Genomic DNA, 111,338 nt, shown 5'->3' with positions numbered 1-111,338 from the left:
AGCGGGAACAGGTCCTGGATCTCGTCGATGATCTTGGCGAGCTTCTTGTCGCCGCCGAACACGATGTCCTTTTCCTGGAAATCGGAGGTGAACTGCATGGTGACGAAGGTGTCGATGCCCGTCGTTCCGATGTAGTAGTTGCGCCGCGCGGCCCAGGAATATTGGCCGCAGCCGACCGGGCCGTGGCTGATGTGGATCATGTCCTTGATCGGACCCCACACCACGCCCTTGGAGCCGGCATAGGCGCAGCCGCGAATCGTCATCACGCCGGGGATGGATTTCAGGTTCGACTTGACGCCGCAATCTGACTTGCCGGCCTCGTGCACATTGAGGTGCTTGGCGCGGCGCTTTGCGGTTTTCTCCGGATAGACCTTCAAGACTTCGTCGATCAGTTGCTTGTTGCGGGCCTTGATCTCCGCGACGCTCTGGGTGGTTGCTAGGCTCATGCGAGTATCCCTCGGTTATCCCTGTGTGAACGATCGGACGCCTCAACCGGCGCGCCGCTCTCGCGATCTCTTCCGCGAGGTCGCCTTGCACATGGACTTTTGCAACCAGTGTGCCAGCGCATATCGAAGACAAAAAGTGAAGCGATTGGAGGCAGATAGCCGCGCGGCTGGCCATTGTTGCAAATCCGACATCGCATCATGTCGACATGTGCATGCGCGCAAGGCTGTTCGAAACAAAACAATGCGCGCCGTCGCCAGACGGCATCGACCATGCATTTTCTCGCAGGACAGCGTCGATCCGCCCTGCGGTATGGGGCTTGCTTGATGCGTCTCACCAATGCATCGAGGCGATCATGCAGCTTGAAACGAACTCTCGGCCAACGCCGATCGACGACATCATTGAGAACTTCTCCCTGCTCGAGGAATGGGACGACCGCTATCGCTACGTGATCGAGCTGGGCCGCAAGCTGACGCCCTTTCCGGACGAGCACCGCACCGACGCCAACAAGGTGCAGGGCTGCGTCAGCCAGGTCTGGCTGGCGACAACGATCGAGCACCGGGACGGGCGGCCGGTCCTCACCTTTGCCGGCGACAGCGATGCTCACATCGTCCGCGGCCTGGTCGCGATCCTGATCGCGCTGCTGTCGGGACGGCCGGCCGCGGAGATCTCAGGCGAAAATCCATTGGCGCTGTTCGAGCGGCTCGGGCTCGGCGCGCACCTGACACCGCAGCGTTCGAACGGCTTCCGATCGATGGTGTCGCGGATGCGAGCGGACGCAACCGCCGTGCTGGCTGAAGCGAGGTGATATTCGGCGGAGCTTCAGGCCGCGTCGAACGCGGTCCCCATCCGCGACATCTCGCGGCCCCGCATGATGACGAACACCGACCGGGCCGTGAATTCGACCGTGTAGTAGACCTCGCCGAGAAAGCGCCAGCTCTCGCGCACAAGGCCCTTGTCGCCGGGATGCACCAGGGGCTCGCCGATGTCCTTATGCGGATACATGCCGTCGTTCCTGATCAGCGCCGTGGCGCGGATCGGCTCGCCGACCGAGAACTCGCCGCCAAGACGCCGTTCCATGTTCCGCGCCGTCCGGCGGCGATGGGCATCGCAGACGATGCGGGCAACGGGCCGTGGCTTGACGCGAAGGGACCTGGTGACGATCTTCTCGGTCATGAGAACAGCTCCTGCGCCCGGATCAAGGCTTCGGCCAGCGCGTCGACCTCCTCCATGGTGTTGTAGAGCGCAAACGAGGCACGGCAGGTCGCGGTCACGCCGAAGCGGTCGAGCAGCGGCATCGCGCAATGGGTGCCGGCGCGCACCGCGATACCGGCACGATCAATCACGGTCGCGAAGTCGTGGGCGTGGCCGTTCTTCATCTCGAACGACACGAGCGCGCCCTTGTCGGCGGCCGTCCCGATGATCCGCAGCGAGTTGATTCCACGCAATCGTTCCTGCGCATGGGCCAAAAGCCCGCTCTCATGCCTGCGGATCCGCTCCTTGCCGATCGATTCGACGTAGTCGATGGCGGCCCCGAGGCCGATGGCCTGCACGATCGGCGGCGTGCCTGCTTCGAAGCGGTGTGGCGGCTCGCCATAGGTGACGACGTCACGCGAGACCTCGCGGATCATCTCGCCGCCGCCATTGAAGGGAGGCATTGCCGCCAGATGCTCGTATTTGCCGTAGAGCGCGCCAATGCCGGTCGGTCCGTACAATTTGTGCCCGGTGACGACGTAGAAGTCGCAGCCAATATCGCGGACGTCGACATCCATGTGCACCGCGGCCTGCGAACCGTCGACCAGGACGGGAATTCCGCGCGCATGTGCCAGCCGAACGACCTCCTTGACCGGCACGACGCTGCCGAGCACGTTCGACATCTGCGTGATCGCGACCAGCCTGGTCTTCGCGTTCAAGAGCTTCTCGAACTCGTCGATGAGAAAATTGCCCTCGTCGTCGACCGGCGCCCATCGGATCACGGCTCCCTGCCGTTCGCGCAGGAAATGCCAAGGCACGATATTGGCGTGATGCTCCATGATCGAAAGCACGATCTCGTCGCCCTCGCCGATCCTTTCGCGGCCGAAGGTCTGGGCCACCAGATTGATCGCCTCCGTGGCACCGCGGGTGAAGATTATCTCCTCGCGTCGCTCGGCATTGAGGAACTTCGCGACCTTGTCGCGCGCCCCCTCGTATGCCTCGGTGGCGGCATTGGCGAGATAATGCAGGCCGCGATGCACGTTGGCGTATTCGCTGCTGTAGGCCTCGGTCAGCCGGTCGAGCACGGCCTTCGGCTTCTGCGCCGAAGCCGCGTTGTCCAGATAGACCAGCGGGCGGCCGTGGACCTGCATCGACAGGATCGGGAAATCCCGGCGAACGCGACCAACGTCATAACTTCCATTGCTCACCGCCGGATGCATGGGATCAATCCCGTCCCTTGAGCCAGGCCAGCATCGTCCGCGAGAGCGCTTCGCGCAGATCATCGCGCGCGACGGCGTCGATCACTTCTCCGACGAAAGCCTGGATCAACAGTGCCTCGGCCTCCTTTTTTCGGAATGCCGCGCGCCATCAGATAGAACTTCAGCTGGTCGTCCAATGCGCCGGTGGTGGTGCCGTGGCCGCACTGCACGTCGTCTGCGAAGATCTCCAGTTCCGGCTTGCAATTGGCGACGGCCTCGTCCGACAGAAGCAGCGCTCGTGCCATCATCTTGGCGTCGGTCTGTTGCGCACCCGGTTGCACCGTGATCCTGCCCTGGAACACGGCTCTCGCCTCCTCGTCGACCACCGCCTTGAAGACCTCGCGGCTCTGCGATCCGGCCGCGACATGATCGACGATCAGCGTGGTGTCTGCGTGCTGGCGTCCGGCCAGAAGGCTCGACTGGTGCACGCTGGCCGTGGTCCCCTCGCCCGCGAGCCGCAGGAATTGCTGGTTGCGCACCACGGCGCCGCCGGTCGTGAAACCGCACTCGCGGTACTCCGCACCCGCGCCGATCGAAGCCTCGAGCGTCGCGATGTGCAGCGCAGCCGCGCCTTCGCCGGTGATCTTGACGTGGTCCAGGCGGGCCTTGTCGCCGACGTCCACATGGAAGGCCGCATAGACCTGGTAGTCGGAGCGATCCGGGCCTTCATGCGTCTCGACCAGCGTGAGGGCCGCGCCGCTGCCGAGCTCCAGCCGTGATCGCGTGAACATTGCGGCGGGTGCACCGCCCGTGGTCACGAAGACGAGATGGATCGGCCGCTCCACGACGACATCCGGGGCGACCGCGATCACGACGCCGCCGGCGGCGAATGCGATGTTGAGGGATGCGACCGGATCGGCCCCGGCCATGTCGAGCGGAAACACCATCTCGTCCGCGGCAAGCGCCTCGGCGGTCGCGCGAATGGTGACGCCGGATTCGAGGTTCGAGAGATCGGAGAGCTCGGGCACGAAGGCGCCGTCGACGATCAGGAGCCGGCGCACATCGAGACCGGCGAAGACCGCGCCGGCGTCGCGGGCGGCGGTCCTGGCGACCGAATCGGGAGGAGGCGCCAGCGGCTTGGCATCGCGCACCAGACGCCGCAAGTCGGTATATTTCCAGGCCTCGACACGGGAGTTCGGCAGCCCCTGCCCCACGAAACGGTCGAAGGCATCACGCCGGAGAGCCTCGGTGCTCTCGCCGCCGGGCAGGCTCTGCCGCGCAGCCGCGAACAGATCGGCGAAGCCGATCTCGGCGGCGGTCTTCACTGGGCGGATCTCGGCATTCATGGGATCACGCCGCTTCGTTCTGATATTGCGCGTAGCCTGTCGCTTCGAGTTCGAGCGCCAGCTCCTTGCCGCCGGTCTTCACGATGCGGCCCGCCGACAGCACATGCACGACATCGGGCACGATGTAGTCGAGCAGTCTCTGATAGTGCGTGATCACGATCATGCCGCGATCGGCAGCACGCAAACGATTGACTCCGTCGGCGACGATGCGCAGCGCATCGATATCGAGGCCTGAATCGGTCTCGTCCAGCACGCACAGCTTCGGCTCCAGCAGTGCCATCTGAAGCGTCTCGTTGCGCTTCTTCTCGCCGCCGGAGAAGCCGACATTGAGCGGGCGCTTCAGCATCTCGGGGTCGATGCTCAGCTGCCTGGCGAGCTCGCGCACCCGCTTCAGCACGTCGGGCGACGACAGCTCCTCCTCGCCGCGCTTCCTGCGCTGGGCGTTGAGCGCCGTGCGCAGGAATGTCATCGTGGCGACACCGGGGATTTCGAGCGGATATTGAAAGGCCAGGAACAGCCCCTTGGCGGCGCGCTCGTCGGGGTCCAAGGCGAGCAGATCCTCGCCGTTGAAGAAGACCTCACCGCCGGTGATGTCGTAGCCCGGCTTGCCGGAGAGCACATAGGACAGCGTCGACTTGCCGGCGCCGTTGGGACCCATGATGGCGTGGACCTCGCCCTTGTTCACGGTGAGGTCGAGCCCGTTGAGGATCTGGCGGCCGTCGATCTCGGCCTTCAATCCACGGATGTCGAGGAGTGCCGTCATCACGTTTCTTCCTGCCTGTTGGTCCCAAGGATGGTCATCCGACGCTTCCTTCGAGCGAGATCGAGATCAGCTTCTGCGCTTCCACCGCGAACTCCATCGGCAGCTGCTGCAGCACGTCCTTGACGAAGCCGTTGACGACGAGGCCGACCGCCTCTTCCTGGCTGAGCCCGCGCTGGATGCAGTAGAACAGCACGTCCTCGGAGATCTTCGAGGTGGTTGCTTCGTGCTCGAACGTCGCCGAGGAATTCTTGGCCTCGATGTACGGCACGGTGTGCGCGCCGCATTTGTCGCCGATCAGCAGCGAATCGCAGGCCGTGAAGTTGCGCGCGCCGGTCGCCTTGCGATGCGCGGTGACGAGACCGCGATAGGTGTTCTGCGACCTGCCGGCGGCGATGCCCTTGGAGATGATCCGGCTCGACGTGTTCTTGCCGAGATGGATCATCTTGGTGCCGCTGTCGACCTGCTGGAAGCCGTTCGAGATCGCGATCGAGTAGAACTCGCCGCGCGAATTGTCGCCGCGCAGGATGCAGCTCGGATATTTCCAGGTGATCGCAGAGCCCGTCTCGACCTGGGTCCAGGAGATCTTGGAATTGGCACCGCGGCAATCGCCACGCTTGGTGACGAAATTGTAGATGCCGCCCTTGCCTTCGGAATTGCCGGGGTACCAGTTCTGCACCGTCGAATATTTGATCTCGGCATCGTCATGCGCGACGAGCTCGACCACGGCAGCGTGCAGCTGGTTCTCGTCGCGCTGCGGCGCGGTGCAGCCTTCGAGGTAGCTGACGTAGGAGCCCTTGTCGGCGATGATCAGCGTGCGCTCGAACTGGCCGGTGTTGCGCTCGTTGATGCGGAAATAGGTCGACAGCTCCATCGGGCAGCGCACGCCGGGCGGCACGTAGACGAACGAGCCGTCGGAGAACACCGCCGAGTTCAAGGTCGCATAGAAATTGTCCGAAGTCGGCACCACCGAGCCCAGGTACTTCTGCACCAATTCAGGATGCTCGCGGATCGCCTCCGAGATCGGCATGAAGATCACGCCGGCCTTCTTCAGCTCGGCCTTGAACGTGGTCGCGACCGAGACCGGATCGAACACAGCATCGACCGCGATCTTGCGGCGGGCGGGATCCTCCTCGCCCGGCTTGGGCTCGACGCCTTCGAGCATGGCGACTTCCCGCAAGGGGATGCCGAGCTTCTCGTAGGTCTTCAGGATCTCCGGATCGATCTCGTCGAGCGAGGTGACCGTCTTCTTCGGCTTCGGCGCCGCGTAGTAGTAGAGGTCCTGGAAGTCGATCCTGGGATAGTCGACGCGCGCCCAGGTCGGCTCGGCCATGGTCAGCCAGCGCCGATAGGCCTCGAGCCGCCACTGCAGCATCCAGGCGGGCTCGTTCTTCTTCTGCGAGATGAACTTGACGGTGTCTTCCGACAGCCCCTTCGGGGCCTTGTCGGACTCGATCAGGGTCTCAAACCCATAACGATACTGGTCGACGTCGATGCCGCGAACCCGTTCAATGGTCTCTTGAACCGCCGCCATCTATCGCTCCGCCACCCGAGGAGATTTCGTCGCCTGCGTCATCGCTCTGCCCTCAGGCTGGAATGCAGGTGTCGGGCACCGGACAGACGACCGCGCATTGTGCCGTGTCGAAATGCCCCTCACACTCGGTGCACTTCTTCGGGTCGATCACGTACATGTCACGCTTGAGACTGATGGCGGCGTTCGGGCACTCGAATTCACATGCGCCGCATACCGTGCATTGCGAGGCGACGATCTTGTAGGCCATGTGTCTCGACTCCTTGAGCAGGTGATGCCGTCGGACATCTCCCTTTCAAGCGTCGTGCCAACCGTGAAGCGTAGGAAATTCAACGACTATTTGCGCAAGTCCGGTTGTCGTGGGCCCGACATGTCGCATCTGCGACAGTCGTCGTCAGAGACGCTTGACCTCGATGCCGTACTTCTTCAGCGCGTATCCGATCTGCCGCGGCGTGAGGCCCAGCAGGCGTGCCGCCTTGGCCTGGACCCAGCCTGACTTCTCCATTGCCGCAACAACGCGATCCCGATCGGCCACGCTCCCGGCCGGCAAAGCGGCCGCAGCATTCGACGCCGGTGCCGCAGCCTCGGCAGCCGGCGGAAAGCCGGTCGCAGCGGCCTCGCGCGGAGCGGCTGGAAGCGGGGAAAGCGGCACGATCGGCAGCGAGCGCTGCTGCGTGCTCTCGGATCTGCCGTTCCACAACATGGCCGACAGGCACTGACTATGACAGCATGCAAAGTCATTCCTGACGATTTCCGGGCCCGGCGCCAGCGTCGCCGTTCGCTGCACGCAATTCTCCAGCTCCCGCACGTTGCCGGGGAAGCCACAGCTCATCAGAACCTCGATCGCGTGCCGATCGAAGCTCAGCGCGCGGCCGTTTTCACTGTTGAAGTTCTTGAGGAACTCGTTGGCCAGCAGCGGAATGTCGCTGCGCCGCTCGCGCAGCGGCGGCAGCACCATCGGCACCACGCTGATCCGGTAATAGAGGTCGGCGCGGAACTCGTTCCGCGCGACCGCTTCTTCCAGGTTGCGGTTGGTCGCGGCGATGACGCGGACATCGACCTTGATGGTCTGGTTGCCGCCGACGCGCTCGAATTCCTGCTCCTGCAGCACTCGAAGGAGCTTGGCCTGGAACGAGGCCGAAATCTCGCCGATCTCGTCCAGGAACAGGGTGCCCTTGTCGGCGAGCTCGAACCTGCCCTTGCGCGAATTCAGCGCGCCGGTAAAGGCCCCTTTTCGTGGCCGAACAGCTCGGATTCCAGCACCGATTCCGGCAGAGCCGCGCAGTTGATCTTGATGAACGGGCGCTTGGCTCGCGGCGACAGCTCGTGAATGGCCTTCGCGATCAGCTCCTTGCCGGTGCCGGATTCGCCGCGCAGCAGCACCGTCGAGTTCGACTTGGCCACGACCGCAATCTTCTCGAGCAGCCCGCGCAGCGCTGCGCTGTCGCCGATGATGCCTTCGACGTGAACCCTGCGGCGATCGCGCGCCGGCTTGAGCTCGGAGAGCTCCTTCTGAAGGCGATAGCTCTCATGCATCAGCCGTTCGCGGTCCTGCGCGACGACGCGGTGCAATTTCACGGTCTGCCCGACCAGATTGGCGACCATCGTCAGCAGGCGCACGTCGGAATCGAGCCGGTACATCGATCGCTCGTCCCAAACCCGATCGATCGTCAGCGTACCGACGACCTTGGCATCGATGCGGATCGGAACGCCGATGAACGACACGCGCGTCGTCTCCGAGGCTCCGAGAGCCTTCACATCCATCGGACCGAAGGCCGGATGGGTGGCGATGTTCTCCGCGACCAGCGGCATCGCGGTCGCGACGACCTGGTCGACGGCCTTCTGCGGCAACCGCTCGCGATAGCGTTCGTCGCTGCCCTCGCTCCAACCGGCGCCAACCGCGAGATCGGGAATGCCGTCATCGGCGAGCAGCGCAACGACGCCATGACGCATCTGGAGAAACGATTGCAGGAGGTTCACGACGTTGGCGAGCGTAGTCTCCAGCCGTGTCGGCGCCGTCAGTATCTTGGATATCTCGAAAATGCCGGTCAGCGCGATCTCATTCAGCGGCACGATCGGCGCGGTCTGATCCGCCGGCGGACGTTCAACCAATGGAACAGCATTCAGCATCACGGAATCTCCGTTGCCCGTTTCATCCTCCCCGCCGCACTCTTTGGAATTTGTCGTATTGTCATTCATGTCGTGTCGGGAGTCGCGCTCAAGTTGTCAGCATCGCTGCAAAAAGATTCCGTCGCGCTTGCACGCTTTGTCATCCGCCCCGTGGAATTTGCCGTCGGAATGGGCGTCACGCGCGAAAGCGGGTTGGCCGCATTGATCCAGCGCAAGTCGGCAAAGTTTCTTTGGCGATCGACGCCTGCCGCTTGATCACACGTGCTGACCTCCGTTGATCGGTACTTCCGCACCTGTGACGTAGCTGGCCGCATCCGAGCACAGGAAGAAGATCACCTTGGCGACCTCGTCGGGCGTACCGACACGATGCAACGGGATGATGGGCGCCAGCTGCGCTTCGGTCTCCGGCGACAGGATGTCCGTCTTGATTTCCCCAGGAGCAATCGCATTCACGCGAATTCCGAACTGCGCGTAGTCGTGCGCCATCTCGCGGGTCAGACACGCAAGGGCTGCCTTCGACGTCGCATAGGCGCTGCCGGCAAACGGATGCACCCGGGAACCCACGATCGACGTGACGTTGACGATCGAGCCGGACGCCAGCTTCAATTCCTCGACCAGGCCCTGGGCGAACAGGACCGGCGCGAGCAGGTTGACGTGGAAGACGCTCATCCAGGTCTCGACCGGTGTCGTCAGCGAGTTCAACCGGCTGCCGTCGGCGGCCTTGGGCGAGATGCCGGCATTGTTGATCAGCGCATGCAGCGGCTGGCCGTCGAGTCGCTCCTTGATCTCCGCGACCGCGCGCGGCAACGCGCGATGGTCGCTCAACTCGACCTGAACGTGGCTGTCCGCTCCCGAATCCCACGGGCAACGCTCGCCATCGAACGGCTGCCGCGAGCAGGTGATGATCCGCCAGCCGGCTTCGGAGAACAACTTTCCCGTGGCGTGACCGATTCCCCGCGACGCACCGGTCAATAGGAGCGTTTTCCGCTCGCCGTGCTGTGCGCGCGACTTGTCGCCGTGAAACGGGCACAGCGCGATATCGGGGACGGACGTATCGCCCGGCGCCCCGTCGCGGTCCAGCAGATCGAGCGTCACGCAAATCTCCTCACGCGCCGCGGCGGGCGCCACACGATGACAACAGGAGCAACTTTGCAGGATTTGGGCCACGCATTGCCGGCAAATCATTGTGGTTTCTGGGGTCCGGTGTCCGCTTCGCGACACGTTGAAAGATTTGCAACAGGGCAGCGTTGCGTTTCGGACCAAGCAGCGCCGTCCCGGTGCGCTCCTTGTTCCTGAACGTTGATCGGCAGTTGAGCGCTGTTTTTCAATCGTTCCAAATGGCCCGCCTCTTGCTCATCCCGTCCCGACGTTCATTCGCGCCCTGTCGTACTGCACTTTTCCAGCAAGAGCGGTTTCAAATGCCCCAGCCGAACGACCAACGACTCTTTGCCGTCATCCTCGGCACCAATGAGATCGCATCCGCTGTCGGCCTCCGACTCGTGCGCGCCGGCTATAGCGTGGTGCTGTCGCATGATCCGGATCCGCCGGTGATCCGCCGCAAGATGGCCTTCCACGACGCGCTTTTCACCGACACCGCGCGACTTCGAGGACGTCGTCGCCGAACGCGCCGACGACGGCATGCAGGTCTACCAGGCCCTGCGCCGGCCGGTGCGAGTCCTGGTCACCTGGCTCGGCCTGCTCGACCTTCTTCCCGTCCGCCAAATCGACCTCCTCATCGATGCGCGTCTTCAGAAGCGTCGGATCACGCCCGACCTCAGACGGCTGGCCCGGCTGACGATCGGCCTCGGCCCCGGGTTCTCGTCGAACTTCAATTGCGACCTCGCTGTGGAGACACGCCCGGGCAGGATCGGACCCGTCGCCGAACAGCGCTGGACAGACCCGGCCGACGGCGTTGCCGGCACCCTGGGCGATGTCGGAGCGGAACGCTTTGTCTATTCGCGGTTGGCGGGGCGCTGGCACACACCGATCGAGATCGGTGCCCGCGTCTACAAGGATGTCGTGCTCGGCCACCTCTCCGGCGTACCGGTGCTCGCGCCCCGCGACGGCATCCTGCGCGGCATCGCCCGCGACGGCAGCGAAATTCCGGCCGGCGTCAAGCTGCTGGAGATCGACCCACGCGGCCGCGACGCCCAATGGACCGGCACGGACCACCGCGGCCGTGCCATCGCCGACGCCACCATCGCCGCCGTCAGGCTCCACACCGCGCGACGCATCACGCAACGGAATCCGGCATGATCGTCTGTTCCTGCAACATCATCAGCGATCACGATATCAGGGTCGCGCTCGTTTCGACCGGCGACGAGCTGTGCTCGGCCGCACAGGTCTACGATTGCCTGGGCTGCACGGTCAGGTGCGGACGATGCTCGCATTCGGTGAAGCGGATTCTGGAAGAGCGGCCGGCCCCGAGGTCGATGGTCCTCGACCAAAGCGATCGCGCACGACCTGCATCACGACGAGGCCAAGCATGACGCGCGGATCAAGCGCGTCAAGAAGCGCGAAGCGGACGGCCAAGACGTGGATGCTTGTCGGAATGGATTCAGCCGCCCAGTCGAAACGGAGATTGGCAAGTCCATAAGCCATTGAAAAGGCTGGAGCGGGTGAAGGGAATCGAACCCTCGTATTCAGCTTGGAAGGCTGCTGCTCTACCATTGAGCTACACCCGCGTTACCGGCTCCCTAACACGGCCGGGCGGCAGTCTCAACTGCCGAGGACGCCGCTTTCCGGCCTGTCCTCGGCCCTGCGAATCGCCCTGGTTCCTTCCGGACCGCCGCCCCCTTAACAGCGGCGGCAAGGCCGCCTATATTGGGATCTTCCGCAACCAACGAAAGGAGGTGATCCAGTGTCTTTTACCAAGCGCTGTCACCTCGCTGGGATCGCCCGCTAAGCTCCGAGTAGAGGCTTGGCATCGGGGCGCTCTCAGCCCTGGACCAGCGAGCGAGAATCGGGCGCGACGGGGTTTCCCCGCCGCGCCTTTTTCTTGGCGCTCGTTGGAAAGCTCGTTCGGTCAGCCCGTGCGAAGCCGCTCGCGCAACGCGACGGCCGCGATCGATATGCCGACACACCAGGCTATGACTGCCCGGTGCGGTTCCCCGCCGAGCACCATTGTGGCGATGCTCGCGAGCAGGCACGGCGCAATGGCCTTGCCGTTGCGGCTCACGAGCGAGACCAGAAACGGCATCGCCGCGATCGATATCTGCAGGACGTCCATGGTAGGCAGACGGTAGCCGGAAGCTTCAGAAGCCGCAGACGTTGGTGGCGCGCGGACGCTTGCCGCGCCGGCTTTCCACGATGCGCTCGCCGCCGTTCTCGGCCGAGCTGCCGTAATAGCGGTGATGGCCGCTCTGATCATGCAGATCGGCCGTCTCCGATGGTTTGGCGCGACGTGCGTCGCAAATGATCCTGGTGTTGTGACCCGACATTGCCGCCTCCAGCAAAAAGCTTGTTGTTTATGGTCCATCAGTCGCGACCGCTTCCGGCCACGTTCACGCGGCAAAGGACGCAATCGGGTTTCAGGACGGTTTCGTCGCTTGCGGGCGGCGCAATATTTTGCTTCGGGATTGTCGGCACCGCCTGCGGTGCAACGTCCTTGGGGTCTGTGCAGAAAAACAACGAGGTGACGATGCTTTACGCCATCCTGGCCTATCACGTGGAAGACGAAGTCATGTCCTGGACGCCGGAGCAGGACGCCGCCGTCGTGGCCAAAGTCATCGAGGTTCAAGCACCGCTCAGGGAAAGCGGCCAGTTTGGACCGGCAGCCCGTCTTGACGAGACCCGAAAGGCCCGGACTCTGCGTGGCCCCGGTGCAGGCATGGTGCTGGACGGGCCGTTTGCCGAGACCAAAGAGCAGCTTCTGGGCTTTCATTTGATGCAATGCGCCACAGAGGAGGAGGCGATCGCCGCGGCGCGGAAGCTGCGGGCGGTCAATCCGACCGCGGTCTACGAAATCCGCCCGGTCAAGCTTTACGTGCCGGCCGACGGGTTCGGCGCGACGTAAAAGCGCTGGATCAGCAGCCCGCCAAACGCGACGAACCACACGAAGGGCGCGAAATGCGGCGCGAACGCCGCAACGATCGTACCCGGAATGAACACGGCAACCGGAAACAGGGACGCCATGATCTCGCGGCCCCAGCCGCGCAGGATCGTCCACCACAGCAAGGCATTGAGGCCGGCGATCGTGGTCAAATGCAGGCCGTAGAGCACTGCCACGGCGCTGCTCGTGGCGTGATTGGTATAGAGGCCGTTGGTCACCGGCAGCAGCACGATCGAGAGCAGAAAAAACAGGTTGAGGACGACCATGCCCCGGCTGCCGACGGGCTGGCGTGCCAGTCGGCGGTGATGGCTGATCCAGAACACGCCGGCGATGATGAAGCTGAGCGCAAAGCCGGCAAGCTTGCCGGAATAGACCCGCGCCAGATCATTCCAGTCGGGCGCGCCGCTGAACACCGCGGCCTTGGGCAGATCGTAGGCCAGCAACGTCATGGCGACACCGAAAATGGTGTTGCTGAGCGACTCCAGCCGCCGCATCTCGAACTGTTCGGGCTTGAGCTCGGTCATCTCGGCCATGGGTCGCGGGAACTTCGGGCTGTCTTTCCCCTAAATCCTAAAGCCGGTTTCGTCCAGCTGCATTGCGATTCGCGCTGGGATGGCCGACTCTCGGCCTTTCACCGGGGCGATTCGTGGCGACATATCTGGACACGCTCAATGCGGAGCAGCGCCGCGCCGTCGAGCATGGCGTGGCCGATGGTGCGACATTGGGTGCCCCCCTGCTCGTCATCGCCGGCGCCGGCTCGGGCAAGACCAATACCCTGGCCCACCGCGTCGCGCATCTGATCGTTGCCGGCGCCGATCCGCGGCGCATCCTCTTGATGACGTTTTCCCGCCGCGCGGCAGCCGAGATGGCCGGCCGGGTCGAGCGCATCGCCCGCAAGGTGCTCGGCGAGAACAACGCCGCGATCATGCGCGATGCGCTGACCTGGGCCGGCACCTTCCACGGCATGGGGGCGCGGCTGCTGCGCGAATATGCCGAGCGGATCGGCGTCGATCCCGCCTTCACCATCCACGACCGCGAGGATTCCGCCGACCTGATGAACCTGGTCCGGCACGAGCGCGGCCTGTCCAGGACCGAGAGCCGCTTTCCCGCCAAGGGCACCTGCCTGTCGATCTACTCGCGCTGCGTCAACGCGGAGATGGAGATCGAGAAGGTGCTCGGCCAACATTATCCCTGGTGCGCGGGCTGGGCCGCCGAGCTGAAGGGCCTGTTCGCGGCCTATGTCGAGGCCAAGCAGGCCCAGCACGTGCTCGATTACGACGACCTGCTGCTGTACTGGTCGCAGATGATGAGCGATGCGCTGATCGCCGAGGAGATCGGCGGCCGCTTCGACCACGTGCTGGTCGACGAATACCAGGACACCAACCGCCTGCAATCCTCGATCCTCCTGGCGCTCAAGCCCGACGGGCGCGGACTGACTGTTGTCGGCGACGATGCCCAGTCGATCTACTCGTTCCGCGCCGCCACCGTGCGCAACATCCTGGACTTTCCGCAGCGCTTCTCGCCCCGCGCGGAGATGATCACGCTCGACCGCAACTACCGCTCGACCCAGGCCGTGCTGGCCGCGGCCAACGGCGTGATTGGTCTTGCACGCGAGCGCTTCACCAAGAACCTGTGGACCGACCGCATCGCGGGGCGGAAGCCGCAGCTCGTCACCGTGCACGACGAGGCCGACCAGGCACGCTACATCGTCGAGGAGGTGCTGGCGAACCGCGAGCAAGGCGCGCTGCTCAAGCAGCAGGCGGTGCTGTTCCGCACCTCCTCGCATTCCGGCCCGCTCGAGATCGAGCTGACCCGCCGCAACATCCCCTTCGTCAAGTTCGGCGGGCTGAAATTCCTCGATGCCGTGCACGTCAAAGACGTGCTGGCGCTGCTGCGCTTTGCCGAAAATCCGCGCGATCGCGTCGCCGGTTTCCGCATCCTGCATCTGCTGCCGGGCGTGGGCCCCGCGACCGCGCAGCGCGTGCTCGACCAGATGGCGGAGAGCACCGATCCGCTTCATACGCTCGGCCAGCTTCCGGTGCCGGCGCGCACCGGGGCGGACTGGACCGACTTCGTCCGCACGGTGGCGAACCTGCGCTATTCGGAATGGCCTGTCGATCTCGAGCGCGTGCGGCTTTGGTACGAGCCGCATCTCGATCGCATCCACGAGGATTCGGAGACGCGCCGCGCCGACCTGATGCAGCTCGAGCAGATCGCGAGCGGCTATGCCAGCCGCGAGAAATTCCTGACCGAGCTCACGCTCGATCCGCCGGATGCGACCAGCGACAAATCAGGTCCGCCCTTGCGCGACGAGGATTATCTGATCCTCTCCACCATCCACTCGGCCAAAGGCCAGGAGTGGAAATCGGTGTTCGTGCTCAACGTCGTCGACGGCTGCATGCCCTCCGATCTCGGCGCCGGCACCAGCGCCGAATTGGAAGAGGAGCGCCGCCTGCTCTATGTCGCGATGACGCGCGCCAAGGACGACCTGCACCTCGTGGTGCCGCAGCGCTTCTTCACCCACGGCCAGGCCGCCAAGGGCGACCGCCACGTCTACGCCTCGCGCACCCGCTTCATCCCGGAGCAGCTGGTCTACCTGTTCGAGCGCACCGCCTGGCCGAAGGCCGCCGCAGGCGCTGCGCGCAGCGCGGCGCAGGGTCCGAAGATCGACATCGGCGCGCGGATGCGCGGGATGTGGCGGTAGACGGCGCCCTTGCGCGACCGCTTCGTCCGGTTTCAGTTAAACGATGCGGCGGGGCCGCTGCCGATCCCGGGCAGCTAGCACACCGGGCGTTCGCCTTGATGCTGATCAGACGGACTTGCAGCAGAGGCTTACTTCGTCCTCAAATCGACAGCGGCTGCCAATTGCTGGAGCGAGGCCGCCACGTGGACCGGATAGGACGCGCCGCTGCGAAGGCCCTCAAACCCCCTCGGCAATCGCTCCAACTGCATCCGTGCGTAGGCGCGGATGTCCTCGAGCGACGGCCGATGCCCGACCGGGCGCCCCTGTTGCATGACAGGGACGATCAGGGTCTCCCCTTCGTGATCGTCGTCTTCTGTCGACAGCACATCCGACGCCATATGGCCGTCGGGATCATAGCGACGCCACACCTGCTTGCGGCCGGGCCAGGTCGCCTTGCCGGTCGAGCGTTTCCGCCGCGGCACGCCCGAATATTCCTGCAGCTTGTAGGCGCAATCGAGGGCCGGTTACGTCGGACGACGTCGCCAGGCTGGTGCCGATCCCGATGCCATCGATCGGGGCCGCCTCGCGGGCAAAGGACAATAGCGTCTCTTCCTCAATGCCGCCGCTGGCGAAGATAGTCACGTCCTTCAGACCGCCCTCATCGAGGATCCGCCGCACACTTTTCGAGAGCGCCACCAGATCCCCGCTGTCGATCCGCACCCCGCGGATCGCAATTCCGAGTGCCCGCAGCCGCGGGGCCAAGGTCACTACTTTCCTGGCCGCAACCTCAGTGTCGTATGTGTCAATCAACAGCACGAGGTCCTTCGGGCGCGCCCGTGCAAACGCCTCAAAGGCGGCCGTCTCGTCGTCGAATGACTGGATGAACGCGTGCGCCATCGTGCCGTAGGTCGGAATCCCGAAGCATTTTTCCGCGAGAACAGTCGCAGTCCCGGCAAAGCCACCGATATAGCTGGCTCGCGCAGCCAGAAGACCGGCTTCGGCGCCATGGGCCCGGCGCAGCCCGAAGTCAACCAGCAGCTTGCCCGGTGCGAGCAGCGCCATGCGGGCGGCCTTGGACGCAATCAGCGACTGGAAATGCAACACGTTGATCAGCCGGGTTTCGAGAAGCTGAGCTTCGGGGAGCGGCGCCGTGACGCGGAGGATCGGTTCGTTGGCGAAGAACACCGTGCCTTCGGGCATAGCATGAACGTCGCCGCTGAATTGGAAATCGGAGAGATAGTCGATCAGGCGCGCGCTGAACCTGCCGCTGCGGATGAGCCAGCTCAATTCGTCATCGGAAAAGCGCAGACCTTGGAGGAACTCCAGCGCCTGCTCGAGCCCTGCCGCCATCAGGAAATTGCGCTGCGGCGGAAGCTTGCGGACGAAGAACTCGAAGACCGCGGTCCCGGTCTGGCCCGCCTCCAGGTAGGCCTGCACCATGTTCAACTGGTACAGATCGGTCAGGAGTGCGCTTGGCGACCTGTCCATGCCAATCCCGGAAATTCTCGTCCCCCGGCAACCTGAGAGCTCATGAGGTTGATGCCGTCGTCTTCTTGGCCGGGAACCGCTTCAGGATTGCGACGACTTCGTCATCGCTGACCTGGCTGAAATCACGGTAGTAGTAGCCGATTGCGCCAAAGTCCCGCGGCGTGTCCAGGCAAACGATTGCGTCGACCTCTGCGTGCAGCCGCTGCAGCGTCCTCGAGAGGCGCCACCGGTACTGCGAGGATCAATTCCTTTGGCCCCCGATTTCGCAGCGCCCGGATCGCTGCGAGGGTCGTCGCGCCTGTCGCAATACCGTCGTCGACGATGATCGCGACCTGTCCCTTGACGTCGGACCGGGCGCGATTGCCCAGATAGCGTTCGCGTCGCCTGTCGATCTCGACAAGCTCCTCCTTGCAGATGGCGTCGAACGTCTCCTCGCTCACGCCGGTCAAATCGATGATGTCCTGGTTGCGAACGATGACGGGCTGCTCCCCGTCCACGACCGCGCCCATCGCAAGTTCCGGCTGCATGGGCGCACCAATCTTGCGCACCAGAACCAAATCGAGGGGCGCTTCCAACCGTTCCGCCACCTCCGCCGCCACGGGAACGCCGCCGCGCGGCAATGCCAGGATTACGGGATGGCGGTTCTTGTACTTCACCAAAGCCCTGGCCAATTGATGGCCCGCATCGTCTCTATTTTGAAACAGCATACCGGTGAATCCGCGTGAATTTGAAGCAGACTATTGCTCCGGTGACCGCGATCGTTGATCGGTGTCAAACCGCCTTCGGCGTCGTTTGGCAATAGATTGTCATGCTGGAGCGCCAGAACGAATTTTCAATCGACGATGCCGAGAACGACAGCATCTCTGCCCTGGCCCGCAAGGTCGCCTTCCTAAGCCAGCCTGGCAGCTACAGCCCCGTTCCTGATCACGTTCAGGCGCGCGAGACCCACATGTCGTGGGTCTTCATGAACGGCGGGCGGGTCTACAAGCTCAAGAAACCGGTCTGCTTTCCCTATCTCGACTTCTCGACGCTGGCCCGCCGCAGGGCCGCATGCCTGGCGGAGGCCAGCCTCAACCGCCGGCTTGCGCGTGACGTGTATATCGGCGTCGTTCCGCTGACCGAGACGGCGTTGGGATACACGATCGGCGGCTCCGGTCCGGTAGCCGACTGGCTTGTCGTGATGCGCCGGCTGAACGAGGAGGAAACGCTTGAGGCCATGCTGCGCAACGGCACCGCGCGCCAGACCGAGGCCGGGCAGCTCGCAGCGGTGCTTGACCGCTTCTATTCGCATACCGCCCGGATCCTGGTCGCGCCCGAGACCTATGTGGCTTCTCTGTACGAAGCCGCGGCCCTGGATTGGCAAATTTTGCTCAACCAGCGCTTCGGCTTGCCGCGTGGGACGATCTTGCACATTGCCTGCGCCCAACGGCGATTTCTCGAACGGAACGCCCGCGTGTTCGCCGACCGGGTCTCCCGACGATTCATCGTCGACGGTCATGGTGACCTGAGACCGGAGCACATCTGGCTGACGCCACCCCATCCCATCATCGACTGTCTCGAGTTCAATTCCCGTTTGCGGGCCAGCGATGCCCTGGACGAGATCGCATTTCTGCATCTGGAATGTGAGAGGCTCAGCGGCCGATGGTTCGGTGATGCGATCCGCCGGCGACTGGCACGGACGCTGCACGATGACCACAGGAGCGGCATATTCCTGTTCTATCGGATTGGCCGCGCGATGCTGAGGGCGCGCTTGTCCATCGCGCATTTGTTCGATGCGCACCCGCGTACGCCCGAGAAATGGCCCCGCCTCGCGCGCGCCTATCTCGCCCTCGCCGAAGCCGATACAAGACAGCTCAAGCGGCTGCTTGCCCGATGAACGAAGCAAGGCTTTATCAAGCCTGGTACATCAACAGTTCAGCCAGAGATTCTGTTCTGATGCAGCCGCCTGATGGCTTCGGCCAGCAGCGGAGCTGCCGAGATCACCTCAAGCTTGGCAAGCACCGGTCCCGGAGGAGTCGGAATGGCGGAACGGTGTCCGTAGCGACGATGCGATCGATCGAGGCATCCGCGAGTGCCGTTTCGGCTCCCGGCATGAACAGGCCGTGAGCCACGCAGGCAATGACGTTTCTTGCACCATGGGCCCGCGCCGCCTTTGCCGCACGGACCAGGGTTCCCCCACTGCTGATCAGGTCGTCGACCACGACACAGAATGCATCCGTCACGTCACCGGCAAACAGATCGCCGGACACCCGGCCCGAGCTGCGATGCTTCTCGACGAAAGCCTTTCCGATTGGCCTCTGCAACGCCTTCTCGAGTGCCTCGCGCAGCAGATCGGCTCGCTTTCCGCCACCCAGATCCGGCGACACGACGCTGATTGCCGCATCGCCCGCGATCGACCTGATCTTCTCGATCAGCAATGGCGCCGTGGTGAGAGCAACGGAAGGACAGCGAAAGGCATTCTCGAAGGCGGCTTCGTTGTGCACGTCCAGCGTCACGATCCTGTCGGTCCCGACCGCCTCGAACAGAGACGCCAGATAGCGGATGGTCACAGGATCGTTCTCCTTGGTTCGGCGATCCTTTCGCGCATAGCAGAGATATGGCGTGACCGCGGTCACGCTGGCGGCACCCGCATCCTTCAGTGCGCCGATCAAGAACAGCAGGCGGCAAAGCTTGTCGTTCGGACTCTCGACGGGGCCACCGTGAAGACTGTGAACGACATAGACGTCGCAGCCGGCCACCGTATCCAGCGGACGGACTTTGTGCTCGCCGTCTTCAAAGCTGCGCTCTTCGTGGGCAGCCAGCGTGCAGCCCAACGACCTCGCGATGCGCTCGCCAAGCTCGGAGCTTCCGTCCAGGGCGAACAGGCGCAACCGATCGCTCCGCGCCGAAGTCGCTCGAGGCATCCAGCTGCTATCCATCCCAGGCACTCCATCATTCGGTGATGCAGCACCTACGTTCGCAGGCTGTGCTTGCTCAGAACCTTGACCGTGCTCGCCTGAGGTCCCTTCTCTCCGGCCTCCTCAACAAAGCTGACACGCGAGCCGACGGCGATGTTCGCGCGACCTTCCACGACACTGTTACAGTTGAAGTAAATCTCCTGGCCGTCGACCCCTTCCAGGAAGCCGAACCCGCCGCTGGGATCGATACGCACGACCGTTCCCACCGGCTCACCTTCGTGGAGCTTGGTCTGGCCATGCATGACGCGCACCTGGTCCTGCAGCCGCCGCCGTGCGCGCTTGAAGGCATCGTCGATCGCAAAGGTCAGATCGGCGTACCGTTCGTCCTCCATGGGCGTCCGTCCGACATTGACCTCGCGCCCTTCGGGAAGGACGAGCCGGATGCTGACCTGATATTGGCCGCCCGTCTTGTGACGATCACCAGGGCCCCTCACGATGATGCGCCCCGCTGTGGCCCGACCGTAGCGCTTTTCCAGCTCGGCGATGTGCCCCTCGATCGCAGCCTGCAGCTTCGGGGACGGCGTCACGTGCTCGAATTCGATTTGGGCCGGGGTCTGCATGGTTGCGCTCCTCCTGTCAGACGGCCGATCTGAGCATACGGCGCGCCCACGGCTTTGCGCGAAATCAATCCGATCCGATCCAGGGATCCATGGAACTTTGCGGCACGTCAAAGCACGTCAGCCTGGGCCTGCAAATAATTCACAATCTGTCTCTGATCCGGGAGCGATATCATGAGCACGTCCACGGGTGTGACTGCGCTGGACCATTCGATCCAGGAAACGAATGTTTGGCTCAAGGCCATCGACGAGCAGCTGGCCCTGGAGAACCGTCACCAGGCCTACAATGCATTGCGGGCTGTCCTGCATGCGTTGCGCGATCGCCTGCCGCCAGAAGTCGCCGTCAAGCTCGGGCGCAGCTGCCGATCCTGGTGCGCGGCATCTACTACGAAGGCTGGCATATGGCGGCAACCCCGACCAAGGAACGGCACATCGAGGAGTTTGCGGCACATGTCGCCAGGGAGCTTCCGCCGCAGTTCCCCATCACCGCGCTCGGCGCAGCCCGCGGCGTTTACGAAGTGCTGTGGGAGAAGCTGGATCCCGGCGAATTCGAGAAGTTGATGGCCCATCTCCCGGCGCCACTCAAAAACCTCCAGGGTTGATCAGACCGGGAGCGGTCCATGAAACGCGATCAATCGCTCGACGTCCTCATTCCGCCGCTAGGATTGGCGGGAACGTTGACGCTGCCGGAAAATCCCCGTGGCCTTGTTGTGTTTGCACATGGCAGCGGCTCGAGCCGGTTCAGCACCCGGAATATCGCGGTCGCACAGGGGCTGAACGCACGCCGCTTCGCGACGCTGCTGTTTGATCTTCTCACGCCGCAGGAGGAATGCGACCGCGCCAACGTCTTCAATGTCGGAATGCTCGGCAAACGGCTGGTCGCAGCCGTCGACTGGCTTCAAGGTCTAGAACCTGCGGTGGCCTGCCTGCCTGTCGGATTGTTCGGCGCCAGTACCGGCGCGGCGGCCGCCCTTATCGCGGCGGCTCAGTTGCCTGACCGAATTGCCGCGGTGGTCTCGCGTGGCGGACGGCCGGACCTGGCCGGCGAGGCCCTGCCGCATGTCCGTGCGCCGACCCTGTTGATCGTCGGCGGCGCCGATGTCGGCGTGATCGAGCTCAATGAGGAGGCGCGCGGCTGGCTTGGCGGGCCGACGGCGTTGGAAATCATTCCAGGTGCAACGCACCTGTTTCCCGAGCCGGGCGCCATGGACGCGGTCATCGAGCATGCCAGCCGATGGTTTGAGCGCTATTTGCAGACGCCGACGTCGGTCCGCGCCGCGAGCTAGGAGAAAACCATGCAGCTCCTGTCGAGCGCCTTTGCCGACCGATCGGCTATTCCGCGGCGCTTCACTTGCGACGGCGAAAACCTGTCCCCGCCCCTGCAATGGTCCGATGCGCCCGAGGAAACCCGCAGTTTCGTCCTGCTCTGCGACGATCCTGACGCCCCCGGGGGCACTTGGCATCATTGGGCGGTCTACGACATTCCGCCTGACCAAAGCGGCCTTGCCGAGAACGCAGCTCAGATAATGAGGCTGAAGCAGGCCACCAACGATTTCCGGAAGATTGGCTATGGGGGACCGTGTCCGCCGCCCGGCGACGGCGTCCACCACTATCGCTTTCGGCTCCTTGCCATCTCGACGGATCGTCTTCGTGTCCAGGCAAATGCATCATGCCGCGACGTCGAACGCGAGGCGCGCAAGTTCGTCCAGTGCCGAAGCCACCCTGGTCGGCACGTATCACAGACAATAATGCCGCGGGGAACTCTCTCATGACGAACATCATGGTGGCGACCGATGGATCGAGCGGCGCGTGCCGTGCAATCGATGCGGCAGCGGAGCTTGCCAAGGCGTTGGCACGCGATCTCTTGATCGTAACGGTTGCCGATCGACTTCTGGGGGAAGAGGTTCGGCGACTTTCGCAAAAGCTGGTCAGCCTGGCTCCTTGCGCAGTGGTTGTCGTCCCCTAAAGCGGCATCCGTCTGCAGAGACGCGCAAGAGCTCTGAGCCTCATCGAAAGGTCGCAATCGGGATGGTCTTTCGTCAACGCGCACTTTCAAGAGTCTACCAGCTGATCGAGCCCGGCCCTGTCGTTCTGCTGACAACGGCAGGTCGCGAGCATCCCAATGTCATGACCATGTCATGGCATATGATGGTGGAGTTTGAACCGCCGCTGATCGCTTGCATCGTCAGCGAAGCCAATTTCAGCTTCGCCGCCCTCCGCTCAACCGGAGAGGCCGTGATTGCGATTCCGTCGCGCAAGCTGGCTGACACGGTCGCCAGGATCGGCAATTGCTCGGGCCGCAACTGCGACAAATTCAAGCGCTTCGGGCTGACTCCTCTCCCGGCGATCCTGGTCGGCGCGCCCTTGATCGAGGAATGCTTCTGCAATCTCGAATGTCGCGTGACGGATACCAGCATGGTCCCGCGCTACAATCTGTTCGTTCTCGAGGTCCTGCGCGCATGGATCGACCCTGCTCAGAAGAGCCCCAAGACGCTTCATCACCGTGGATACGGTTCCTTCACAGTCGACGGCGCGATGATCAAGACGAAGTCGAAGATGAGATAATCGTGCGACGCACGAAACCGATCGCCCGACCCATTCATGCCGCGATGCTTCAGCGATACCAGCAATAGCCGCGCCGGCAGACGCGACGGTGGGGATAGATCCAGTGCGGTCCCCAGCAGGACCGATACCAATGGTATCCGGTCTCGCCCAGCCGGTAGCAGCCAGCCTCCGCGCTCGTGGGTGTCAGCGCACCGACCGCTACGATCGCCGCGACGGCGGCAAACATGGCATATTTTCGCATCTTGTTCTCCTCGAAGAATCCAGAGGCGATGTACTTGGCTCCATCAACCGATCGTGCGCGGTGATTTAAATCAACCGGAGGAACACCTCGCCGGGGCCTCTTCGCACATTGTGTGCGGCGGGCGAGTTCAGAATCGAGCGACTGTTTGATTATAGCTCGGCGTCGGCGCGTGCAGGCGGCAAAGATCGAGCAGCTTCGGGAGAGGCTGAGAATGATCGAAGCAGCGCCCGGCGCTCCATGATCAGTTCTCACGTACAGAAAGTGTGACCCAAGGGCAAAACAAGCCCCTTGGACCCACCTCAGTCCATCTTACCGCAAAGAAATTTCGCAAGTATTTTCAAGATGGTGGGGGAGGCAGGACTCGAACCTGCGAAGCCATGAGGCGGCTGATTTACAGTCAGCTCCCTTTGCCACTCGGGACACTCCCCCGCTCGACGGCAGCACAATCGGGCCGGACCTTGCCGGCGGACCGAAGACGGCCATGGAACGTGAGGCCGCGACAGCCCGGATGGGGGCGCGACCGGGCGCGGTTATGGGCGAAGCGGTGGGGTAAAGTCAACCGAGGCGAACAGCTAAAATCGCCCCCGCGGGCGCTCAAATTGCCATATTCCGGCACCCGTGACACAAGCGAGCCCATGAAGGATCGAAAATTCGCACCAAAGGGTTCCCGCGGCGGGGCTAAGCCCTTCAACAGGCCAGGGAAATCGGCCGGCCGGCCAGCCTGGCGGGAGCGCGATTCGCACCCCGACGGACCGGCCATCCTCTACGGCTGGCACACCGTGACCATGGCGCTGGCCAATCCGTCGCGGCGGATCCGCAAGCTGACGCTGACCGAGAACGCAGCGAAGCGGCTCGCGGACGAAAACATCGCGACCCCAGTCACGCCCGAGATCGTTCGGCCTCAGGAGATCGACCGTCTGCTGTCGCCCGACGCCGTGCACCAGGGCCTGCTCGCCGAAGCCGATCCCCTGCCCTCGCCCGATATCGAGACCTTGAAGCAGGAGGGCATGGTGCTGGTGCTCGACCAGATCACCGATCCCCACAATGTCGGCGCCATCCTGCGCTCGGCCGCCGCGTTCGCGGTCAAGGCGATCGTCACCACCGCGCGCCACAGTCCGGAAGCGACCGGCGTGCTGGCGAAGGCCGCTTCAGGCGCGCCTCGAGCTGGTGCCGATGGTTACCGTGCAAAACCTCGCCCGTGCGCTCACCGGGCTGAACGAACGCGGCTTCCAGACCGTCGGGCTCGACAGCGAAGGCAGCGAGGACCTCTCGGACGTCGCGCTGCGCGAGCCGCTCGCGCTCGTGCTGGGGGCCGAAGGAAAAGGTCTGCGGCAATTGACCCGCGAGACCTGCAGCGTCGTGGCGCGGCTCGACATGCCCGGCGAGATCAAGAGCCTTAACGTGTCGAATGCCGCCGTGCTCGCGCTCTATGTCGGTGCAAGCCGGCTGGGGCTGATGAAGCGCTAGCGGCTTCGCCGCGCATCGAAATGCAAAACGCCCGTCCGCATCACGCGGACGGGCGTTTCGTTCTTGGACCGATCAGAGATCAGTAGTAGCGGCGCAGCACGCGGTGGCCGCCGTAGTACGGCGCCGGCGCGTGGCGGTGGGCGTAGCCGTAGCGCGGAGCGTGGCCGTAGTGCACGCGCGGCAGATAGCCGTAGCGCGGACCGTAGCCGTAACGGTACGGACGGTAGTACGGGCGGTGATGGGGCACGACAGCGGCGCGATAGCCATATCCGTAGTTGGCGGGCGCGACGACTGCGTCTTCACGGTAGGTCGGATACGGCGCGAAGGCGCCCGGGCCGGTGTAGGTCGGGCCCTGGTTGACGTAGTAATATTGCGTGGTCGGCTCGGCGAGACGCTCATAGGCCCCATAGCCGTACCCGTAGCCGCCGCAGCCGGTGTTGCAGCCGGAATAGACCGGCGCGACCGGCTGGCACGGATTGAAGCCGCAGGCCGCGGCCGGCGCGGTGGCGGCGAACATCACGACGGCCGCCGCGACCAGTCCCGAAATCATCTGACGCATTACTCTCTCCTGTTGATTTTCGTCTTGTTGGATTTTGACGTTTCTTAACCCGGCGGCCTGCCGGGGACTTCGACATGCGGCCGTGGTCGCGGCGGCCGCGGACGATTGTTGATCTCGGGCGCGAGGATCACCGGGGGCGGATCGACGGGCACGTCCATCTGCGGCGGCAGCGGCGCCGATTGCGCGCCCCAGCTCTGGTGATAGCTCTCGGCCGGCTTGGGCAATTTGCGGTTGGCGGGCGGCTCGACCTCCAGCCGGCCGTAACCGGGCCGCAGGCCCAGCGTCGGATAATAGTGGCCGACATTGTCGGGCTGCCGTTCGGCGATATAGCGCCCGCCGTAGATCGTGGGCTGCACCTGCTGGTTCTTGCCCAGGCCCCAGACACCCTCGACCACCGCATAGGACGCGTCGATATTATTGATGATGATCGGCACGCCGGGACGGCCGGGAATGACGATATCGAAGCCCTCGCCGGCAAACGCGGTCGCAGGCAATCCGATCAGAAAGGCGGCGAGCGCTAAAGCGCGCATGACGAGACCCCGGTTATGCGGCTGCAACCTAGCCGATCACGACGTAGAGAGGGTTAAGGCGCGCTCACCAACTTCCGGTAAGCCTAATGCGTAAGGATTGCCCGCCGCTCAAATGCTGGGAAGCGGGCTAGCGAAGCGTTAACGGGCACAGGGCGCGGCGGCGCGGAACCGCGCCGCGCGCTCACCTCGGTTTGAGCATTTGGCGTTGGAAAATTCACCGGTTTCAGCGGAACGTCCGGCGCCGTGAGTGTTTAGCTCTCGTCAACAAAATGGGAGCCAACAACCATGACGATCAAACTTCTCGGAGCAACGGCAATTGCGGCGACCATGCTGGCGGGCTCTGCCATGGCGCAGTCTGTGGTCAACGAACCCGGCCGCTGCTCGGCGCAATTCCCCAACGCCAATTGCCAGAACGTCGGCCCCGGCAACCCATCCACCGATCGTGGCTATCGCCATCGCCGCATGTCCCACCGTCAGACCAATGCCGATTGGAATAACGACTGGAACAGGAGCCGCACCGGCTTCTGGCCGACCGACGTCGCCGCCGGCGTAGCTGGCGCCGCGATCGGCACCGCCGGCGCGATCGCGACCGCACCGTTCCGCGGCTGGGACAATTCCTACGCCTACGACAATCGCTGGAATAATTCCTGGGACAATCGCAGCTGGGACACCCGCTCTTATGCCGAGCGTAACGGCTTCGTCTGCACGCCCGGCACCTGGTTCAAGGGACAAGACGGCCGCCGGCACATCTGCCAGTAAGGCGATCTGAATCGATGCGAGAGATCAGGCGGCCCCGAGGGCCGCCTGATTCATGCTGGTGCCACGACCTTTCGGGTTCTGGCACTTTCCGATCAAGTCTGGTATTGCGGCGCGCACGGGCGGACAGCCCCGGCGCCTGCCGGCCCTGCCCGCGTCTCTCAGGCGTCGCCGGCTTAGCTCAGCGGTAGAGCAGCGGTTTTGTAAACCGAAGGTCGGGGGTTCAATCCCCTCAGCCGGCACCAAAAGTCCGGCGATTTCAGTCAGTTATCAAGCGGTAGGATGGAGCTGCTACGGCACGCGGTCCACGGGTAAACCAGCGGGTAAACCGAACAGCTTACAGCCGGCCACCGCGCCCGGCAGGGCCGGGCGCTGCTTAGCCCCCAACGCAGCCCTACAGGACTCCGTACAGGAGCTAACAGTTGCAGCCGCGGCAACCCGCCGCCCCGGCCCGCTAACCAACAGGCGGCATCCGCAAGGCGCCGCCCTACTGATAGGACCGCTACGGCCCTTTTACCGGGCGGCGGGCATTTCACGAGATCGCTCTTTCGTTTTTACCGAAGACGGGTTAGAGGCGAATCTGCTCCGCTGAACAATCCTAGCGGGCATTTCGAGCGAGAGAGCGAGAGAACCATGTCCAAACCGATCAAAGCGGCCGAACAGCCGAAGAGTGAACAACCGAAGTCCGAACAAGCCAAGCGGATCGAAGCCTTGATTGCGATCGCAGACGTCGTGCTCGCATATCAAGACAACGCGAAGCCCACGCTGGGCGAACTCGCCCGGATCACGAATCGGGCGAGCGGCCTCCTCCGTATCAAAGGCGATGAACGGATGGCTATCGAGAACGCCGCCACGTTGGAGATCGCTCGTGGACGATCACTGCTCCTGAGCTAATCCTCGATCGTTCCGTCAGGTATTCTGCGTTTGCTCTGGGCCACGGCCTCGCCGGCTGTGGCCCAACATGTTAAGCGCAGAAGAGCTGGAGAGAACTTAGGCTGCGGTCCTAGTGATGTGGAGGAGGCGAGCAACCGAAGCAAAATCGCCTGGTGGATCAAGCGCAACCATGTTCACGCCTTCGCTGTGCTGTACAGAGCCGTATTTAATTGCTCCAAAACCAGCATGTCGCGCACAGTCGGCGATAAACCTCGTAAAGACGTACTCAGGTCGATCCCACCCGTCGGATTTTCTTGGAGCTGCGCATAGAGCTGAGCGCGCAAGACACTGAATGACCTCGTCGTCGTCGTCATGGAGATCGTCGGAGATCATTAGGTCCAATACCTTGCAGGGCAGGTCGAGTTCGATCTCTGCAATGATTATCGGGTCGGATGCGCGCATCTCACCCTGAACGGTCTGAGCAGAGTCGGCCAGATAGAGCATCGAATGGCCAGCATGATTGTAACGCCCCTCGGTAACCCTGGCGCGGGGCGGCGGACCGAAATCAGAAAGCGTTGGGGAAGCCGGAACATCGCGAGCCACGCGCCCGCGAAACCATGTTGACTTCGCCGAAAGCGCTTCTGCTAAAGCAGCTTTGCGCTTAATGACTTCGAAGACTTTCGCAGCAAACGGATTGCTTAGAAGAAGAAACGGGGAAGTGCGCGCAAGTTCAGCGATGGCATTGAGATTGAATTCTTTCACCTTGAATGGGTGTTCAAAAATGTAAAATACTGCGTCAAGCGCGGCGTAACAATTCGGGCATTTAAGTTCTTTGGCGAAAAGTTCGATCTCTTCAGGATAGAACGCATCCTGGAGCCGGCTCTGGCTTAGGAAATCTCCGATCTCGATGCTCGAAGTGAGGAACCGTTGATCTCGTGCTGCAGTGCCAGGCCAATCGAGACAAAAGTCGTCATAGCAGTGCTCGCAACAAGAAATTCGAGAATCGAAAAAGTGTTCAAGATCCCGATCAAAGTAATCCTCGAAAATATCCTGACGTTCCTCCAGCGTATTGGCTGAAAAATGCTTGCTCCGCACGGCTCTTCCTTAACCTCTGGCATTGCTGACGGTTACGCAGCTAGGCGTCAATCGCAAGAAGCAAGGTAAGAGCCTTACTTTCTCTTGAATAGGTCAATCACGTCGACCGCGTCCGTCGGCAAAGCGACGCCAGCTAGCTCGAGTGCTTTCAGGAACTGGCGGACAGCATCGTCGAATTCATCGAGTGAGACCGCCTTCTCGACGGGCATTTCATAGGGTCTGAGGACACGGCCCTTGCCTCTTTCGGGTTCGCTAACATCAATAATCAGCGGAATTGGATCATTGGGGTCATCAATGCAATGCAATTCATGAACCCCGCGGGCGAGGAAGCGAACATGTTCCGGAAAGAGCCGCTGCTGCTTACGGGCATTGATCAGGACTGCATATCCCTGACCGTCAACCCACCACACACCTTTTATACTCGGCTTGAACCAAAACCCGAGAACCTTCGTGGGTTTTAGTGGGTGCCGGTACCAGCGGCCCTTGCCGCCGAAGTATTGCTTCAGCAGTCGGACAACTTCTTGAAGACTGTTATTTTTCCAGTCCTCCTCATACGGGCTGAACTCGCTCGTAATGAATGCTTCTGAAGCTAAGCCACCAACGATAGGCTCCAAGCGAGGCCATATCATGCTGTAAGACATGAAGCCGCCACCCGCCAACCGGTCCAAAAAGGTTGCTCGCCGTCTGCGCAGCGTCCATGCCGACCACAGACGGGAATGCAAATTTCGGAAAATCTAAAAGCTCAAAATACTTCCCGCGCCCTGCCATCTAGATCCCTCGATATGACATGGTGCCGAACTGCCAGAAATAGGTCGATTCGGCTGATGGGCACAATATACCCGGATGGACCTGCTAATGCCGAACAGTAGATCGATCTTCCCCGGTAAAATGTCGGCGGATAAGTCGATTGGGGATGCGCGGACTTAAAGTGGGATCTGTGAGGTGGGCTCTATAGACGACGTCCCATGGGCCGTTAGGCTCATGGGAGAGCGAAACGAGTTGGCCCGTGCTGAATTGGCTGTAGTTCTTGAACTCCCGGACAACAATCTTCAGGTGCTCTTCGTGAATGTCCTCATAGGGTACCGGAACGTGTTTACCTGAGGCATAGTCAAGGTAATGAGCTGGGGCTTCAATAGGGCTGTCCTTGTAGATCTTAAAAGCGTCGAATACAGGCCGGATCACGGGCCCGAACTGCCAGGCTTCAAAATGATTGCGGATCAGGCCGTCTGGTAATTGCCGTAATGCGCCAGCCTGGATGAAGAACAACAGCTTATTGATGCGCAGGTTCGTGATATCGAACTTAACCGCGTCAAAATTTGCCAGAAGGAAGTTGCAGATCTTGCGGGCTTCATACATCGGGCCATCCGTTAGCAGAGTCGAGCTTCTGCCCCTATAGGGCGCGGACCTTTGTCGCAATACTAGCTTGTCCGCTGCTCGGGCCATCTCTTGGAAAGGCGAGCAGATCTCGCTGGCCGTTGCAGGCATAGAACAAACCGCGAACAACGACTAGGCTTTTCAGGACTAGCGTAGAAGACAGGCCCTACCACAATTAGTCGTACGCCCCCCCTGCGATGCTCGTTGAGCGGTATCAAACAACCAGCTCCGGGCGAGGCAACGAGAAAGTACGCCAGATTTGTCACTTATAAAAGAAGATCGGTGGACAGACGTAGTTTTTTGCGGCTTTGTGGCCTGCAATGAGTGACACCGAAATTTTTCCTGAGCCCAGCAACCGCGGACGTCTTCGCGAAAAGTGGGAGTACGTCATCGATCCCGGCTTTGCGGCGGTCCCCTATGTGCTGCTGCTCCACCAGCACGCCCTTGGGCTGACAAGTGAGCACCTCAACGTCCTTCTCAACATCTTGGCGCATTGGCATGCAAACGGGCGCATAGCGTTTCCCCACAGCCACACGATCGCCAAACGGATGGGCATCAGCCAGCGCTCAGTGCAACGGTCCCTTTCGTGGCTCATAAAGAATGAGTTCATCACGAAGGCTGAGCGAAAGCCGGGAAAGTCTCCAAAGGGCTACGACCCGAAGCCGCTGGTGGAAAAGCTAAAGCCATATGCTTGGGCGCGAATACAGCTGGCGCGCGATAACCAGCACCGTGACATCCTCTCAGACGAGGTGATCGCCGGATTGGTCTACGAGCAGGACCGGAAGTCCGCGCAGGAAATGTTTGCAAGCCTAACGAGAAAAACGGCGGACGAGCTGTGAGATAGCCATGACGGAAGCCCCCACCCCTAGGCGGAGTAAGGAGCCACCAACCCAGTCGGATTTGAGTCAAGTGATGGCTCACGGACCTGCCTTGTGCCAATCCTACGGAAGATACCTAGGTGCTTTCCTGATGCTGGTCGCCATCACTAAGGCACGTCGTGGAACGATCGGCATTTTAGCGTCGATTGGAATCCTTGGCTCCTTCATCTATAGGATGTACCTAAAGTGAACCATACCTGCGCCCATTGATTCATCGGCCTAAGTGATTGGTGCACCATGCTCGCCCTGCCTGCAGATTTCGCAGAGTTAGTTCAGTTCGAGCCAGAAACCGGCAGTGTAATCAGCCGCGAAGGCAAGCGACTGGAGTTTAAACAAGCTTTCAACCCGGGCGACTTTTCGGACTACACCAAGGCGCTCGCCACCTTCTCCAACTCAGCAGGCGGTGTCATTGTCTTCGGCGTGAGCAACAAGCCCCGCTCGATAGTTGGCACGAAAGAAATGGCCGATGAGGCCGACTGGGTGAACCGCTTGAGAGATGAGTTCGACCCGGAGATTCCCTTCGCCATCCGGGAGTACAAGATCGGAGATCTCAAGCTCTATGCAGTCGGCGTTGACGCCTCGCAGCATAAGCCGGTCATCTGCCGAAAGACCCGCACAAAGATGGTCGATAAAAAAGGCGAAAAGAAAGACGTCACCATCCTGCAGGAAGGTGCGATCTATTATCGCTACGCAGGCCAGTCTCGCCCAATCGCTTTCCCTGAGTTGCACAATATGCTGGCTGAGCGCGACACCATGAACACAAGAAAGCTTATGGAAACCCTACAGGTCGTGCAGAGGATCGGCCTGGACAAGGCCGGAGTGATCGACGTTACGAGCCCCAAGCCCAACATCTTGATGTCGCCTGAAACGGCCAAAGGCCTCAACTTCATCAAGAAGGCCGAGTTGGTCGAGCAGAAAGGGGCTCCAGCCTATACGATCGTCGGCCAGGTTGACCTTCAGCACGTCGTGCGCGCACCTCTCGACGAGGCTGATAAGAACTTGCCCACGGAGGCCGCCAAGCTTCTATCGCCGATTATCACGGAGATCTACGGCGTAGGTCGCATCAGCGCGCAACAGCTCACCTTGCTCATGCGCCATATGAAGATCGATGGTGACAATCAGCATTGTGTCTACGAAAAGAAACTGGGGCGTAAGTACATTACTCGAGCGGGCCTGCGTGCTGTTGAGAGTTTTATCAGGACACAGCCGGGCAATGCATTAGAAGTTTTCGGCTCCAAGGCATCAAGGAGCGACTATCTTCTGAAGGTGCTCAACGAGGCGGACGACAAGGCCATCGTCATGCAGCCGGCCAACAGTGATCTGTCTCCCGACACAAACAAAAAGGGTGTGGAAGGATCGAAGCCCGCAGAGGCGTCGTAATCCAATCCGAACATCAGGCATTGCCGCGCCCACCTTGGAAGCTCAGCAATATCGCCGTTCACTCAGATCTTCGTAAATCCCATGCAGGCGCGCGCCCGACCACGAAGTAACCTTTATGCAGAAGGTCTACTCGGAGGCCGTCCTAAACACTCGAAACGACGTATGGGACACCTGGCGAAGTGGCAGGCATTTCAACCTGCGGCTAAAAGGCGACCCACACGTCTTCTAGTTGTCGTCAAGTCCTTGCGCTAGTTATAAAGTGATTTCGCATCACGGGAGGGGTCTTGATATGCTTCAGTTATTTGCGCTCATTTGCGTCCTTCTATTTTGTGATCAGGCACTTGCTGCGGAGCGGCATATTCGACCGAGGACATGTCCCATCGTAGACTTGGAGAGGCAGACGGACTGCCTTATCGCGCAGGCAATTAAGAACAAGAACAATGCCGCACTTGAGCGATACCTCGGAACGGCCTATGCCGACCCCAATCGGAGGACAGACTATTGCTCAGGCTCGACCTATTTAAGTTGTGCAGCAAAATCCGCGAATGTTGCGGCATTTGATATTTTGTTACGCGAAGGCGCTAACCCAAACTTGGACTACGACTGGCATGCCCCACTTATAAGCGACATGGTAATTGGATTTCGCCAGGTGGGGATGGCTGGGTTTCCCGTCGCGATCTGAACTCTCCTAAATGCAGGCTGGAATCCCAACGCTGTACCGCCGCAGCGGAATTACAACACGTACCTCTTTTCCAACACCGCTTACATGTTACAGAGTCATTGTATCTGGGGAGAAGGTCCCGTTCGAGAGGCGGTGCAGGCCATGATTGCGGCTGGCGGCGATCCTCTGATGAAGGGAATCGGCGGATTGACAATACTCGCTACGTCGCTCGGTGCTAAAGACTGCGTGTTTAGAATCTGGGATGCGATCGGACTTAGAAGCCTCACTAAACAACAACTAATGCTGCGCAACGTATACCGAGATGATTTCGGAGCAACAGTAATCGACAACGGCATGACACTGCATGACAGAGCACGCAACCCACCTTACAATCGTATGTGCCTCTTTTTTGCGGAAGGCTCCATGGGCCTCACTTTCAACTCAGCGCGCTACTTGGCTGCCATTGATACAGAGCTAGCAAGCGAGTTCACGAGTAAACTTCCACGGCGAGACTTTATCGAATGCGCCAGAGGTCGCATCGCGGCCAAGTTGCTCTGAGACAAAGATGCAATTCTGCGCCTCGAGCATGCAGCGGCTCCGGTCTTTCGTGCATTGCAGTACTAACCGCAGCACTTCCGGGCCCACCCGGTAGGTATCGAGACCAAGCAAGCGATAGTCTGCTCCTGCTCGAAGCTGACAAACCAAAAAGTGCGTGCGATTTCCGGATTTGAGGTGTCAGGCGGCTTTTACCGATCGAATAGGCCAATATTGACCTTCGCCATCCTCCCGCAACTCACACCTTTCCAGTACAATCCGCTTGGCTGCCGCTGCTCCTCTCGCACCTCTGCGAGAGCCTTGTTGAGCCACTGCTGCATTTCTGATTGCTGGGGATGCAGAGCGGTGCGGGCTCGCTCCCGGACCAAATTCCATTCAGTATCGCTGAGGCCTGAAAGGAACGCAGGGACGGTCAGAACGGCACTCAGTACTCGCCTATCCGGCATCGCTTTCAGAACGAATTCGACCGGAGAGTCCTGGTCGGCGACATAACTGCGAATTTCCTGCTCCAACATGAAATCGACGGCATTTGTAGTAGGCTTCGGCAGCTCGACCATGCGGTCCTCGAGAGAGGTCAGGTTCGCAGCGACGGCTTTCCCGGCCAACTGGAGCGGCTCGAACTCGGCCAACTCGGATAGTGCTTTTTGGCCGATCTTGGTGCGGCGACGTATAATACCTTCCGGCGAAAGGTCGCCATCCTGCTCGGCCTCGGAGCATTGCACATTGACCGAGTAAACGAGACCGCGCAGCGCATCGACGCACTCGCGCAAGCGATCCCATGCGATAGTCTTTGCGTCAGCCGGCCAGCGCAACATCGTCGGAACGATCCTTGCGGCAATTTCAGTATCAGTTACCCGCCTCGTCATCATGGTCTCCTTCTCTGGTTAAAGGGCCTTTGCTGGTTGAATGGACGCGTCCACCTTCACCCACCTGATGCGGGTCGGCGGGGGCTCAATGGGCCTGCAAGTCGCCGGGTCGAGTTCGACCATTGGAGGCAGGCGGCCATTAGGCGGAACGGTGCCGGAGTGCATCGCGAACATTCGGATGCGGGCCTTACTGGCGCCGTATGCGGCCAACAGAGCGCCGGCTGCCGCATTGGCAACGTCGTCGTGTGCCCCGGGCGCATGATCGATGCTGTCACGTCCACCGCGAGCGGTGCGGCGTTCCAAGCCAATGAGCTGTCTCGTAAGCTTGGCGTCGTCCAGAAGCCGAACGCGGCGGCTGTTGAGCAGCGGCAGGGCGTCCCTGTACAAATCCGACTTAGTTCTCGCGCTCAGCTCATAGCTGATCCCGTGCTTTCGGAACTGCTCGCGAGGCCACTCGCCCGCATACCGGTCACCTATGACCCGCGAGATGCCGTAGGACTTCAAAGTCTGAGCAAATTCAGCAACGACGCTTTCCGGACTGAATGGCGGACGAACTTCTCGTAGGCAATCGAGAATTACTGCATCCAGTTCATCATGGGCGATACCCAAGGTGAAGCTGTCCGACGACCCGCCAGACGGGTCGGTAAATGCTCGGTAGTTGAATTTGGTCGATGGAGGACGTTCGAACACTCCGGGGCTGATACAAGCCTGTACAACCTCCAAATTGACGTACGTTTCGACGTCGTTCCTAAACTGAGCACCATATTCTGCAGCGGCAGAAGCCGGGTCAGCCTCGTACGCTTCATCGACGATAGCCTGCGCAATGCTGGGATTCATCGTGCGCGTAGAGGCTTGCCAGACCAAAACCGGCGAATCCTTCCCATAGTGCTTGCGATATGCAGTCCACAGCGCTCCCTTTCGCGCGTACGGACTGCTCGCGACCAGCAATAGCCCATCAGGTATAGAAGCCAGTCCCGGCCGCAAAGCATTCAGGATTTCCACGTCGGGATTAGCGCTTTCGTCGGAGCGCCAGAATGCGGCCTCATCGCAGAGGGCTGCGATCATCGTGTAGCCGCGCGTGCTGCGGAAGCTGGCGGTATGGACTTCGATCGTTACCCGATTCCTGAGATCAATGGCTTCTGCACGCTCGCCCTCGATCAAAGGCCTCAGCATGGGCGTCTCTGATAGAAGCCCCTTGCAGTAACGCAAGATCGTCCTAGCTTGCTTGCGGTCGGCTGCGATCACCATGATCGTCGCTCGTTCGCCGGGGGCGAGATAGTGGGTCCACGTGCGTATCGTCGCGAGAAATACTGCTATCAAGGCAAGGACGAACGATTTGCCGCCACGCCGTCCGATGACGAGGTCCGCCTCGCGGTAGCCATTCGGGTCGGGACCGTCCCGGCCCGTGCATTCCTGAAATACACTGAGTTGGTCCGCATCGAGACGCAGGCCGAACAGAGCCGCAAGGAAGACCCGCCATGCTGACCACGTCCTGACGTCTCGGAAGTGATGTCGGAATAGACGTGGGTCGTCGATTGCATCGAGGATCGAGATGTTGGGTTCAGTTGGCCGACGCCGCTTGAGCTTGGGGAGATTGGGCCTTCGGCTTGTAACGCGGGATCATCCAATCACCTCCCGCAGGGCGGCATCGATTGCCCGAGTGACCAAGGCATCGCTTGCGAAGGCGGCGGACGTGCTGATCGTAAGCGTCCGCTCGACCCTAAGCACGAAGGAGTGCCGAAGGTCCGGTCGGAGTTGGTTGGCGGTGTTGGTGATCGTCTTTTGTTGATCGGGGGAGAGCATCAATCCCGTAGGCTGACGTCTAATCCTCGTCCGACGACGCACCATTCGCCTCCTTTCGCTTCTGCCGCAAGTATTGGTCGAGCGATGGCGTGATGTCCCGCGAGCGCCGCTTGAGTCCGATGCTTTCGAGAATACGGCGCAGGCTGTTCGCTACACGCTGGTAGGTGACAAGCGATTTGTCGGAGGCCTCGCCACCATTCTGAGCCCACTTCTGTTCCATCAGTTCAAGTTGCAGTGTGAGCATCGAGGCACGGCGAACCAGTGATTTCTCCGCTTCGGAGCAGTTGTCCGCACCGCCGAGATCGGAGACCATGAGGGCGAGCAGATCACGCAATCGTCTGGCCCAAGGCGAATTTTTGTCCCGCAATTCGATGTGCAGCCGTGAACCGTTCGTGACACCAGACCTGCGCATGGGTGGCACGGGTATGGGAGCCGAGCTATTCTCGGTTGAAAGCTGATAGCGCCTACGCGGCTTAGATCGGGCCACCTGTAACCTCGTGGTTTACTTTTGCAACCTTAGCGGGAAACAGGGCGTCTGACTAGGACACTTAAACCAAGCAAATTAGGGGGTTTGCTGCGACCCGGCCTAAAAGACCTACGGTTTGAGTAACCGCAGGTGGGGCATGGCAGCCAAGCATTGAGACTGCAAGAGAGCATCACGGAGACTGTTGCTCTCGAATGACGCGATCAGAATTCAATGGGTGATGGGCGTGTTCGTGCGCGTGGTAGCTATCGCGCATGCATCTTGCGAATACGGCATTTTGCACTCACCGCATCAGGGGCTAGGGGTAAGACGACTGTACCCTCCAATTTCTCCCCAGGCTGGAGATAGCTCACGCCTCCTGTCGCCCAGCTATTGTTTCCCGCGGCGAGGCCACCTTTTCGCGTCGTGAAACTCGCAGATAACGGTGACGTACTCAAACGTCGTTTTCTCTCGAGTGAGATTTTCCAACTGGAAAGACATGGTTGCTGGCTTCAGTCGATGAGCAAGGTCGACCGTGACCGATCCTGGTATGAACCGAATTGGGTAGTCTATGAATACCCTCCTGTCTTCAGCCAATACTTGCGCGGGGGATGGGGATTGCGCTCGCGCCACTCCTGAAAGCACCAGCGAAGCTAGGATCAATTGTCTCCTCACACGTCTCTCCTTCATTCCTCTTCCTGTCGCCGCAAGCGAGCTTCATGAGCAGCCTTTTGACGACCATAAAAGCTCTCGGGCCCACTGATGCCAGCGACCAACTCCACTATCTTGTCTCGGCGGGAGCCGCTTGAATTGAACTTGAAGCCATTGCGACACCAACTAGCCCAAGCAGCTGACCAATCCAACCAGCGATCTCCTTTCTTGAGGTGATACGTTCTGAAACTCTGGAACTCCATCTGAGCGCGATTGCTATCCCACTGCGCCGGTGACCTGAAAGCGATCGCCGCCTCGGCGGAACCGAATACCCACTCCTCTGGGAACGGTTTGCTTTGAGTTGATTTGCTCCCCGCTGGCCGCGAATAACGCAGCCGGGTAACACGGTGGGTCTCTCCAGGGTTTCTCTCGGATTCATTAACGGGTTCAGGGGGCGTGTGCGCCCTCCTTTTTCGGTCACGCCCGCCCCCCTTTTCGTTCGTCTGCGCCCCCCTTTCATCGTCCGTAAGGGGGGCGAGCACGCCTCCCATTTTGATCCTGTACCGATTGGAGTCTCCACGGCCACGACCACCACGCCGCTTATCCAGCCAGCCGCCTTCGACCAGCGAGGTGATCGCTCGGCGGACATTTCGTGGGTTAGCGGTCAGGTCGCGTGCCAGCCGGTCGATGCCGGGCCACGCGTCCCCCGTCTTCGAATTGAGATACCGAGTTGCGAGCTTGACGGCGACCGCTAGAGCAAGCCTCTGCATATCGGGATCAGAGGCCACCGCCTCCAGCCAACCCAACTTGCGCTCCGTGAAGCTAGCCACGGCGGCCGCTCCGCCTTTTCTTTTGGCCGAATGCGGCCGCATAGCCCGCGGCACGCTCGGCAGGTATTCGGAAGAGGGTTTCCCAATCCTCCGGTGGAGCGCCACCGTGATCATCGAAGATGCGTTTTACTGTCTTGCGCTCGCGAGCGAGAAAGCGGGCTTCTTCTTCCGCATCAAGCGCGGCCTCCTCCTGAAGCCTGATTTCGAGCCTTTCAATATGCTGGATCAAATCACGATTGATCACCGAGCGGTAGCGCTCCGCAATGGAATTAAGCCGGCGGATTTCCTTCGTTAGTTTGTGAAACGAGAGAAATTCCGAATTATTGAAATGAGCGCGGCAAGCTCGGGCAAGTACGAACACCGTGGGGCGCATCTCTGCTATCCCTTCGCAGATGGAGTCATGCAGCACGTCGCCCTTGATATTGCCGGGAAGGGCCATCGACGTCGTGAGGTAGAGGGCTTCCTTCGCGATTTGATCGTAGCTTGCCGGCTGATCGAGTGCATGCCACCTGGCCCGGAGCTGTTCGATATTCGGCAACATCGTACGCAGCGTCTCTACAGAATTCTCCAAGTCAGCGCCGATGCGGAGTGCTTCCGACAGTCTTTTGAGATCGACAGCAACCTGCGCTGTCTCGGTGAGCACTGGCGGTGGCATCGACTTCACGGAAACCGCTAATGACCGCGAGGATTTTTCTTTGGCCGTATTGGTTGGCGGGTTATGAACCATAACGTTCGACTTTCTCCATATAGGCCTTCGCAGCGCGTCAGCGCCTCGGGCCTTTCTTCCTAATCACAAGGCATCGGTCTGCGGATCAGGATCGCCATCAATCGTTCCCAACAAGCCCGCTCGCACTCTTCCCAGAAATCAGGGCGCGCAAAGTCCGGCATGCCAATCCCCTCCTCTCGCGCGGCTCTTATCTCCATTAGCTTCTGAAACGTGTGTCGCACGACGGGGTCGGCCAATTTGACCTTGCGACGGGAACGCTTGCATCTAGGGATTTTCTTCCGCTCGTATCGCGGCGTCATTTGCCGCGCGCCTTCTTTCCTCGCGTAGCAATCGCCTCCTCAAGCACACGCCGCTTGAACGCATCTAGTTCATCGCGCCGGCGATAGTTCTTCTCGCGGATTTGTATCTTGATCGGGAAGCCAAGCTTCTCGTCTCTATCCCAGCGGTGCAACGTCATTCGCGTGATACCGAATTCCTTGCAGACTACAGGATCAGGAACGAGCGGATCGCTCACGGCCTTATCAGTCTTCACCAGTTGCCTCCTGCGGTTACGGGTCGCGCCGTTACGTGGGGCAACGTTACCGCGATGCTGGCGACAGCAAAGGACGAAGTACCGGTAAAATCCCATAGGTTTTACCGGTGCTTGTCTGTTGCGAACGCGAGTGCGGCCGTGTCGTAGTTCGTCAGCGCTACTGGAAGGCGCGAGCGAGCAGGAGATGAGAATGGCGACAAAGAAGACGTCCGCCGAACAGGTGGCGACCAACAAGGACAGCATAAACGACCTCTTTTGGTTTATGCATGATATGTTTCGCGACGATGTCGATTATCTAGATTTCGATGAGCTCGACACGCTCAAAGCGATGAGCTGTATGTCTGATTTTTGTGAACGGTGGCGATACGTCTTTGCTAGCGCGGTGGATCTTCTAAATGATCCTGCCGGTAGGTGGGACAAAAACGGCAACGGCCCGCGACGCTGATCGACTTGGTACGTCGCCAGCAACGGCTATTCCGTGCTGGCGGCTTTCTTACTAGTAGCGTTCTTTCGCTCTGACTTGCGTCCAAGTTGATCCCATACGTACGTTTCTTTGACCCTGTATTCTTTGGCGAGGGACTTTGCGGCGGTTCTCTTGTCTGTAAGTTTGTTAGCAATCCGTCGCTTAGCTTCTGCAAGCTCGTGCTTCGGCAATCTAGGTGCACGACCAGCAACAGGTCGGTCTGCATTCCAAGCACGGCCGTACAGCCATTCCAGTGCGGCGGTCGGGATTTCGACTACCTTCCTGCCAGAAAGCTTCGCTGGTTCTAGATATTGTTTACCGAGATACTCGAGATATTCCCATTGGTCGCGCTCAGAGCGTGGGATACGAACCATCACTTCGCCTCCGTGCGCAACGGTACGACCTTGTCGCCGCCTTCGATCAGCCCAGCCACATGCTGCGACCAGCGTTCCAGCGCAATCTTGACTTCTGCGGCCAGCGGATCGGTCTGATACGTGCCGACGATGCCACCATAGATGCCGCTGACATGGTTCAGAGCGCGCTCGGTTACTTCCGGCCTGATACCTAGCCGCTGCATGCCTGTGGCAGCGGTACGGCGAAGGTCGTGAAGCCGCCAAGCCGGCATACTCTCACCCTCCCCGAGGCTGAGCTTGATCGCCTTGTCCAGCTTCTTCTTCATTTTTGAGAAGCCCGTTATCGGCGTCGATCCGGTGGTGGAGAACACAAACGAGAAGTTCTGTCCGCGCGGGGCTACCGCTCTCGGCACTGCATCGATGATATTTCGGACAAGTGATGACAGCGGCACATGATGCTCCAGATGATTCTTGGTGCGATCAGGTCCAAGTGTCCAAAGATCGGCCGGCGTGCCAGGAATGAACCCGCCAAGTTCCTGGTCCATCATGCCCGTGACTTCCTTTAACCGCTGGCCAGTCAACAGCAGGACACGCAAGGCGGAGCGGAACGGCTCCGGTATCTCCTCAGTGCCCTGCCAGAACAACTTGATCTCGATGTCAGTGAACGCGCGCTGCCGCTTTTGGGGCGGCCCGTAGCTTGTAACCTCTAAAACCGGATTGATCCTGATCCTACGCTCTCGCTTTGCCCATCCGAAGAATGTGCTGAGCGCGGAAAACATCTTGCGGCCCCGGTTATCGCTGACGCCCTTATTGCGCTTTCCCAGTCCGGGGATACCCAGCTTGCGTGCTTCGGTAATCTGGGTGTGGATATCGTGGTCGTCTATCTTGTCGACCGGCTTGTCGCGCCACTTGTCCGCAAGCCCGCCCTTGATCATCTCGGGCTCCACTTTTGCCGGGTCTATGTTGCCCCTCGGCCAGCGCCACCCAAGGATTACTGCAGTCTCTCGCCACCGGCGCGGTCGCGTTCCCCATTTTCGCACTCGATGTTCGCGAATGAACTCCACGACCAGCTTGCCAAACGTGTTTTCGGCAGCGTCCTGGGCTACGGCGCGCTTGCGCTCCTTCTTCGCCTTCTCTTCAGCAACCACGTCAACGTCGCGAGCGCGGTCCCGGTTGACCTTGGCAGCCAGCTGACGCGCGGCAGGTAACGTGAGCGGTCCGCCAATGACAGGTTCATCATTCGGCTCCGCATCGCTGATGTCCACTACACCGAGCGTCAGCTTGGCGTGCTTACCGTCCGGACGACGGAAGCGCATGATCCAGCTTTTTCTGCCCTCATGTTCTTTGCCATCAGCGCCGGTGAATTTCGGATGGATGAGCAATCGCAATCCAAACTGCCCATCCGAGATTTCGCGGGTCTTGTTGCTGGATTTGTATTTCCGTACGGCGGCGGCGGTCAGCATCAGGCGCTAGCTCCCCAAAGGTAAACCACGAGGCTACGGCCGTAGGCGTTACGGCGCGCTACGGGCTGAGGGGTATAATAGCGTAATTTTTTATGTAAATATAAGGATTTACTGTCGCTTAGGCCCGCCCCTCGTTACGCCTAGAAACGCGCCGCTACGGGTCACCTGCGCTTTTGTAAACCGAAGGTCGGGGGTTCAATCCCCTCAGCCGGCACCATCAAAACCCAGTATTCCAAAGACCGCCCAATGCGCCGCATTGCTCGGTGCCGCTTTCTGGTCCCGGCTGCTGAAGGCGCTGCAGCGTATTCGGGGACACAACGGTCGCACCGCGATCACGGACGCAATGACGTTGTTGCCCGCGGCCGTCACACATCCGTGGCCATGCGGCCGCGATCCGGCAACTCGTCCAGCCGCCACAACCCGAGGCTCTTGTCGCGCCAGCCACCGTCGCCCTCCTCGCAGCGCTCGTCGATCAACTCGCGCGGCGCAGGCCAGTCGAACGGTGCCTTCGTCATGTTGAGCGCGCGCCAGTCGCCGTCCTCGCAATCGCGATTGTGCTCCCACTCCGGAAACGTGGTGACGAGCAGGAAGTGCGCCCCGCTCTCGCGAAAGCGGGCGGTGACGCGGGCGATGTTCTGAAAACTCAGATGCACCAGGCAATCCCGGCACAGGATCAGGTCGGCGCGCGGCAGGGCATCGCGGGTGATATCGGCCACCAGGAAGCGGCCGGTCAGTCGGCCGTCCGCCACGCGCCGGTTGTTGGCCTCGATCAGCGAGGGCACGATGTCGATGCCGATGTAGTCGAGCCCGAGCTTGACGCGGCCGATCCAGCCCGCATCGCCGCAGGGCGCATCGAGCAGCGAGCGCGCGCCGAGCCGTTGCAGCAATGGCGGAAGCGCCTCGCGGATGGCGGCGGTCGCGGTGTCCTCCGAGCCGAGGCCCGACACCGAGCTGGCCGCGCCCCAGAGGTTGGTCTGCTCGATCCGCTCGAACCGCGCGGCGAGATCGAGGCCCGCAAAATTGTCGCGGTCGGCGACGAAGCGTTCGTGAGCCAGCACGGGCGGACGATTGGGGATCATCTGATGGGCGCGAGTCGAAGTTGCGATGCGGCACATCATACAGCGAACACCGCCGATGTGGTTAGGTTGTGATGACAGCCGTGCGGTTCGTCATCGCCTCGGGATTTCTGCTGGCGCTGTCGATGGCATTCGCGTCCCGAACAGGGGGCCGCTCGGAACCAACGACGCACGTCGTTCGTTCTCGACCCATGCGAATTCGCGAAGAAAACCGGAATATGTTTCTGCTGGCGACGGTGACACTATGCTGTGGCGCCGTGGCCGGGACGTTGACGCTGCTCGAGCCGGTGTTTCAGCCGGCCCCCGAGAGGCAGGTGGCCGAGCGGGCGGTGATCGACGTCACCAGGATCTCGGATCAGAGGACGGTTCGGGTGGTGGGCGCGCCGTTCGAGCCCAACGTCAACCCGCGCGAGCGATAGCACTCATCTCGGCGATGCCTTCGTGCCCTCCTCGGGCCGGCCATGGGCACGCGCCAATTCCTCCACGAACGCGATCACCTCCGCCCGCCTGTCGGGCGGAAGCGACAGGAACGCGCGGATCAGCCTCAAGCCATCCACTTCGGCCGAACGTTCTTTTCCGGAATCCATTCGCCCACTTTCGGGCGACCGGGAAAAATATGCAACCCTTGTCAAGTGTCTTGATTCGGCGCAGCCGCTTTGCTGGAATGGCGGCGGCTGAGGTGGATCATGAAATGGATCAGGGAACGCGACGCACTGATCGCGCAGACGCTGGCCTTCGTCCAATCGGTGACCGGCAGGACGGATGAGCTCCTGCGGCCGGGCGCGCCGCCGGATGCTTCGGCGGCGACCATCAAGGCCGTCGCGGTCGAGACCGTCATGGTCGAGGTCGAGGCGCCCGCACCCCCTCCGCAGCCTCAGCCCATCCAGCTTTCACCGCGGACGACCAGCGATTTCCGCACCGAGATGCAGGCTCGCATCGCCAATTTCCGCAAGCATCAGGAGCGGTTCGAGCGCGAGCGCGAGGAATATTGTGCTCAAACCCTGACCAAATTGCGCGCCGCCCTCCGCGACACCCCGGCCCCGCTGGCCAAAAAGTAAGACTGCCCCGTCAGAGGCCTAGCCAAGCCCTACAGCCTAAGACTTATAGCCAAGACCACACCAGCCAAAGATTGGCAGCGCAGGCGCCGAGGAGCGCCAGCGTCAGCGGCAGGAGCATGTGCCCGCAGGAGGTGTTCAGGTCGCTCGTCATGGCGGAAAACATCCGCTGATTCCGCCAAATGAGTCCCGGGGATTCTTTTTTCGCGATTCAGGACTCGTTAAGGACTCAAGGCCCACCGCGCCAGATCACGGGTCCGTGATCGCGCGCCGCCCGGAACCTGCCGGCACATGGGGTCGTTAACGGGCTTTCCGGAGCGGAAAGAGATGCCCTACGCCCTGTTCTGCAACGACGCCCAGATCAGCAAGGCCTATCCGAGCGATTCCGACGTCTGGAAGCTCGCGCAGCGGAGTGGCTTGGTCGTGGATGTCAGCGCCGACGAGGACCGTCCAGGGCCGCGCCCGGTGCTCGACAATGATTACGAGATCAAACCCTGTCGGCCGCCCCGGGCGAGGACCCCGCCAGGAACAAGGCCGAGGCCGAGCGCCAGTCCAGGATGGAGCTTGAACTGAATTCGTGAGGGGCCGCCGGCGGAAGCCGCAGGGGCTCAGGGCGTCGCGGTCGCCAGCGAGGCCTGCTCACCAGGCATGGCCACGCAGGCCTTGCGGCGGTGCAGCCCGCGGATCGCGCCGGTGACTTTCATCACCTTGCCCGACGGACACGAGGCGTCCTTGACGAAAGCCACCTCGTAAGGTGCCAACATCAGAGGCTCGGATTTGAGGATTGTCTGTGCAGAGCACGGCAGGCCCAAGAAGCACGAGAGCACCACCGCCGACACCAAGATACGCATGTCCGTCGTCCCACCAGCCCGGTAATTCTCATATAACGCGTTCCGGAGCGCGAGTTCCGTAAGCGGCAAAAATTATTTTTGCTTTACCCAAGACCCATGACACGCGTGAGAAGGCGCGTGCCGGGAATGTTCGTCTGCAAATGACGCGCCAGATGGTTCACGCATTGCAAATGCAGGGCTGGCCGACGGGCCGGCGGCGGACAAACGAAAGCGCCGGCGGAGCCGGCCTTTGTCAGAGCGTGTTTGTCAGAGCGCGATCGTAGGTCGCGGGTCAGTAGCGCGAAGCTGCCGGACCGCCCCAGCCGAACCGGTAGTTCACACCGACCTTGACGGTATGCTCGTCCTCCCGGCCGCGGACCCCGACGATTTCGGCCGGACCCGAGGTGAAGGTGGTGCTGCCGAAATTGTAGTACTGGTACTCGGCCTTGGCGGACCAGTTCGGCGCGAACATGTACTCGAGGCCGGCGCCGACCGTGTAGCCGTCCTTGCTGTTGCCGGTCGTGGTGAAGGCCTGCGGCACGCCGGCGATGTTGACGCCGAGATTGTTGTTACGCCAGGCGTAGCCGCCCTTGGCGTAGAGCAGCGTCGGTCCCCAGGTGTAGCCGATACGGCCGGTCACCGACCCGATCTGGTCGGTGTTGGACGTCACCTGCGTGCCCAGCGGGAACGTGACGCCGTTGTTGTTGGTCGGCAGCCAGGAGTACTGAGCCTCGATACCCATCACCCAATTGGGGGCGAACTGGTAGTCGAAGCCGCCCTGCACGCCGCCCATGAAGCGGGCGTCGCTGGACTGGAAGCTGTTGTCGCCGGCAAACGCGCCGCCGACATGACCGCCGATATAAAAACCGGTCCAATTATAGATCACCTGCGGCGGCGTATAGGCCGGCGCCTTGGCATAGGTGCGCGGCTGCATGTCCGCCGCTGCGGCCGGCGCGGCCAGCGCAAGCAGAGCAACTGCACCCAGCAAAATCGATTTCATGATCATCCCCGTTCTTTCATTTACGACACTCAGGAAACAACGTGGCCTGAATTGGGTTGCTTCGCGGCAATGCCGGAACGTTGATCGTTCGTTACTGTGACGGGTCGGCAACAACGCGAGTTTGTCCATCCCGCCGACTGTTTTTGTCGACTCGCAAGACCTGCCGTCCCAATTTGTCGCAACGCCAAACCGCCCCGTTCAAAGCTCGCCGAAATGTGATCCGGCGGCTCCGGCGATCTCCGTTCTAGCACCAGGCCATGAAGGCCGGCTTTGCGCTACCTCGTCATCTTTTCGAGTTCCGGAAAGGGTGCGTAAACCGCGCCGGCACAGAGCTCGCTGGTCCGGTCGACGACACGGTCCGCTCGTCCGTTGACGAAGATTACTGCGCGTTCCCGCATGGCCTTGTAGCTGCCGTCGGTCTCGCGCGGAGTGAAGTGCAGACAACTCACATAGAACTGCCGGCCGCCGACCTCGCGCTGGACCGGCTCGGCCATGCTGGCCTCGCGCACGCCGACCGGGTTGTTCAGATAGGTGCGCATCAGTGCCAGCGTATCGCTGCGGAAATTGTCGGGAAACGGCTGCGGCCCTCCGGCCTGGGTCCCGCCCATGAAGGTCGGACGGTCGCCATCGCCGCCGAAACAGGCCGCAAGCGCCAGCGGCAAGGTCAGGATCAACGCCAGGCGCGCAGTACGTTTCGCCAATCGCCCCACAGCTCGCGCTCTCCACGTGCACAGACTCCGGGCACGTTCTAGCCCCAAGGCCACGCAAAGGGAATTCGGTCCTGCGCAAGCACCGTCAGCAACGCACCCGCCGCCGGCGCCTGCGCTTTCGCACAGGCGCCGGGACGGGCCTGAAGTCCGTACGCGGTAGCGGGCAATGCAAGGTGCCGCCGCGCGGGATCAGACGTCAGCTGCGCTTGTCGCTGGTGGCCGGCTTGGCCAGGTCCGGCTGCGCCTTCTGCGACTTCTTGGCCGACAGATGCTTGTCGTTGTGGCCATGCGTGGGCGCCGACTTGTGCTCGTCCGGCGTGGCCGCCGCGTTGGCATTCATCGCCTTCGACTTGGAATCCGCCTTGGAATCCGCCTTGACGTCGGCGGGCTTGATGTCAGCAGCCTTTACGTCAGCAGCTTTGGCGTCGGCTTTAGCGTCAGCCTTGACAGCGGCGTCCGGCTTTGCGGCGGTGGTGGACGCCTTGGTCTGACCCTGGTCCGCCTTGATCACCGGGGCGGTCGTGGTGGTCTTGCCGGTCTCGGCGGCGAAGGCCGGGGCTGCGATCACGGAAGCCGCGAGCAAGGCTGCGGAAATGGTCTTCAGCATGGTGGTCTCCTCTTGGAAGGATCTCGAGGCGGCACCCTCTCGCCTACCCTTCGATCGTAGGCAGGAACCTAGGGGCGAGGCACTGAACCCAGTCTGAAGCCCCTTGCAGGCTCCCGTTCATCTCGATGACGAGCTTGTCATCTGCATCCGGGCGAGCAGATGGTGCGAAGCGGGAATGTTTCTGCGGGACGGGTGTTTCGGTCTTCGGGCAATCGTGTAGGATCGCCAAGTTCCATACGGGAGAATTTAGATGCGCAGACTCTCAATGCTTGTCATGCCGGGACTGGTCGCCATGTCGCTGGCGGCCGCACCGGTGCTGTCCAGCGCCTTTGCCGCGGGCGGCGACTCCCCTTCGCCGCCGCCGAGCTCGGACTCATCGACCAAGAAGGGCAAGAAGAAGAGCTCTTCCGTCAGCGACCCCAAGTTCCTCGCCGCCTATCGCACCGCCTACACCGCGATCTACGACAACCACGACTACACCGGCGCGATCGGCCAGCTGAAGTCGTTGAAGCGCGACGACGTCGCCGACGTCGCCAATCTGATCGGCTACTCCTATCGCAAGCTCGGCGACTACCAGTCGTCGAAGCTCTATTACGAGCTGGCGCTGAAGGACGATCCGAACCACGTCCGCACCTGGCAATATTACGGCCTCTGGCAGCTCGAACAGGGCAACCGCGAACAGGCGCAGTATCACCTGAACAAGATCGCCTCGCTCGCCGGCACCGACAGCTCCGAATATCGCTCGCTTGCGGCTGCGCTCGACAAGCCGACCGGCGCGACGCTCGTGTACTAACGACATCGCAACTTCACGAGGCGAACGGGCACGACCTTCCGGGTTGTGCCCGTTCCGCTTTCTCGGCTAGCCTCTCGCACCAATCCTCCCCGCAAACCGGTAGCGCAATGGACAAGTGGCTGCGATCCGCGATCGACTACGTCGGCTCCTGGATCGAATTCCAACTGACGACATTCCAGCAGCCAGGCGTCATCGTCGCATTCGCCCATCGCGGCGAGATCGTCGCCGAGCATGCGTTCGGCCTTTCCAATCTCGACACCGGCGAGAAGCTCACCCCGCGCCACCGCTTCCGCATCGCCTCCCATTCCAAGAGCTTCACCGCGGCCGGCATCATGATGCTGCGCGAGCAGCGCAAGCTCCGGCTCGACGATACGATCGGCCAGTATGTCGGCGGCCTGCATCCGCGCGTTGCCGAGACGACGATCGCACAGGTGCTGTCGCACAGCGCGGGGCTGACGCGCGACGGCGTCGATTCCGGCCAGTTCATCGATCGCCGCCCCTACCTCGACGCGAACGAGCTGCTCGCGGAATTGAAGCTGCCGACCGCGATCGAGGCCGGCACCCGCTTCAAATATTCCAATCATGGCTTTGGCCTGCTCGGCCTCGTCATCGAAGCGGTGACGGAGCAGCCCTACTCGGTCTGGATCAAGCGCGAGATCATTAAGCCCGCGGGCCTGCGCGAGACCGAGCCGGACGCGCCGCTTCCCAAAGGCGCCTCCTTCGCGCGCGGCCACACACGAAAGGTTCCGCTGGGCGAACGCTGCGTGATCCCCGGAGACAATCCGGCGCAGGCGATGGCTTCGGCCGCAGGCTTCGTTGCCACCGCCGGCGACACAGCGCGCTTCTTCGCGCAGCTTGCGCCCAATGCGAGGAAAAGCGTGCTCTCCGTCGCAAGCCGCCGCGAGATGACGCGGCATCACTGGCGCATCCCGCAGAGCTTCGAGGGCTACTACGGCCTCGGCGTCAATGCCGGCAAGACCGACGGCTGGGACTGGTTCGGCCATAGCGGCGGCTTTCAGGGCTACATCTCGCGGACCTGCGCGATCCCGGCTTGCGAGCTTTCGATCAGCATCCTGAGCAATTCCATCGACGGCGCGGCGCCGTTCTGGATGGACGGCGCCATGCAGATCCTGCGCGTCTTCAAAACCCGCGGCGCACCCGACCGCCGCCTGCGCGACTGGACCGGCCGCTGGTGGACGATCTGGGGCGCAACCGACCTCGTTGCTGCGGGCAACCGCGTGCTAGTCGCCAATCCGCAGTTCAACAATCCGTTCATGGATGCCGCCGAAATCGAGGTCACCGGCCGCGACAACGGCAAGCTCGCCTGGGCCGCCGGCTATTCCAGCCATGGCGAGCCGGTGCGCCGGATCCGCGACAGGCGCGGCAAGGTCAGTGACATCTGGATCGCCGGCGCGAATGTGAAGCCGGAGCGCGTCGTAGCAAAGGAGATCGCCCGTCGCTATCCGCCGCGCAAGCGGCGGCCTACTCCCTGATCAATCGCTCGACCTCGCTACGCAACGCCTGCCGCGAGCCGCCCTGCGAATAGAACATGTGGCCGCCGGGATAGACGACGAACTTGACGCGCTGCGTCACGAATGCGGGCAGTTGATCGAGCACCCGCTTGGTTCCGAAATAGGGCGTGGCAAGATCGAACAGGCCGTGCGTGACCAGCACGTTCAGCTTGGCATCGGTGGCAAGGATCTGGCGCAGCTCGGACACCGATTGCGGCGGGTTGATGCCGCGGCCGAAATCCCAGTGACCTTCCACAGTGCCGTTCAGGACCTCATAGGAGCCGTCGGGCCGCCAGTTGAGCTTGCGCGTGAGCACGTCGACCGCAGCGCTCGTCAGCGGCGCCTGGAGCGCATCGCCTGAGGGGTCGCCGAAGCGCGAGCTGCTGGAATCCGGATAGGGATCGAAGCCGCGCACGGAGCCGTCGTAGCGTCCCGTCACCTTGCCGTTCTTGCGGTCGAACTCGCGGCGGAACTCGCCGACGTCGAAGCGCCCGGCGAGGCGGCGGCTCACCGCCCGGTCGATGCCGGTGAGCTCGGCGACCTTGTCGGCCAGACGATTGGTGGCCTCCTTGTCAGCCTCGCCCTTGACGAGGTCGGCCAGGAATTCGCCGCGCGCGTAAGCCTCGACGTCGGCGAGATCGGCACGCTTGACCGGCCCTTTGGCTTCGCGCGCCACCGCGACATAGCTCGGCAGCGTTGCGACATATTGCAGGAGGCTGGTGCCGGTGAACTCGCGGAAATCCAACAGCGGCGACACCAGGATCAAGCCCCGGACGCCGATGCCGTGCTGGAGCTGCAACTGGCGCACCACCTTGGGCCCGCGAATGCCGCCATAGCTCTCGCCCGCGACGTATTTCGGCGAGGTCAGGCGGTCGTGCTTCTCGAGCCAGCGGCGGATCACCAGCGCGATCCCGTTGACGTCGCCGTCGACGGAGTAGAACGATTTGCGCGCGTCTTCGCCGCTGGCAATGAAGCGGCTGTAGCCGGTGCTGACGGGATCGATGAAAACGAGGTCGGTGAAGTCGAGCCAGGTTTCCGCGTTCGGCTTCACCTCGGGCGAAGCCGATGGCGACAACGCATCGCCATCGAACGGCAGCCGCCATGGACCGGCCGCGCCGAACTGGAGCCACGCCGAGGATGCCCCGGGTCCGCCGTTGAACAGGAACGTGACCGGGCGCGTGGCGCGGTCGGCGCCGTCGAGCTGGTAGGACGTATAGGCGATGTCGGCCAGCGGCTCGCCCTTGCCGTCGAACACGCGAATGGAGCCGGCGGTCGCCGCGAAGCTGAGGGTGCGGCCGGGCAGCTCCAGCGTCTGCTTCGTGGTCGAATCCGGCGGGAGACGGTGCGGCTCGGCCGAGGACGAACTCTGCGGCCCACTTTGCGCAGCGCTGCCGCGCCCGCCCTTCTGTGCGGCTGGCGAGGCCGCCTCGGCGCGCGGCTGCGGCGGATCCTGCGCGCGCACAACACTTGCGAATGCGGCCACCGCAACAGCCAGTATGACCCCGCTTCGTCGCAGCGTCGGCAAGATCGTGGGCATGGTCGTTCTCCCTGCCCGGCTGTCATCGCCGGGACGCACTGAAGCTAGCAGGAAATTGCGACCGTTTGCGGGATCACGGTCGATGCCGCATCCGCGCCGGGCTCAAATCAACCCGTTTTGTTCTCTGGACCGACAATCGCCCGTTTGCCTTGAAAGGCGGTGATCCTCGACAATGCAGCCAAACCTCGTATAGACGAGCCCGGCGGAACTTCCTCCAGCAGCGGCCGTGTCCGACAAGCCAATGACCAAGCCCCAGCGATACGACCGGATCGCCTTCGTCGCCAGCTCGAGCAACGAGGCGCAGGTCGCCTTCGGCCAGCTCACCAGGGACTACGGCAATTGCGACCCCAAGGACGCCGATGTCGTGGTCGCGCTCGGGGGCGACGGGCTGATGCTGCAGACGCTGCACCAGAACATGCGCACGGGAAAGCCGATCTACGGCATGCATCGCGGCACCGTCGGCTTCCTGATGAACGAATATTCGACCCACGATCTGCGTGCACGGCTCGAGGCCGCGCATGAATCCGAGATCAATCCGCTTCTGATGCGCGCGACCGACGTCAACGACCGCGTCCACCTGCATCACGCCATCAACGAGGTCGCCCTGTTCCGGCAGACCTACCAGGCCGCACGCCTGCGGATCATGATCGACGAGCGCGAGCGCATGCCCGAGCTGATCGCGGACGGCATCATGGTGGCAACGCCGGCCGGCTCCACCGCCTATAATCTGTCCGCTCAGGGTCCGATCCTGCCGATCAACGCGGCGCTGCTGGCGCTGACCCCGATCAGCGCCTTCCGCCCGCGGCGCTGGCGCGGCGCCCTGCTGCCCAACACGGCCTATGTCGTCATCGAGGTGCTGGAGGGCGACAAGCGACCGGTGGCCGCGGTCGCCGACCACGACGAAGTGCGCGACGTCCGCCGGGTCGAGGTCTTGTCCGACAAGACCATCTCGATGCGCATGCTGTTCGACCCCGGCCACAGCCTGGAAGAGCGCATCCTGCGCGAGCAGTTCGGCTACTAGAACCACCTCGCGGCCTGCCGTCGCAACCCTTCGTTAACCTCCGGCGCGATATGGTTAACGAAGGTTGACCGCTTTTGGCCCAGGCGTCATGTTCCGTATCGACTTCAACAAGCTGCGCTTCCTCGTCTGCGACGACAATCCGCACATGCGCCGCATCCTGCGCACGCTGCTGCATTCCTTCGGCGCGCGCGAAGTCTATGAAGCCGAGGACGGCGCCACCGCGCTTCGAGATGTACAGCCATTACGTGCCCGACATCGTCATCACCGACTGGGCGATGCCGATCTTCGACGGACTCGAGCTCGCGCAGATGATCCGGCAGCCGGAATCCAAGGGCAACCCTTACGCGCCGATCATCATGCTGACCGGCCATTCCGAGAAGCGCCGCGTCACTGTCGCGCGCGATGCCGGCGTCACCGAATTCCTGGCCAAGCCGATCTCGGCCAAGGGGCTCTATCAGCGCATCCTCAACGTGGTCGCCAATCCCCGCCCCTTCATCAAGACCAAGACCTATTTCGGGCCGGACCGGCGCCGCAATACCAATTCCGCCTATATGGGTCCCGAGCGCCGCGTCGGCGAGAAGCACGAGGTGCTGCAGCAGCCCTCGCTGCTCGACAAGGCCCGCTCCACCATCTAGCGCAACGTCTTCAGGCGAGGCAGAGATCATGGGGAAGAACAGCGCAAAGGACATCGAGGTCAAGGCCTTCGCCACGCATCAGATCATCACGCAGCCCAACCCGCTGCGCAAGGTTCTGCGCCGCGTCGACGAGAAGGACCTGGACGATCCGGTCGGCCGCGCCGAGCAGGCGCTCGCGGGTCTTTCCGGCGAGTTCAAGGACTGGATGACGACCGAGGTCAACCGTCTGTCGGCCGCCTATGTCGCCATCCGCAATGACGGCTTCACCAAGGAAAGGCGCGACGAGCTGTTTCACGCCGCTCACGACATCAAGGGCGACGCCGTGACGTTCGGCTATCCGGCCGCGGCGGGAATTGCCGAGAGCCTGTGCCGCGTCATCGAGCACGCACCTGATCTGGCGAAGGTCCCGGCCGAGCTGTTCACGCACCACATCAACGCCATCCTCGCCATCGTGCACGAGAATACCAGGCTCGACAGCATCAGCGTCTCCACCGAGCTCAGCCGCCGCCTGCGCAAGATCGCCGACGACTATCTCGCGCACGTCAACCGCGACCGCCCCGAGCATCTCGAGGCGATCCTGGCGCCGAGCATCGTGCCGGGACAGTGAGGTTCAGCTCTCTCCGTCACTACGAGCAGCACTTGCGACCAAGCAATCCAGGATCCTTCCGCGGAAAGACCCTGGATTGCTTCGCTACGCTCGCAATGACGGAAGGTGAGGCTGCTCCCTCCACACGGACAGTATCGTAGGGTGGATTAGCGCAGCGTAATCCACCGCTCTGGTTTCCGCAGAGACAGAATTGGTGGGTTACGCCTACGGACCGCGCTTCGCGCCGCCCTTCGGCTAACCCACCCTACCGCATCGCGCTAGGCCGCGATCAGATCGTCGTACAGCGGATCGATCGCATCGTCCGCGACCAGCTCGTCGCAGAACAGCCGCGCCTCTTCGCGTGCCGATTCCGTGGCGAAGCGGCGCAGCAGGACCATCAGCGGCTCGGTGGCGCCGCGGTCGGTCTCGCAATGGGTGAGCACGCGCTCGACCATGCGGCGGCGCAGCCGTGCCGCGCCGTCGTCGCTGTCGACAAAGCCCTGCTCGTGGCAGGCATCGAGCGCGACCTGGAAGGCCGCAAACGTCGCCTCAGGCAGCCCGGCGCGCCTAAGCAGCGCATGCAGGCTGTTGCCGCCGCGGTCGTGCAGCAGCGCAGTGACGCGCGCCAGCGGCAGATCGGCAAGCTCGGCCAGCGCCGCGTCGAACAGACCGAGATTGCTCGACAACAGCGCGCGCAGGATCAGGCCGGCGGTCAGCTGGCCCGTGACGCGCAGATGATGCACCAGGCCCTGCATGTCCTCGCCGCGCGAGCGCGCCGCGATGTTGATGGTGGAGCGGTCGCGCGCCTCGATCGTGATGCGGTCGGCACGGTCGACGCTCAGCCAATTCCGCGCCACGACGAATTGCGCCAGCGTCTCGGAGAGTTTGGCCACCAGCGCGGCGCGGGTTGCGGACGGCAGGTCATCCAGCACCAGCATCGCCTCGCGGATCGCCGCGAGATGGCCGTGGCGCTCGACGATGCGATTCCAGGAGAACGGCGCAAGCTCGGCATGGGGATTTTCGATCAGCTCCAGCGCGGCCGCCGCGCAGCCGACTTCGGCGATGGCAGCGCAGACCGAGACCGGCAGCGCGATGCGGCGGGCGACCGCGCATTGCACTTCGTCATTGCCGGTTGCAACGATGTCGACGAGATCGGCGTCGATCAGCAGCGGGGAATGTTCGAGCACCGGCAGCGCGACGCTCGGCTGGTCCGCCGACAGCGCCCGCACGATCGATGCCGGTGCGTCCGGGCTGCGCGCGAAGGCCTCGGCCATCGCCTGCCGCACCAAAGGCGAGGCATCGTCGAGTTGCATCAACAGCGCGCCTTCGGCGGCGATGCGGTCCTCTGTCGAAAGGTCTGAGATCAGCCAGGCCCGGGCCAACGCCCGTGTTGCCTCGGCCCGCTCGCCGGCGGACGCCGTCCTGATCCAATGAATGAACTGCCGAACAATCATGCTGCTTCCGGCTTACACAACAAACGAAAAAAGTGACGGCTCGTCACCTGCAACACAAAATAAACCACGACGCTTAACAAAGCGTTCACCATAACTGGCTGGTTTTATTGACGTTTTGTTAAGGGAACAGAACCGCCCGCACTGCCCGCCCCGGACGCAGCGCAGCACATCAGTGATGCGCTGCCGAGCCGGGCCTAGAATTTCGAGAGGAGTTCGCAGCACTGGGCCCCGGCTCTGCGCAGCAGCGTTTCACGCTGCAGCGCGTCCGGGACACGAGACGGCGACTAGCTCGAGAACGTGCCGCTGCGATCGCTGAACAGATCGAGCGGTTGCGGCGGACGCACGTCGGGCGCAGCCGAGGCAACGGACGTCAGCGAGGCGTTGTTGCCCCACAATTTCTGCACCGTGGTCGAGACCGGCTGCGTGGTGTCGCCGGGCTGGTAGATCGAGCGGAAGACCGGCGTGGTCGGCGCATTGTCCGCGACCGTCGAGGGCGATATCGCACTGACGGGCGTCGCCGCACGTGTATTCGGGAAGGTCTGGAGGTAGGCGGCATTGTCAACGATCGGCGCGGTCGGCTGCACGCCATTCGCGCTCGCGACCTCGGTGGTCGACGGCGTGCCGCCATACATCGCCATTGCGCTGCGGGTCACTTTCGAATTGGCCGCGCTGGCATAGCGCGCGTCCAGCACCGAATAGACCTCGGAGACGCTGCGGGCGCGGCCGTCCCTGGTGTAGAAGATCGAACGATTGGCGGACGCTGCGTTCGGAAACAGCCGCGCGCCGACCGCTTGCGGATTGTCCTCGGCATTGGCGATCAGCTTCGCGGCGCCTCCGACGCCCATGAAATGCGCCATGTAGAGCTCGCTGTCGCTCGGCCTGCGCCCGAGCAGGCCGGTCAGCTTGAAGCCGTTCGACTGCGTCAGCGCCGCCGCCATGCTGGAAGCGGCTTGCGGATCGTCGCGCAGCTTCATGATCGACCGCTTCATCAAGGGATCATCGACGGTGTAGCTGCCCGACGACGTCCTGGTGATGGCGTCGGAATAATTGCCGTAGCCGAGCTGGGTGCCGGCCTCCTTCACGGTGCCGAGCCAGGTCTGGTCGATGAACTGGTAGAGTCCATGCGCGGACGAGGTGGTGGCGCCTGCCGTGGGATTGAAATCCGATTCCATCTTGGCGGTGGTCAGCATGTACTGGAAGCTGACGCCGGAGATGTTCGAGGCCTGTTTGATCGCACCGGCGACGCGCGCCCGCGCCGGATCGAGACCGGCGGTCTGCATGGCGCTGGAATTGTCGACCGACATGATGAAGTGCCCGCCCCGCGCGGCCTTGAACAGCGCCGGCAATTCGGACGCCTGTCGTCTCACCCTCGGACAGGTATGGTTAATGCGGGGTTAATCCTGGTGTCGCCGCCCCACTCCAAGTCAGTCCGGGGCGCACCGCAGGTGCGAGCCCGGAATTCGTTTCGCCGCGCTTGATGCCGTGCGATGGATCCCGGTTCGCGCTTCGCGCGCCCCGGAATGACAGTTACGTCTTGTAGACCGCGTCCGGATCGAACAGCCGCTCCGCATCGGCGAAGACCAGCTTGGCTCCTCCGCCCTCACCCTCGACCTTACGATAGAAGCATGACCGCCGCCCGGTGTGGCAGGCTGCCCCGATCTGCTCGACGCGGATCCAGACCGCGTCCTGGTCGCAATCGGTGCGCATTTCGACCACGCGCTGGGTCTGACCCGACGTCTCACCTTTTCGCCACAAGGCATTGCGCGAGCGGCTGAAGTACCAGGCCTCGCCGGTCGCGATCGTCTTGCGCAGCGCCTCCTCGTTCATGTGCGCGACCATGAGCACGTCGCCGGTGGCAACGTCGGTCGCGACGCAGGTCACGAGCCCGGCCGCGTCGAACCGCGGCTGGAAGGTCAGACCTTCCTCGATCTCATGAGAGTGAGCAGACACGACGACCTCGTAAAAGCATGACCCGGAAAAGTGCGCAGCGGTGTTCCGGCAAGGTCACGCTCAACATGACCATCGCGAGGTCAGCGCGTGCCTCGCACCAGGGACAGGAAGCGGGCCTGCTCCGCCGGATTGTCGCGGAACATGCCGGTGAAGCGGCTGGTGAAGGTGGAGGCGCCATGCTTGGCGACGCCCCGCACCGACATGCAGGTATGCTCGGCCTCGATCAGCACGGCGACGCCGCGCGGCTTCAGGACCTCGTCGATCGCTGCCGCGATCTGCGCCGTCAGGTGCTCCTGGGTCTGGAGCCTGCGGGCGAAGATGTCGGTGAGGCGGGCGAGCTTGGACAGGCCGACGACGCGCTCCACCGGCGTATAGGCGATATGGGCCTTGCCGTAGAACGGCATCATGTGATGCTCGCACTGCGAGGTGAACTCGATGTCGCGCACCAGCACGAAATCGTCATAACCGGCGGTCTCGCCGAAGGTGCGGTCGAGCACCTCGGCCGGACATTGGTGATAGCCCTGATACAGCTCGTCGAAGGCCTCGACGACGCGGCGCGGCGTGTCGAGCAGGCCCTCGCGCTCGGTGTTCTCGCCGATATAGGCGAGCAGCGTCTTCACCGCCGCTTCCGCCTCGGCGCGCGCCGGGCGCGGCTGGTCGGCGCGGACGGCGGCCGCGAGGAATTCAGCGGGATCAAGCTCGGCCGGACGACTCTCGGGCTGCCGGTCAGAGGGCTTGCCCGGGCGGATGGATTTGATTGCAGCGTCCATATCGACTCCGTTCGACGGCCTTGATGGCCGGAGTGTCACCGGCAGACGGGGCGGCCAAGCCGCCGGACGCCTGAAGAGAACAGTTTCGGCGGAAAGGGTCCTGGGCTCAAAACGCCGACGGCATGGATCCGGATCACCGCCTCGTACCGCCGGACTGTATTTCCACCAGTTCCGACCCTATATAGGACCCTGGACGACGCCCGCCAAGGCCGATCGGGTGCTGAAGCGGGCGTGGACGCGCTGGACTCCATCACATGCTGAACGACATTTATAACAAGCGGATCATCGAGTTGGCCGGAAATATTCCGCGCCTCGGACGGCTGCCGGATCCCGATGCCTCCGCCACCGCCCACTCCAAGCTGTGCGGCTCGACCGTCAAGGTCGATCTCAAGATGACCGGGGACACCGTCACCGACTTCGCCCATGACGTGAAGGCCTGCGCACTCGGACAAGCCTCTTCATCCATCATGGCAAGTCGAATTGTCGGCTCGACTGCGAGCGAACTCCGCGAGTTACGCGAGACTGTTCGCAAGATGCTGAAGGAGAACGGCGCGCCCCCGCAAGGCAAATGGGAGGATATCAAGCTCCTCGAGCCTGTCCGCGATTACAAGGCGCGCCATGCCTCGACGCTGCTGACCTTCGATGCCGTCGTGGACGCGATCGGTCAGATCGAGGCCAAAGCCAAGCAGCCGGCTGCGGCACAGGGCTGAGCCCCATCAATGTCATTCCGGGGCGCGCGTCAGCGCGAACCCGGAATCCCGCGCTTTAACATCTGGATTCCGGGTTCGTCGCTTTGCGACGCCCCGGAATGACGGCGGAGAATCTCACTTCGGCTTCGGCGCAACAGGCGCTGCCACACCACCCGTCGGCACCACGGCTTCCGCCGTCTTGGTCGACTTGAAGGCTGCTCCGGCTCCTCGCCGAACCTTGCCTGCGTCTTCGGGGCAAGCTCCGCCATCGCCGGGGCGGAAATGTCCACATGCGGCAGCACGTCGGCAACGAGATCGGTCGTCACGAGATTGGTGAGCTTGAGCTCGCCGGCGGTCAGCTCGTGCAGATCTTCCCAGGGCGGAACGCTGAGCGCGAGCGACAACAGGTCGCCGGCGCCGCCCATGTCGAAGGTGTATTTGGCAAGCCGGCCGATGTCCCGCTCCACGATCATCAGATCCTGCGCGCTGTAGCTCGCCGCCTTGGCATCGTCGGCGCGGTCGCCCATCCAGATCTGGTGAACGCGGACATGGGCGGCTTCCGGCACGTAGCGCTTCTTGCCGGCCAGCAGCAGGAACACGCACATGGATTCGCAATAGGCCTCAGGCGCGACCGCCGGGCGGGCCGAGTGCCCGCCGCGCAGGCTCACGCCGACCGTGGTCAGCAGGCCGAGATTGCGGAACCGCCGGCCAAGCGTGATCGCGTCGTTGACGGAACCGCCGCTGGAATCGAGCACCACGGTGGCGCCGCCGAGCTGGCGTCCACGAGAAAATTCTTCGAAAGCCTTGGGTGTGTCGGCGGTGATGATACCGACCGCGCTGACCCAGCCGCGGCAGTTCGGCTCGCAGGCGATCCAGTTGAACTTCATCGGCAGCTTGCGCTCTTCGAGCGCACTGCCCGCTCGGGCCGACGACCCGAGTGTCGCGACGGCGCCAGCCAGCACGACTCCACACACGGCGGTTCCCACCAGCAACCAGCCGCGAAGATTGAGCGACTTCAGAACTTTCAAACTGGTCCCTTCCCCAAGCCCCAGAGCGATTCAGGCAAGCCCCGTTTTGCGTCCGACAAGTCTACACACGAACGTCACAAAAATGGTATCCGGGGGAATACAGATCGTCCATAGGTACTTGCTGCACTGCTCCCAAAAAGTATGCAAAATATGGCGCGCAAACAACAGCTTACAGTTCCCCGCATTGGAACCGTGCAACACCTCGCCTAACATCGCAGCACCGCGCACATGAAGCATTCAGCCTGCGGGCATTGTTCCAGCTCGGTCGAAGGGGCGCTTCGGCTGCCACGCAGATTCTGGCCGTGCGCTGATCTGGCTGTACCGGCATACGCTGTCGCCCCTGGTCGGCTACAATTGCCGGCATCTGCCGACTTGCTCGGTCTACGGCGACGAAGCGATCGAACGGTTCGGGCTGTGGGCCGGCGGCTGGATGACGCTGGCGCGGCTGCTGCGCTGCCATCCCTTCGGCACATCAGGCATCGACAACGTGCCGCTGACCGCACCGCAAGGCGCGCGCTGGTACCTGCCATGGCGCTATGGCCGATGGCGCGGCGTCAATGCGCCCTGAGCTTGCTGCGATATTGCTTGTAGGCCCGAAGCCTGACTGGAACCTTGGACTTTGCTCCCGCGTTGTTTTGACGCTCCCTTGGGGAGGAAACAACAATGCGCTGGAAAATCAGCCCTCATCTTCACGCCAGGCTTGTTCACACCAGACTTGTTCACACCAGACTTGGGCCCGCCCGCGGCTCCAGGCGGCACCACGACCCCCGCACCATGGACCTGCTCGCGATCGTCGCCTTGCTGGCGCTCGTGCTCGGCTCGGGTTGGTACCTGGCATCGAGCCTTGCGACGCCGCCAAGCACGACGGCGTTCATCGTACCGAGCCAGAGCGTGCACTGGTAATAATCACCGGAACCAGTAGAAGCGCCCGGACTGCGGCGGGATCGACTCGGGCGGTCGCAGCCGTTTCGGACGCGGCGGCTTCGGCGCCGGCTCGGCCGACGAGGTCGCCTCCCCGCTTGGCGGCGTTTCGCTGCCCGGCACTTTCACCGCGAGCAGCAAATTCGACTCGTGCATGCGCCAGCGGTAGCCGACGCCGAAGTCGATCGGCTGGGCCCGAGTGAACAGCGCGGCGTAGCGCTCCTGGTAGCGGCCGGGGAATTCGCCGATCGGCCCGAGATAGCGGCCGAACGGGAAGAACCGCCACTGCCGTGCGCCGTAATTCGCAAGCGGAATGCCGGAATCGTCCTGGATAATGGTGGCGCTGTTGGCGAGCAGCCAGTCGCGGACGACGGTGAAGTTTCCGGAGTGCAGGAGATAGGACGCGCTCTTGAGCAGGCTGTTGCCCGGCCCCAGCGTCTCGCAGAATTTCAGGAAGCCGGTGTTGCGCGCGCCGGCATTGGAAAGGTCGGTGGAGAAATAATACAGGGTGCGTGTCTCGCCGTCGCTGCCGGCGAAGGTGATGCGCACGCCGTGGGCGGCGTTCGGTCCCGGATTGTCGCCAGCGGCATGCATCCCCCCTTGGCGTCGAGCGCGACCATCTCGACGTTGCGGATGGTCTTGCCGGAGCGCGCCAGGAAGACATAGAGGATCGGCAAGGTGCCGTTGACCTGATTGGCGTGCAGGTCGACCTTCATCTGCTTGGTGATGAAGAACGAGAAGCTCAGGATCGAGCCGAGCGAACGTTCGACATTGTAGAGCGCGGCACTGATCGAACCGCGCGGCAGCCGCGTCAAATCGGGCACGGCACCGACCGGCTCCAGCGCACCGAGCACGTAGGTGCTGGCCTTGGCATAGAAGGCGTTGGCGTAGAGGAAATCCGGGCCGCTGAACATGTAGAACATGGTCGGCCGGGGCGCGGCGAGATTGACGTCGGCCCAATCGCGGATCTTCGAGAGCTGGCGCTGTTCGAGCTGGGCGAAGGCGCCGTCGAAGAACTTGGCATGGCGCTGCCACCCCGGCTCCTTTGTCAGCGGCAACAGCGGCGAGTCCGCCGAAGGCTGCATGCCCGCAAGGAAGCGCGCGGTGTCATCGAAGGTGATGTCGGCGGCGCGGGCGGACGAGACGGCCGCAGCCAGCAGGGCAAAAGCGGCGGCTGCAATTCTGAGGGGTCGAAACATCTCTATTCGCGATTGTGTGAATTGCCAGCGGCGACCGGCCGCCTGCGGAAAACGGCATAAATCAACAGGCCCGACAGCATGACGAGCATCCCCGAAAGCGACTGCACCGGCCGCTCGGTCAAGAGGTAGTACATCATGAACGCGGTCACGAGCAGGAAAACCAGGGGCGTGAACGGGTATCCCCAGGCGCGATAGGGCCTGGGCAGATCGGGGGCGGTGATGCGCAACTTGATGACGCCGGCGACCGTGAAAAAAGAGCAGAACAACAGTGCGAACTGGATGAAGTCGAGCACCGCCTCGAAGCTGCGCGTGAACAGCAGCAGCGTCGCGACCGCGAGCTGGAACAGGATGGCATAGGCCGGCGCGCCGCTCGTCGATCGCTTCGAGAACACGCGCAGGGCCGGAATGTCCTCCCCCATCGTCATCATCACGCGCGGGCCGATCCACATCATCGCGGAGATCGAGGAGACCAGGCCGACGCAGATCATCGCGCCGACGATGCGGCCGCCGAGACTGCCGAAGATCGCGGTGCCGGCAACACTGGCCACATCGAGCTGGCCGGCGAGCGCACCGACCGGCGTGGAATAGAGGAACACCGCGTTCAGCGCGACATACAGCACGAGCACGATCAGCGTCCCCGCCAGCATCGCGCGCGGCAGATTCCGCTGCGGCATGTTCATCTCGCCAATGATGTACGTCGCGGCATTCCAGCCCGAGAATGAATACATCACGAAGACGAGCCCGATCGCGAACGGCGCGCTGACGATGTGGGCGAGATCACCCGGCTGCGGCGTGAAGGTGATCGGCTGCGGCACGCCGATGACGAAGCCGGCGACTAGGAATGCGACGATCAGCGCGACCTTGATGATGGTCGAGATCAGCTGGAAGGTCGAGGAATGCCTGACGCCGGTCAGCTGCACGAGCGAGACCAGCCACACCACGGCGATGGCTAGCGGTATCGGCGGCAGATCGGGCACGACCGATTTGGCGTATTCGCCGAACGCCATCGCGGCAAGCGCGACCGGCGCTGCGAGAGCCCACCGTCGCCGACACCCAGCCGGCGAGAAAGCCGAACGCCGGATGATAGGCACGGCCGAGGAAATTGTACTCGCCGCTCGAGCGGGGAAACATCGCCCCGAGCTCGCTGTAGGCGAACACCCCGCAGAGCGCGACGATGCCGCCGACGGTCCACAGCAACAGGATCGAGAAGCCGGAGGGGATATCCTTGACCTGAAAGCCGAGGCTGGTGAAGACGCCGACCCCGATCATGTCGGCCACGACGATGGCGGTCGCGACCAGAACCGAGACCCCTGTCCCGCTTCCGGTCAGCCGGCCAGTCCAGGGTTCGGTTCCCGCATCTGATGCCGTCATCGGGGTCCTTGGCCTGAGGCGTGGTGCCTCGCGGGCGCATCGTGCAGCTTGGCCCAGTCAATTCAAGCAGGGTTAACAAGGGTTATATGAGGCAACGGAAGCGGGTACTTGAGCACCGCTATTGCCGCTAACGAGAGAAAAAAGCGGCACAAGCCCCGGAAAGCCCCGTCCTCCCTCCCCACAATCAGGACACGATTGCATGGTCCTTTTGAGCGTTCCGGATGTGGGGAAGTTTCTCCGGACGCTTAACGTCGCCTAAACGCTGGTCGGCTCAATTGTCTGGAGATTGCCGATTGGACGTGACTTTGGGGTCATGGGTGGATGGTCGGGGCCGTTCCGAAACCGAGAGCTGACATGCGTGCCGATCGGACCCCCTCCGATGCGCGCGGTCGTGCGCTCCGGCTCGGCCTGATCTCAGCCTTGGTGCCGCTGTCGCTGACGCTGGCTCAATGCGGCAAGGCACCGAACCCGGCGGCGCTCGCGGCGAACTCGCAGGCGAACGTCCAGGTCGTTGCGAAGACGAACCAGAAAGTGGCGAGCGGCGACACGTTCGAGGATCGCTTCCCTGCCCCGCAGTTCAGAGAGCGCTTTCCGTCCGCAAGCGAAAGTCTTCTGCAGCGGCAGATGTCGGATTTCTCGCCCAAGCGCGCCGTGCAGCAGCCGCCGGAGCAGGCACCTTACAAGGTCGCCTCGCCTCGAGCCGCAGGTCCCCTACAAGCGCCCCGCCCGCGAGGGCCTGACGACCCTGGTCAGCATGAAGTCGTCGGCCTTTCCCTATTTCGGCAACAACCCCGCCTCCGACGCACCGTTCCTCAACATTGCCAAGGGCGACCGCCGCGGCCATCGCAGCTATTCCGGTCGCGTGTTCTGGCAGGACGAGACCTATAATGACAGCCGCGTGCTGGTGCACGTGCCCGAGCATTTCGACGTGCGCAAGCCGGGCGTGATCGTGGTGTTCTTCCATGGCAACGGCGCAACGCTCGAACGCGACGTGCGCGATCGCCAGCTGGTGCCCAAGCAGATCACCGATTCCGGCGCCAACGCCGTTCTGCTCGCCCCGCAGATGGCGGTCGATGCCGCCGATTCCAGCGCCGGCAAGTTCTGGCAACCGGGCGGCTTCAAGCGCTTCATGGCTGAAGCGGCCGAGCACCTCGCCCGCGTCACCGGCGATCCCAACGGCGCGCGCGCCTTCGCCAGCATGCCGATCGTGATCGTCGGCTATAGCGGCGGTTTCCTGCCGACGGCCTGGAGCCTGGAGGTCGGCGGCATCAGCGAGCGCGTCCGCGGCGTCGTGCTGCTCGATGCCATCTACGGCGAACTGGACAAGTTCGCGTCCTGGATCGAAAGCCACCGCTCCGGCTTCTTCGTCAGCGCCTACACCCGCCACACCGCGCGGCGCGACCGCGAGCTGATGAGCATGCTCCGCCAGAAGGGCATCAGCGTCGCCGAGGACATGGATCAGCCGCTCCGCCCAGGCAGCGTGGTGTTCGTCGAGACCGCCGACGGCATCACTCATCGCGACTATGTCACCCGCGCCTGGACGCAGGATCCGCTCAAGGACGTGCTGGTGAAGATGGCGGCGACGCCGTCGCTGGCGCTGACGCGCGTGGCATCGAGCCGTTAGCTTTGCGGCTGCTCAGCCGTATCAGCGGCTGAGCATGTGCGCAGCCTCAGTTCTTGGGCAGCTTCGGGATGCTCTCGGCAAAACCGTTGAAGCAGGTCAGCCGCTCGTCCTCTTCCTTGAAGAACCGGCAATCGGCGTAGCCCTTGGCCTTCGCAGGCTTCGGCTTCGGGGCCGGCGGTATCACGGCGTCGTAGCAATTGAGGCGATCCTTGGTGCCGTCGTCGATCTCGAGACAGGCCTGGAGCCGCACGGCGATCGATTGCGGCTTGCCCTTCGGCGCCGCGGCCGGCTTCGCCGTCGCCTCCTTGGTCCCTTTGGGCTTGACCTGCACCAAGGGCTTGTCCCCGACCATCGGTGGCTTGTCGGCTTGCGCGAACGCGGAGGCTGAATAGAGCACCGCGGCAACCGCCAGAATCATCCTCATTTCAGTCAACTCTCTTTGGTCCCCATGACTGGCGTTCTAGCCCTCTCGCGCGCTGTTTGCCAAGCACCTTGCGCACGCCAGGCGCGAAAGTCAGGCTGTGGCAGCGACCTGATTGGGCCGGGTCAGGACCACCAGGATCAGCGCCAGCGCGACGAAACCGACGGCGACGAAGCCGAGGGTGTGCAGGAGCTCGCGGGCGAACAACAATCCGCCAATGGCGGAGCCGACCGCCTGGCCGATATAGAGGACCGAGGTGTTGAGCGCGACGGTCGCCGATGCCAGCGACGGTGCGGCGGCGACCAGCCGTACCTGCTGCATCGAATTGGTCGAGGCAAAGCCGAGGCCCCAGATCGCGACCCCGCACGTCATGAAAGCAAGCGTACCGGCGCCGAGCGCCCAGCCCGTGATCCCCGCCAGCAGCAGGCAGGTGAACAGCAGCGAGGTCCGATAGGGCCCCCAGGTGTCGACGATGCGGGTGGCGATGACGACGCCGAGGAAGCCGCAGACGCCGTAGAGCGCGAACACCGTGCCGATCGCGTCGGGACCGGCGCCGGTGAGCTTGTTGAGCAGCGGGCCCATGTAGGTGAAGACAACGAACTGACCGGACATGTGCAGCATGGTGATCGCAAGCAACAGCAGAATCGTCGTGTCGCGGCCGACGTCGCGCCAGGTCTTCAAAACCACCGGCACTCCCTGCAAGCCCGCCGGCAATCGCAGCAGCAACAGCACGAAGCTGAGACAACCGAGCACACCGATCTCGCCATAGGCTGCCCGCCAGCCATAGCGGCTGGCGATAAAGGTGATCAGCGGAAGACCGACGGCGGCAGCCAGCGACCAGCCGAGAAAGACATACGCGATGGCGCTGCCGCGCCGCTCGGCCGGCACGATCAGCGCCGCCGTGCCGGCGGCCTGCGGCGTGTAGAGCGCACCGACCGCGAGCATGACGAGGCGGATAACCAGGAGGCTGGTGTAGTCAGGGGCAAAGGCCGAGGCGAGATTGCCCAAAGCAAGCACGGCGAGCGTCGCGGTGAGCAGCGTCCGCCGTTCGATGCGGCTGGTCAGCCAGGCCGTTAGCGGCGAGCCGATGCAGAGCGTCACCGCGCCGAAGGTGATGAGCAGCCCGGCGGCATGAATGCTGACATCGAGTCCCCCAGCCAATTCCGGCAGCATGCCCGCGGGGGCGAGCACGGAGCAGCCGGTGACGAGGTTGCCAAGCATCAGGGCGGTCGGCGCGAAACGACCAGCAACGGGCGGATTTTTCATGCAACTGCATGTAGAGCAGGCCCGCGGCAAGTAAAAGGGCACGCGGCCAAATAGTTGAAGCGCCGTCTCGGCTTTTGCGCGCCACTTTCTTGGATTTGCCGGATTGCGCAGGCCGAATCGCCTGATATATCGCTCGTTCCCGCTTACCTGCGCTCGTTCGCAGGAGTGAGCCTCAGGAGAAAAGCAATGACCGATCAGCCCAAATCCGAGTCCGGCTTCCAGTACAGCCTGTCCAATCTCAAGCCCGTGACCCCCGCCGCCAAGGTCACCCTCACCTTTCCCGACGGCGCCCGGCGCGAATACGACAAGAGCATCACCGGCCTCGACATCGCCAAGGGCATCTCGCCGTCGCTGGCCAAGCGCACGGTCGCGATGGCGCTCGACGGCGTGCTCACCGACCTCAACGACCCGATCGAGGACGACGCCAGGATCGAGCTCGTCAATCGTGACGATCCGCGCGCGCTCGAATTGATCCGCCACGATTGCGCGCACGTGCTGGCCGAAGCCGTGCAGACCCTGTGGCCGGGCACGCAGGTCACGATCGGTCCCGTGATCGAGAACGGCTTCTACTACGACTTCTTCCGCAACGAGCCGTTCACGCCGGAAGACTTTGCCGCGATCGAGAAGAAGATGCGCGAGATCATCGCGCGCGACCAACCCTTCACGAAAGAGGTCTGGGACCGCGAAAAGACCAAGCAGGTGTTTCGCGACAAGGGCGAGGCCTTCAAGGTCGAGCTGGTCGACGCCATTCCCGGCACCGAGCCGATCAAGATCTACTACCAGGGCGACTGGTTCGATCTCTGCCGCGGCCCGCACATGACCTCGACCGGCAAGGTCGGCAACGCCTTCAAATTGATGAAGGTGGCCGGCGCCTATTGGCGCGGCGACAGCAACAACCCGATGCTGACCCGCATCTACGGCACCGCCTTCGCCAAGCAGGAGGATCTCGACGCCTACCTCAAGCAGATCGAGGAGGCCGAGAAGCGCGACCACCGCAAGCTCGGGCGCGAGCTCGACCTCTTCCATTTCCAGGAGGAAGGCCCGGGCGTCGTGTTCTGGCACCCGAAGGGCTGGACCATCTTCCAGCAGCTGATCGCCTATATGCGCCGCCGCCTCTCCGGCGATTACAGCGAGGTCAACGCGCCGCAGATCCTCGACAAGGTCTTGTGGGAGACCTCGGGCCATTGGGGCTGGTACCGAGAGAACATGTTCGCGGCGCAGTCGGCCGGCGACGAGGCCGAGGACAAGCGCTGGTTTGCACTCAAGCCGATGAACTGCCCGGGTCACGTGCAGATCTTCAAGCACGGCCTGAAGAGCTACCGCGACCTGCCATTGCGCCTCGCCGAGTTCGGCGTGGTGCATCGCTATGAGCCGTCGGGCGCCATGCACGGCCTGATGCGCGTGCGCGGCTTCACCCAGGACGATGCCCACATCTTCTGCACCGAGGATCAGCTCGCCGAAGAGTGCCTGAAGATCAACGATCTGATCCTGTCGACCTATGCCGATTTCGGCTTCACCGGCGATCTCACCGTGAAGCTCTCGACCCGGCCGGAAAAGCGCGTCGGCACCGATGCGATGTGGGATCACGCCGAGCGCGTGATGGCCACCGTGCTGCGCGAGATCCAGTCGCAGAACAATCACATCAAGACCGAGATCAACCCTGGCGAAGGCGCCTTCTACGGGCCGAAGTTCGAGTACGTGCTGCGCGATGCCATCGGCCGCGACTGGCAGTGCGGCACCACGCAGGTCGACTTCAACCTGCCGGAGCGCTTCGGCGCGTTCTACATCGACCATGACGGCGGCAAGAAGCCGCCTGTGATGGTGCACCGCGCGATCTGCGGCTCGATGGAGCGCTATATCGGCATCCTGATCGAGCACTATGCCGGCAACTTCCCGCTCTGGCTGGCTCCGGTGCAGGCGCTGGTCACGACCATCACCTCGGAAGGCGACGAATACGCCAAGGTGGTATTGGAGCAGGCACGGCGCGCCGGGCTGCGGGTCGAGATCGACCTGCGCAACGAAAAGATCAACTACAAGGTCCGCGAGCACTCGCTGGCCAAGATTCCGGCGCTGCTCGTGGTCGGCAAGAAGGAGGCCGAGACGCATTCGGTCTCGGTCCGCCGGCTCGGCAGCGACGGTCAGAAGGTGATGACGACCGCCGAGGCGATCGCCGCGCTGGTCGACGAGGCAACCCCGCCGGATGTCCGGCGGGCGCGTGGCGCCGTTTGATCCCTGAAATCGCTCTAAATTCACTTCCGGTCGCGGGCGTGCATGCTTATCTCGGCATGGCACGCCCGCAGACCAGTTGACGAGGATATCGCATTGCCCGACGCCATCGAACTCCTGAAGACCCGCCGCTCGGTCAAGCCGCGTGAGATGAGCGGGCCCGGCCCCTCGCCGGCCGAGCTCGAAACGATCCTCACCATCGGGGCGCGCGTGCCCGACCACGGCAAGCTGGCCCCCTGGCGCTTCATCGTCTTCGAGGGCGAGGCCCGCCAGCGCGCCGGCGAGGTGATCGCAAAAGTCTTTGCGCGGAAGAATCCCGGCGCGCCGGCGGCCGATGTCGAGACCGAACGCAAGCGCCTCATGGATGCACCGCTGGTGATCGGCATCGTCAGCTTCACCAAGCCGCATCCGAAGGTGCCGGCGTTCGAGCAGGAATTGTCGGCAGGCGCCAGCGCCATGAACATCGTCACGGCCGCGACGGCGCTCGGCTACGGCGCCTGCTGGCTGACCAGCTGGTTCGCGTTCGACCGCGACGTGCTCGATGGCCTCGGCCTCAAGCCGGATGAGAAGCTCGCCGGCTTCATCCATATCGGCACGCCGACCAAGCCGAGCGAAGATCGTCCGCGACCGTTCCTTTCGGAAATCGTGACGCGTTTTTAATCGATGGCGTGTTGACGCCCCGAACGTTGTGCGGCTTTGATCCCGCCGAGGGAGGAAGCCCGGATGCGACGCCGTGAATTTCTGGTCGGGGCGGCGATGCTCGCCGGCACGATGGCGCGAAGCCGGGCGGCGAACGTCCCCGCCCCCTCATCCGAGGGGCTCGACCGCATCACGGCGTATTTCGACAACGAGGTGACGAGCGGCCGACTGCCGGGCGCGGTGATCCTGATCCAGCAGCACGGCAAGCCGGTCTATCTGAAGACCTTCGGCGTGCGCGACACCAGGACCGGCCTTGCCATGACGCCGGACACGATCTTTGCCATCCATTCCATGACCAAGCCGATCACCTGCCTTGGCGCGATGATGCTGATCGACGAGGGCAAGCTGGCGCTCACCGATCCCGTATCCAAATACGTCCCCCTCTTTGCCAAGACCAAGGTGGGCCTCCAGACCACCGATCCGCACGGCGAGCTGGAACTTGACTTCGTGGCCCCGGTCCGTCCCGTCAGCATCGAGGATCTGCTGCGGCAAACCTCGGGCATCAGCTACGATTATATCGGAGCCGAATGGGTCGAGCATGCCTACAAGGCGGCCAACATCTTCGAAGGTCCTTTCAACAACAGGGAGTTCGCCGACCGGATCGCCAGGCTGCCGCTGGCACGGCAGCCAGGAGCGCTGTGGCGCTACGGCCATTCCACCGACGTGCTCGGCGGCATCATCGAGATCGTCTCGGGCCAGACGCTGTATCAATTCCTGAAACAGCGCTTCTTCGACCCGCTCGGCATGAACAGCACCAAATTCGTGCTCGCGACCGAGGACGAGATTGCGCGGATGGCGCGGCCGCTGCCGAACGACTTCATCCTGCTCGCCGGCGAGCGCGAGCGTCTCGCCCATCCCGAATGGCAGTCCGGCGGCGGCGGCCTGCTCTCGACCATCACCGACTATCAGCGCTTCGCGCAGATGCTGCTCAACGGCGGCGAATTCGAAGGCAAGCGCTACCTCAGCCCGGCCGCGTTCGAGGCCATGACGACCGATCACATCGGACCCGGCTCCGGCGTCGCACGCGACTATTTCTATTTCCCGGGCGACGGCTTCGGCTATGGCTACGGCCTTGCGGTACGGACCGATCCCGGCAACGCAAAACCGCCGCCGCCGGGTTCGCTCGGCGAGTTGAAATGGGACTCGGGAAGCGGCACCTATTTCGGCGTCGATCCCAATCTCGACATGATCTACCTCATGATGCAGCAGACCCAGACCGAGCGCGGCCGCATCACGCCCGCGTTCAAGGCGCTGGTCTACGATTGCTATCCCGAGGGGCTACGCCGCCCGTGAGGCGCGCCGACCGAAATCGGCGAGCAGCTTTGCGATCTCGGCCGCGGGCCGCGCCGCGCTGAACAGAAACCCCTGCACCTCGTTGCAGCCTTCGGCGCGCAGCCAGTCGAGCTGGTCCTCGGTCTCGACGCCCTCCGCAGTCGTGGTGATGTTGAGGCTGCGGCCGAGGCCCGAGATCGCGCGCACGATTGCGCCACAATCGGGCCGCTCCGCCAGATCCTTCACGAAGGAACGGTCGATCTTGATCTTGTCGAACGGAAAGCTGCGCAAATAGCTCAGGCTGGAATAGCCGGTGCCGAAATCGTCCATGGAAATGCCGACGCCGAGCTCGCGCAGCTGATGCAGGATGGCGAGATTGGCATCGGTCTCGGCCAGGAAGATCGACTCGGTGATTTCGAGCTCCAGCCGTCGCGGCGACAGGCCGGACTGCGCCAGCGCCGAGATCACGACCTGCACCAGGTTGCGGCTGCGGAATTGCGCCGGCGACAGATTGACCGCGACCTTGATGTCGCCAGGCCATTTGACCGCCTCTGCGCAGGCTTCGCGCAGCACCCACTCCCCCAACTGGGTGATGAGGCCGATGTCCTCGGCGACAGGAATGAACTCCGCCGGAGAGATCATGCCCTTGTCCGGATGACGCCAACGCAAGAGCGATTCGAAGCCGGAGATGCGGTCGGATGCGATCGTCACCAGCGGCTGGTAGTGCAGCTCGAACTCGCCATTGGCGAACGCGCGACGCAGGTCCAGCTCCATGTCGCGGCGCTTCTGCGCCTGCAGATCCATCTCGCGCTCGAAGAAATGGTGCACGCCGCCGCCGTCGGACTTCGCCCGGTACAGCGCCATGTCGGCATTTCGCATCAGCTCCTCGGGCGTGGTGCCGTCGCCGGGCGACAGCGCGATGCCGATGCTGGCGCCGATCACCATCTCCTGACCGTCGATGTCATAAGGCGCCTTCAGCATGTCGATCAGCAGGCCAGCGCAGGCGCTGGCCTCGTTCGGCGAGACGTCGGCGCCGAGGATCACCGCGAACTCGTCGCCGCCGAGCCGGGCCGCCAGATTGGCGCCGCGGACCGCCTTGGTCAGGCGTCCGGCGACCTCCTTGAGCAGGCGGTCGCCCACGGGGTGGCCGAAGGAATCGTTGATGTTCTTGAACAGGTCGAGATCGATGTAGAGCACGCCGACGCGCTTGTCCCCGGCCTGATCCAGGGCCTGCTTCAGGCGCTCCCGGAAATACTCGCGGTTCGGCAGGTCGGTGAGGCCGTCATGGTGGGCCATGTGGGCGATGCGCGCCTCGGCCTTGCGCCGTTCGGTGATGTCGACCACCGCGACCAGATAACCGTCGCGATCGTCGAAGGCGACGCGGCGGCCGAAGGTGAGCACCTCGATCTCGCTGCCGTCGGCGCGCAGGTGCCGCCAGTTGCGCGAGGAATGATAGGCTTCGCCGAGGCGTTCGAGCGCCTCGGCGTGGCTGTCCCACTCGTCCTCCGGCCAGATCTCGTGCAGCTTCATGCGCAGGAAGGTGGCGCGGCTGTAGCCGTAGTGCTGGACCGCGGCGTCGTTGACGCCGAGGAACTGCCTGGTCTCGGCATCGAACACCCACATCGGCATCGGGTTGTTGTCGAACAGCAGGCGGAAGGAGGCATCGCGCCGCTTCAGCGCGGTGACATCGGAGATCGTCAGCGAAACCACGTCGGCGAAGGCCGTGGCACCGAGACGGAGGTGCCGGCCCTCGCTCTCGATCTCGAGCTGCTCGCCGCGGCCGCCCGCGAGGGTCTTGAGCAGAAAGTCCATGATCTCGGGCAGGGCCAGCAGCGTCGTCCCCTCGCCGATTCGCCGCCACAACAGGCTGCCGGTCGCGACTTTCAGCAGCGTGCTCGCGCTGTTGTTGTGATGCACAACCTGGAGATCGAACGGCTTGCCGCCGGCATCGCGCAAGGTGGCCAGGGAGATCACCGCGTCGTCGGTCGAGGCGAAGATCGCGTCCAGCAGATTGTACTGCGCGCCGCGCTCGTTGACATAGGCGCCGACCAGCGTGGCGCCCCAGCGCGAGGCCGTCGGCAGCGCCAGCACGTCGTAGGTCCGCACCATGCCGTCGCGCACGCAATGCGCGCTGGCCCGGTGCGGCCGTCCGTTGGCAAGCGCGCTGGTCGCGGCTTCCGACAGCGCCGTGGCGCAATCCGGCGACAATTCGGCGACGGGAATGTCCCAGCGCTCATCGCCGAGCCATTTCTGCACGTAACGTCCGCTCCGCGACAGTTCGAGCGCGCCGTCGTTCTTCAAGATCGCGATGTGATCGGCGAGCCGCCCAAGACTGCCGAGCATCACGTCCTCGTAGCGCGGCAGCCGATCGCCCGGCTTCAATGCGGCATGCCATTTGCGCCGAAGCACCGGGATGTCATCGAACATTTCGGCGGCCGGTTTTCCCGGCATCTTCTTCGCGGCAGTCATGGCAGTCCCCAACGCACTTTCACGGCGCATCCAATGCAGGCGCACTTAACGACATGTAAAAGGAGCGCGGGCGCGGGTTCCATTCGGCGATTATGACAGTTTTAAGTCGGGTGTTGGTTAGTGCGCGTTAGAGACTATGACGGTGGTGCGAAGGCGATGCTCTCATGTCCCGGACGCGCTGCAACGCGGAAGCGTTGCTGCGCAGAGCCGGGACCCAGCAGGCCACGGCACTCGCTGCCGCATGGGCCCCGGCTCTGCAGCGCATCACGTCGTGCTGCGCAGCGTCCGGGGCACGGGAGCGTCGGGGAATGATTGACATGGGATCGCATTCTCGCGGCTTTGCTCGCCCGAGCTTTGCGTGTCGCTTCGCCCTCATCAATGAAGAGGGCGCAGGGAAGGCCGGGAGCCGGTGGCTCCCATGGACCGCCATGCCAAGAGCAGACTGCGTGTGCTTCGTGCATAGCGGAGAACAGGGCAACCGGAGACATCCCGGCCTTCCCTGCGCAGTGGTTTGACGGCTTATGTCGTGCTCTCCCCGGGGAGCGTTGCACTATTGCCCCCGTCGCCTTGCGGATGATCGATGCACGGGCCCGGTCGGGCCGCCGCATCACCGCAACACTTGGCGCACAGACCCCGGGCGCCAGGACCACACGATTTTGCCGTACGCCGATTGCACCGGTCGTGTGCGCGAGACGCTTCGCTCACGGCTCTCCGCCCTGCGAAACCCGTCGCGCCGATGCCATCGGCGTCCACCGCCGCCCGGCCCGCGTTCGTGACGATCGCGATACGCCCCTCTTCCTTGGGCCGGGTTGCCGCGACACATACGCCATTTCCGAATTTCTGGAAAGAAGAATATTTTTGGCAGCGCCGATTGACCTAGGCCTCGGGTGTTTCGTCCGTCAGGCAACACAAGGGGTTGATGCGGTCGGTCATGCCAAGGTCTCGATCACGAGGTCGAGCAGCGCGCGCAGGCGGGCGAGCCGCTTCATATCGCGATGATAGCCGACATAGGTGTCGCGGCCGGGCGGTATCGCGCCGATGTCGAGCGCGACCAGACGGCGGTCGCGGTCGCCAAGCGGACGCGGCAACACGGCAAGGCCGCCGCCGCTCGCGCAAAGCTCGGCCTGCACCTGCCTGTTGTTGCTGCGCGAGGCGATATCCGCATGCGGCAGCATGCGCTTCAGCCAGACCGCGTCCGGCATCTCGGCGAACTCGGCATTCATGGTCACGAGGCGAACACCGCTGCCGTCGCCGGCGCGCGGCGGCTTGCTGCCCTTCCTGCCATAGAGCGCGTAGGGGATGTGCAGCAGCTTTCTGGAGATCACCTCGGGCTCGCTGAACGGCTTGATGCGGAAGACGAGGTCGGCTTCGCGCCGCGGCAAACTGTAAAGCCGCGCGTCGGTCAGAAGCTCCACCGCCACTTTGGGGTGGCGCTTGCCGAACGCGGCGATCACCGGCGACAGCATCACCGTCCCGAACCAGTCCGACGAGGACAGGCGCAACACCCCATCGAGCTGCGTCTCCGCACCCGACACGTGGCGCTGCAGCGCCAGTGTCTCGTCTTCGATCCGCTCGGCGTGGCGCAGCACGGCCGTGCCCTCGTCAGTCAGCACGAAGCCGTCCGCCGTGCGCTGGAACAGCGTCTGCCCCAACGATGCTTCGAGCGCGCGAAGCCGCCGGCCCATCGTCGGCTGGGTCTGGCCGATTTTTCGCGCGGCGCCGCCGAGCGTGCCTTCGCGGGCAATCGCCAGAAAGATGCGCAGATCGCCCCAGTTCATCGCAATGGGCCCTCATACAGAAATGCATGATCATTGTACATCTTCGTTTCTTTCCATGCAAAATTTCATGAGCATATTGAAGGGCGACAACGGAGCGAGACGATCATGACGACACAATCGACGATGCGTGCGGCCGTGCTGGAAGCTCACAACGCGCCGCTGCGACCCTCAACCATCTCCACGCCCGGGATCGGTCCGCGTGACGTGCTTGTCCGGGTGCGGGCCAGCGGCGTCAATCCGCTCGACACCAAGATCCATGCCGGCACGGCCGCGCATGCGCGCCATCCGCTGCCGGCGATTCCCGGGATCGATCTGGCCGGCGTCGTCGAACGCAGCGGGCGCGAGGTGACGCGGTTCAAGCCGGGCGACGAGGTCTACGGCATGACCGGAGGTGTCGGCGGCGTGCAGGGATCGCTGGCCGAGTTCGTTGCGGTCGATGCCGATCTCCTCGCATTGAAGCCCGGCAACCTCAGCATGCGGGAAGCGGCCGCGCTGCCCCTGATCGTCATCACCGCCTGGGAAGGCCTGATCGACCGCGCGGGACTGAAGGCAGGCCAGAAGGTGTTGATCCACGGCGGCGCCGGCGGCGTCGGTCATGTCGCGATCCAGATCGCGCGCGCCTTCGGGGCGGACGTGTTCGCCACGGGCTCGGCATCGCAGCGCGCCACCATCGAAGGTTTCGACGCGGTGTTCGTCGACCGCGACAGCCCGGTCGAAGCCTATGTTGCACAACATACCGGCGGCCGCGGCTTCGACATCGTCTACGACACCGTCGGCGGCAAGGCGCTCGACGCCTCCTTCGAGGCGGTGCGTCGCTTCGGCCATGTGGTGAGCGCACTGGGCTGGGGGACGCACGCGCTCGCGCCGCTGTCGTTCCGCGCCGCCACCTATTCCGGCGTCTTCACGCTGCTGCCGCTGCTGTCGGGCGAAGGCCGTGCGCATCACGGGGAGATCTTGATGGAGGCCGCGCGTCTCGTCGAAGCCGGCAAGCTCGTGCCGCTCGTCGATGCGAGACGTTTCACGCTGGAGAATGTCGGCGATGCCTATGCGCTGATCAGGGATCGCGCCGCCAAGGGCAAGCTGGTGGTCGATTTGTAAGGTGAGGCCCGGATGAGCGCTGCGATGCCCGGGGCTACGAACGAAGGCTTGCGCGCGATCAGTCCTCGCTGGAGGCCGCCGAACGGTTGCGCAGATAGGCCTGCGACAACAGGAAGAACAATGCGCGCTCGCCATGATATTTCGCCGACGGCCGGGTGCGCTCGAAACCATCGGCAAAGATCTTGCCGGACTGGTCGCACACACGCCATCGCCAGCCGAACCGCTTGCGCCTGGTCAGGATCACTTCGAACATGCCGACGAGCTTGGTCCCCTGCTCCCTGCCGGTCCCGCAGACATACAGATCTGCGCCGGCGTCCCCCGTTGGACGAAGGCCCGAGATATAACCCAGCAGGATGGAAAGAGAACAAGATTGATGATCGGAAATCGGTATCTTCCACCGGCGGCGGTGAATGCGCGAGGCGTCCGGAATAAGCCGATCGTGCCGGTGTTTACGGACTCCCGCCGCGGCCTGGCGCGCTGGGAGGTATTCAAGACAGAAGACCGGCTTTGCTGCCGACGAGCCGCCGTGCACCAGCGCGCCGGACGAGCGGTAACTGGAGATGGGTCGATGCTGCGCGGAATGAGAAGCGCCGTGCGAGGGGAATCGGTCCGGCGTCCCACCGGGCGGCATCACCGCCCAGGCCCTACCGGGCGACCACCTCGACCTCGCCGTCGACGCCGTTCACGACGTTGAAGCCGCGCTCGTAGACCTTGCCCTCGTTCTTGGCGATGGCGCGGTATTCGCCTTCCGAGAGCACCACGCGCGGAAAGGCGCCGATCGATTCCTTGATGACGTCGCCGCCCGGGGTCAGCACCGACCAGGCGGTGTTGGCGAGGGCCTCGCCGCCCCTGTCGCTGACCAGCTTGAGCGTGATAACGGCGGCGCGGTGGGTGATGGTGACGTCGGTGAGCTTGCCGGCCTGGACGCGAATGTCCGAGCGCACGACCGAGTTGGCGTCACCGTAATTGGAGACGATGTAGTAGGTGCCTTCCGGGATCAGCACGACGTCGCCGGCTGCGACGTTCGGCACCAGCGAGGCACGCTCACCGGATTCGAACTGGCTGCCCTTGTAGATCGCGAATGAGATCTGGTTCTGCGGAATGCGGCTGGTGCCGACCCGGCCCTCGATGCGCAGGCCGCCGGCCGGCAGCACGAAGGATTCGCGGTCGGTCTCGGCCTTCAGGCTGACGGTCCGCACCGCGCTGACCAGGCCGAAGGCGACGTGCACGACGTAATTGCCCGGCGGCAGCACGATGTTGGGCGAGGCGTTGCGGTCCTCGCGGATCAGCTTGAAGGTGCCGTTCTCGTCCGGACGGTCGGCAAACACACGCCAGACCAGGCCGCTGGTGATCGCCGGCGTGTCCTTGCCGTATTTCGCGCTCAGCGACAGCACGCCTTGACCGGGCACGGCCGCATTGAGCGGCGCGGCCGGCGGCACGGTGGTGAGGGCGGGCGGCGGCATGCTCGGCGTGGCCGGCTGCATCAGGCTCGGCGGCAGGCTCGGAGGACCGGCGCCTGGCCCGGAGGGCGGCGCCAGGCTGACGGCGCCGCCGGGGTCGGGCACCGAAGCCGGCGGGACCGGCGGCGGACGATCGGAGAAAAGCTGCGCCTGCGCAGTGTCTTGGCCTGAGGTAACGAGGGCCGCGACGAGCATCAGCGCCGGCAGCAGCCTGATGCTGCGCCGCCATCCGATGATGCCGTCACCCCCGCGTGTCATGCCTCCTGCTTTTCACCGAAAACGCGGCAAATTCAAGCCTCTGAAACCCCAGGAAATACGGCCCCGACGATTCGGTGGAACCCGCTGACGCCTGCGTGATTACCCCGCCGGCAACAGCCCCTCGCCATACTGCTGCCCCGCGCCCTCTCCAAAGCGGCATAAACCATGCTTCGCCGTGGTTCTGGCAGAGCGCGAATGCGGTGCCTAGTCTGAGCTACGGGCTGGCCCCGGCGTAGGAGAGTTTCGGTGCTGGACAAACTGAAAGGTCGGGGCGCGAACGGCTCGAATGGCGAGAAGGTCGGTCTCGGCAGTATCCGCAGGCCGGTGATCGGCCTTGCCCTGGGCGGCGGCGCGGCGCGCGGCTTCGCCCATCTCGGAATCCTGAGGACCCTGATTGCCAACGGAATCGTGCCCGACGTCGTGGTCGGCACCTCCATCGGCGCCGTGGTCGGCGGCCTCCATGCGGCCGGCCGGCTCGACACGTTCGAGGAATGGGGGCGCAGCCTGCAAGGCATGCGCAACATCCTCGGCTATCTCGACATCCGCCTCAACGGCTCCGGCCTGCTCGGCGGCGAGAAGCTGGCGACCCGGCTCGAGGAGGCGATCGGACAGATCCTGATCGAGGACCTCCCGATCAAGTTCGCGAGCGTCGCGACCGAGGTCCGCACCGGCCACGAGATCTGGCTGACGCGCGGCCGCGTGGTCGATGCAATGCGCGCCTCCTACGCCCTGCCCGGCATCTTCGCGCCCGTCCTGATCGGCGACCGCTGGCTGGTCGACGGCGCGCTGGTCAACCCGGTGCCGGTCTCGGCCGCCCGGGCGCTCGGCGCCGAAATCGTCATCGCGGCAAATCTTTCCAGCGACATCTTCACCCATTCCACGACGATCTATTCGCACGGCGCAATGCCCGCCCCGGTCGCGCCGGAGGCGGAGGAACGGGCGGCCAAGCGGCGCTTCCCGCGGCTGTTCTCGCCCGAGAAGACGGTGAAGCGCGAATTTTTCGGCGGCAACGGCCGGCCCGGCATCTCCTCGGTGATGGTCGATGCCTTCAACATCATGCAGGACCGCATCACCCGCGCCCGCCTCGCCGGCGATCCGCCGGACCTTCTGATCACGCCGCGGGTCGGCCAGTTCGGCTGGTTCGACTTCCACCGCTCCGAAGACCTGATCGCATATGGCACGCGTGCCGCCGAGCGCGCGCTGGAATCGATCCAGGAGGCGATCCATGTGCTTGCGCCGGCGCCCGCGGGCACCGCGCCAAAAGCGGACGAGCAGGCCTGATCAGGCGGTCTTGATGTAGTCGCGCAGGGCTTCCTGCTCGGACTCGTATTCCTGAACCCGGCGCTTGACGATGTCGCCGATCGAGATCAGGCCAACCACCTTGCCGTTGTCGATCACGGGCAGATGGCGGAACTTGCCCGATGTCATCATCTCCATGAGCTCGGCGACGGTGTCGGTCTCCTTGCAGGTGACGACCTTGCGGGTCATGACCTGAGCCACCGGCTCTTCCAACACGCCGGCGCCGCGCTCGCCGAGCACACGGACGATGTCGCGCTCCGACAGGATGCCTTCGAGCCGGCTCTGGTTCATCACCAGCACCGCGCCGATCTTCTTCTCACCGAGCAGCCTGACCGCGGCGGCCAGCTTGACGTCGGGCTCGACGCTTACGATCTGGTGGCCCTTGGTGCTGAGAATGGAACGTACCGTCATTGTCGCCTCCCTGAATCCGAGCCGCCCGCCTTCTCGGCGGTCCGGACCTGTTCTTCGAGTCTTCAACTAACAGTTTTATGTGGCGCGGGTTTCACGCTCGCGCGCTTTGCGAGTCGCGGCCAGGTTCTATTATGAGCATGATCTCGCCGGAAAACCGCTACACACTTTTCCGGACCATGCTCGAGCGGCCTGTCGCTTCGAAGCATTCTTCGCGGGAATGATGGATGAATTCGGGCGGCGCCGCAAGCGCTGCTTCAAATACGGTCTGAAACGTCCCGTGATGACGCATCCGCAGCATCATTTCGCACGCGCGGCACCGGATCGAACAGGGTGAACAGCAACAGGCCGGCGAAGAAGCCGCCGATATGCGCCTGCCAGGCGACGCTGGTGGTTTCGGCATCGATGCCGATCGCACCGACACCGAAGATGATGTTGACGCCGAACCACACCGCGAGGAAGCCGATCACCCGCCCGTCGCGCAGCGCGCGCCACAGCGGCAGCGCCGGGACCCTTGCCGCTGTATCGGCGTCCGAGCGGTTGAATGACAGGAAGCTGCCGCGAACGAACGCGAAGCGGATCGCGGCTGCCATCGCACCCGACACCGAGGCCGAAGCGCCGATCATCGGCGCCACCGCGTGCTCATGGGTGAGGAGATGGGCGAGCGCGCCGGCTGCCGCCGTCACCGCCAGAAACAGGAAGAACCTGACGGCGCCAAAGCGCCGTGCCAGCGCGCTGCCGAACGGCAGCAGCCACAGCACGTTGAAGCCGAGATGGGTCAGATTGGCGTGCAGCAGCGAATAGGTGACGAAGGTCCAGACCTTGGCCCCGGTGCCGCCGGGGATCTCCAGGTTGAGCAGGGAGGAATCGTAGCGCTTGGGGATGAAGCCGAAGACGTCGATGGTCCAATTCTCGAGGCTCCGGCGGTAGCAGCACCCGCAGATGGATCACCGCCAGCAGGACGATATAGGCGGTCAGCGCCGGCGGCAGCGTCAGCACCGGCTCGTGCGGAGCCTCCTCATGGGCGGCAGGCAGGTCGAGCGGAGGATCTTGCGACGAATTGTGCGGCGGGGAATCCAAGGCAGCTTCGCTTTCAGGCGATCGGAGCGATCCACCTGCAGATAGTCGCCTTTCCCGGCCTTGCGCAAGTGCACAAAAGTGAATCAGGCGGGATGTCGAGTTTGCCCCGACAGGGCGTCCGAGGCACGGCGCCAGCCCGCCAAGGTCCCCGCGTCCGGGACAAGGCGCGGCACAACGTGACGCGCCGCAGAGCCAAGAGGCGCTGCGTCCGGGGCACGGGCGCGCCCGAAAAGGAAAAGGCAGGGCCCTGGGAAAGCCCTGCCTGTCCGTGTCGGCCTTCCGATGCCCGGAATGAAGGTGTATCCCCACCCCTCCCCGGCCCGCGGCCAAACTGTTTGACGCCCTGTGTACAGACCTCGCCGAGAACCTGGAGAAAAGCGGCGGGGCTTGTGACCGGGATCACCATAGCAGGGCGGCTGCCGACGCAAAGCGCATAGTTAATTTAACGTTAACGATGCAAAGGCGGGCTTAAGGCAGGCGAAAACGCGCCCGCGGCATGGACGCTGCAAATCCCCTCCTGCACAACAACACAAGGGATCGCGGGTGCACTGAAGCGGGACAGCTCTGTCCCTTCGAGGTGGCACCCCGGGGTAAGCGTTCAGACATGAAACATCCGTCGAGCCGCGCGTTCTTCGCCTATTGGGACAACAAGCGTGGCGCCGCACGGGCCCCCGACCGGGCCGACATCGATCCGGCTGCGGTCCGCGGCCTGCTCGGCGACATCTTCGTGCTCTCCTGCGAGCCGAACCTCGGCTTCCCGTTCCGCGTCGCCGGCACACGCGTCTGCGCGCTGGCGGGGCGCGATCTCAAGGACACGGGCTTTGCCGCGCTGTTCGATGATGCGAGCCGCAGCGAGATCGAGGAGATCACGACCATCGTCGCCGACGAGGCGTTGGGTGCGATCGCCGGCGTCACGGCCGCGCGCGAGGACGGCAGCAAGGCCCATCTCGAGCTGTTGCTGCTGCCCTTCAACGCCCGCCCGCATACGCCGGTGAGCGTGACCGGCGTACTCGCGCCGTTCGACGACGAATGCAGCGCGCTTTCAGCCTTCACCCTCACCTCCTGGCGCTACCTGCACCAACCGGAGAAACTCTTGCCGCGCGCGATCCGGAAACTGCAGATCGCCCGCGGGCTGATGGTGTACGAGGGGCTGAGATAGTTCCCACTCCGTCACAATTGACCGCGCTGGTGCATGCGACCGTTTTTGCGGGATCTGCGTCATTCCTGATCGTGCCGCGAAGGGATAGTTTCCGCATCGCGTGAGCTAACGACGGTCGGGTGAGATCTCATGAGCTGGCGAATTCTGGCGTGGAGCGCTCTCGGCTGCGTGGCGCTGCTGGCGGCGATCGGCGGTGCTTGGCTGTTGCTGCTGCCCGGCTCGCCGGCTCCGGGAACCGCGCCTGCGATATCCAAAGAGGAGGTCGAGGCGACGCTTGCGGCGTTGAAGCCGCCGAAGCGCAAACGCCCGCTGATCGCCATCGTCGGCATCAACGACATGACCGAGACGACCGACTATCTGATGCCATACGGCATTCTCGCGCGTGCCGACGTCGCCGACGTGCTCACCTTGGCGACCCGGCCCGGACCCGTCGCGCTCTATCCCGCGCTGAAAGTGCAGCCGCATGCGACCATCGCCGCGTTCGATGCCGCGCATCCCGACGGCGCCGATTACGTCATCGTGCCCGCGATGAGCCGCGAAGACGATGCCGTAGCCCTGCAATGGATCAGAAGCCAGGCCGGCAAGGGCGCGATAATCATCGGCGTTTGCGTCGGTGCCAAGGTCGTCGCCAACACCGGGCTGCTCGACGGCCGCAAGGCCACCACGCACTGGTATTCCGTGCGCGATCTGCAAAAGCATTCCGCGATCCGCTACGTCGCGGACCGCAGGCTGGTGGTCGACCGCGGCGTCGCGACAACGACCGGCATCACCGCATCCATGCCGATGGCCCTGACCCTGGTCGAGGCCATCGCCGGCCGCGCCAAGGCGGAGGCGGTCGCCCGCGAGGTCGGACTTGCGGGATGGGATGCGCGTCACCGCAGCGAGGCGTTCCAGTTCACCCGCCCCTTCGCGCTGACCGCGATCGCCAACACGCTCGCATTCTGGAACCGCGAGCAACTCGGAATCGCCCTGACGCCTGATATCGACGAGGTGTCGCTGGCGCTGGTCGCCGATGCCTGGTCGCGCACCTATCGCTCGCGTGCCCTCACCTTCGCGGCGACGGCAGAGGCGCAGACGAGTCGCGGCGGTCTTCGCATCCTGCCCGACGCGGCCGTCGCCGACTGGCCGGCGCAGCAGACGGCGCCGGCCGCCGTCGAGCTGCCGCCGGCGCGGGCACTGGACCAGACCTTGCGCGCCATCGACTCTCGCTACGGGCCGCGCACGGCCGACTTCGTCGCGATGCAGCTGGAATATCCGAGATGACCGCAGCGCGCCGGCTGTCGCCTGAACAGCCGACGCTCATGTCTGCGTATCGGGCCGTTACGGCATCGCCAGGTGCCAGGCGCCGTTCAAGAAGCCGTCGCCGGTGATGTCGCCGGGCTTCTGGTCCTTGGCGAAGGTGTAGAGCGGCTTGCCCTTGTAGGCCCATTGCTTGGAGCCGTCGTCGCGGGTGATGATGGTGTAGCCGTCGCCGGCGGTATCGCTGGCCTCGGCCTTCAGCACCGGCCAGTTCGTCGCACATGGACCGTTGCAGGCCGACTTGCCGTCGGCATCCTTGTCGAAGGTGTAGAGCGTCATGCCCTTGGCATCGGTCAGCACGTTGCCCTTGTCGGTCTTGCCGGTCTTGGTCGGCGGTGCGGCGAAGGCGGCGGGAACGATGGCGAGCGATAGGGCCAGCGCGAGCGCGAGGCGGATCGAGGACGTCATGATGTCTCCTGTCATGCAATTGGCTTGCATGGGGTAGGACGCCGCACGCGGCCTCGTATTCCTCAAGCGGCAGCAAGAAATTTTTCCCTGCGCGCCATTGCGCGGTGGAATAAACTGGATGATGTGAGACGGAACCACAGATCGAGATGAGCAAGCCGTACTGGCGCCCAGCGCGCATATCCGATCTCGGCGCAATCGTCGCCATCGCGGCGCGGATACATCCCGATCTTCCCGAAAGAGCCGAGGTGTTCGCGGAGAAGATGCAGCTCTATCCCGACGGATGCCGCGTGCTCGTTGCCGACGATACGATCGCCGGCTACGGCCTCGCACATCCCTGGAAGCTGCATCAGATCCCGCCGCTCGACCGCTTGCTCGAACGACTCCCCCAAGACGCAGACTGCCTCTACGTGCACGATGTCGCCGTGCTGCCGGACCGGCGCGGCGGCATGGCGCGCGAATATGTCGGCGGCATTGCGGGGCTGGCGCGCGCATCCGGCATCATGGCGCTCGCACTGGTCTCGGTCTACGCCACGCGGCCGCTGTGGCAACATCTCGGCTTCCGGCCGGTGACGGCGGACGCGGCACTGCGCACGAAGCTCGCCTCCTACGGGGAAGGCGCGACCTACATGCGGCACGACCTCACCGCGGCGTAACGCCCCTGCCCGACCGCCCGGTGCAGATGACGTCGCCGATGCCATCCGGCGGCATCATCGCCGTCCGTCCTGAACGGCGGCGGCTCAGCCGCGATGCTTTTTCTTCTTCGGCTTCTTTCCCGGTGCGCCCTTCACCGGCCAGGGCGTCACCGACGGCTCCGCGCGGGCCCCCTTGTCGCGATGCTTCTTCTTTTCCAAAGGGCGGCGCGTCGTCGGATCGCGGTGCGCGCTCGCCGAACGGTTTGCCGCGCGGCTTGAATTCACGCGTCTCGCGCGGGCGCTCGTCGCGGCGTTCGCCATCGGTTCGCTCGCGAGCCGGCGCGTGTGACCATTGCTTCGGCGGCGCCTGTCGCTGCGGCGCGTCTGCCATCGGCTCGATACGGATGCTGTCTTCCTTGTCCGGACGCTTGATCTTTGCGGCGAAGGATTCCGCGGCCTGCGCGGAGATCTCGAACTCGGTCGTGGTGTCCATGATCTTGATGGCGCCGATGTCGCGCTTGTCGATGCCGCCGCGGCGGCAGATCATCGGCAGCAGCCAGCGCGCTTCCGCATTCTTGCGCCGCCCGATCGCGGCGCGGAACCAGACGCTGCCATCGGCCATGCCGTGCTTCGACGAGGCTTTTCCGGACTTCGCTCGCGGCCTGGCGGCACGATCGTCCCCGCCTTCGCCTTGAAATCTGTCGCGTCCGCGCTCCTCGCGCGGCCGGCCGCTCCGCTCGCCGGGATCGATGATGTCCTCGGGCGACGGCAGCCGCGCGCGATAGAGCCGCGCCAGTGCGGCGGCGATCTCCTCGGCCGACCGCTCGGCGAGGAGCGCCTGCGCCAGCACGAGATCGTCGGCGGTCGCTTCCTCGGTGAACAACACGTCCTTCATGCGCTCGTGGTCGAGCTTGCGGATTTCGTCCGCCTGCGGCGCCGTGCCCCAGACCGCGTCCACCCCTGCGAGATTGAGCAGCAGCTCCGCGCGCCGCCGGCGGGCGGGCGGCACCAGCAGGACGCTCGTCCCCTTACGACCGGCGCGACCGGTGCGGCCCGAACGGTGCTGCATCACCTCGGCATCGTTGGGCAGGTCCGCATGGATGACGAGGTCGAGGCTCGGCAGATCGATTCCGCGGGCGGCAACGTCGGTCGCGACGCAAACGCGGGCGCGTCCGTCGCGCAGCGACTGCAGCGCCAGGGTTCGCTCGTTCTGCGTCAGTTCGCCCGAAAGAGCGACGACGGAAAAGCCGCGCTCCAGCAGCGCCGCCTGCAAGTGCCTGACCGCATCGCGCGTGCTGCAAAACACCAGCGCGCTCGGCGCCTCGAAGAAGCGCAGCACGTTGACCACGGCATGCTCGACGTCGGCGGGCGCGATCCGGATCGCACGGTACTCGATGTCGGCGTGGCCGCCTTCGTCGCCGGCGACCTCGATCCGGAACGCCTGATGCTGGTATTGCTTGGCCAGCGCGACGATGCCGCGCGGGAACGTCGCGGAGAACATCAGGGTGCGGCGCGTATCCGGCGTGGTCTCGAGGATGAATTCCATGTCCTCGCGAAAGCCGAGATTGAGCATCTCGTCGGCCTCGTCGAGGACGACCGCCTTCAATTCGGAGATATCGAGACGCCCGCGGCGCAAATGGTCGCAGAGCCGGCCCGGCGTGCCGACGACGATATGGGCGCCGGCCGCAAGCTCGCGCTGCTCGCGGCGCGGATCCATGCCGCCGACGCAGGAGACCACGCGCCCGCCCGTATGCCCATAGAGCCAGGCGAGTTCGCGCTGGACCTGCATCGCGAGCTCGCGGGTCGGCGCCACGATCAGGGCGAGCGGAGCGGCCGCGGATCCGAACTGCTCGGCATCGCCGAGCAGGTCCCTCGCCATGGCGAGGCCATAAGCGAGGGTCTTGCCCGAGCCGGTCTGGGCCGAAACCAGGAGGTCGCGATCGGCGGTTTCGTCGGCGAGCACGGCGAGCTGGACGGGGTCGGAGAATCATAGTTCCGCTCGGCCAAAGCGCGGGCGAGCGGCGGGGTCAGGGCCGGAAAAGACACGGGATGGAGAACCTTGGTTAATTCAGGCGCGGCACAGCGAGCCGAGAGGCCTGAGGCTGACGTGCGGGGCAATCGGCCCGGCCACACGCTGGCGATTTGATCTGGCCGCTCTTTACGCCAAGCGCGCGGAAATCACCATGCCTATGTTGCATGGCTTGGCGGAAAGCCGCGCCTGAAGGTTGCGGCGGATTTTTGCGGCGACCTTGATTAACATCGGCGCAACCGGATCTGGCGGCGACTGAGCCGAGATCGGACCAAAGAGTTGGAGGCACAACGATGCGATTGGCAGTCATTTCCGATATCCACGGCAATCTTGCCGCGTTGGAGGCCGTGCTGGCCGACATCAAGGGGCGTGGCGTCGATCGTATCGTCAACCTCGGCGATTGCGTCACCAGTCCGTTGTGGCCGAAGGAGACTTTCGAAGCCCTGCAATCGCTGTCGTTGCCGACCGTGCGCGGCAACCATGACCGCTGGATCGAGGAGTTTGCGGACGACAAGCTCTCGCCGGCCGGCCTGTTTGCCCGCAACGCATTGACCGCGGAGCAGCGCCGGGCGCTGCACAGCCTGCCCTCCCAGCTACGTCTGGACGAGGCAATCCTGGCCTGCCATGGCACGCCGGAGAACGACACGACGTGCCTGCTGGAGGAATCGCTCGACGACGGCCGCTTTGTACCGGCACGCCGCGACGTCCTGGAGGCACGCCTCGCGAGCGAACCGGCGGCGCGCGTGGTGCTGTGCGGTCATAGCCACCGCCAGGCGGTCGTTCAGGGTCCCGGCGACCGCCTGGTCCTCAACCCGGGAAGCGTTGGCTGCCCGGTCTTCGCAGACCTTCCCATCGCCGCAAAACTCGAACACCGCTCGCCTCACGCCCGCTACGCGATCCTCACGAACAGAAACAAGCGCTGGCAGGCCGAGCTGCTGGCCCTCGAATACGACTGGGACGCCGCCTCGGCGCGCGCACTCGCCAACAACCGCCCGGACTGGGCGCAGGCCGTGCTGACCGGGAGCGTCGAATAGAGGCTCCGCTGAGCGCGCAGCGCTCAGATCTCCGCATAGACCTCCAGCAGATTGCCATCGGGATCGCGGAAGAACAGCGTGCGGTGTCCGAAGGACTGGTTCGTCGGCGGCGATACCAGCGCAACGCCCTGCCGCACCAGCTCGTCGGCGCATGCATCGACCTCGGCCGCGGACACCCTGAACGCCAGTTGCAGCGCGGCGCTGCCGGTCGGGATCGGCGCATCAGCGGCAGTACGGCTCGGCCGTGCCAGCGCCAGCGTGTTGCTGCCGAGGCCGTACTCGATCCAGCCCGGCGAAAGCTCGCGCGAGAGCGGGAAGGCGAGGACGTCCTCATAGAAGCGCCGCATCGCCACCATGTCGCGCACGAAGATGACGGTGTAGTCGATCGCGCGGATGGCGTGGAAGGGGGAGTGGGCGTGCTGGCTTGGTGTCTGCGGGTCTGTCATTTCGTCCTTGATCCAAACTCCGACTCGTAGCCCGTATGGAGCGTAGCGGAATACGGGGAGTTGCGGGCGAAAATCCGGATTGCGCTTCGCTCCATCCGCGCTACAAGACTCCCAAAATATCGTGAGGCGCGGGCGGCATTGTTTATTCCACCAGCTCCGGCCACGGCACGATGGTCGACTTCACCGTCTTCATCGCCATCGCGTCCTTCACGGCCTGCGCGACGCCTTCTTCCGTGAACGGATAGATCGTCTGCATCTTCAGCCATGGATACTTGTCTCGTGTGCGGTACAGCATGTCGACGCCGAGCGGCAGGTCGTTGCCGGTAAAGCCCCAGGAACCGAGCACGTTGAGGTCCTTGGTGCAGATGCGGTGCCAGGAGGTGTCGATCGAGCCGGCGTCGGTGAACTGGCCCATCTCGACATAGGTGCCGCCGTCGCGCAGCATCTCGATGCCTTCGGGGCCCGCGGTCGGATGACCCGAGCAGTCCATCACGAGATCGGCGCCGAAGCCGCCGACGATTTTCCGCACGCGATCGATGCGCTGCTGCGGCGACGTCAGCTCCTCGATGTTCACGGTCGCCTCCGCGCCGAACTCGCGCGCGAGCTTGAGCCGCGGCTCCTCCGGCGCGCCGACGCAGATCACGCGCCCTGCCCCCATCTCCCTGGCGGCCGCGACCGCGAGAATGCCGATTGGGCCCGAGCCCTGGATCACCACCGTATCGCCCCAGGAAAATCCGCCGGCACGGCTGGCGCGGTTGAAGGCGCGGATGCAGGAGGTCAGCGGCTCCGACAGCGCCCCGAGCCGCAACGACATGTCGTCGGGCAGCTTGTAGATCTTGGTGCCCGGCAGCATCTCGAGATCGACATAGACATATTCGGCCCAGCCGCCCCACATATGCGGCGCCTTGTCGAAGCCGAGATAGCGGCCGTAATAGACCGGCGTCAGGCACTTGTTCGCTACTTGCGGATAATGGATGCAGTAATAGCAATGGCCGCAGGGCATCAGCGGCGGGATCATCACCTTCGAGCCGACGGTCAGCGGCTTGCTCATGAAGTCCTCGGTGAACTCCTCACCGCATTCGACGATCACACCGCCGAGCTCATGCCCGAGCGTGAACGGCCACGGCAGCGGCTTCGGCCAATGTCCTTTCAGGATATGCAGATCGGTGCCGCAGACGCCGCAAGCGCCGACCTTGATCAGCGCGGCCTTCCTGCCGACCTTCGGCCACGGCACGGTGCGGATGACGGGCTCCGAGCCGGGACCTGCGTGGGTGCAGACGCGGATCTGTTGCATGGCTGCTTCCTCGTTGCCCGTCTGTTATGATTGATGGCTGCGGGCTGATCCGAAGCGTATGTGAGATGCGCCGTCATGCCAAGCGGACGGTCTCGTAGCCCGCATGGAGCGAAGCGTAATGCGGGAACGCCTTTTCCCGGATTTCGCTGCGCTCCATCCGGGCACGGATCGAGGACAATGCCAATGCTGCGCGACTATCAGCCGGCGGATACCGAAGCCATCACACGCGTCGCGCTGGCCGCATTCGCCGAGTTCGAGCCGCATTTTTCCGACTGGCCCCTGTTCGCGGCCAACGTCGCGAGAATGCCGGAGCTTGCCAAGACCGGCGAGATCATAGTTGCCGAGGACAGCGGCCATATCGTCGGCGCTGTCGCCTATATGGGTCCGAAAGCGACGAAGCCGGCCTTCTTCGAGCCGGCCTGGCCGGTCATTCGCATGCTGGTGGTCGATCCGGCCATTCGCGGCAAAGGGGTTGGGCGGCAATTGACCGAGGAATGCCTACGCCGCGCTGAGCGCGACCAAGCATCGGTCATCTCGCTACACACGACCTCGATCATGACCGTCGCGCTACCGATGTATCTGCGCATGGAATTCGTGAAAGTGCAGGATGCGCCGGATATTCTGGGCGTGCCGTATGGGGTGTATGTGAAGGCGCTTGGATAGTCTTGTAGCCCGCTGCCACAAACACCGCCGTCATCTCTGCGCAACCGCGAACCGACCGTGGCTGGAGGCGCGCAAGAGCGCGCACCTGCTGGCAATGCCGGTCGGACTGCAGCGGCGGGCGACGAAGCCGGCTTGAGCAGCCTTTAGGGTGTGGCTCTTCGAGCGCATTGTTTCCGGCCGTAAACCGATACGCCCAATCCTAACGCGGCATTAACCCTGTGCACCTTAGGGTCGTCCCGGACTCCGCCCGGGCGGGGGTCGGGTGTTGAAAATGGCGTTGGCGAACAAAAAATTTCTTCCGGCCGCCGAGGAGCGTCGGCGCTTCCAGCGGGTGAAGGTGCACCTGCTCGGCCGCTACATGCTGCCCGACCGCCGGGAATTCCCCTGCCAGGTGATCAACATGTCGCCCGGCGGGCTCGCGCTGCTCGCCCCCGGCATCGGCAATGTCGGCGACCGCGTGGTCGCCTATCTCGACCATATCGGCCGCGTTGAAGGCAAGATCACCCGCATCATCGACAACGGCTTCGCCATGACGATCAGGGCGACGCCGCGCAAGCGCGACAAGCTCGCAGCGCAGCTGACCTGGCTCGCCAACCGCGACATCCTCAACCTGCCGGAGGACCGCCGTCACGACCGTATCGTGCCGCGCAACCCGATTGCGGTGCTGACGCTCGAGGACGGCACCAAGATGACCTGCCGCATCATCGACCTCTCGCTGTCGGGTGCCGCCATTGCCGCGGAGAACCGGCCGCCGCTGAAATCGACGGTCCTGCTCGGCCGGGTCCAGGGCCGCGTGGTCCGAAACCTCGAAGACGGCTTCGCGCTGGAGTTCCTGCACGAGCAGCCGATCGAGACACTCGAAGAGAGCGTTACCGCGCGGTAAAGCGCCAGCGCGGCAAAACCCCGTAATTTCCAGCCCTGAAGGCGGCCTCCGCAATGCGGACGCCGCCTTTTTCATGCATCGTGACGGCGCCAGGGCGGGTTAACGCGCGGCCCGTTTGCAGATGGAAACGGCGGTTCCGCCAGTGTTTCCGCGTTAATCGATAAAATTTGAATCAATTGCAGTTGTTTCAAATTTTATGAGAATTCGATTCAAGTATAGATCGAATTCGCCGCAGGTTTTACTTGCATTCGTCTCGACTTGACTTGGTCGACTTAGCGGCAACGCAAAAGCTCCATGCGAAATGTGGTCCCAACAAGAAACGGGGGCCGCAATGTTTGACTTCAGGGGACAGGGAAAAGGGCTGGCGCTGGCCGCCATGCTCTTCGGGATCAGCGCGGCAGCGCAGGCCGGCGAAGGCCGTCTGCTCTACGCGAGCCTCGGTGACACCACGCGTGCACCGATCGGCTGGGTCGAATTCTGTGCGGACAACACCGCCCAGTGCCAGGGCGCACCGGCGCAGCCGCGCGACATCGTGATGTCGCAGGGCGCATGGCGCGACCTCGTCAAGGTCAATCGCTGGGTCAACGAGACCGTCAAGCCTTTGACCGACCAGGAGCACTGGGGCGTGATCGAGAAGTGGTCGCTGCCATCGGACGGTTACGGCGACTGTGAAGACTACGTGCTGTTAAAGCGCAAGATGCTGATCGATGCCGGATGGCCGCGCCAGGCCCTGCTCATCACCGTCGTGCGCGACAAGAAAGGCGAAGGACACGCGGTGCTGACGGTGAAGACCGACAAGGGCGAGTTCGTTCTCGACAATCAGAACGAGAACGTCGTTGCCTGGACCGAGACCGGCTACCGCTTCGTCAAGCGTCAGTCGCAGAGCGATCCCAACGTCTGGGTCTCGCTCGGCGATACCAAGCCGGCGGTCTCCACCGCCAGCGCGAAGGATCAGTAGGAACGAGACAACGAGTTACGCGGCCCGGTCACATCCCCACCCCTCCCCGTCCCAGACCGGTTCGCGCGCGGCCAGCCATCCCCCAATGGCTGGCCGCAACTTTTTGAAGGGCTGCGCGTCACTCCGCCGCTTCAAGATTGGCCGGCTTCTCGATATCGCCCAGCGGCGACACCGCCGGACCATTGAGCGCCGTGCCGTCCGGTGCGAACTGAGAGCCGTGACACGGGCAATCCCAGCACTGCTCCAGCGAATTCCAGTGCACCACGCAGCCGAGATGGGTGCAGCTCGCCGAGTGCAGGTGCAGACGTCCGTTGCGGTCCCGACAGGCGGCAATCTTCTTCAGCCCGCTCCGGACGAGACGGCCCTCGCCCAGCCGCAGACGCTCGACGCTCGCAATCTCGCTCGCCGCCAGATATTCCGCAAAGTTCTTCAGCGGCGTGATGTTCTCACTGATGAACTCGCCAATGTTCTTCTGAATCTTTCGCGACGGGGCGTAGATCTCTTCCCAAGGGCTCGCGCCCGTCGTGATCAGATCCGTCACCAAAAGGCCGGCGACGAGCCCGTTCGTGATCCCCTGCCCGGAATCGCCGCTGATGATGAAGACATGCTCCTCGCCGGGGCTACGGCCGATGAAGCCGACGAAATCGACCGGCTCCAGCACCTGGCCGGACCATCGATGCGTGACGTCGCCCAGGCCCGGCAATCGCTCCCGCGCCCAGCGCTCGAGCATATCCAGGCGCTGTGCGCCGTCGTTCGCTTCACCCGACTTATGGTCCTCGCCGCCGACGATGATCAGATCCTCGTCGGCAGAAAAAGGCTGGAGGCGTACGTAATGATAGGGATCGAGCGTATCCCAATAGAGCGCATCCTCCAGCGTGCCGGACGCGATCTTGGCGGCGAGCGCATAGGTGCGGTAAGGCGCCTGCTTGGAGTGGATCGCCACCTGCACATTGACCGGCGAGTTTGTCGCCACCACCACGTCGGCGGCGTGGATCTCGTGGCCAGAGGCGGTCGTCACGACCATCTCGCCATGGCGCTGATCGATGCTCTCGACGCAGGTGTCGGCATAGAGCTTCGCGCCCCGGCGCTCCAATGCGCTCGCCAGACCGGCGAGATATTTGGTCGGGTGCAGGCGTGCCTGGCGCGGAAAACGGAGCGAACGCACCTCGCCCCCAACATGGAATGGGGTTGGATCGGCGCAGTTTTCGACGGGAATCCCGAGCTTGCGGCAGCAGTCCAATTCGCTGTCCAGGTCGGATGCCGACGTTTCGGGTGCGAGCACCCAATAACCATCGAGCCGTCGAAAGTCGCAATCGATGTGCTCGACTCGCTGGACAGTCTCGGCACGATCGATTGCGGCAGCGACGCTCTGATAGAGGCGCCGCGCACAGTCGAGCCCGCGGACCTTCACCAAGGCGTCGTAACCATCGTCGAGTGCCGTGGCCAGGTGCGCGGTGGTGCGCGCCGTCATCCCGCTGCCGATGCTGCCGCGGTCCAGCACCACGACTGAGCGTCCATGGCAGGCCAGCTCATAGGCGACCGATAGCCCGGCAATTCCGGAGCCGATGACGACGACATCCGCGCCGACCGTCCCCGACAATGCCGGTGCCTCCGCGACCGAAACATCCATCCAGGGCGATCGGGTGTGCTCATCCCGTACGTTCATGACACCGCCTCCTCACGCACGAACAAAACGACGCGACAACATCAGGGTTCCTCTCGGGCAGCCGGCGAAGAGAAATCCCGTTGGGGACGGCGTCGACTTAGGAACCTTGGGCGCGCTCGCGGTTGAACCGGCATGACAGATCCATCACCCGGGATGCGCAGGGCATTGCGGCATGCCCAATTGTACGGCCACCTCCTCGTCAGAAATGACAGGCTGTATTACCCAGGCGGCAACCATCCGATCTGCTCGGTGCAGCTGGCACGGGAGATGGTCAGGTCAGGATGGATGACGAAGCAGGACGGCGACTACCAGATCACCCCGGACGGGCAGCTCGCCGCAGAACGCAGTCACTGACGCCGGACCGCGGTCCTGGCTGCGATGTCACGCCGCCTGCGATCGGCGCTCACGCACCAAGCACGTCCGCAAGCCGCAGCTCGTCGGCAACGGGATCTTTCAGGAACAGCTCGGCTTCGATCTCGTCCAGGTGCGACAGCATCTGCGCGCGCGCGGCCTGCTTGTCGCGCTTGCGAATGGCGGCAACGATGCCTGCGTGATGCTGGGTGCCGCAGGCCGGCGTGTCGTGGCGGCGATAGAGCAGAATGATGAGCGAGGAGCGCGCGATCAGCTCCTTCAGGAAGCCGAGATAGATGCTGTGCCCGCTCATCTCGGCGACGAGACGGTGAAACTCCCCGGAGAGCCGGACCGAGGCTCGGGCATCGCCGCGCAGCTCGGCCTCGCGTTCCTCGGCAAGATGCCGCTGGAGGCGATCGATCCAGTCCGGCGTCACCGCATCGACGGCGTGATCGACGATGGTGGGCTCGATCAGGCGGCGCGCCTCGAACACTTCGCGGGCATCGGCCGGCGTCGGCCGCGCGACGAAGGCGCCACGGTTCTTCTCGATGCTGACGATGCCCTCGTGCGCGAGCTGCTGAAGCGCGGTGCGGACCAGCGTGCGGCTCGCGCCGTAGATCTCGCCGAGCTCGTCCTCGCCGAGCTTGGTGCCCGGCAGCAGGCGGTGCTCGAGGATCGCGGCGGTCACACCCTCCCGGATGCGGCTGACGCGATCGTTCGCATCGGGCGCGTCGGATTTGGGGCGGGGCTTGGCGGCCATGAGTTCGAGGTTGGGCTTGAGGGCTCGATCGACGACGTTCGCTCGCGAATGTTAGTCGACGAGCTGTATGCAATCACAGGCGAAAGTTTATACAATCCTCGCCCGTTTTGTGTGCAGATGGCTGCGTCCAGGACGGGCGGGACAGCGGCGCCGAATTCGATCTAACGATCTGACTCCGCTGCACAGTTTCGCAATTCGGCCGGCAAGGCGGCGATTGGCACGGACCTTGCGGAGAGAGCGGCAAGCACCGCCCCTCCTTGGACACGCCATGGCCACTCCCGCCGCCCTCGAACTGGTCGCCGTCACCAAGCGCTATGACACAACGCTGGCGGTCGACACCGTCAATCTGAAGATCCCGGCCGGCACCTATTGCTGCCTGCTCGGCCCGTCCGGCTGCGGCAAGACCTCGACCTTGCGCATGATCGCGGGCCACGAGGCCGTCAGCGAGGGCGACATCATCCTGGGCAGCCAGAACGTCACCGACCTGCCACCGGCCGAGCGCGGCACCGCGATGATGTTCCAGTCCTACGCGCTGTTTCCGCATCTTACCGTGCTCGACAACGTCGCCTTTGCCCTGAAGATGCGCGGCATCGACAAGCCGACGCGCCACAAGCGCGCCGGCGAGTTGCTGGAGCTTGTGGCGATGAGCCAATATGCCGGCCGGCTGCCGGCGCAGCTCTCCGGCGGCCAGCAGCAGCGCGTCGCGCTGGCCCGCGCGCTGATCACCGAGCCGCAGATTCTCCTGCTCGACGAGCCGCTGTCCGCACTCGATCCGTTCCTGAGGGTGAGGATGCGCGGCGAGCTGAAGCGATTGCAGCGCGAGCTCGGCATCAGCTTCATCCAGGTCACCCACGGCCAGGAAGAGGCGATGGCGCTCGCCGACCACATCGTGGTGATGAACCACGGGCGGATCGAGCAGCAGGGCACGGCCCGTGACATCTTCCACCATCCCCGCACCGAATTCGTGGCGCGCTTCATCGGCGGCCACAACGTGCTCAGCGACGCCGGCAAGCTCATCGCCGTGCGCGCCGATCAGCTCGGCATCGCGCCGTTTACTGACGGCGCGTTCGGCGCGCCGGCGCTGCTGACCCAGACCGAGTACCAGGGCTCCTACATCGCCGTCTCGCTCACGCTCGACGACGGCACCGCCCTGTTCTCCCACCTTCCCGAGGCCGCCTTCGACGTCCACCCGTTCCGTCCGGGCGATCGCGTGCTGGCCACCTGGGATCCCGCCAAGGCGCAACCCCTGCAATAGCGCCGATCAATCACCGGAATGCGCAACAGAGGAGTGACGACATGACCGAGACCACCAGGACGACCGGCGTCAGCCGCCGCACGCTGCTCAAGGGCACCGCAAGTCTCGCCGGCCTCGCCGCCGGCTCCGGCGCCATCACCGGCTTTCCCTATGTGAAGTCGGCCGACGCCAAGGTGCTGCGCTATCTCGGCACCGCCGTGAACGAGGGCGACGACATCGCCAAGCAGTGCCTGAAGGACACCGGCATCAAGCTCGAATACATCACCGCGACCACCGACGACGTCACCAAGCGCGTGATGACCCAGCCGAACTCCTTCGACGTGCTGGACACCGAATATTTCTCACTGAAGAAGATCGTGCCGTCGGGCAACATCCTCGCGCTCGACGCCAGGAAGATCAAACAGTTCGACAACATCACGCCTGTGTTCACCAAGGGCGAGACGCCCGGCGGCAAGAAGATCGGCGGCCAGGGCACGGCACCCTGGAAGGTGCTCTACCTCGAAGGCAAGGACTCCAAGAAGTTCGCGACGTCGGCGACCGAATTCGTGACGCTGATCCCGACCGTCTACAACGCCGACACGCTCGGCATCCGCCCCGACCTGATCAAGCGGCCGATCAATTCCTGGTCCGAGCTGCTCAACCCCGAGTTCAAGGGCAAGGCCTCGATCCTCAACATCCCCTCGATCGGCATCATGGACGCCGCGATGGTCGTGGAAGCCTCCGGCAAGTACAAATATGCCGACAAGGGCAACATGACCAAGGAAGAGATCGATCTCACCATGAAGGTCATGACCGAAGCCAAGAAGGCCGGCCAGTTCCGCGCCTTCTGGAAGGACTTCAACGAAAGCGTCAACCTGATGGCTTCGGGCGAGACCGTGATCCAGTCGATGTGGTCGCCGGCGGTGACCAAGGTGCGTTCGATGGGCATCCCCTGCACGTTCCAGCCGCTCAAGGAAGGCTATCGCTCCTGGGCCTCCGGCTTCTGCGTCTCCAAGGGAGTCTCGGGCGCGAAGCTCGAATGGGCCTATGAGTTCGTGAACTGGTTTCTATCCGGCTATGCCGGCGCCTATCTCAATCGCCAGGGCTATTACTCCGCCGTGCTCTCCACCGCGAAGGCGCATATGGAGCCCTACGAGTGGGCCTATTGGATGGAAGGCAAGCCGGCCGAGAAGGACATCAAGGCGCCCGACGGCTCGCTGCTCGAAAAGGCAGGCGCGGTGCGCGACGGCGGCTCCTACGAGGACCGCATGGGCGGCGTCGCCTGCTGGAACGCGGTGATGGACGAGAACGACTACATGGTCCGCAAGTGGAACGAGTTCATCGCGGCGTAGCGGACATGTCCGAAGAAGTCCTGCAACAGGCAGCCCCGGGCTTGATCCCGGGGTCGGGTACGATGCGCGCCGCCAAGCCGACGCGCCTGTCGCCGTCCTTCATCTCCTGGCTTCAGGCCGGGCCGATGATGCTGGTGTTTCTCGCCTTCTTCCTCATTCCGCTCGTCTTCGTCGTCATCGTCTCGTTCTGGGACTACAACGAATACCAGCTGCTGCCCACTTTCTCCGGCCGCGGCTACACCGACACGTTCGAGGGCTGCATCGCGCAACTCCCCGATCTCTGCACGATCGGCAAGACCTATCTGAAGACGCTGAAGCTGTGTTTCATGGTCTGGGCCATCACGCTGTTCATCGGCTTCTGGGTCGCCTATTTCCTCGCCTTCCACGTCAAGTCCAAGACCTGGCAGATGGGATTGTCGCTGCTCTGCACGATCCCGTTCTGGACCTCCAACGTGATCCGCATGATCGCCTGGATTCCACTGCTCGGGCGCAACGGCCTCGTCAACTCGGGCCTGATGAAGACGGGCCTGATCAACCATCCGATCGAATGGCTGCTGTTCTCCGAGTTCTCCGTCGTGCTGGCGCTGGTGCACCTCTTCACCTTCTTCATGGTGGTGCCGATCTTCAATTCGATGGTGCGCATCGACAAGTCGCTGATCGAGGCGGCCTATGATGCCGGCGCCAGCGGCTTCCAGACCCTCGTCAACGTGATCATTCCGCTGTCCAAGCCCGGCATCGTGATCGGCTCGATCTTCGTCATCACCATCGTGATGGGCGATTTCATCACCATCGGCGTGATGGGCGGCCAGCAGATCGCCGCCGCCGGCAAGATCATCGAGACGCGGGTGAATGCTCTGCAGTTCCCGGCCGCGGCAGCCAACGCCGTGATCCTGCTCGTCATCACCTTCCTGATCATCACCATGATGTCGCGCATCGTCGACATCAAGAAGGAGCTCTAGAGCATGACGGAAGGACGCCCGCGCTCGTTCTACGTGCTCGCGATCTTCTTCGCGGCCTATGTGCTGTTCCTCTACGGGCCGATGATCGCGATCTACGTGCTGTCGTTCCAGGGGCCGCAGGGCGGCCTCACCTTCCCGATGAACGGCGTGTCGACGTTCTGGATCGCAAAGCTGTTCCAGGGCACCGGCATCGTCGATCTCGGCGCGGCGTTCCGCCGCTCGCTGCTGCTCGGCATCATCGTGATGATCGTCACCGTCGTGCTGTCGGTCGCCGCCGGCATGGCCTTCCGCAGGAAGTTCAGGGCGCAGAGCATCCTGTTCTACTCGGCGATCGCCAGCCTGATCGTGCCCTCGATCATCACCTCGCTCGGCATCTCGCTTGAATTCCGCATCATCGACGACCTGATCAAGACGCATTGGAACGAGAATTTCGAGACCTCGATGGGCCTGCTCACCTCCGGGCTCGGCGCGCACCTGACTTGGACGCTGCCGTTCGGCCTGCTCATCATGTTCGCGATCTTCAACCGCTTCGACCCGCGGCTCGAGGAAGCCGCGCGCGATCTCGGCGCCACGCCATGGCAAACGTTCCGCCACGTGGTGCTGCCGATCATCCTGCCGTCGGTGATCGGAATCGGCCTGTTCGGCTTCACGCTGTCATGGGACGAGCTCGCCCGCTCCAGCCAGGCCATCGGCGCGGTGAACACGTTGCCGCTCGATCTCCAGGGCCTCACCACCACGGTGACGAACCCCGACATCTATGCGCTCGGCACCGTGATTTCGGCCGTCTCCTTCACGGTGATCGCCCTTGCGCTCGGCACCATCCACGTGCTCAACAAGCGGCAGGCGGCCAAGGGCTCGGACGCCGGCCAAGGACTCGTCTAACAACGCGCTGGTCTGAGGGACTTGTCTGATCCGATGCGGCTTCACGTCGTCAATCCCAACACCACGGCGTCGATGACGGCGAAGATCGCCGCTGCGGCGCGCAGCGTCGCCCTGCCCGGCACGGAGATCGACGCGCGGCAACCGACGATGGGCCCGGTCTCGATCGAGGGATTTTACGACGAGGCCTTCGCCGTCCCCGGCATGCTCGGCTGCATCCGCGAGGCCGACCGCGACGGTGCGGACGCGCACATCATCGCCTGCTTCGACGACACCGGCCTCGATGCCGCCCGCGCAGCCGCCAAAGCGCCGGCGATCGGCATCGGCGAGGCCGGCTTCCACATGGCGAGCCTGATCGCGGCGCGCTTTGCCGTGGTGACGACGCTCGGTGTGTCCGTCGTGCCGATCGAGCACAATCTGCGGAAATACGGCCTCGCCGATCGCTGTGCCCGCGTCCGCGCTGCCGAGGTGCCGGTGCTGGCGCCTCGAGGCGCGCAACAGCGATGCGCTGGCAAAAATCTCCGCGGAGATCGCGGCCGCGATCCGCGAGGACCGTGCGGAAGCCATCGTGCTCGGCTGCGCCGGCATGGCCGATCTCGCCGCCGAGCTCGCCGCCACGCACGACCTGCCCGTGGTCGACGGCGTCGTCGCCGCGGTGACGCTGGCGGAATCACTGGTGCGGCTGGGCCTGAAGACGTCCCGCCTCGGCCCCTATGCGGCGCCGCGCGCGAAGACTTATTCCGGACCGTTTTCGCCGTTTCAGCCTTGATTCCCCAGCCGAGGCGAAGCCTCGGAGGCGCCAAGGCCCGCTGATTGCTGGTTTTTTTGGCCTTTGGCCTCTTTTTGGTCCCATTCCTTGCCGACACGTAACGCTTTCGGGACGCCCCGGCCGCCTCTGGGCTGCCGGTCTTCGCCACTCACCAAGTTTCAATTTGGGTTTTGTCAGCGATGATCGATCTCGCCCGGGACACACCGTCCAACCCGCTGCTTCGCCTCGGCGCCCAGCCCATCGCGCTGACCGCCGCTGCGCTCCTGCTCCTGATCGCCGGCGTCACCTCGATCGCGATCTGGCGTGCCTATACCGGCGCCGCACCTGAGACAGACCGGGTGGTGGCATCGCGGCAGCTTCAGGCGCGGACCGCTCAGGCCTCCGAGCAGCTGGTCGAGAAGACCAAGGGGCTGGAGGCGACCCAGCAGGAATCGATCGACCAGCTCCAGGTGGTGCAGGATCAGCTCCAGACCATGAAGCGGCTGATGGCGGCGCAGCAGGCCGACACCAAGCGTCTGTCCGAGCAGGTGGCGTCGCTGAACGAGTCCATCGACGGCCTGCGGCAGTCGTTCGCCAGCGCGCGAGCCACCGACGTCGAAGCGCCCGCGGTTACCCGCAGGAAACCGGTGCGGCACCGCGTCCAGGCCAGCGCGCGCAAGCGCTCGCGCGGCTGAGCAACTCACGGCAGCGCCACTAATTTTCTCGACTTGTGAACTGGATCACATTCGCCCGTGTGATTCCGCGCGATGCTCCCGGTTACCGGATGGCGTGAGCCGATTTCAATGTCCGGGGCTGGCAAGGTCGTTGACGGTATACTGCGTCAACGGCCTTGTTTTTTCGTCGGTCATTCCTCGTCGAGGACGCTATTCGCAGACATCCACGCGGCGGATACGCCAGCCCGCGGGCGTCATGACGCGCTTCCGCGCGACGTAGCAGCCGCCATAACCATCATTGTAGCCGTAGCCGGTACCATAATAGTAGGGCCCGCCGTAATAGGGATAGCCGTAGCCGTAATAGCCGCCGTAGAGACCGGCACCGGCAATGCCCGCCCCGACTGCCAGTCCAGGCCAGAAGCCGCCGCCGCGCCAGTGGCCGCCATGGCTCCAGCCGCCATGACCCCAACCGCCATGCCGGAATCCACGCGCCTCGGCCGCCTGCGGCACTGATAGCCCGACCACTGCCACGGCCAGCGCCGCCATCATCATCCTGCGTAACATCACTCGATCCTCCGCGTGGACACGCTCCACGCTCAAAGCAGGATCAAGCTAACGTCATCAGGGCATTCCGGACAGCCACACTGCCTCACTTCCGCGCGAGCATTCAGCAGCCGCGGCAGATGCTCTTCAGCTTCTTGTCGAGCATGCGATTCTCGGCATTGACGGCGGCGTCCGTCGCGCCGCCAGTGGCGGCAGCGCCTCCGCCGCCGGGGCCGGACGATTGAGCCGTGCCGAGGCTGTTGGTGCCGGGCGGCGGCGCCGGCGAATTGGCGACACCTCCAGCCGACCCTGCGGCGCCACCGCTCGTGCCGCCAGAGCCGCCGGCCGCCTGCGCGAACGCGACGGCCGGCATCGCCGCAAGCGCGAGGATCAGGATCAGGGTTCTTGTCGAGACGGCTACAGGCGATGCGGCCATGGAGAATCTCCTTTACCGATCAACCGCCGCGGCGAAATCCGGTTCCGGAACAAATGCCCTCACCTCAGCTTGAAAGCTGAGGAGAAGAAAATCCGATGACCGATCGCGATCCTTTTGCAGAAGGCGAACGCGCCGCCCGAGAGAACATTCCGGCTGAAGCAAACCCCTATTCAGACGGCAGCGACGAACACGCGTTGTGGTCGGCGGGCCACGAGAAGATCGCAAGCGCCATGGAAGCGCGCGAGTCCGAAGGCGATTAACCGATCCGCTTCAGGCCCTGCTTGAAGCGCGGACCGTTGGCCGCGTAGAACTTCGCCGCGCTTCCCATCTTCTGCACCTGGGCATCGTCGAGCGTGCGGAGCACGCGCGCCGGCGAGCCGATGATCAGGGAACGTTCGGGAAATTCCTTGCCCTCGGTGATGACGGAACCGGCACCGACGATGCTGTTGCGGCCGATCCTGGCGCCGTTCATCACGATCGAGCCCATGCCGATGAGCGCGCCCTCCTCGATGCTGCAGCCGTGCAGGATGACGTTGTGGCCGACCGTGCAATTCCGGCCGACGACAAGCGGAAAGCCGAGATCGGTGTGGCAGGTCGAGCCGTCCTGCACATTGGCGCCCTCGCCGATCTCGATCCACTCATTGTCGCCGCGCAGCACGGCGCCGAACCAGACGCTCGCGCCCGGTTTGAGGCGCACCCGGCCGATCACGGTCGCGGTCTCCGCGATGAAATAATTGCCGTCGGCGGGAAGGTCGGGCGCCTGCCCGTCGAGCTCGTAGATCGCCATGGAGGTCTCCTGTCACGTCGCCCCAGCCATAGCGAAACGGCGGCGAAGAGGCAAAGGAACCGGCGCGCCGGGCGATCCGGCCGCGCGTCAGCCCAGAACGCCGGCCGCGCGCAGCGTCATCAGGAAGAAGGTGCCGCTCATCATGCTCCAGAACCCGGCGATGACGGTTGCCATCATCACGAACTCGGCGCGGCGGCTTTCCAGCCGCCTGCCGCGCAGCGTGTTGCGCATGATGATGAAGGGCGCGGCGAACACCAGGAACGGCACCGCCGCGAAGGTCTTCGGCGCGACGCCGTCCTGCAGCAGGCCGAAGCCCGCGGGACGCTGCGCCAGCGCCTGGTATCCGTTCACGAGCGCGCCCGCGAGCGCGAAGCCAATGCAGATCGCAAAAAACGTATTGAGAGCTTCAGGTGTCATCGGAACGGTCCGCCCTTACGCAACGCCACCGCCTTCCTCTGACAAAGAGTGCGGGTTAACGCTACATTATCCTTAAGGGAAGGTTAACGTCGCCGCCTGTTCCGCGCAGGGCGGCCTCCACTCCTCGCAGGTGCGGAACGCTGCGCGAAATCGCTGCCACATGGCATATTCGCCGCTGATTCGCCGGCCGGCGGCCGGCGTCCGGATCTCTTGCGCCAGCTTATGACGGTGTTTTCGGAAGCTCCCTTCAGGTCCCCCCGCACGCGCACCCGGGCCCATGTCGTCCCGATCGTGCTCGGCGGCCTTGCCGCGGCCGGCGCGGTCGCGCTGGTCGCCTATCTGCTGTGGCCGACCTGGGGCCCGCGCGGCGCGAACACGCCGGACAAGCTGCCGGTGAGCGTCGGCGGCACGCTGTTCAACCTGCCCGTGAACGCGATCCGCATGAAGATCCAGCGGCACTCCGGACCGCAGGAGCGCATCGATCTCGACTTCCTCTATCCCTCGCTGGAGCCGCCGGGCCCGCCGAAGCACGTCACCGCCGACACGGTGGAAGCGGCGGTGCGATCGATCGACCGCATCTTCCTGTCGATCGCGGCCCATCACGATGCGCTCTCGCCCGAGCAGCGCACGGCCACGATCTATCCGCGCTATCTCGACCCGGCCGCAGCCCAACCCGCGGACGGCCTGACCATGCGGATGTTCCGCAGCGAGACGCCCTACGGCAGCGAGGATCTCTATTCCGCGGCAAGCCCGGCGCTGACCGCGCGCTGCACCCGCGATGGGGCGACGCCGGGCATGTGCCTGTCCGAGCGCCGCATCGGCGGCGCCGACCTCACCTTCCGCTTCCCGCGTAGCTGGCTGTCGCACTGGCACGACGTGGCGGAGGCGATGGACCGGCTGACCGCGCAGCTGCGCGGGCCGAAGGGGTGAGCGCAGCCGGCTGCTCAGCCGTGAGATCGGCTGGCCTGATACCCCCAAAACAAAAATTGCGAAAACAACCCCATGCACCGTAGCCCGAGCATTGGCAGCATTAAGCATTTTCGTATTTTTCGAACGGCCGTTGACCCGACGGGCAAAACAGGGGCACAATGGCCTCATCAGAGGGGCGAATTGAATGATGCGGTTGCGCATCCTCCGCCGGCACCGGAGTTGCCCGGATCGCCGCACCGGTAGTGTGACTGATATCACTGATCATAATTTGCACTGGGGCATTGTGCGAATAATCTGACACTATTGCATTCGGGGGCTGGAATGCGGTTTCGGCTGTTTGTTTTGTTGATTGTTGCGAGCTGGTTCGGGACCGGCGCTGCGCTGGCCGAAAAGCGCGTCGCGCTCGTCATGGGCAACTCGGCCTACAGGAATGTGGCGAAGCTGGCCAACCCCGCGAACGATGCCGCGCTGGTCGGCGGCATGTTCAGGAAGGCCGGGTTCGACGCTGTGGACGTCAAGCTCGACCTGAACGTCGTCGACATGCGCAAGGCGCTGCGCGAGTTCGGGAGCAAGGCCCGCGAGGCCGATGTCGCTGTCATCTACTACGCCGGCCACGGCATCGAGCTCGACGGCACCAATTATCTGATCCCGACCGATGCCGCCCTGGAGACCGATACCGACGTTCTCGACGAGGCGTTCCCGCTCGACAGGGTGCTGTTTGCCATCGAGCCGGCCAAGCAATTGCGCCTCGTCATCCTGGACGCCTGCCGCGATAATCCGTTCGCCAAGACCATGAAGCGCACGGTGGCCTCGCGCGCCATCGGCCGCGGCCTCGCCAAGGTCGAGCCGACCAGCCCGAACACCATGGTCGCCTTCGCGGCCAAGGCCGGCTCGACCGCCTCGGACGGCGATGCCAAGAACAGCCCGTTCGCCACGGCTCTGGTCGAACGCCTGCCGATGCCGGGCCTGGACTTACGCAAGGCGTTCGGCTTCGTGCGCGACGACGTGCTCAAGACCACGGGCTACAAGCAGGAGCCCTATGTGTACGGCTCGCTCGGCGGCGATGACGTGCCGCTTGTTGCAGCGAAGCCGGTCGCCGCGGGGCCGCAGGCCAACCCGGACGCCGAAATCCGGCGCGACTACGAGCTGGCGCTTCAGCTGGGCACGCGTGACGGATGGACGGCCTTCCTCAACCGTTTTCCCAGCGGCTTCTACGCCGATCTCGCCAAAGGCCAGCTGAACAAGATCGCCGCCGAAGAAACCCGCGCCGCCGCCGCGGAAAAGGCCCGGCTGGCCGAGGAGGAGAAAGCCCGGCTCGCAGCCGATCGGGCCAAGAAAGCCGAGCAGGAGAAAGCCGCAGCGGCCGCCAAGGTGGCTGAGGACGCCAAGAAAGCGGCGGAGAAGACCAAGCAAATCGAGGAGGCCAAGGCCGCGGCTGCCGAGCAGCGCCGGAAGGAGGCCGAGGCCGCGGTGGCCAAGGCGCTCGCCGACAAGCAGGCCGCCGAGAAGGCGCTCGCCGACAGGCTGGCAAATGACACCAAGCAGGCGGCCGAACAGCGAACCACGGAGAAGCAGCAAGCTACCGAGACCACGCAGGTTGCCGCTGTCGCACCAACCTCATCGCCGCCGAGTCTGTCCCCCGCAGAGACGGCCAAGCTGGTTCAGTCCGAGTTGCGCCGCGTCGGCTGTCTGGCGGCCGCTGCCGACGGCGACTGGAATGCGTCGTCACAACGTTCGCTGACGCTGTTCAACAAATATGCGGGGACAAAGCTCGACGCCAAGCTCGCCAGCTTCGAGGCGCTCGACGCCATCAAGGCCAAGCCGGGCCGGGTCTGCCCCTTGGTGTGCGATCACGGCTTCAAGGCTGATGGCGACACTTGCGTGAAGATCGCCTGCCGCGCCGGCTATCGCGTCAATGACGACAACGAATGCGAGAAGGTGCAGGACAAGAAGCCGGTTGCGACGCGCGAACCAGCCAAGCCCCGGGACGACGATCGGAAGAAGGTTGAGGCTGCACCGTCGAAGCCGCAGGCGGCAGGTCAGGTTTTTTGCGACACCAGGGGCTGCAGACAGGTTCAAAAGGGCTGTCGGCTTGACATGGTGGTTGGGCAGTATTCGAGCCGCGAAGTCTGCAACTGACGAGCGTGCGTGACACGGCGTTGTGATGACGGTCACGCAAATTGAGTTGCTCTCGGCTGTACTCTGACTGCGCTGGGCACTCTATGATTTGGGACGGCAATGGGCGCACTTCGATCTTTTTGTATGATCCTTCTTGCCATCTGGCTGGGCTGCGGCTCGGCGCACGCTGAAAAGCGCGTCGCGCTGGTGATTGGCAATTCAGCCTACAAGAGCGCCCCGCGCCTCGCCAATCCGATTAACGATGCAACCCTGGTCGGCGGCATGTTCAAGAAGGTGGGCTTCGACAATGTCGACGTCAGGCTCGACCTCAACGCCGCCGACATGCGCAGGTCGTTGCGCGAGTTCGCGGGCCGGACTCGCGATGCCGAAGTTGCGGTCATTTATTATGCCGGCCACGGCATCGAGCTTGACGGAACCAACTACCTGATCCCCACTGATGCCACACTGGAAACGGACGGCGACGTGCTGGACGAGACCATCGCCCTCGACCGCGCACTCTTTGCCGTCGAGCCGGCCAAACAACTGCGTCTCGTCATTTTGGACGCTTGCCGAGACAATCCGTTTGCCAAAACGATGAAGCGGACGGTCGCCTCGCGCGCCATCGGCCGCGGCCTTGCCAAGGTCGAGCCGACCAGCCCGAACACCATGGTCGCCTTCGCGGCCAAGGCCGGCTCGACCGCCTCGGACGGCGATGCCAAGAACAGCCCGTTCGCCACGGCTCTAGTCGAACGCCTGCCGAAGCCCGGCCTTGATCTGCGCAAGGCCTTCGGCTTCGTGCGCGACGACGTGCTCAAGACCACGGGCTACAAGCAGGAGCCCTATGTGTACGGCTCGCTCGGGGGCGATGACGTGGCGCTGGTCCCTGCCAAGCCGGCTGCCGCCGGGCCGCAAGCCAATCCGCAGGACAGCGTGCGCCGGGACTATGAACTGGCGCTCCAGGCCGGAAACCGCGACGCATGGGAAGCGTTCCTGCAGGCTTATCCCAATGGGTTCTATGCGGGCCTCGCCCGCGCGCAGCTGAAGAACGTCGCAGCCGAGGAGGCGCGCGCGGCTGCGGCCGCGAAGGCACGCCAAGCCGATGATGAAAAGGCAAGGCTCGCCGCCGAGCGTGCGAACAGGGCCGAGCAGGAGAAGGCCGCGGCCGCCGCCAAGGCTGCCGAGAATGCCCGCCTTGCCACCGAAAAGGCCAAACAGATCGAGGAAGCCAAGGCGGCCGCCGCCGAGCAGCGCAGGAAGGACGCAGAAGCGGCTGTCGCCAAAGCGCTGGCCGACAAGCAGGTCGCCGAAAAGGCGCTGGCCGAGAAGATCGCGAGCGACAAGGCGGCCGCCGAGCTGGCCGCAAAGCAAGCAAGCGACAAGGCGCAAGGAGAGCAGAAGGTCGCGGCAGTCACCCCAACTCAGTCGTCGCCCTCTCTCGCCGCAGGAGACCGCAAAGCTGGTGCAGTCCGAGCTGCGCCGCGTCGGTTGTCTGGCGGCATCGGCAGACGGCGACTGGAATGCGTCATCGCAGCGCTCGCTGACGCTGTTCAACAGATATGCGGGAACGAAATTCGATGCCAAGCTCGCGAGCTTCGAGGCGCTCGATGCGATTAAGGCCAAGCCGGGCCGGGTCTGCCCGCTGGTGTGCGATCACGGCTTCAAGGCCGATGGCGACGCTTGCGTCAAGATCGCCTGCCGTGCCGGCTATCGCGTCAACAACGACAATGAATGCGAGAAGGTGCAGGACAAGAAACCGGTCGCGACTCGCGAGGATGCCAAGCCGCGAGATGAGGGCAGGAAAAGCGAGACCGCGCCCGCGAAACCGCAGGCGGCGGGACAGATGATTTGCGGCCGCGCCGGCTGTCGTCCGATCAGGGCCGGTTGTCGACTTGAATACGAAAAGCGCTATGGCAACGCGGAAGAAGTTTGCAGGTGAGAACGAGGGCTCCTAACGGCATCATCGCGACTGACGTGAAGCAATCCCGAACCCCTGCGCGGAAAGATTCCTGGATTGCTTTCGCTTTCGCCGATCGCTTCGGCGGAAAAATCGCTGTCTTCGCATAACGGTATTGAGAAAGCGCGCCTCGATCTCGATCCGTGCCCCGGACGCAGCGCAGCGTCACTTCGGCGGTGCGCTGCAGAGCCGGGGCCCACGTTAGAGAAGTACGCCCTGCGGGTTGTGGGTCCCGGCTCTGCACGGCAACACCATAGCGTATCGAAAACGCGCGTAAACGCGCTTAGGAGCGTTGCCGTGCGTCGGGACACGCGAGAACGCCGTCGATTCAGACCCCCGGCCTTCTTCGGCCGCGCACGACGCGGATCGGCAATCGATTGAATGGGGCAGTCAGCTCTCGTATGGGATGTCGAGCGGACTTGAGCAAGTGACTGCATGCATATGTGATGGACATCACTGAGCACAGATTGCGTTTTGCCATCCTGCGGATAATCTGACGCTATTGCATTCGGGGGCTGGAATGCGGTTTCGGCTGTTTGTTTTGGCAATTTTTGCGACCTGGCTCTGGATCAGCCCGGCGCTGGCCGAGAAGCGCGTCGCGCTGGTGATTGGCAATTCAGCCTACAAGAGCGCCCCGCGCCTCGCCAATCCGGTTAACGATGCAACCCTGGTCGGCGGCATGTTCAGGAAGGCCGGGTTTGATAGCGTCGACATCAAGCTCGACCTCAACGCCGCCGAGATGCGCAGGTCGTTGCGCGAGTTCGCGGGCCGGACTCGCGATGCCGAAGTTGCCGTCATCTATTATGCCGGCCACGGCATCGAGCTGGACGGCACCAACTACCTGATCCCCACTGATGCCACACTGGAAACGGACGGCGACGTGCTCGACGAGACGGTTGCGCTCGACCGCGCACTCTTTGCCGTCGAGCCGGCCAAACAACTGCGTCTCGTCATTTTGGACGCTTGCCGAGACAATCCGTTTGCCAAGACGATGAAGCGGACGGTCGCCTCGCGTGCCATCGGCCGCGGCCTCGCCAAGATCGAGCCGACCAGCCCGAATACACTGATTGCCTTCGCGGCCAAGGCGGGCTCGACAGCTTCGGATGGCGATACCAAGAACAGTCCGTTTGCCACAGCTCTGGTCGACCGCCTGCCGACGCCGGGGCTCGACCTGGGCAAGGCCTTTCGATTTGTTCGCGATGATGTCCTCAAGACCACCGGCTACAAGCAGGAGCCGTTTGTCTACGGCTCGCTCGGCGGCGATGACGTGCCGCTGGTTGCAGCGAAGCCGGTCGTCGCCGGACCGCAAGCCAACCCCGAGAGCGAAATCCGACGCGACTACGAACTGGCGCTCCAGCTTGGCACGCGCGATGTTTGGACCGCTTTTCTCAATCGCTATCCGAGCGGGTTCTATACCGACCTGGCAAGGGCCCAGCTCAACCGGATTGCTGCCGAGGATGCGCGCGCTGCGGCCGCAGAGAAGGCCCGGCAGGCCGAGGACGAGAAAGCAAGGCTCGCGGCCGAGCGGGCCAAAAGAGTTGAGCAGGACAAGGCTGCGGCCGCAGCCAAGGCAGCGGAGGACGCTCGCATCGCCGCCGAGAAGGCCAAGCAGATCGAGGAGGCCAAGGCGGCCGCAGCAGAGCAGCGCCGCAAAGACGCCGAGGCCGCGATTGCCAAAGCGCTGGCCGACAAGCAGGCCGCCGAAAAGGCGCTGGCCGAGAAGATTGCGAACGACAAGGCGGCCGCCGAGCTGGCTTCAAAGCAGGCAAATGACAAGGCGCAGGGCGAGCAGAAGGTCGCGGCAGTCACCCAACTCAGTCGTCGCCCAGTCTCTCGCCGCACGAGACCGCCAAGCTGGTGCAATCAGAACTGCGCCGCGTCGGCTGTCTGGCAAGCGCCGCTGATGGCGACTGGAATGCGTCATCGCAGCGCTCGCTCACGCTGTTCAATAAATATGCGGGAACGAAATTCGATGCCAAGCTAGCGAGTTTCGAGGCGCTCGATGCGATTAAGGCCAAGCCGGGCCGGGTCTGCCCGCTGGTGTGCGATCACGGCTCCAAGGCCGATGGCGACGCTTGCGTCAAGATCGCCTGCCGTGCCGGCTATCGCGTCAACAACGACAATGAATGCGAGAAGGTGCAGGACAAGAAACCGGTCGCGACTCGCGAGGATGCCAAGCCGCGAGATGAGGGCAGGAAAAGCGATACCGCGCCCGCGAAACCGCAGGCGGCGGGACAGATGATTTGCGGCCGCGCCGGCTGTCGTCCGATTAGGGCCGGTTGTCGACTTGAATACGAAAAGCGCTATGGCAACGCGGAAGAAGTTTGCAGGTGAGAACGAGGGCTCCTAACGGCATCATCGCGACTGACGTGAAGCAATCCCGAACCCCTGCGCGGAAAGATTCCTGGATTGCTTTCGCTTTCGCCGAACGCTTCGGCGGAAAAATCGCTGTCCTCGCATAACGGTATTGAGAGAGCGCGCCTCGATCTCCATCCGTGCCCCGGACGCAGCGCAGCGTCACTTCGACGGTGCGCTGCAGAGCCGCGGCCCATGTCCGAGATGCGCTGCGTAGCTTATGGGTCCCGGCTCTGCACTGCAACGCTAAGAGGCGTTGCAGTGCGTCCGGGACACGAGAGGCGTCGAAAACTACTCCTGATCGACCAGATCGTCCTCGAGGATCGCCATCTGGAACTGGAACGAACGATCGTCGTCCTCGTCGTCGACGAAGAGCACGCCAATGAATTCCTCGCCGATATAGACTTCGGCGGAATCGTCCTTCTTCGGCCGCGGCACGACGCGGATCTTGGGATTGCCGAATACGCGCTTCAGATACGCATCGAGCTTTCTGACTTCTTTGACGTCCACGGCAAGTCTCCGATCGAAATTGGCTGGCCGCGTTTTAGGACGAGATGCGGCGAACCGCCAGCATGAATTGCCAAAGAATTTGGGGACGGAAAGGGCCGGAACATCCGGCCCTTCGCAACGTCAAGGGCCTTATCAAAGGCCCATCGCGTTGATCATCTGATCCATGGTGCGCGACGGCTCGGCGCAGCCGGCTTCCCCGACGATCTTGGCCGGCACGCCCGCGACCGTGACGTTGTGCGGCACCGGCTTGACCACGACCGAGCCGGCGGCGATGCGCGCGCAATGGCCGATCTCGATGTTGCCGAGGATCTTCGCGCCGGCGCCGATCAGAACGCCGTGGCGGATCTTGGGATGCCGATCCTCATTCTCCTTGCCGGTGCCGCCGAGCGTGACGCCGTGCAGGATCGAGACGTCGTCCTCGATCACCGCCGTCTCGCCGCAGACGAAGCCGGTGGCGTGGTCGAGGAAGATGCCGCGGCCGATGCGCGCGGCGGGATTGATGTCGGTCTGGAACACCGCGGAGGCGCGGCTCTGCAGATAATACGCGAAATCCTTGCGGCCCCTCAGATAGAGCCAGTGCGCCAGGCGATGGGTCTGGATCGCGTGAAAGCCCTTGAAGTAGAGCAAGGGATCGATGAAGCGCGAGGTCGCGGGATCGCGGTCATAGACGGCAACGAGATCGGCGCGGAAGGCGTTGCCGAGATCGGGTTCGTCGCGCAGCGCCTCGCCATAGGCCTGGCGCACCAGCTCGCCCGACAATGCGGAGTGATCGAGCCGTTCGGCGACGCGGTGAACCACCGAGTCCTCCAGGCGGCTGTGATGCAGCACCGACGAGTAAATGAAGGTCGCAAGCTCCGGCTCGCGACGGACGATGTCCTCCGCTTCGCCCCGGATCCGGTCCCAGATCGGATCGAGCGATGCGAGCTTTCCCCCGGATTGACCTGATGCACTGCCATGGATTTTCTCTTTGAATTTGCTCTTTGGATTTGCTCTTCGCGTGAGCTCGTTTGACCGGTTCTATAGCATAGTCTAGGCGGCAAAGTCCTGACCGGCTTGCCTGAGAGTGAACAGCACCTTGCCCCGCGACGCACACCAAGACGTTGAAAAACCACGGTTTTTCCTGACGGCCCCGAGCCGCGAGGTCGGCTCAAGGTGGTCAGAGTTTTGCCAAATTCAAGCCGGGCGGCGTCAAACTATTGGTGAATCCTTTCCGAGCCGCTATTGCGAGCAGGGTCCGAAGCGGGGACGGGAGCGGATTTGAGTATCACCACCGATCAATTGCGCGCGCGCGCCACTGATACGCTTTGGCTGCGGCTGGCAGCGGTGGCCCTGCCCCTCCTGATGATCGCGCCGGCGTTCTGGAATGGCTATCCGCTGCTGCAATGGGATACCGGCGGCTATCTGGCACGCTGGTACGAGGGCTATCTCGTTCCCAGCCGCTCCACGGTGTTCGGGTTCTATCTGCATTATGGCGAGAGTTTTGGTTTCTGGACCAACCTCGCGGTTCAGTCGCTGGCGACGCTGTGGCTGCTGCAGCTCACCCTGCGCGTGCTCGCGATGATGCAGACCTTCCGCTTCGTCGCGATCAGCCTTTGCCTGACCGTGGCGACCGCGCTGCCCTGGCTCGCGAGCATGCTGCTCACCGACATCTTCGCCGGGCTCTCGATCATGTCGCTGTTCCTGCTGGCTACAGGCGCAGGCCGCACCTCGACGCTCGAGAAGATCTCGCTGTTCGTCTTCACCGCCTTTGCCGCGGCGACCCACAGCGCCACGCTGGGCGTGCTGCTCGGCCTTTGCATTGCGGGCTGGATGGCGCGGCCGTTCCTGGGCGCGCGTCTTCCGCTGGCCGGATTGGCACAGGCGAGCCTCACCATCGTCGCGGGCGGGGTGATGCTGGTCTCGGCGAATTACGCGCTGTCCGGCAAGCTGGCCTGGACGCCGGGCGGCTACGGCGTCGCCTTCGGCCGCATGATGCAGGACGGCATCGTCGCGCAATACCTCAACGATCGTTGCCCGCGCGAGCGTTACAAGCTCTGTCCCTACCGCAACGAGCTGCCGGCGAGCGCCGACGAATTCCTGTGGGGCAAGAGCATGTTCAACACGCTCGGCCGCTTCGATGGCATGAACGAGGAGATGAGTCACATCGTCGTGCAGTCGATCAAGGATTATCCGGCCTGGCAGGCCGGCGCAGCGCTGCGCGCGATGGGCCAGCAATTGCTGCATGTCGCGACCGGCGAAGGCACCGACGGCTGGATCCCGCACACCCGCGGCATCATCGAGCGCTACATCCCCGCGCAGACCGCGCCGATGCGCGCGGCGCGACAGCAGAATTGG

Annotated in this window: 103 protein-coding genes, 3 tRNA genes and 17 pseudogenes (2 of these 123 cut by a window edge); 57 read left to right on the top strand and 66 right to left on the bottom strand. The window is 63.7% G+C overall.

Annotation, left to right across the window (positions count from 1 at the left end; genetic code table 11):
- On the bottom strand, positions 1-446 hold the beginning of the coding sequence (gene nifD, locus ACETMP_RS02810; protein WP_375159826.1) for a nitrogenase molybdenum-iron protein alpha chain. 1,057 nt of this gene lie to the left of the window's left edge; only the first 446 of its 1,503 coding nucleotides appear in the window; the start codon lies at positions 444-446; the stop codon falls past the left edge of the window.
- Between the two features lie 353 nt (positions 447-799).
- Between nifD and ACETMP_RS02805 the strand changes: the two genes are divergently transcribed.
- Positions 800-1,252, top strand: coding sequence for a SufE family protein (locus tag ACETMP_RS02805; RefSeq protein ID WP_375159825.1), 453 nt, complete (start codon positions 800-802; stop codon positions 1,250-1,252).
- A 14-nt stretch (positions 1,253-1,266) separates the two neighbouring features.
- On the opposite strand, the gene ACETMP_RS02800 is transcribed toward ACETMP_RS02805, so the two are convergent.
- From ACETMP_RS02800 to nifA, 7 genes and pseudogenes are all read right to left on the bottom strand, one after another.
- Positions 1,267-1,620: a nitrogen fixation protein NifZ gene (locus tag ACETMP_RS02800; RefSeq protein WP_375159824.1), complete on the bottom strand. Its 354-nt coding sequence runs from the start codon at positions 1,618-1,620 to the stop codon at positions 1,267-1,269.
- Entirely contained in the window at positions 1,617-2,858 is a 1,242-nt protein-coding gene (locus ACETMP_RS02795) for a cysteine desulfurase (protein WP_375159823.1), read from the bottom strand. Before ACETMP_RS02795 ends, ACETMP_RS02800 begins: the two co-directional genes overlap by 4 nt.
- A gap of 4 nt (positions 2,859-2,862) precedes the next feature.
- A pseudogene (gene sufD, locus ACETMP_RS02790) lies at positions 2,863-4,183 on the bottom strand (Fe-S cluster assembly protein SufD).
- A 4-nt stretch (positions 4,184-4,187) separates the two neighbouring features.
- The gene (gene sufC, locus ACETMP_RS02785) at positions 4,188-4,946 is read right to left on the bottom strand and encodes a Fe-S cluster assembly ATPase SufC (RefSeq protein WP_375159822.1); all 759 of its coding nucleotides are present in this window, start codon (positions 4,944-4,946) and stop codon (positions 4,188-4,190) included.
- 34 nt (positions 4,947-4,980) lie between these two features.
- Positions 4,981-6,477 carry a Fe-S cluster assembly protein SufB gene (gene sufB, locus ACETMP_RS02780; RefSeq protein WP_375159821.1) on the bottom strand — a complete coding sequence of 499 codons (1,497 nt, stop codon included), beginning with the start codon at positions 6,475-6,477 and terminating at the stop codon, positions 4,981-4,983.
- A 52-nt stretch (positions 6,478-6,529) separates the two neighbouring features.
- Positions 6,530-6,724, bottom strand: a complete 195-nt coding sequence (locus ACETMP_RS02775) for a 4Fe-4S dicluster domain-containing protein (RefSeq protein ID WP_028137126.1) — start codon at positions 6,722-6,724, stop codon at positions 6,530-6,532.
- A 144-nt stretch (positions 6,725-6,868) separates the two neighbouring features.
- Positions 6,869-8,604, bottom strand: a pseudogene (gene nifA, locus ACETMP_RS02770) (nif-specific transcriptional activator NifA).
- Positions 8,605-8,697: 93 nt separating this feature from the next.
- Between nifA and ACETMP_RS02765 the strand changes: the two are divergent.
- Positions 8,698-8,859, top strand: coding sequence for a hypothetical protein (locus ACETMP_RS02765; protein ID WP_375159820.1), 162 nt, complete (start codon positions 8,698-8,700; stop codon positions 8,857-8,859).
- Here ACETMP_RS02765 and ACETMP_RS02760 read toward each other — a convergent pair whose 3' ends face one another.
- Positions 8,860-9,699, bottom strand: coding sequence for an SDR family NAD(P)-dependent oxidoreductase (locus ACETMP_RS02760; RefSeq protein ID WP_375161824.1), 840 nt, complete (start codon positions 9,697-9,699; stop codon positions 8,860-8,862). It abuts the gene before it with no gap.
- A gap of 323 nt (positions 9,700-10,022) precedes the next feature.
- Here ACETMP_RS02760 and ACETMP_RS02755 point away from each other — a divergent pair.
- Positions 10,023-10,860 (top strand): annotated as a pseudogene (locus ACETMP_RS02755) (xanthine dehydrogenase).
- A 354-nt stretch (positions 10,861-11,214) separates the two neighbouring features.
- On the opposite strand, the gene ACETMP_RS02750 reads toward ACETMP_RS02755, so the two are convergent.
- The 3 genes from ACETMP_RS02750 to ACETMP_RS02740 all read right to left on the bottom strand — a co-directional run bounded on the left by ACETMP_RS02750 (position 11,215) and on the right by ACETMP_RS02740 (position 12,044).
- Positions 11,215-11,288: transfer RNA gene (locus tag ACETMP_RS02750), tRNA-Gly, on the bottom strand.
- Positions 11,289-11,629: 341 nt separating this feature from the next.
- A complete protein-coding gene (locus tag ACETMP_RS02745; protein ID WP_028137145.1) occupies positions 11,630-11,833 on the bottom strand; it encodes a hypothetical protein in 204 nt (67 codons plus the stop codon).
- A 25-nt stretch (positions 11,834-11,858) separates the two neighbouring features.
- Positions 11,859-12,044, bottom strand: coding sequence for a hypothetical protein (locus tag ACETMP_RS02740; protein ID WP_257180603.1), 186 nt, complete (start codon positions 12,042-12,044; stop codon positions 11,859-11,861).
- A 200-nt stretch (positions 12,045-12,244) separates the two neighbouring features.
- Here ACETMP_RS02740 and ACETMP_RS02735 point away from each other — a divergent pair, with 200 nt between their 5' ends.
- Positions 12,245-12,619, top strand: coding sequence for a YciI family protein (locus ACETMP_RS02735; protein ID WP_028137147.1), 375 nt, complete (start codon positions 12,245-12,247; stop codon positions 12,617-12,619).
- Here ACETMP_RS02735 and ACETMP_RS02730 read toward each other — a convergent pair.
- Positions 12,586-13,179, bottom strand: a complete 594-nt coding sequence (locus ACETMP_RS02730; protein ID WP_375161823.1) for a TMEM175 family protein — start codon at positions 13,177-13,179, stop codon at positions 12,586-12,588. The genes ACETMP_RS02735 and ACETMP_RS02730 overlap by 34 nt on opposite strands.
- 122 nt (positions 13,180-13,301) lie before the next feature.
- On the opposite strand from ACETMP_RS02730, the gene ACETMP_RS02725 reads away from it, so the two are divergent.
- On the top strand, positions 13,302-15,359 hold the full coding sequence (locus ACETMP_RS02725; RefSeq protein WP_375159819.1) for an ATP-dependent helicase: 2,058 nt from the start codon (positions 13,302-13,304) through the stop codon (positions 15,357-15,359).
- A gap of 128 nt (positions 15,360-15,487) precedes the next feature.
- Here ACETMP_RS02725 and ACETMP_RS02720 read toward each other — a convergent pair whose 3' ends face one another.
- From ACETMP_RS02720 to ACETMP_RS02710, 3 genes are all read right to left on the bottom strand, one after another.
- Positions 15,488-15,736, bottom strand: a complete 249-nt coding sequence (locus ACETMP_RS02720; protein ID WP_375159818.1) for a hypothetical protein — start codon at positions 15,734-15,736, stop codon at positions 15,488-15,490.
- A 13-nt stretch (positions 15,737-15,749) separates the two neighbouring features.
- Entirely contained in the window at positions 15,750-16,826 is a 1,077-nt protein-coding gene (locus tag ACETMP_RS02715) for a nicotinate phosphoribosyltransferase (RefSeq protein WP_375159817.1), read from the bottom strand.
- A gap of 122 nt (positions 16,827-16,948) precedes the next feature.
- The gene (locus ACETMP_RS02710) at positions 16,949-17,533 is read right to left on the bottom strand and encodes a phosphoribosyltransferase (RefSeq protein ID WP_375159816.1); all 585 of its coding nucleotides are present in this window, start codon (positions 17,531-17,533) and stop codon (positions 16,949-16,951) included.
- 101 nt (positions 17,534-17,634) lie between these two features.
- Here ACETMP_RS02710 and ACETMP_RS02705 point away from each other — a divergent pair, with 101 nt between their 5' ends.
- Positions 17,635-18,702 (top strand): hypothetical protein, encoded by a 1,068-nt coding sequence (locus tag ACETMP_RS02705; protein WP_375159815.1) that lies wholly within the window; start codon positions 17,635-17,637, stop codon positions 18,700-18,702.
- Positions 18,703-18,805: 103 nt separating this feature from the next.
- On the opposite strand, the gene ACETMP_RS02700 is transcribed toward ACETMP_RS02705, so the two are convergent.
- Positions 18,806-19,696 carry a ribose-phosphate diphosphokinase gene (locus ACETMP_RS02700; RefSeq protein ID WP_375159814.1) on the bottom strand — a complete coding sequence of 297 codons (891 nt, stop codon included), beginning with the start codon at positions 19,694-19,696 and terminating at the stop codon, positions 18,806-18,808.
- 80 nt (positions 19,697-19,776) lie between these two features.
- A complete protein-coding gene (locus tag ACETMP_RS02695; protein ID WP_375159813.1) occupies positions 19,777-20,343 on the bottom strand; it encodes an HPF/RaiA family ribosome-associated protein in 567 nt (188 codons plus the stop codon).
- A gap of 171 nt (positions 20,344-20,514) precedes the next feature.
- Between ACETMP_RS02695 and ACETMP_RS02690 the strand changes: the two are divergent.
- From ACETMP_RS02690 to ACETMP_RS02670, 5 genes and pseudogenes are all read left to right on the top strand, one after another.
- Positions 20,515-20,942: pseudogene (locus ACETMP_RS02690) on the top strand (DUF2267 domain-containing protein).
- Positions 20,943-20,960: 18 nt separating this feature from the next.
- Positions 20,961-21,626, top strand: a complete 666-nt coding sequence (locus tag ACETMP_RS02685) for a dienelactone hydrolase family protein (protein WP_375159812.1) — start codon at positions 20,961-20,963, stop codon at positions 21,624-21,626.
- A 9-nt stretch (positions 21,627-21,635) separates the two neighbouring features.
- On the top strand, positions 21,636-22,112 hold the full coding sequence (locus ACETMP_RS02680; RefSeq protein ID WP_375159811.1) for a YbhB/YbcL family Raf kinase inhibitor-like protein: 477 nt from the start codon (positions 21,636-21,638) through the stop codon (positions 22,110-22,112).
- Positions 22,109-22,306 (top strand): universal stress protein, encoded by a 198-nt coding sequence (locus ACETMP_RS02675; RefSeq protein WP_375159810.1) that lies wholly within the window; start codon positions 22,109-22,111, stop codon positions 22,304-22,306. Before ACETMP_RS02680 ends, ACETMP_RS02675 begins: the two co-directional genes overlap by 4 nt.
- Positions 22,307-22,368: 62 nt before the next feature.
- Complete coding sequence (locus ACETMP_RS02670) at positions 22,369-22,905, top strand: flavin reductase family protein (protein ID WP_375161822.1); 537 nt, start codon at positions 22,369-22,371, stop codon at positions 22,903-22,905.
- A 49-nt stretch (positions 22,906-22,954) separates the two neighbouring features.
- Here the strand turns inward: ACETMP_RS02670 and ACETMP_RS02665 are convergent, their stop codons facing one another.
- Positions 22,955-23,146, bottom strand: coding sequence for a hypothetical protein (locus tag ACETMP_RS02665; RefSeq protein WP_375159809.1), 192 nt, complete (start codon positions 23,144-23,146; stop codon positions 22,955-22,957).
- A 343-nt stretch (positions 23,147-23,489) separates the two neighbouring features.
- A tRNA-Tyr gene (locus tag ACETMP_RS02660) sits at positions 23,490-23,575 on the bottom strand.
- 206 nt (positions 23,576-23,781) lie between these two features.
- On the opposite strand from ACETMP_RS02660, the pseudogene rlmB reads away from it, so the two are divergent.
- Positions 23,782-24,613 (top strand): annotated as a pseudogene (gene rlmB, locus ACETMP_RS02655) (23S rRNA (guanosine(2251)-2'-O)-methyltransferase RlmB).
- Between the two features lie 79 nt (positions 24,614-24,692).
- Here the strand turns inward: rlmB and ACETMP_RS02650 are convergent.
- Together ACETMP_RS02650 and ACETMP_RS02645 are read right to left on the bottom strand one after the other, a co-directional pair.
- Positions 24,693-25,172 carry a hypothetical protein gene (locus ACETMP_RS02650; RefSeq protein WP_375159808.1) on the bottom strand — a complete coding sequence of 160 codons (480 nt, stop codon included), beginning with the start codon at positions 25,170-25,172 and terminating at the stop codon, positions 24,693-24,695.
- A gap of 44 nt (positions 25,173-25,216) precedes the next feature.
- Positions 25,217-25,702, bottom strand: a complete 486-nt coding sequence (locus ACETMP_RS02645; protein WP_375159807.1) for a hypothetical protein — start codon at positions 25,700-25,702, stop codon at positions 25,217-25,219.
- A gap of 285 nt (positions 25,703-25,987) precedes the next feature.
- Between ACETMP_RS02645 and ACETMP_RS02640 the strand changes: the two genes are divergently transcribed.
- The 3 genes from ACETMP_RS02640 (at position 25,988) to ACETMP_RS02630 (ending at position 27,352) form a co-directional block, all read left to right on the top strand.
- A complete protein-coding gene (locus ACETMP_RS02640) occupies positions 25,988-26,461 on the top strand; it encodes a hypothetical protein (RefSeq protein ID WP_375159806.1) in 474 nt (157 codons plus the stop codon).
- A gap of 167 nt (positions 26,462-26,628) precedes the next feature.
- A tRNA-Thr gene (locus tag ACETMP_RS02635) sits at positions 26,629-26,703 on the top strand.
- A 388-nt stretch (positions 26,704-27,091) separates the two neighbouring features.
- Positions 27,092-27,352, top strand: a complete 261-nt coding sequence (locus ACETMP_RS02630; RefSeq protein WP_375159805.1) for a hypothetical protein — start codon at positions 27,092-27,094, stop codon at positions 27,350-27,352.
- Between the two features lie 96 nt (positions 27,353-27,448).
- Here ACETMP_RS02630 and ACETMP_RS02625 read toward each other — a convergent pair whose 3' ends face one another.
- From ACETMP_RS02625 to ACETMP_RS02615, 3 genes are all read right to left on the bottom strand, one after another.
- Positions 27,449-28,426, bottom strand: coding sequence for an RES family NAD+ phosphorylase (locus ACETMP_RS02625; protein ID WP_375159804.1), 978 nt, complete (start codon positions 28,424-28,426; stop codon positions 27,449-27,451).
- A 74-nt stretch (positions 28,427-28,500) separates the two neighbouring features.
- Positions 28,501-29,040, bottom strand: coding sequence for a hypothetical protein (locus ACETMP_RS02620; protein WP_375159803.1), 540 nt, complete (start codon positions 29,038-29,040; stop codon positions 28,501-28,503).
- A gap of 238 nt (positions 29,041-29,278) precedes the next feature.
- The gene (locus ACETMP_RS02615; RefSeq protein WP_375159802.1) at positions 29,279-29,782 is read right to left on the bottom strand and encodes a Panacea domain-containing protein; all 504 of its coding nucleotides are present in this window, start codon (positions 29,780-29,782) and stop codon (positions 29,279-29,281) included.
- 338 nt (positions 29,783-30,120) lie between these two features.
- Here ACETMP_RS02615 and ACETMP_RS02610 point away from each other — a divergent pair, with 338 nt between their 5' ends.
- The 3 genes from ACETMP_RS02610 to ACETMP_RS02600 all read left to right on the top strand — a co-directional run bounded on the left by ACETMP_RS02610 (position 30,121) and on the right by ACETMP_RS02600 (position 33,277).
- Positions 30,121-30,639, top strand: a complete 519-nt coding sequence (locus ACETMP_RS02610) for a helix-turn-helix domain-containing protein (RefSeq protein WP_375159801.1) — start codon at positions 30,121-30,123, stop codon at positions 30,637-30,639.
- Positions 30,640-30,915: 276 nt separating this feature from the next.
- Positions 30,916-32,058 (top strand): helix-turn-helix domain-containing protein, encoded by a 1,143-nt coding sequence (locus ACETMP_RS02605; RefSeq protein ID WP_375159800.1) that lies wholly within the window; start codon positions 30,916-30,918, stop codon positions 32,056-32,058.
- Positions 32,059-32,872: 814 nt separating this feature from the next.
- Entirely contained in the window at positions 32,873-33,277 is a 405-nt protein-coding gene (locus ACETMP_RS02600) for a hypothetical protein (RefSeq protein WP_375159799.1), read from the top strand.
- 188 nt (positions 33,278-33,465) lie between these two features.
- On the opposite strand, the gene ACETMP_RS02595 is transcribed toward ACETMP_RS02600, so the two are convergent.
- Positions 33,466-34,143 (bottom strand): hypothetical protein, encoded by a 678-nt coding sequence (locus tag ACETMP_RS02595; RefSeq protein WP_375159798.1) that lies wholly within the window; start codon positions 34,141-34,143, stop codon positions 33,466-33,468.
- Positions 34,144-34,158: 15 nt separating this feature from the next.
- A complete protein-coding gene (locus ACETMP_RS02590; RefSeq protein ID WP_375159797.1) occupies positions 34,159-35,313 on the bottom strand; it encodes a hypothetical protein in 1,155 nt (384 codons plus the stop codon).
- A 48-nt stretch (positions 35,314-35,361) separates the two neighbouring features.
- On the opposite strand from ACETMP_RS02590, the gene ACETMP_RS02585 reads away from it, so the two are divergent.
- Positions 35,362-35,625, top strand: coding sequence for a hypothetical protein (locus ACETMP_RS02585; protein ID WP_375159796.1), 264 nt, complete (start codon positions 35,362-35,364; stop codon positions 35,623-35,625).
- A 337-nt stretch (positions 35,626-35,962) separates the two neighbouring features.
- On the opposite strand, the gene ACETMP_RS02580 is transcribed toward ACETMP_RS02585, so the two are convergent.
- The 4 genes from ACETMP_RS02580 to ACETMP_RS02565 form a co-directional block, all read right to left on the bottom strand.
- On the bottom strand, positions 35,963-36,277 hold the full coding sequence (locus tag ACETMP_RS02580; RefSeq protein ID WP_375159795.1) for a hypothetical protein: 315 nt from the start codon (positions 36,275-36,277) through the stop codon (positions 35,963-35,965).
- 815 nt (positions 36,278-37,092) lie between these two features.
- On the bottom strand, positions 37,093-37,887 hold the full coding sequence (locus ACETMP_RS02575; RefSeq protein ID WP_375159794.1) for a hypothetical protein: 795 nt from the start codon (positions 37,885-37,887) through the stop codon (positions 37,093-37,095).
- Positions 37,880-38,614: a hypothetical protein gene (locus ACETMP_RS02570; RefSeq protein ID WP_375159793.1), complete on the bottom strand. Its 735-nt coding sequence runs from the start codon at positions 38,612-38,614 to the stop codon at positions 37,880-37,882. The genes ACETMP_RS02575 and ACETMP_RS02570 overlap by 8 nt, the downstream gene beginning before the upstream one ends.
- A gap of 295 nt (positions 38,615-38,909) precedes the next feature.
- Entirely contained in the window at positions 38,910-39,146 is a 237-nt protein-coding gene (locus tag ACETMP_RS02565; RefSeq protein ID WP_375159792.1) for a hypothetical protein, read from the bottom strand.
- A gap of 190 nt (positions 39,147-39,336) precedes the next feature.
- On the opposite strand from ACETMP_RS02565, the gene ACETMP_RS02560 reads away from it, so the two are divergent.
- Positions 39,337-39,591 (top strand): hypothetical protein, encoded by a 255-nt coding sequence (locus ACETMP_RS02560; RefSeq protein WP_375159791.1) that lies wholly within the window; start codon positions 39,337-39,339, stop codon positions 39,589-39,591.
- 26 nt (positions 39,592-39,617) lie between these two features.
- Here ACETMP_RS02560 and ACETMP_RS02555 read toward each other — a convergent pair whose 3' ends face one another.
- The 3 genes from ACETMP_RS02555 to ACETMP_RS02545 all read right to left on the bottom strand — a co-directional run bounded on the left by ACETMP_RS02555 (position 39,618) and on the right by ACETMP_RS02545 (position 42,504).
- Positions 39,618-39,986, bottom strand: coding sequence for a hypothetical protein (locus ACETMP_RS02555; protein WP_375159790.1), 369 nt, complete (start codon positions 39,984-39,986; stop codon positions 39,618-39,620).
- Entirely contained in the window at positions 39,983-41,425 is a 1,443-nt protein-coding gene (locus ACETMP_RS02550) for a tyrosine-type recombinase/integrase (RefSeq protein ID WP_375159789.1), read from the bottom strand. The genes ACETMP_RS02555 and ACETMP_RS02550 overlap by 4 nt, the downstream gene beginning before the upstream one ends.
- A 365-nt stretch (positions 41,426-41,790) precedes the next feature.
- A complete protein-coding gene (locus ACETMP_RS02545) occupies positions 41,791-42,504 on the bottom strand; it encodes a class I SAM-dependent methyltransferase (RefSeq protein ID WP_375159788.1) in 714 nt (237 codons plus the stop codon).
- A gap of 80 nt (positions 42,505-42,584) precedes the next feature.
- Between ACETMP_RS02545 and ACETMP_RS02540 the strand changes: the two genes are divergently transcribed.
- From ACETMP_RS02540 to ACETMP_RS02530, 3 genes and pseudogenes are all read left to right on the top strand, one after another.
- On the top strand, positions 42,585-42,920 hold the full coding sequence (locus ACETMP_RS02540) for a hypothetical protein (RefSeq protein WP_375159787.1): 336 nt from the start codon (positions 42,585-42,587) through the stop codon (positions 42,918-42,920).
- Between the two features lie 267 nt (positions 42,921-43,187).
- Entirely contained in the window at positions 43,188-43,559 is a 372-nt protein-coding gene (locus ACETMP_RS02535) for a hypothetical protein (RefSeq protein ID WP_375159786.1), read from the top strand.
- A 324-nt stretch (positions 43,560-43,883) separates the two neighbouring features.
- Positions 43,884-44,137, top strand: a pseudogene (locus ACETMP_RS02530) (hypothetical protein).
- Positions 44,138-44,164: 27 nt separating this feature from the next.
- Here the strand turns inward: ACETMP_RS02530 and ACETMP_RS02525 are convergent.
- The 4 genes from ACETMP_RS02525 to ACETMP_RS02510 all read right to left on the bottom strand — a co-directional run bounded on the left by ACETMP_RS02525 (position 44,165) and on the right by ACETMP_RS02510 (position 46,703).
- Positions 44,165-44,407 (bottom strand): DUF6719 family protein, encoded by a 243-nt coding sequence (locus ACETMP_RS02525; RefSeq protein ID WP_028137189.1) that lies wholly within the window; start codon positions 44,405-44,407, stop codon positions 44,165-44,167.
- Positions 44,408-44,678: 271 nt separating this feature from the next.
- Entirely contained in the window at positions 44,679-45,386 is a 708-nt protein-coding gene (locus ACETMP_RS02520) for an outer membrane protein (RefSeq protein ID WP_028137483.1), read from the bottom strand.
- Positions 45,387-45,661: 275 nt separating this feature from the next.
- Complete coding sequence (locus ACETMP_RS02515; RefSeq protein ID WP_375159785.1) at positions 45,662-46,096, bottom strand: hypothetical protein; 435 nt, start codon at positions 46,094-46,096, stop codon at positions 45,662-45,664.
- Between the two features lie 196 nt (positions 46,097-46,292).
- On the bottom strand, positions 46,293-46,703 hold the full coding sequence (locus tag ACETMP_RS02510; RefSeq protein ID WP_375159784.1) for a His-rich protein BRANT: 411 nt from the start codon (positions 46,701-46,703) through the stop codon (positions 46,293-46,295).
- A gap of 250 nt (positions 46,704-46,953) precedes the next feature.
- On the opposite strand from ACETMP_RS02510, the gene ACETMP_RS02505 reads away from it, so the two are divergent.
- Positions 46,954-47,496: a tetratricopeptide repeat protein gene (locus ACETMP_RS02505; RefSeq protein ID WP_375159783.1), complete on the top strand. Its 543-nt coding sequence runs from the start codon at positions 46,954-46,956 to the stop codon at positions 47,494-47,496.
- A 107-nt stretch (positions 47,497-47,603) separates the two neighbouring features.
- Positions 47,604-48,989, top strand: a complete 1,386-nt coding sequence (locus ACETMP_RS02500) for a serine hydrolase domain-containing protein (protein WP_375159782.1) — start codon at positions 47,604-47,606, stop codon at positions 48,987-48,989.
- Here ACETMP_RS02500 and ACETMP_RS02495 read toward each other — a convergent pair.
- Complete coding sequence (locus ACETMP_RS02495; RefSeq protein WP_375159781.1) at positions 48,979-50,544, bottom strand: S10 family peptidase; 1,566 nt, start codon at positions 50,542-50,544, stop codon at positions 48,979-48,981. The genes ACETMP_RS02500 and ACETMP_RS02495 overlap by 11 nt on opposite strands.
- A gap of 241 nt (positions 50,545-50,785) precedes the next feature.
- Between ACETMP_RS02495 and ACETMP_RS02490 the strand changes: the two genes are divergently transcribed.
- The 3 genes and pseudogenes from ACETMP_RS02490 (at position 50,786) to ACETMP_RS02480 (ending at position 52,807) form a co-directional block, all read left to right on the top strand.
- The gene (locus ACETMP_RS02490; RefSeq protein WP_375159780.1) at positions 50,786-51,565 is read left to right on the top strand and encodes an NAD kinase; all 780 of its coding nucleotides are present in this window, start codon (positions 50,786-50,788) and stop codon (positions 51,563-51,565) included.
- Between the two features lie 88 nt (positions 51,566-51,653).
- Positions 51,654-52,200: pseudogene (locus ACETMP_RS02485) on the top strand (response regulator).
- Positions 52,201-52,228: 28 nt separating this feature from the next.
- Complete coding sequence (locus ACETMP_RS02480; protein ID WP_375159779.1) at positions 52,229-52,807, top strand: Hpt domain-containing protein; 579 nt, start codon at positions 52,229-52,231, stop codon at positions 52,805-52,807.
- A 257-nt stretch (positions 52,808-53,064) separates the two neighbouring features.
- Here ACETMP_RS02480 and ACETMP_RS02475 read toward each other — a convergent pair whose 3' ends face one another.
- The 4 genes from ACETMP_RS02475 to folE all read right to left on the bottom strand — a co-directional run bounded on the left by ACETMP_RS02475 (position 53,065) and on the right by folE (position 56,960).
- Positions 53,065-54,240: a DUF2336 domain-containing protein gene (locus ACETMP_RS02475; RefSeq protein ID WP_375159778.1), complete on the bottom strand. Its 1,176-nt coding sequence runs from the start codon at positions 54,238-54,240 to the stop codon at positions 53,065-53,067.
- A 284-nt stretch (positions 54,241-54,524) separates the two neighbouring features.
- Positions 54,525-55,586, bottom strand: a complete 1,062-nt coding sequence (locus ACETMP_RS02470; protein ID WP_375159777.1) for a lytic transglycosylase domain-containing protein — start codon at positions 55,584-55,586, stop codon at positions 54,525-54,527.
- Positions 55,587-55,767: 181 nt separating this feature from the next.
- Positions 55,768-56,190, bottom strand: coding sequence for a phosphoribosyl-AMP cyclohydrolase (gene hisI / locus ACETMP_RS02465; RefSeq protein ID WP_375159776.1), 423 nt, complete (start codon positions 56,188-56,190; stop codon positions 55,768-55,770).
- Positions 56,191-56,270: 80 nt separating this feature from the next.
- Positions 56,271-56,960, bottom strand: coding sequence for a GTP cyclohydrolase I FolE (gene folE / locus ACETMP_RS02460; protein ID WP_028137199.1), 690 nt, complete (start codon positions 56,958-56,960; stop codon positions 56,271-56,273).
- Between the two features lie 254 nt (positions 56,961-57,214).
- Here folE and ACETMP_RS02455 point away from each other — a divergent pair, with 254 nt between their 5' ends.
- Complete coding sequence (locus tag ACETMP_RS02455; protein WP_375159775.1) at positions 57,215-57,670, top strand: iron-sulfur cluster assembly scaffold protein; 456 nt, start codon at positions 57,215-57,217, stop codon at positions 57,668-57,670.
- A gap of 114 nt (positions 57,671-57,784) precedes the next feature.
- Here ACETMP_RS02455 and ACETMP_RS02450 read toward each other — a convergent pair.
- Positions 57,785-58,677: pseudogene (locus tag ACETMP_RS02450) on the bottom strand (hypothetical protein).
- A 228-nt stretch (positions 58,678-58,905) separates the two neighbouring features.
- On the opposite strand from ACETMP_RS02450, the pseudogene yidD reads away from it, so the two are divergent.
- A pseudogene (yidD, locus tag ACETMP_RS02445) lies at positions 58,906-59,245 on the top strand (membrane protein insertion efficiency factor YidD).
- Between the two features lie 95 nt (positions 59,246-59,340).
- A complete protein-coding gene (locus ACETMP_RS02440; RefSeq protein WP_375159774.1) occupies positions 59,341-59,580 on the top strand; it encodes a hypothetical protein in 240 nt (79 codons plus the stop codon).
- A gap of 3 nt (positions 59,581-59,583) precedes the next feature.
- On the opposite strand, the pseudogene ACETMP_RS02435 reads toward ACETMP_RS02440, so the two are convergent.
- Both ACETMP_RS02435 and ACETMP_RS02430 read right to left on the bottom strand, forming a co-directional pair.
- Positions 59,584-60,797, bottom strand: a pseudogene (locus ACETMP_RS02435) (hypothetical protein).
- Between the two features lie 2 nt (positions 60,798-60,799).
- Positions 60,800-62,168, bottom strand: a pseudogene (locus tag ACETMP_RS02430) (APC family permease).
- Between the two features lie 321 nt (positions 62,169-62,489).
- Between ACETMP_RS02430 and ACETMP_RS02425 the strand changes: the two are divergent.
- Positions 62,490-63,792: pseudogene (locus ACETMP_RS02425) on the top strand (alpha/beta hydrolase).
- A gap of 46 nt (positions 63,793-63,838) precedes the next feature.
- Here the strand turns inward: ACETMP_RS02425 and ACETMP_RS02420 are convergent.
- Together ACETMP_RS02420 and ACETMP_RS02415 are read right to left on the bottom strand one after the other, a co-directional pair.
- Positions 63,839-64,216, bottom strand: a complete 378-nt coding sequence (locus tag ACETMP_RS02420) for a hypothetical protein (protein WP_375159773.1) — start codon at positions 64,214-64,216, stop codon at positions 63,839-63,841.
- Between the two features lie 90 nt (positions 64,217-64,306).
- Positions 64,307-65,479, bottom strand: coding sequence for an MFS transporter (locus ACETMP_RS02415; protein WP_375159772.1), 1,173 nt, complete (start codon positions 65,477-65,479; stop codon positions 64,307-64,309).
- Between the two features lie 186 nt (positions 65,480-65,665).
- Here ACETMP_RS02415 and thrS point away from each other — a divergent pair, with 186 nt between their 5' ends.
- From thrS to ACETMP_RS02400, 3 genes are all read left to right on the top strand, one after another.
- Complete coding sequence (gene thrS / locus ACETMP_RS02410) at positions 65,666-67,708, top strand: threonine--tRNA ligase (protein ID WP_375159771.1); 2,043 nt, start codon at positions 65,666-65,668, stop codon at positions 67,706-67,708.
- A gap of 93 nt (positions 67,709-67,801) precedes the next feature.
- The gene (locus tag ACETMP_RS02405; RefSeq protein WP_375159770.1) at positions 67,802-68,365 is read left to right on the top strand and encodes a nitroreductase; all 564 of its coding nucleotides are present in this window, start codon (positions 67,802-67,804) and stop codon (positions 68,363-68,365) included.
- Between the two features lie 63 nt (positions 68,366-68,428).
- Entirely contained in the window at positions 68,429-69,697 is a 1,269-nt protein-coding gene (locus tag ACETMP_RS02400; protein ID WP_375159769.1) for a serine hydrolase domain-containing protein, read from the top strand.
- Here the strand turns inward: ACETMP_RS02400 and ACETMP_RS02395 are convergent.
- Both ACETMP_RS02395 and ACETMP_RS02390 read right to left on the bottom strand, forming a co-directional pair.
- On the bottom strand, positions 69,683-72,145 hold the full coding sequence (locus tag ACETMP_RS02395) for a putative bifunctional diguanylate cyclase/phosphodiesterase (protein WP_375159768.1): 2,463 nt from the start codon (positions 72,143-72,145) through the stop codon (positions 69,683-69,685). The two genes, ACETMP_RS02400 and ACETMP_RS02395, sit on opposite strands and share 15 nt — an antisense overlap.
- Before the next feature lie 929 nt (positions 72,146-73,074).
- Positions 73,075-73,923, bottom strand: a complete 849-nt coding sequence (locus ACETMP_RS02390; protein WP_375159767.1) for a LysR family transcriptional regulator — start codon at positions 73,921-73,923, stop codon at positions 73,075-73,077.
- A 105-nt stretch (positions 73,924-74,028) separates the two neighbouring features.
- Between ACETMP_RS02390 and ACETMP_RS02385 the strand changes: the two genes are divergently transcribed.
- Complete coding sequence (locus ACETMP_RS02385; protein WP_375159766.1) at positions 74,029-75,021, top strand: zinc-dependent alcohol dehydrogenase family protein; 993 nt, start codon at positions 74,029-74,031, stop codon at positions 75,019-75,021.
- 58 nt (positions 75,022-75,079) lie between these two features.
- Here the strand turns inward: ACETMP_RS02385 and ACETMP_RS02380 are convergent, their stop codons facing one another.
- Positions 75,080-75,655 (bottom strand): hypothetical protein, encoded by a 576-nt coding sequence (locus tag ACETMP_RS02380; protein ID WP_375159765.1) that lies wholly within the window; start codon positions 75,653-75,655, stop codon positions 75,080-75,082.
- Positions 75,656-75,665: 10 nt separating this feature from the next.
- Positions 75,666-76,739, bottom strand: a complete 1,074-nt coding sequence (locus tag ACETMP_RS02375; protein WP_375159764.1) for a hypothetical protein — start codon at positions 76,737-76,739, stop codon at positions 75,666-75,668.
- Between the two features lie 246 nt (positions 76,740-76,985).
- Here ACETMP_RS02375 and ACETMP_RS02370 point away from each other — a divergent pair, with 246 nt between their 5' ends.
- Positions 76,986-78,020 carry a patatin-like phospholipase family protein gene (locus tag ACETMP_RS02370; RefSeq protein WP_375159763.1) on the top strand — a complete coding sequence of 345 codons (1,035 nt, stop codon included), beginning with the start codon at positions 76,986-76,988 and terminating at the stop codon, positions 78,018-78,020.
- Here the strand turns inward: ACETMP_RS02370 and ACETMP_RS02365 are convergent, their stop codons facing one another.
- Both ACETMP_RS02365 and ACETMP_RS02360 read right to left on the bottom strand, forming a co-directional pair.
- Positions 78,021-78,449 carry a CBS domain-containing protein gene (locus tag ACETMP_RS02365; protein WP_375159762.1) on the bottom strand — a complete coding sequence of 143 codons (429 nt, stop codon included), beginning with the start codon at positions 78,447-78,449 and terminating at the stop codon, positions 78,021-78,023.
- A gap of 254 nt (positions 78,450-78,703) precedes the next feature.
- Positions 78,704-79,481 (bottom strand): annotated as a pseudogene (locus ACETMP_RS02360) (rhomboid family intramembrane serine protease).
- 649 nt (positions 79,482-80,130) lie between these two features.
- Here ACETMP_RS02360 and ACETMP_RS02355 point away from each other — a divergent pair.
- Together ACETMP_RS02355 and ACETMP_RS02350 are read left to right on the top strand one after the other, a co-directional pair.
- The gene (locus ACETMP_RS02355; RefSeq protein WP_375159761.1) at positions 80,131-80,685 is read left to right on the top strand and encodes a PAS domain-containing protein; all 555 of its coding nucleotides are present in this window, start codon (positions 80,131-80,133) and stop codon (positions 80,683-80,685) included.
- 129 nt (positions 80,686-80,814) lie between these two features.
- Positions 80,815-81,948, top strand: coding sequence for a DJ-1/PfpI family protein (locus ACETMP_RS02350; RefSeq protein WP_375159760.1), 1,134 nt, complete (start codon positions 80,815-80,817; stop codon positions 81,946-81,948).
- 57 nt (positions 81,949-82,005) lie between these two features.
- Here the strand turns inward: ACETMP_RS02350 and ACETMP_RS02345 are convergent, their stop codons facing one another.
- Positions 82,006-82,392, bottom strand: coding sequence for a hypothetical protein (locus ACETMP_RS02345; RefSeq protein ID WP_375159759.1), 387 nt, complete (start codon positions 82,390-82,392; stop codon positions 82,006-82,008).
- 146 nt (positions 82,393-82,538) lie between these two features.
- Here ACETMP_RS02345 and ACETMP_RS02340 point away from each other — a divergent pair, with 146 nt between their 5' ends.
- A complete protein-coding gene (locus ACETMP_RS02340; RefSeq protein WP_375159758.1) occupies positions 82,539-83,045 on the top strand; it encodes a GNAT family N-acetyltransferase in 507 nt (168 codons plus the stop codon).
- Positions 83,046-83,129: 84 nt separating this feature from the next.
- Here ACETMP_RS02340 and ACETMP_RS02335 read toward each other — a convergent pair.
- A pseudogene (locus ACETMP_RS02335) lies at positions 83,130-85,070 on the bottom strand (DEAD/DEAH box helicase).
- 276 nt (positions 85,071-85,346) lie between these two features.
- Between ACETMP_RS02335 and ACETMP_RS02330 the strand changes: the two are divergent.
- Positions 85,347-86,087 (top strand): metallophosphoesterase family protein, encoded by a 741-nt coding sequence (locus tag ACETMP_RS02330; RefSeq protein ID WP_375159757.1) that lies wholly within the window; start codon positions 85,347-85,349, stop codon positions 86,085-86,087.
- A gap of 23 nt (positions 86,088-86,110) precedes the next feature.
- Here the strand turns inward: ACETMP_RS02330 and ACETMP_RS02325 are convergent, their stop codons facing one another.
- Together ACETMP_RS02325 and ACETMP_RS02320 are read right to left on the bottom strand one after the other, a co-directional pair.
- On the bottom strand, positions 86,111-86,533 hold the full coding sequence (locus tag ACETMP_RS02325; RefSeq protein ID WP_375159756.1) for a VOC family protein: 423 nt from the start codon (positions 86,531-86,533) through the stop codon (positions 86,111-86,113).
- A gap of 142 nt (positions 86,534-86,675) precedes the next feature.
- Entirely contained in the window at positions 86,676-87,827 is a 1,152-nt protein-coding gene (locus ACETMP_RS02320) for a zinc-binding dehydrogenase (RefSeq protein ID WP_375159755.1), read from the bottom strand.
- 183 nt (positions 87,828-88,010) lie between these two features.
- On the opposite strand from ACETMP_RS02320, the gene ACETMP_RS02315 reads away from it, so the two are divergent.
- The 3 genes from ACETMP_RS02315 (at position 88,011) to ACETMP_RS02305 (ending at position 90,331) form a co-directional block, all read left to right on the top strand.
- Entirely contained in the window at positions 88,011-88,490 is a 480-nt protein-coding gene (locus ACETMP_RS02315) for a GNAT family N-acetyltransferase (protein WP_375159754.1), read from the top strand.
- A gap of 271 nt (positions 88,491-88,761) precedes the next feature.
- Positions 88,762-89,373 (top strand): PilZ domain-containing protein, encoded by a 612-nt coding sequence (locus tag ACETMP_RS02310; RefSeq protein ID WP_375159753.1) that lies wholly within the window; start codon positions 88,762-88,764, stop codon positions 89,371-89,373.
- Between the two features lie 331 nt (positions 89,374-89,704).
- Positions 89,705-90,331, top strand: coding sequence for a transglutaminase-like cysteine peptidase (locus ACETMP_RS02305; RefSeq protein WP_375159752.1), 627 nt, complete (start codon positions 89,705-89,707; stop codon positions 90,329-90,331).
- A 118-nt stretch (positions 90,332-90,449) separates the two neighbouring features.
- On the opposite strand, the gene ACETMP_RS02300 is transcribed toward ACETMP_RS02305, so the two are convergent.
- Complete coding sequence (locus tag ACETMP_RS02300) at positions 90,450-91,997, bottom strand: FAD-dependent oxidoreductase (RefSeq protein WP_375159751.1); 1,548 nt, start codon at positions 91,995-91,997, stop codon at positions 90,450-90,452.
- Positions 91,998-92,129: 132 nt separating this feature from the next.
- On the opposite strand from ACETMP_RS02300, the gene ACETMP_RS02295 reads away from it, so the two are divergent.
- The gene (locus tag ACETMP_RS02295) at positions 92,130-92,351 is read left to right on the top strand and encodes a hypothetical protein (protein ID WP_375159750.1); all 222 of its coding nucleotides are present in this window, start codon (positions 92,130-92,132) and stop codon (positions 92,349-92,351) included.
- A 49-nt stretch (positions 92,352-92,400) separates the two neighbouring features.
- Here the strand turns inward: ACETMP_RS02295 and ACETMP_RS02290 are convergent, their stop codons facing one another.
- On the bottom strand, positions 92,401-93,108 hold the full coding sequence (locus tag ACETMP_RS02290; RefSeq protein ID WP_375159749.1) for a GntR family transcriptional regulator: 708 nt from the start codon (positions 93,106-93,108) through the stop codon (positions 92,401-92,403).
- A 268-nt stretch (positions 93,109-93,376) separates the two neighbouring features.
- Here ACETMP_RS02290 and ACETMP_RS02285 point away from each other — a divergent pair, with 268 nt between their 5' ends.
- The 6 genes and pseudogenes from ACETMP_RS02285 (at position 93,377) to ACETMP_RS02260 (ending at position 98,975) form a co-directional block, all read left to right on the top strand.
- Positions 93,377-94,363: an ABC transporter ATP-binding protein gene (locus ACETMP_RS02285; protein ID WP_375159748.1), complete on the top strand. Its 987-nt coding sequence runs from the start codon at positions 93,377-93,379 to the stop codon at positions 94,361-94,363.
- Between the two features lie 41 nt (positions 94,364-94,404).
- On the top strand, positions 94,405-95,694 hold the full coding sequence (locus ACETMP_RS02280; RefSeq protein WP_375159747.1) for a PotD/PotF family extracellular solute-binding protein: 1,290 nt from the start codon (positions 94,405-94,407) through the stop codon (positions 95,692-95,694).
- Positions 95,695-95,756: 62 nt separating this feature from the next.
- A complete protein-coding gene (locus ACETMP_RS02275; RefSeq protein ID WP_375161821.1) occupies positions 95,757-96,653 on the top strand; it encodes an ABC transporter permease in 897 nt (298 codons plus the stop codon).
- Between the two features lie 3 nt (positions 96,654-96,656).
- Complete coding sequence (locus tag ACETMP_RS02270; RefSeq protein WP_375159746.1) at positions 96,657-97,535, top strand: ABC transporter permease; 879 nt, start codon at positions 96,657-96,659, stop codon at positions 97,533-97,535.
- Positions 97,536-97,568: 33 nt separating this feature from the next.
- Positions 97,569-98,301, top strand: a pseudogene (locus tag ACETMP_RS02265) (aspartate/glutamate racemase family protein).
- A gap of 179 nt (positions 98,302-98,480) precedes the next feature.
- Entirely contained in the window at positions 98,481-98,975 is a 495-nt protein-coding gene (locus ACETMP_RS02260) for a hypothetical protein (protein ID WP_375159745.1), read from the top strand.
- Between the two features lie 189 nt (positions 98,976-99,164).
- Here ACETMP_RS02260 and ACETMP_RS02255 read toward each other — a convergent pair whose 3' ends face one another.
- Together ACETMP_RS02255 and ACETMP_RS02250 are read right to left on the bottom strand one after the other, a co-directional pair.
- Positions 99,165-99,518: a hypothetical protein gene (locus ACETMP_RS02255; RefSeq protein ID WP_375159744.1), complete on the bottom strand. Its 354-nt coding sequence runs from the start codon at positions 99,516-99,518 to the stop codon at positions 99,165-99,167.
- A gap of 103 nt (positions 99,519-99,621) precedes the next feature.
- On the bottom strand, positions 99,622-99,933 hold the full coding sequence (locus tag ACETMP_RS02250; RefSeq protein ID WP_375159743.1) for a hypothetical protein: 312 nt from the start codon (positions 99,931-99,933) through the stop codon (positions 99,622-99,624).
- Between the two features lie 95 nt (positions 99,934-100,028).
- On the opposite strand from ACETMP_RS02250, the gene ACETMP_RS02245 reads away from it, so the two are divergent.
- Positions 100,029-100,193, top strand: a complete 165-nt coding sequence (locus ACETMP_RS02245; protein ID WP_375159742.1) for a hypothetical protein — start codon at positions 100,029-100,031, stop codon at positions 100,191-100,193.
- Here the strand turns inward: ACETMP_RS02245 and ACETMP_RS02240 are convergent.
- Together ACETMP_RS02240 and ACETMP_RS02235 are read right to left on the bottom strand one after the other, a co-directional pair.
- Positions 100,190-100,720, bottom strand: a complete 531-nt coding sequence (locus ACETMP_RS02240) for a gamma carbonic anhydrase family protein (RefSeq protein WP_375159741.1) — start codon at positions 100,718-100,720, stop codon at positions 100,190-100,192. The two genes, ACETMP_RS02245 and ACETMP_RS02240, sit on opposite strands and share 4 nt — an antisense overlap.
- 87 nt (positions 100,721-100,807) lie before the next feature.
- A complete protein-coding gene (locus ACETMP_RS02235; protein WP_028137247.1) occupies positions 100,808-101,137 on the bottom strand; it encodes a DUF6949 family protein in 330 nt (109 codons plus the stop codon).
- Between the two features lie 222 nt (positions 101,138-101,359).
- On the opposite strand from ACETMP_RS02235, the gene ACETMP_RS02230 reads away from it, so the two are divergent.
- The 4 genes and pseudogenes from ACETMP_RS02230 (at position 101,360) to ACETMP_RS02215 (ending at position 108,473) form a co-directional block, all read left to right on the top strand.
- Positions 101,360-102,067: a hypothetical protein gene (locus tag ACETMP_RS02230; RefSeq protein ID WP_375159740.1), complete on the top strand. Its 708-nt coding sequence runs from the start codon at positions 101,360-101,362 to the stop codon at positions 102,065-102,067.
- A gap of 321 nt (positions 102,068-102,388) precedes the next feature.
- Entirely contained in the window at positions 102,389-104,206 is a 1,818-nt protein-coding gene (locus ACETMP_RS02225; protein WP_375159739.1) for a caspase domain-containing protein, read from the top strand.
- Positions 104,207-104,305: 99 nt separating this feature from the next.
- A pseudogene (locus tag ACETMP_RS02220) lies at positions 104,306-106,121 on the top strand (caspase domain-containing protein).
- Between the two features lie 538 nt (positions 106,122-106,659).
- Positions 106,660-108,473: pseudogene (locus tag ACETMP_RS02215) on the top strand (caspase domain-containing protein).
- A gap of 312 nt (positions 108,474-108,785) precedes the next feature.
- Here the strand turns inward: ACETMP_RS02215 and ACETMP_RS02210 are convergent.
- Both ACETMP_RS02210 and cysE read right to left on the bottom strand, forming a co-directional pair.
- On the bottom strand, positions 108,786-109,004 hold the full coding sequence (locus tag ACETMP_RS02210) for a DUF3126 family protein (protein ID WP_007602550.1): 219 nt from the start codon (positions 109,002-109,004) through the stop codon (positions 108,786-108,788).
- A 132-nt stretch (positions 109,005-109,136) separates the two neighbouring features.
- On the bottom strand, positions 109,137-109,964 hold the full coding sequence (cysE, locus tag ACETMP_RS02205) for a serine O-acetyltransferase (RefSeq protein WP_375161820.1): 828 nt from the start codon (positions 109,962-109,964) through the stop codon (positions 109,137-109,139).
- A 297-nt stretch (positions 109,965-110,261) separates the two neighbouring features.
- Here cysE and ACETMP_RS02200 point away from each other — a divergent pair, with 297 nt between their 5' ends.
- On the top strand, positions 110,262-111,338 hold the 5' portion of the coding sequence (locus tag ACETMP_RS02200; protein ID WP_375159738.1) for a hypothetical protein. It continues 282 nt past the right edge of the window; the window shows 1,077 of its 1,359 coding nt (coding positions 1-1,077); its start codon is at positions 110,262-110,264; its stop codon lies beyond the right edge, outside the window.

Source organism: Bradyrhizobium dasycarpum, from assembly GCF_042019905.1.
Classification (GTDB): domain Bacteria; phylum Pseudomonadota; class Alphaproteobacteria; order Rhizobiales; family Xanthobacteraceae; genus Bradyrhizobium; species Bradyrhizobium japonicum_B.
This window is presented reverse-complemented; position numbering and strand designations above follow the sequence as displayed.

What these genes read in the sequence shown, in the direction of transcription:
- ACETMP_RS02805 (WP_375159825.1), top strand. Translation starts at nt 800, where the DNA reads ATGCAGCTTGAAACGAACTCTCGGCCAACGCCGATCGACGACATCATT.
- ACETMP_RS02800 (WP_375159824.1), bottom strand. Translation starts at nt 1,620, where the DNA reads ATGACCGAGAAGATCGTCACCAGGTCCCTTCGCGTCAAGCCACGGCCC.
- ACETMP_RS02795 (WP_375159823.1), bottom strand. Translation starts at nt 2,858, where the DNA reads ATGCATCCGGCGGTGAGCAATGGAAGTTATGACGTTGGTCGCGTTCGC.
- sufC (WP_375159822.1), bottom strand. Translation starts at nt 4,946, where the DNA reads ATGACGGCACTCCTCGACATCCGTGGATTGAAGGCCGAGATCGACGGC.
- sufB (WP_375159821.1), bottom strand. Translation starts at nt 6,477, where the DNA reads ATGGCGGCGGTTCAAGAGACCATTGAACGGGTTCGCGGCATCGACGTC.
- ACETMP_RS02775 (WP_028137126.1), bottom strand. Translation starts at nt 6,724, where the DNA reads ATGGCCTACAAGATCGTCGCCTCGCAATGCACGGTATGCGGCGCATGT.
- ACETMP_RS02745 (WP_028137145.1), bottom strand. Translation starts at nt 11,833, where the DNA reads ATGGACGTCCTGCAGATATCGATCGCGGCGATGCCGTTTCTGGTCTCG.
- ACETMP_RS02740 (WP_257180603.1), bottom strand. Translation starts at nt 12,044, where the DNA reads ATGTCGGGTCACAACACCAGGATCATTTGCGACGCACGTCGCGCCAAA.
- ACETMP_RS02735 (WP_028137147.1), top strand. Translation starts at nt 12,245, where the DNA reads ATGCTTTACGCCATCCTGGCCTATCACGTGGAAGACGAAGTCATGTCC.
- ACETMP_RS02730 (WP_375161823.1), bottom strand. Translation starts at nt 13,179, where the DNA reads ATGACCGAGCTCAAGCCCGAACAGTTCGAGATGCGGCGGCTGGAGTCG.
- ACETMP_RS02720 (WP_375159818.1), bottom strand. Translation starts at nt 15,736, where the DNA reads ATGGCGTCGGATGTGCTGTCGACAGAAGACGACGATCACGAAGGGGAG.
- ACETMP_RS02715 (WP_375159817.1), bottom strand. Translation starts at nt 16,826, where the DNA reads ATGGACAGGTCGCCAAGCGCACTCCTGACCGATCTGTACCAGTTGAAC.
- ACETMP_RS02710 (WP_375159816.1), bottom strand. Translation starts at nt 17,533, where the DNA reads ATGCTGTTTCAAAATAGAGACGATGCGGGCCATCAATTGGCCAGGGCT.
- ACETMP_RS02705 (WP_375159815.1), top strand. Translation starts at nt 17,635, where the DNA reads ATGCTGGAGCGCCAGAACGAATTTTCAATCGACGATGCCGAGAACGAC.
- ACETMP_RS02695 (WP_375159813.1), bottom strand. Translation starts at nt 20,343, where the DNA reads ATGCAGACCCCGGCCCAAATCGAATTCGAGCACGTGACGCCGTCCCCG.
- ACETMP_RS02685 (WP_375159812.1), top strand. Translation starts at nt 20,961, where the DNA reads ATGAAACGCGATCAATCGCTCGACGTCCTCATTCCGCCGCTAGGATTG.
- ACETMP_RS02680 (WP_375159811.1), top strand. Translation starts at nt 21,636, where the DNA reads ATGCAGCTCCTGTCGAGCGCCTTTGCCGACCGATCGGCTATTCCGCGG.
- ACETMP_RS02675 (WP_375159810.1), top strand. Translation starts at nt 22,109, where the DNA reads ATGACGAACATCATGGTGGCGACCGATGGATCGAGCGGCGCGTGCCGT.
- ACETMP_RS02670 (WP_375161822.1), top strand. Translation starts at nt 22,369, where the DNA reads ATGGTCTTTCGTCAACGCGCACTTTCAAGAGTCTACCAGCTGATCGAG.
- ACETMP_RS02665 (WP_375159809.1), bottom strand. Translation starts at nt 23,146, where the DNA reads ATGCGAAAATATGCCATGTTTGCCGCCGTCGCGGCGATCGTAGCGGTC.
- ACETMP_RS02650 (WP_375159808.1), bottom strand. Translation starts at nt 25,172, where the DNA reads ATGCGTCAGATGATTTCGGGACTGGTCGCGGCGGCCGTCGTGATGTTC.
- ACETMP_RS02645 (WP_375159807.1), bottom strand. Translation starts at nt 25,702, where the DNA reads ATGCGCGCTTTAGCGCTCGCCGCCTTTCTGATCGGATTGCCTGCGACC.
- ACETMP_RS02640 (WP_375159806.1), top strand. Translation starts at nt 25,988, where the DNA reads ATGACGATCAAACTTCTCGGAGCAACGGCAATTGCGGCGACCATGCTG.
- ACETMP_RS02630 (WP_375159805.1), top strand. Translation starts at nt 27,092, where the DNA reads ATGTCCAAACCGATCAAAGCGGCCGAACAGCCGAAGAGTGAACAACCG.
- ACETMP_RS02615 (WP_375159802.1), bottom strand. Translation starts at nt 29,782, where the DNA reads ATGTATGAAGCCCGCAAGATCTGCAACTTCCTTCTGGCAAATTTTGAC.
- ACETMP_RS02610 (WP_375159801.1), top strand. Translation starts at nt 30,121, where the DNA reads ATGAGTGACACCGAAATTTTTCCTGAGCCCAGCAACCGCGGACGTCTT.
- ACETMP_RS02605 (WP_375159800.1), top strand. Translation starts at nt 30,916, where the DNA reads ATGCTCGCCCTGCCTGCAGATTTCGCAGAGTTAGTTCAGTTCGAGCCA.
- ACETMP_RS02595 (WP_375159798.1), bottom strand. Translation starts at nt 34,143, where the DNA reads ATGATGACGAGGCGGGTAACTGATACTGAAATTGCCGCAAGGATCGTT.
- ACETMP_RS02590 (WP_375159797.1), bottom strand. Translation starts at nt 35,313, where the DNA reads ATGCTGAGGCCTTTGATCGAGGGCGAGCGTGCAGAAGCCATTGATCTC.
- ACETMP_RS02570 (WP_375159793.1), bottom strand. Translation starts at nt 38,614, where the DNA reads ATGGTTCATAACCCGCCAACCAATACGGCCAAAGAAAAATCCTCGCGG.
- ACETMP_RS02560 (WP_375159791.1), top strand. Translation starts at nt 39,337, where the DNA reads ATGGCGACAAAGAAGACGTCCGCCGAACAGGTGGCGACCAACAAGGAC.
- ACETMP_RS02550 (WP_375159789.1), bottom strand. Translation starts at nt 41,425, where the DNA reads ATGCTGACCGCCGCCGCCGTACGGAAATACAAATCCAGCAACAAGACC.
- ACETMP_RS02545 (WP_375159788.1), bottom strand. Translation starts at nt 42,504, where the DNA reads ATGATCCCCAATCGTCCGCCCGTGCTGGCTCACGAACGCTTCGTCGCC.
- ACETMP_RS02535 (WP_375159786.1), top strand. Translation starts at nt 43,188, where the DNA reads ATGAAATGGATCAGGGAACGCGACGCACTGATCGCGCAGACGCTGGCC.
- ACETMP_RS02525 (WP_028137189.1), bottom strand. Translation starts at nt 44,407, where the DNA reads ATGCGTATCTTGGTGTCGGCGGTGGTGCTCTCGTGCTTCTTGGGCCTG.
- ACETMP_RS02520 (WP_028137483.1), bottom strand. Translation starts at nt 45,386, where the DNA reads ATGAAATCGATTTTGCTGGGTGCAGTTGCTCTGCTTGCGCTGGCCGCG.
- ACETMP_RS02510 (WP_375159784.1), bottom strand. Translation starts at nt 46,703, where the DNA reads ATGCTGAAGACCATTTCCGCAGCCTTGCTCGCGGCTTCCGTGATCGCA.
- ACETMP_RS02505 (WP_375159783.1), top strand. Translation starts at nt 46,954, where the DNA reads ATGCGCAGACTCTCAATGCTTGTCATGCCGGGACTGGTCGCCATGTCG.
- ACETMP_RS02500 (WP_375159782.1), top strand. Translation starts at nt 47,604, where the DNA reads ATGGACAAGTGGCTGCGATCCGCGATCGACTACGTCGGCTCCTGGATC.
- ACETMP_RS02495 (WP_375159781.1), bottom strand. Translation starts at nt 50,544, where the DNA reads ATGCCCACGATCTTGCCGACGCTGCGACGAAGCGGGGTCATACTGGCT.
- ACETMP_RS02490 (WP_375159780.1), top strand. Translation starts at nt 50,786, where the DNA reads ATGACCAAGCCCCAGCGATACGACCGGATCGCCTTCGTCGCCAGCTCG.
- ACETMP_RS02480 (WP_375159779.1), top strand. Translation starts at nt 52,229, where the DNA reads ATGGGGAAGAACAGCGCAAAGGACATCGAGGTCAAGGCCTTCGCCACG.
- ACETMP_RS02475 (WP_375159778.1), bottom strand. Translation starts at nt 54,240, where the DNA reads ATGATTGTTCGGCAGTTCATTCATTGGATCAGGACGGCGTCCGCCGGC.
- folE (WP_028137199.1), bottom strand. Translation starts at nt 56,960, where the DNA reads ATGGACGCTGCAATCAAATCCATCCGCCCGGGCAAGCCCTCTGACCGG.
- ACETMP_RS02455 (WP_375159775.1), top strand. Translation starts at nt 57,215, where the DNA reads ATGCTGAACGACATTTATAACAAGCGGATCATCGAGTTGGCCGGAAAT.
- ACETMP_RS02440 (WP_375159774.1), top strand. Translation starts at nt 59,341, where the DNA reads ATGCGCTGGAAAATCAGCCCTCATCTTCACGCCAGGCTTGTTCACACC.
- ACETMP_RS02420 (WP_375159773.1), bottom strand. Translation starts at nt 64,216, where the DNA reads ATGAGGATGATTCTGGCGGTTGCCGCGGTGCTCTATTCAGCCTCCGCG.
- ACETMP_RS02415 (WP_375159772.1), bottom strand. Translation starts at nt 65,479, where the DNA reads ATGAAAAATCCGCCCGTTGCTGGTCGTTTCGCGCCGACCGCCCTGATG.
- thrS (WP_375159771.1), top strand. Translation starts at nt 65,666, where the DNA reads ATGACCGATCAGCCCAAATCCGAGTCCGGCTTCCAGTACAGCCTGTCC.
- ACETMP_RS02400 (WP_375159769.1), top strand. Translation starts at nt 68,429, where the DNA reads ATGCGACGCCGTGAATTTCTGGTCGGGGCGGCGATGCTCGCCGGCACG.
- ACETMP_RS02395 (WP_375159768.1), bottom strand. Translation starts at nt 72,145, where the DNA reads ATGACTGCCGCGAAGAAGATGCCGGGAAAACCGGCCGCCGAAATGTTC.
- ACETMP_RS02390 (WP_375159767.1), bottom strand. Translation starts at nt 73,923, where the DNA reads ATGAACTGGGGCGATCTGCGCATCTTTCTGGCGATTGCCCGCGAAGGC.
- ACETMP_RS02385 (WP_375159766.1), top strand. Translation starts at nt 74,029, where the DNA reads ATGACGACACAATCGACGATGCGTGCGGCCGTGCTGGAAGCTCACAAC.
- ACETMP_RS02375 (WP_375159764.1), bottom strand. Translation starts at nt 76,739, where the DNA reads ATGACACGCGGGGGTGACGGCATCATCGGATGGCGGCGCAGCATCAGG.
- ACETMP_RS02365 (WP_375159762.1), bottom strand. Translation starts at nt 78,449, where the DNA reads ATGACGGTACGTTCCATTCTCAGCACCAAGGGCCACCAGATCGTAAGC.
- ACETMP_RS02355 (WP_375159761.1), top strand. Translation starts at nt 80,131, where the DNA reads ATGAAACATCCGTCGAGCCGCGCGTTCTTCGCCTATTGGGACAACAAG.
- ACETMP_RS02350 (WP_375159760.1), top strand. Translation starts at nt 80,815, where the DNA reads ATGAGCTGGCGAATTCTGGCGTGGAGCGCTCTCGGCTGCGTGGCGCTG.
- ACETMP_RS02345 (WP_375159759.1), bottom strand. Translation starts at nt 82,392, where the DNA reads ATGACGTCCTCGATCCGCCTCGCGCTCGCGCTGGCCCTATCGCTCGCC.
- ACETMP_RS02340 (WP_375159758.1), top strand. Translation starts at nt 82,539, where the DNA reads ATGAGCAAGCCGTACTGGCGCCCAGCGCGCATATCCGATCTCGGCGCA.
- ACETMP_RS02330 (WP_375159757.1), top strand. Translation starts at nt 85,347, where the DNA reads ATGCGATTGGCAGTCATTTCCGATATCCACGGCAATCTTGCCGCGTTG.
- ACETMP_RS02325 (WP_375159756.1), bottom strand. Translation starts at nt 86,533, where the DNA reads ATGACAGACCCGCAGACACCAAGCCAGCACGCCCACTCCCCCTTCCAC.
- ACETMP_RS02320 (WP_375159755.1), bottom strand. Translation starts at nt 87,827, where the DNA reads ATGCAACAGATCCGCGTCTGCACCCACGCAGGTCCCGGCTCGGAGCCC.
- ACETMP_RS02315 (WP_375159754.1), top strand. Translation starts at nt 88,011, where the DNA reads ATGCTGCGCGACTATCAGCCGGCGGATACCGAAGCCATCACACGCGTC.
- ACETMP_RS02310 (WP_375159753.1), top strand. Translation starts at nt 88,762, where the DNA reads ATGGCGTTGGCGAACAAAAAATTTCTTCCGGCCGCCGAGGAGCGTCGG.
- ACETMP_RS02305 (WP_375159752.1), top strand. Translation starts at nt 89,705, where the DNA reads ATGTTTGACTTCAGGGGACAGGGAAAAGGGCTGGCGCTGGCCGCCATG.
- ACETMP_RS02300 (WP_375159751.1), bottom strand. Translation starts at nt 91,997, where the DNA reads ATGAACGTACGGGATGAGCACACCCGATCGCCCTGGATGGATGTTTCG.
- ACETMP_RS02295 (WP_375159750.1), top strand. Translation starts at nt 92,130, where the DNA reads ATGACAGATCCATCACCCGGGATGCGCAGGGCATTGCGGCATGCCCAA.
- ACETMP_RS02290 (WP_375159749.1), bottom strand. Translation starts at nt 93,108, where the DNA reads ATGGCCGCCAAGCCCCGCCCCAAATCCGACGCGCCCGATGCGAACGAT.
- ACETMP_RS02285 (WP_375159748.1), top strand. Translation starts at nt 93,377, where the DNA reads ATGGCCACTCCCGCCGCCCTCGAACTGGTCGCCGTCACCAAGCGCTAT.
- ACETMP_RS02280 (WP_375159747.1), top strand. Translation starts at nt 94,405, where the DNA reads ATGACCGAGACCACCAGGACGACCGGCGTCAGCCGCCGCACGCTGCTC.
- ACETMP_RS02275 (WP_375161821.1), top strand. Translation starts at nt 95,757, where the DNA reads ATGCGCGCCGCCAAGCCGACGCGCCTGTCGCCGTCCTTCATCTCCTGG.
- ACETMP_RS02270 (WP_375159746.1), top strand. Translation starts at nt 96,657, where the DNA reads ATGACGGAAGGACGCCCGCGCTCGTTCTACGTGCTCGCGATCTTCTTC.
- ACETMP_RS02260 (WP_375159745.1), top strand. Translation starts at nt 98,481, where the DNA reads ATGATCGATCTCGCCCGGGACACACCGTCCAACCCGCTGCTTCGCCTC.
- ACETMP_RS02255 (WP_375159744.1), bottom strand. Translation starts at nt 99,518, where the DNA reads ATGTTACGCAGGATGATGATGGCGGCGCTGGCCGTGGCAGTGGTCGGG.
- ACETMP_RS02250 (WP_375159743.1), bottom strand. Translation starts at nt 99,933, where the DNA reads ATGGCCGCATCGCCTGTAGCCGTCTCGACAAGAACCCTGATCCTGATC.
- ACETMP_RS02245 (WP_375159742.1), top strand. Translation starts at nt 100,029, where the DNA reads ATGACCGATCGCGATCCTTTTGCAGAAGGCGAACGCGCCGCCCGAGAG.
- ACETMP_RS02240 (WP_375159741.1), bottom strand. Translation starts at nt 100,720, where the DNA reads ATGGCGATCTACGAGCTCGACGGGCAGGCGCCCGACCTTCCCGCCGAC.
- ACETMP_RS02235 (WP_028137247.1), bottom strand. Translation starts at nt 101,137, where the DNA reads ATGACACCTGAAGCTCTCAATACGTTTTTTGCGATCTGCATTGGCTTC.
- ACETMP_RS02230 (WP_375159740.1), top strand. Translation starts at nt 101,360, where the DNA reads ATGACGGTGTTTTCGGAAGCTCCCTTCAGGTCCCCCCGCACGCGCACC.
- ACETMP_RS02225 (WP_375159739.1), top strand. Translation starts at nt 102,389, where the DNA reads ATGCGGTTTCGGCTGTTTGTTTTGTTGATTGTTGCGAGCTGGTTCGGG.